Consider the following 115,343-nt stretch of genomic DNA (forward strand, 5'->3'; position numbering starts at 1 on the left):
ATTTACGTGAATGAGATCTTTTAGACATACAAAAACTCCCCTTAAGGAAAACAGATTTTATTTTTTAATCTGTCTACCTTAAGGGGAGCATATCACTATCGCTCCAATAAGACTAGATAAAGCACCTGACCAAAAGTCATTCAAAAAGTTTCCTCCATTTCAGTCGAATATACTTCCAAGCATACACATTTCATATTGCTATTACTCCACACCCATCAGCAGTAGGTAAGCGTTTGAAATGATCTCTGACATTTTTCCAGCTTCACACGAAGCATACTAGTTTCCCAGCACTTCGCATTCCCTTTAACGAGATTTACACGGTTATTAGTTCCCCGTTACCCATTGTTTAGGATTGTTTAATCAATTATAGTCCATATTTATCCATTTATTAGATATTTTTTATAACCATTCTACTTAAATATTAGAAAACACACTTCCCTGTTAAACCAAATGCCTGACAGAACGATAACCAAAAAAACGCTAGTTTATTATGAATATACCTGCACGGTTAACCATAGGTTTATTTGATGCTACCCCATTAAACCATTTTTTCAATTGTACTTTTTATTTTTTCCTAATGAATTTTAGATAATATTTTATTGGCAGTATTAGTCATCCCAGCAATACTATCCTCTTTACAATATTTCAATAGGTTAGCAATATCAACTTCTTTAACAGTTACTTCTGTAAGGTTGTACTTTTCTACAATTTCCATCCACCTTTCTAACATTTTAGTCTTGCTGTTTAATTTTAAAAGAAGCATTTCCTCAGCTGAGAAGACTTCGTTAATATAATAATTCCAACTTCCTTCAATTAAGTTATCCAATTTTTTCTAAAAGTCCTCTTGAGCAGCATCGGAACACCCGTATTATCGTCCTGTACGCTATTAAATGATACCTTTAATTTACTCATAACTTAATTCAACCCCCATCCTGCAATTTCACTGACTACCAATTTAGCGTCCTGATCATAAAAAATTTAGTGAAGAATTATTCCCAGATATTGAAATGCATTCTTAGCTCTCGTGTAATCGAATGACATCTTTTATGTCAAAAGCAGTCCAACTACTCTAGATATTTGTATCGCAGGTATGAAAGTGCAAAACTAAACTGTTAGGTTGAACCCTCAGTGTAATCCATAAACTTTATCCTTCCTATAGTTCTCAATCATACAAAGGAACAGAATCATATTTTATTCCTCTAACATCATATACACATATATCTCGACATTGAAATAAACCCGGATTAAAGATTGCCAAATTATAACCATCTTTATTCATTGTACTTTTATACTTAATACCTTTATAACCTTTACTTTTTATAAAGTCGGTAATATATTGTGTTGGCAGATAATCAAGTGGACCATCATTCCTTCTAAGTGGCTTTGCTATTTCATTACCAATTTTTTGTGTATTTTCTTTATTAATTGCGTGTAAAGTCATATCTATACCCGAAAAAGGACCTATTTTATCTAAGGCAATAAAATCAATAACATCAATATCTTCTTGTAATTCAAATTCACCAATTGTAACATAATCATATGCCCCAGCTTTTATCTCATGTAACGTAGTTTCTCTATCACTAGCTAAATAAAGGCAACTTATCCCTAATGGATTTGCACGCCCATCCGATGCTTTATTAGAAGGTGGAGCCCCCATTTCACTTATTGTAAAACCGTCTTCCGTTGATATTCTGGCCCTATACAATATAGTACCTCCCTTATAAGTCTTTTTTACATTTCCGCAAAACATATCTAAAACATTTGTATTTATATAATCCGTATGAAATCTATTATTTGTTTGAATTTCTTTAACAAAATGCTCCCAACTATGGGTTTTCGTAATGGAATTACCTTGTAAATATTCATTATCATTTAATTTCATAATACTTATCGGGGAATCGAAAATTTCTGGATACTCATTGTATTTTTCATAGCATATATTCGTGATTAAGGTATAAATTTTCTCTTTATCAATATTGAAAATTCCCCATTTCTCGTATAACTCGTCTTTTAGTAGATTCATCTTCTCTCTTGGGTAATCATCAGGAAGATGATTTGTAGGCAAATATACTTCCAATAATTCATTGAAAACATCTACCAATTGGCCATGTATTGTAGTGTCATAGATATATACATTTTTTCCATTGCAAGTTTTACAATCACCCGTGACATTTAAACTTTTAATAATCGCCTTAATTTCCACATCTTTAAAACACCTATTGCAGCATATCATATTTATTCGACTCTCCATCCAAGTACTTACTTACCAATTCAACATGGTGCATGATTGAAAGTTTTTTTACTGTACCTAAGCCTGGATATGTTCCTCGTTCATAATGCTTTGTGAACTCTCTCATACCACGTGTATCTATGGCTGTCTTAGATTTCCATGCCATGAGCTTTTTTAGAGCTTCATAAAACTTCCCTGCCGGATCATTAAAATCTTCATTTGTATCAGAAACGAAATGTTTAATTCGTAACTTTTGCTCGGAATCCAAATAAACGATATGTATTGCTACTGCATAGGGAGCAAAACCCGATTCAAAAAAGTCCGCCCCTACGATTGAGTAGTCTGAAAATCCAAGGTAGCCATCTTCTTCATAATAAAGATGGTCTTCTGAGAAAGGTTCATCTTCAACTTCTAAATAATCGGCATTTCTTGCCTTCTTTTTAAATTTGTCATCAAGTGAAATTCTATTTTCTTTTGCTTTAATTCTTCTTTTAAAAGTACTTTTATCTGGAATTAAAATATATTTTGCTTTTTTGTCACTAAACTTTGTTAGATAAGTATCGATATAATCACTAGCATTATTTATTAATAATAGCTCATCCCTTTTATTTCCTTCCGACAGTAACTTATCAAGCTCGGCATGGCTATTTTCATTTATTATATGGGATTTAATTATACGTTTATCCTGAAGCGCTTTCATTAAGTTTTCATTAATATTATTAGCCTCAAGACTAGCAAGCTCCTTATTAAAACTACCAACTTGAGGATTGTGAATAACTGCGAAATATCTATTCTTCTCTATAAACAGTCCCATCGTTTTTATTAAGGTTGACGATGGTTTTATTGGTTCTATAATAGGGGTAACTTTTTTGCTCAGTAGATTATGTTCTGCCAATTCTCTCAGTGCTAACAGTTCGAATTGTCTACCTCTTAAATACGGAAAATACATATCTAATACCTCCATTTTTTTTCTAAAAATACATTTAGTTTCTTATAATCGCTTTTCTTGAATTTGGAAAAGTAAACCAAAAACTTAAGTGCATAGGGAGTATCTTTATATTCCTCGATTTCTTTTATATTTCTTTTTTTAAGTTCCTTCAACATATATTTATAAAGAGTATTAATATCAATCTCCTTAAAAAGTTCAAAGCATTCTTTATAGTAATTAACCTGTGTAGTGATAGGAAGTTGACCGTAATGCTTTTTCAAAATGTGTTCAAATTCCTTTTTCCTAAGAAGTTTAAACATTACTGTATAGTCTAAATTTGAATTGTCTTCAACTGGTGCTTTTCTTGTACTTATCGTATTTTTATCAGTTAATATACAGATTCCAACCTTTGTATCCTTCAAAATATCGGTTATTTTTTCATAATTAGATTCACAAGTTACTACGCATACCCGATTGAAGGCTTTGTAATAGTCATTGATTTGTGCATCAAGCCTATCAAAAGTATCTAATCCTGTTTTTATTTCATAAACTGTCGCCTTACCATTTATTAAAATGAAATCAGCCTTAGATTTGTTTATAGGTATTTCTGACAACGCTGTTGTTGTGTTTAGGCTATGCCGCCCAAGTAAAATTTTATTTAAGAGTGTGTTTTTATAAAAATATTCATTCCTGTATTCTTGGGTTAAATATTCATACACTTTATTTATTAAAACTTCATTTTTTGATAGTTCTATGTTATTTGAATAATTTCGAATGCAAGTATCATATAATTTATTATGATTATCATTTATTAAGTCCATAAATATACTTTGAGTAAAAAGTCTATTCAAAATAACATTATTACTTGTACCCACATTCTCCACCTTACCTTATTTTAAATTATCTAATAGTACTATAATACCATAATAAACAGCACATATCCTTTAATAACGTCAATACCTTTTTGAAATTTGTCAACTAACTAATGACTTCTTAAGAATAAGATATTCAAGTTTAAGATAACATTCTCATAAAATCCTATGAATACCTTAAATAATCGCTAGCGAATTAGTCAAAAATCATAATTCATCTAATTTAGTTATTGCCTTCGTGTAGTGTTAATCAAATGGAATTTTCAATTGAAGCCATTGGAGTTCATATATTTCTCTAATTGTCACCGGTGGGCTTATTTAATTTTTAGAATAGCTAGCACTCAATTTGAAGAATTGAACTTATGGTCGTCCATTTTATCATTTATTACCTTTATTCATTTCCTTCGCCGGCACACCAACAACACTAACCTTATCCCCAACATCACTCACCACAACAGCACCCGCACCAACCACGGACCAACTACCTATCTCTTTCTCCGGAATCACAATCGCTCCCGCCCCCACATGCGTTCCTTCACCAACTGTTACAGTTCCTGCTAAAGTAGCGTTAGGAGATATATGGACAAAGTCCCTTAATCTATTGTCATGCTCTATAACTGCCCCACTGTTAATAATACTATGATTTCCAATAACAGTATCGGCATTGATCACTGCATGTGGCATAACAACCGTTCCGCGTCCAATTGCTGCTGAGGGACTAATTATTGCAGTGGGATGGATTAAAGCGATATATTTTTCTAAAGGGATGTTAAACTCCCCAATAAGCTTTTGCCGCACTTTATTATTGCCTATTGCAATACAGAATTTACAATCGTCCACCAAACTTTCAATCATATCGGTATGTGCATAAATAACACCTTCGACAAATTCCTTTTGCTCAATGCTTTGATCCAAAATAGCGTGCAACGTTAGATCATCATGTGCATTCACAATGTCTTGAATAACCTTACTATGTCCGCCAGCACCAATCAAAACTACATTAGTCATTGTTCGTTTTCCTTTCATCATACCCTTTGAATTTCTCTATCGTTGCCTGTCCATCCTGATTAATTCCCTCAGATTTAAAGACCTTCAATACCGTCATGAACAGTATCTTTATATCTAACCAAAACGATTGATGATCTACATACCAGACATCTAGCTCAAATTTCTCTTCCCAGCTGATTGCGTTGCGACCATTCACTTGTGCCCAGCCAGTGATACCTGGCTTCAACTCATGCCTTCTTGCTTGCTCTTTTGTATATAAAGGTAAATATTCCATTAGTAAAGGTCGCGGTCCCACTAGGCTAATGTCACCTTTAAGCACATTAAACAGTTGAGGAAGCTCATCCAAGCTTAGCTTACGTATGATTTTTCCAGTCTTGGTCAGACGAACATTGTCCGGTAAAAGGGTCCCTTCTTCGTCACGCTTATCCGTCATTGTTCTAAACTTATACACGTAAAAAGGTTTGCCATAAAGACCGGGACGTTGCTGTTTGAAAAGAACTGGGGAACCTAACTTAAAACGCACTATAATTGCTGTTATTGCTATAAATAATGAAAGTAGAATAATTGCTATTAAGGACACTATAAAATCGAAACATCTTTTTATTTTGATCACCTTGCCATCCCTTTTTTTCTCTTACGTTATTCCTATTACTTTAGTATTTCTTCAATTCATCGATGATTCCACTGTACATTCTATTATTAGCATCATCAACTGGTGTAAGGTGTTCTAACAAACTCTTAGTCATCATATTAGTATCTAATGTAAGTAACTCTTCTCGTAAGCTTGGAAACTTGGTCTTATGTTTTCCAGTCCAGTTTTCCATTTGAAGTATTGTTTCCGCTTGTTCCATTTCAAAAAAATAAAGTGATATTGCACACAACCCATAGTAATACTTTTGTTGTTTTAATCTTTTCCTGTCAGATCTACTATAAATTCTTGTCCATTTACTATATTTAATCAAGTCCTCTATTAAAAAATATACTAATGTATGTTTATCTGCTTCCTCGCTATCTCCTCTACCAAGTTCAAAGTATCCATAGCCAATAAACCTCTCATAAATTCTTAGTAAATCTAGAGAGGAATATTTAATATTTTCATTCAATTTTTCAATAGTGATTTCTAATAGATCATTTTCTACAATATTATCATGCACATCATGATTCTTCTTCGGATTAGTTTTAATAGCCATATAGTTGGACATAAAAACCATTACATTTGAATACAAATTTTGATTTCTTTGCATAAAATAGCTTTTTCTATCTCTTATAGTGGTTAGAAAATGTGATAAAAGCTGAGCTAAAATAGCGACTATTAAAGTAACCAGTAATGTTGTCAACAATGGATCTTGTGTCGTTGCAATCAATTTAGAATTACCCCCTATTAATTTACTAACTTAAATACGTTTTTTAATTACACAGGTATCAGTAGTAGCATTAGAAAGGACATGGTAATGTTATGTGTTAGAAAGTTTCTAATACATCTCTATTAGCCAAACAACAAAATTGCTTCCATTTAATTGACTCATTGTAATTTAAGTACAACACCTGCTCTTAATCTCCCTAAATCTCTTTGTGATTTTTTCAAAACTTCCCTTTTCTTGAATATCAACAATGTGAAGGTCTGGATGCGATTGCTCTTTTATTTTTCAGACCACTAGTCTTGATATATTAAAATCTTTAATGTTATAAAGTCACGATTTATTCAAATCATTCTATCACTTCATTTTCTCCATATCACACTCTATTAACGAATTTTTAATTCACTTTCTTTAATAACTGCTGATGAATTCAAATCGGATACTAAACTGTGTATAATTTGCTTTTGGGCTTTATTAGTTCTTGGTCCTATTAAAATTTCCATGTTTTTTATAGCCTTTTCATCTAAATCTAGATCAAAAAAGTCTTTCGTTAATTTTTTCGTTCTAAGTTGATCAAATAAATTTATCTGATCTTCTGGTTTCTTCACTTCTTCTAAGTCACGAAATGTCCAGGGGGTAATAAAGAATTTATAACGGTATTCTTTTTGAAACTTCCACTTTTTACTTTTATAAATCCCTAAATCTTTTGTACTTACCTTTTTTTCCGAGCTTGTTCTCTTAACGCCATTTTCAATGCTTGTTTTGTCGTTTTCCGTTAATACTTTTCGATTTATTTTATCATAGTCATCCGTATACTGGACTTGGCAAAGACTAGCTGTATAGGGTGGGCTTAATATGCAACCATGTTCAAAAAGCATTTCATTAGTTAAAATTGGATGAGTTGAGTAGCTTTCTTTAATGTATTTCCCATCAGGTTGAATTTGAGTTATTTTAAATGGATTAATTGGAAGTCTAATTCTAACACCAGTCATATTAGGTGTATATAAGTTCCATAGTGGTATTGATTCCTCAGGGTCATTTGACCAACAGCTAACAAAAGTAAATCTCCCTAGATCCCCAAAATCAACTGTACCTTGCTCCTCTATGTCATCAACTTTTGAAAGACTGCTAAATCGTATTGTTTTATTATTCAATATTAATGCAAGCGTCTCTATGCTAGCGTAATGATAAAGATATGATGGCTTTTCCAAAGCTTCCCTCCTAAAATGTTAATCATTTTTCCTATCAACTTTGTTAGTCAACTCCCCAAACAACTCCATCTGCTTCCCCAAAACCTTCTCCTCATTAAAAAGCTCCAAGGCAATTTCCCTAGACGCAATCCCCATCCGTTCAATTCTCTCAGGATTGTCCAACATCGTCTCCATAGCGTCAACCAATTGCTCACTCGATCTTCTATCAATCAAGAGACCATTCTCTTCAAATACTTGTTCTCTACATCCTCTAATATTCGTAGCAATAATTGCATTCTCCATGGCCATCGCTTCAATAATCGATCTCGGTAGCCCCTCTCTATAGGAAGGAAGAATAAAGACATTGCTCGAATACAACAACTGGCTAATATCATCTCTAAAGCCTAAAGGTATTACTCCTTCTTGATTCATTAATCTTTTGATTTCATTTATCGCTGTAATATCTCTTTCACTATTCGGTAGATCACCAATCAGCAATAATTTTACATTAGAATGGTGTTCTTTTAATTCTCCAAATGCCCTTAGTAATTCGAGTACACCTTTTTCTTCCACCAATCGCCCGATAAAGGAAAAAACAATATCGCTCGGTTGTATGCCTATTTCATTTTTTAGCGCACTAATATGACGATAATCCATTAAATCCGGGTTTAAATTATTTTCCAGATCTACACCATTACTTAAATGAATAATTCTAGATTGATTTAAAAACTTATTTTCCACCGATAACTCATAGTCTTCCTTACTTTGAAGTAGCAACCAATCTGTCATAAACTTTGCTGCATACTTCTCAATATTATAATAAAAATTATACTGTTTCTTCGACATATCCTCATGAAAGTAAAATCCATGTGCTGTATACACAATGTTTTTTACTCCGGCTAATTTAGCTGCTACCCTTCCAAGCAATGCCGCAATTGGCGTATGTACATGAACAATATCGTACTTTTCTTTGCTCATTAATTTGTACAAGTCATAAATTGATTTTATATTTGAAAATATACTTATTGACCTATCAATTTTAATATCATACAAGTTAGGTAGTTCTTTTTCTAATTTGGAAAAGAGACCCGTATCCGTGCAAGCAATATGGGTCTCAAAACCTTTCTTATTTGACTCGATGATCAAGGGCTTTAATAATTTATCTACGGTAAGATCAATCGCGCAAATCTGCAGTACTTTTCCTTTGGCCATTTTACAATCTCCAAAGCTGAATATTATCCGGACAAGCATCTTTCTCTAACTTACTTTTAACATCTACTACGATGCCTTTTCCATGTTTCAGTAAGTGATCAAAGACTTCCCATCCCTTATCTGCATAAGCGTCATGGGGAACAGTATATACCACTGCATCCGCCGGTTTTAGCTCTTCGTATGGAATCAAGTCAATGCCATATTCTCCAAATGCTTCATTTGCATCGGCATATGCATCGGTAACCTGCACTTCTACTCCAAAATCTTTTAGTTCATCAATAACGTCTACAACTCTCGTATTACGTAAATCGGGAACATTTTCTTTAAAAGTAAGACCTAGAATAGTTACTTTTGACCCCTGAATAGGCATATTCTTCTTGATCATTTGTTTCACTAATGATGTTGCAATGAAGTTGCCGACATGATCATTCGTTTTTCTTCCAGCTAAAATCACTTCTGGATGGTGACCAATCTGCTCGGCTTTATGTGTTAAATAATAAGGATCTACGCCAATACAATGTCCACCAACAAGACCTGGTTTAAAGTTCAAGAAATTCCATTTTGTCCCTGCTGCAGCCAATACTTCCGATGTATCAATATCCAACTTATCGAAAATGATGGCTAATTCATTCATTAGGGAAATATTAAGATCACGCTGGGTATTTTCAATTACTTTTGCTGCCTCTGCAACTTTAATAGAACTGGCTTTATAAACGCCAGCTTCTACAACCGAGCCATATACATCTGCCACTGTTTCTAGCACTTCATCATTTTGACCGGATACAACTTTAGTAATGGTAGTAAATGTATGTTCTTTATCACCGGGATTGATTCTTTCCGGAGAATAACCAACAAAGAAATCTTCCCCACATTTCATACCTGACGCCTTTTCCAATACAGGAATACATTCTTCTTCTGTCGCTCCTGGATAAACAGTAGATTCGTACACAACAATTGTTCCTTTAGCTAGGTTTTTACCAATTGTTTCAGATGCCTTTTGAAGTGGCACTAAATTAGGTTGTTTATTCTCCGTAATTGGTGTTGGTACAGCAACAATAATAAAGTCTGCCTTATCCAGATCCGCCGAGTTAGCTGTAAATTCGACAGATGCACTTTTTAAATCATCCATTTCTACTTCATTTGTTTTATCAAAGCCATCTTTTAATTCTTCGATACGTTGTTCATTTATATCAAATCCAATAATATCTCGCTTCTTACCGAATGATACTGCCAATGGTAATCCTACATAGCCTAAACCCACCACTGCGATTGTTCGTTCCATTATAACTTCACCCCATAATATTCTAAATACCAGTCTATAAATTTATTTACCCCATCTTGAATGGAAGTTTCCGGTTTAAAATCGATATCTCTAAACAGATCTTCCACATTTGCATAGGTTTCTGGTACATCACCAGCTTGAAGTGGCAAGAAGTTCTTCTTAGCCGTTTTTCCTAACTTGTTTTCGATTGCTTCTATAAAGTCCATTAATCTTACAGGGCTGTTATTTCCGATGTTATAAACCTTATATGGCGCATAGCTTGATCCTGGATCTGGATTGGCACCAGACCAGTCCGGATTCGATTGTGCAGGTCTTTTAGTCAATCTTGTAATACTTTCAACAATATCATCCACATATGTGAAATCACGCATCATATTCCCATGATTAAACACGTCAATTGGCTCATCATTTACAATTGCTTTAGTAAACAAGAACAATGCCATATCTGGACGCCCCCATGGACCATAAACAGTAAAGAATCGTAGACCTGTTGTTGGTAGTCCATATAAATGACTGTACGTATGTGCAAATAGTTCATTAGATTTTTTGGTTGCTGCGTATAAGCTTAATGGGTGATCGATATTATCACTTGTTGAAAATGGCTTGGATGTGTTTGCACCATAAACTGAACTAGATGATGCGTAAATTAAGTGTTCTACTTTATAATGACGACATGCCTCAAGTATATTTGTGAATCCAACAACATTTGAATTTATATATGCATGTGGATTTTCTAGGCTATAACGAACTCCGGCTTGAGCTGCTAAATTAATTACGATTTCGGGTCTATATTGGTTGAATGTTTGATTAATAGTATCTAAGTCTTCGAGATCTGTTTTCACGAATGTAAAGTTTTCATGGTTTAATTCAGCTAATCTATCTTCTTTTAGTTTGGGATCATAGTAATCGTTTATGTTGTCTATTCCGATTACTCGGTGACCTTCTTTTAATAAACGTCTCGATAGATGTGAACCTATAAAACCAGCTGAACCTGTGACTAATACTTTTTTCATACCTACACCGCCTATAAATGATATAATTCTTCATACTGCATTGTAACTTGGTGAATATCAAAATTATCGATTACACGTTGACGAGCTAATGAACCTAAATGTTCTCTTTCTTTATTAGATAGATTTAATAAGTCAATTATGCCTTTGGATAAGGCATATGAGTTTTTACTAGGAACAACCTTTCCAGTATTTCCAACTATATAGGCAGAATCCCCAACGTCTGTAACAACACAAGGTGTCTCACACGCCATTGCCTCCCCTATAACGTTTGGGAAACCTTCGCCACTAGAAGAAGAAATAAAAACATCAGCACCCGACATTATCACAGGTATATCTTCTCTTCTTCCTAGTAGACTCACATTGTTAATAAGATCATATTTCTTTACTAAATCCATTAGTTCTTGATTGTTATTATCTATATTTGTACCTACTAAAATAGCATGGAATTTAATTCCTTTTTGATTTACTTTATTTAATGCTTTAATAAAATTTTGATAATCCTTTAAAATATTCCAGCGTCCTACATGCGCTATATATGGAATATCACTTTTTCTTCCGATGAGTTTGCTTACTTTGGGTTTAGCCTCAGCATCCGGACTAAACTGATTTAATTCAAAACCATTTGGAATAACAAGTAAGTTCTCATCAAAATAACCAAACTCTTTATGGACTTCTTTAGCCTTAATGGAACAACTGACAACCGTATCAACTTTCTTTGACAGCTTTGAATTAATTTTTGCTACTAAAATTGTAGACCTTTTATTTAAATTTGGATCTAAATTGCTTCTTCTAATTCCCCAAATTAGCTTTCTAGCTTTTGAAAACTTAAATAACATATATCCAAATAAATCAGCGTGATACATCCAAGTTTGTATTACTTCAGTGTCTTTGATATTTTTTTTTGCCTTTTTAATGCCTTTAATACTTGGTCTGCCTTGTTTCATATTTAAACTAATTACTTCAAAACCTAGCTCACGTATTTTTTCACCATAAATACCTTCATCCATCATGGAAATTACATTCGCATCAAACCTATTTTTATCTATATGCTTTAAAAGTTTATAAAGCATTGTTTCCGCTCCCCCCATATTCAATCCTGTAATAATATGGGTGATCTTTTTTTTCTGCATCTTAATCACATCACTTGTTTACTTTATTTCCTTATTTTGTTTCTTAAAATTTGATAACCTTCAATTTTTGAAGGTATGATTATTGAATTAATTCGGTCCTTCAGAACTTTTTCGTATTCAACCGCGCTATTCAGATTATTTTTTTTGATAAAAATTGTAAATGCCGTTAGCCAGCTAATTGTTGCATCAAGTTTATTTACGCTAGACGTCTCTGCTTTAGGCCATAACTTGTAAATTTTTTCTAACGATCTTTCGTTAAAAATACCAAGACCACTTAATGAATTCAAATCTAGTTCCTTGTCAATAAAACCCTTTAAATCAGTTCTCAACCACTTACCATATTCATGTGAAGCAGATTTACCAGTGTCTACAATTACCTTTTTATCATTACGCCCAAATACTTTCCCCGTTCGAGCCCAAGGAATTTCAGATATATCCCCTGGCAACAATGGCAATATGCTTTCATAAAGTACATCTGATCTTATTGATAAATCCAACCCCCATAAATACTCTACAGCTTTTGGAGATGTAAATAACTGGAACAAAGGTTTTTCCATTGCTATAATACTCATCGCGGTAGTTAAATATCTTCTAGAATGATTTCTTTGATATTCTGTTTCCCTATATTGGTATTCTTCACGTCGATGTTGATCGATTGTATTTCTATAATTCATTGAATCTGTTTTCATTTGCGTGTAATGATCTTGTATTAACTCTTCCTTCAACAACCCTAATTTATTTGCATTGCCAAATACAATGGGGGGAACATTCTTAAGTGGAATTCCATTATATTCGGCCCTTCCCAATGTATCACCATAACTACCTGCCAAAATAATATCACTATCTGGATCTTGCGCCACAGCATTCATGGCGTGCAAATTATAGGGTATGATTTCAGCTCCAACCTTTTGAACTAAGTGAAATGTTTCTTTTAGTACATCAGGATTTAAAGGGAAATATTTATAATCCCAATTGTATTTATCGGCAATCTGTTTTGCATACCATACATCACGGCTATCAGTAGTTCCCCAATTATAAACTATTACCTCTCCATTAAAATCCTTATTAATCTGAGTTTCCCTTAATACTCCCGCTAGAATCCTACTGTCCATCCCTCCTGATAAAAGAATACCTACTCGTTTATAATTACCTATAAAGTTCAACGTCTCTTCATATACAATTTTCTTCAGAGTGATTGCCGCTTCTTTAGAATCAAGCATCTTATTACCATGGGGGGGGACATCAAAATAATTCCACTCATTCAATCCCGCATTATATTCTGCCAACCAGGGCGTACGTTTAATGGGTTTTATTAACGTTTTATCACCTATAATATAACTTCTCATTAATATTTCTATTACAGATTGTAAGTCAAGTTCTATATCACCTTTTGGTATAGTTTTCATAATTTCATTAAAGTTCAAATTGAAAGATGGTTGTTCCTTGTAGGTAGAATAATATGGGTACTGACTTCCAATGTGATCCTGGGTATTTATCCAACTAGGCCAATTCATAGTACGCTGATTCTCCTTAATATTAATACAACACTCTAAAGTGTTAATAACACTAGATTTTGATGATCTATTTTTGTGCTGCACCATAATATTGACATTTTTAATAGAAAGAATAACTAATCTTATAACTGCTTTAAACAAACTTTTTCTAGTTCAAAATTGATTATTAACTACATGTTGTTAAAAATTATCATAAGCTGAAATCAAACATTGAAAAGTATTTAAAAAGAGTTTTCTAACCCCTTCCTACGAATTATATACAAAAGTAAAACAAGGTAAAGAAAAAATTGTATAAACCGGGAAATAAGTAATGACCAAGCAGCTCCATAAATACCATATAAGCTAATAAGATAATATCCTGTAATTAAGGTGATTACAGTCGCTATTAGGTTTATAAACGGCTGTATTCGAATTAATCTTGCTGAAATAACAGATAGATTTAGAAACGCCGAAAGAAACCCAAATAATAATGAAAATGAAATTATAATAAAAGAATTTGTGTAAGAAGCATAGTCTTCACCGTATATAATAGTTAAAATAAGTTCACTTTGAAAAATAATAGGGATAAAAATTATTAAAAAAGCAATTATAGCAAAGGTCAAAAATTGTATATTAACATTTGTAAATGCTTTTCTACCTTTTTGGTTATACGCATTCGCAATTCTTGGCGCAGCTAATAAAGAAATTGGAGTAATTAACATATTACTTGCTATCAATACATAATATAACGCGGAATATATTCCCACTTCTTCTATACTTGAGTAATAATCAAGAAAGTATCTTGGGATATTTGTATTCAAGGATCCAATCAATGCAGTAAGACCTAATGGTAAGCCCATTTTCATAAGTTTAAGTGAGCTCCTACCAAATACAGGAGAAACTTTTGTAAATGGTTTCAGATGTTTAATATCATATAATACCAATCTAAGTACCATTACAATTAAAAGTCCTGATATAGAAAGTATAATATTTTGCGTATATATATAGATAAATCCAACAATTATTACAGTAAGGATACCTCTATACAGCTGGGATTTTCCAATTAAGTCAATTCTACTTTGTTTTTGAAAGTACCCCATGCATATATCACTTAAAGACTCTACATATTTCACAAGTCCCATTAGAAGAATAATACTTCTTGTTACACTGTCATTGCTATATATTATCGCAATTGGAATTATAACTACATAAGATAATGTTAAGTGAAGAATTCTACCACCATAATATTGAGAAAAGGTAAATTCATCTTTACTATCTGTAGCAAGAATAGTTCTTAATTGAAAACTAAAAAAGAGAACTATTGGAGCAGTTAACGCTAATCCAAGAGAGTATATACCTAGATCTTCAGCAGAGCCAAACTTTGCTATTATTGTAATGATTAGCCATTGGGATAAAGCATATACAATATTTCCTCCCAATGACCAAGTTAATTTACTTTTAATTTTGATCCCATTAAATTTTTCACTCATTATTTTACACCTTTGCCTATAGCTTCATATAATTTTTCACCGTGAATAATTCTTTCACCTAAATTATTTTAAGTTATCTTTCGAATAAAATAATTTATTGCTTTTGATAGAACAGGCATTCCAAGTATTAATATCAATCCATAACCAATTAAATGATGTCTAATTGCAGTTCCCCAATTAACCGTCCCAAAGGACCATAATAATTCCATTAAAATAAACAGGATCATTAATTGATACGAAAAAGTTTTCTTTAATCCTTTACTTTTTTTCAAATACTTTATTGCAGCAAAAATCAATATAATTCTAAATATATTTTCTATCGCAGCATATATATCCATTACGGACGTTAGTTGCCACGGAAATGGTGCTATCATATAATTAATGAATACTAAAGGCGCTGTGAGTATAACCATATAAATATTATTAGTATTAAGTTCAACCCCATATTGGGCCCTAGAGTCTAAGGAAATACCACCATCTCTATAGTTGTCTACATAAGATGTTATATCTCCCTTTAAGATCGCATCACTTGCTTGAGTTGAAATTCCAAAAACATTTAAAAACGCTATAAAAAGCATTAATACTATTGTGGTTAATAAAATTCTGATCAATAAACTATTAATTCTAAGACTGCCTTTTAATGTTTTATTTAAAGCAATACCTATAATTACAAATGTAAATGCCAATAACCCATTATGAAGCATGCCTAACATAAAAACTACAATAAAAAACTTCACAAACAAGATAAAGCTAAATTTCCCTCTCTTCATCGCCAAAATAAAGTAATAGACAGACATCAAAAAAAATAGAATTTGATAAGGTTCCCTCATTGTTATTGAGGTATAAATAATCATACCTGGTAATAAACCAAAGAAATAAACTAGATAAGTATTATATGTCGAACCATATAAGTTTTCAGCTATTTTCAACAAATAACTAACTGATATAATGAATATTAGAATAGACAACATTTCTCCAGAAAATTTAGAAACCCCAGTAAGATTAAAAACAATAGCTAGATAATTTTCATATAATTGGGATCCGGTATTTATTAAATTTATATCGAAATCATATTGTGAGATATAAGCGGCATTTTTAAAAAAACCACTAGCGTCTGCCCCTGCACCATATATAGTAAAAAAGTTATTGTTTATTAAAGATATTACGGCTTTCAAAAAAAACATAATTAAAATAGCAATAACTGTATTTATATTCTGTACGAATACTTTCTGAGTAACAATATAAAACAAAGTTAAAATAACTAATATTACACCAAACCAGTCTTCTGGTTTCACGGCTATTAATAAAGCAAATGGAGAAATTAATATAAAAAAGGTAAATATATTTTTATTGTTCACTACTTTAATAGTTGAGTTCATTTTAGTCTCTTCCTAATCTATTAATTAAGTTTCCTAAAACACGCCTTTCTAATTCTTCGCGGTCATCAATTTTTGTTCCATAAACACAATCTCCATCAGCTTGTCCTTCAATTCAATCGAAGAAAAGTAATCAAATTGATCAATCAAAGCATCCAACTGCTTTCGGTCCACCTCAACTGTCCGCCCCACATATATCTTATCATAAACCTCTCCAGGCAATATTTCATCCTCGCCCAAGAGTTCCTCATACATCTTCTCACCAGGTCGTATTCCTGCGAATTCTATTGGAATTTCTTCCTCTGTATAGCCTGATAGTTTAATAAGATTCTTAGCCAGGTCAACTATTTTCACAGGTTCACCCATATCCAGGACGAAGATTTCTCCGCCTTTGGCGAGTGTTCCCGCCTGAATGACTAATCTCGATGCCTCTGGAATTGTCATAAAGTAACGCGTCATTTCCGGATCTGTGACGGTAACAGGCCCACCTTTTTCAATTTGTTTCTTAAACAGTGGAATCACACTACCACGGCTTCCAAGTACGTTACCAAAACGTACAGCAACAAAATTCGTCTTGCTATGCTGGGATAAGTCCTGAACAACCATTTCTGCGACGCGTTTGGTTGCGCCCATCACGTTTGTTGGATTTACTGCTTTGTCAGTAGATACCATGACAAACGTATTTACACCAAACGTATCCGCAGCTTCTGCGACATTTTTCGTGCCAATGATATTGTTCTTCACCGCCTCATGTGGGTTAAATTCCATTAACGGTACATGCTTATGTGCCGCCGCATGATAGATAATGTTCGGCTGATGCTGATCCACAATTTCAAAAATCCGTTTACGATCTTGTACATCACCAATCACCGCTACAATTTCCGTGCCACATTCCCCAAAGCTTTCTCGGAGCTCCATATTAATCGTATAAATGCTGAATTCTCCGTGCCCCACAAGCACGATTTTGCTTGGTGTAAAGCGCATCAACTGGCGACATAATTCCGATCCGATTGATCCACCTGCACCGGTAACCATGACCGTATTGCCTGTCACATATTCGGATATCGCATTGATGTCCAGTTCAACAGGTTCGCGTCCCAATAAATCCTCCACTTCGACATTTTTCAAGTGGCTGACGGACACCCTCCCTGTCATCAAATCTTCAATTTTGGGGATCATTTGGACCTTCGCATTTGTTCTTGCACATTGTTCCACGATTTGCTCGAGTGCGCCATTCTTCATCGAAGGGATTGCAATCACGATATGTTCAATCTTTTCGCTGTCGACAATTTCTGGTATATCTTTGACCTTGCCTAGTACAGACAGATTATAAAGCTGCATTTTTTGTTTGGTAAGATCGTCATCTACGAATCCAACTGGCTGCATTTCATTGTTATGTTCATTCTTTAACTGCCGGGCGATCATTGCGCCAGCTGAGCCAGCTCCCACGATGAGCGTGCGTTTTCGTTTTCCTTTGTTTGCTATGTATCGATCCCGATAGATGCGCCATATAAATCGCGAACCACCAATGAAGATAATGTGCAACATCCACGTAACAAGTAATGCCCGGCGATAGATCACAAAATCATTCGCCAAAAATTGCACAATACCCGTTGCAATAATCGACAATGTAACTGCTTGTACAATTGCTAGCAGTTCACCCACACTCGCATAGGACCAAACCTTGTTATACAGATTAAATATAAATGCAAATAAATGATGAAAGATTAAGAGTGCAATTACACTAATAACAATGGCTTCGGTTTTCAATATGGATTCAAAAGGATAAACAATCCATGATGCGACAAAAATCGCAGTACTGATAATGATGGAATCAAGGATAATCAGTAATGTCAATCGGCTTCGATAGGTCAATACGCTCACTCCTTTCTTTGCTGTTTTTTACAAGATGTTTTTGAATTTGTATACTTTCATAATATTGCTGTTTTTCGTTGCATAATGAACGATTCGTGTCGTTCCCACCCTCACATGTATCCACTTGTTAATTAATCGTGCCAATGCGTTCATGGGGCACCATCATTTCTAGTCATAATTGCCAAAAAAAGACACAGGTACATCATACTAAATACCCTGTCATAATATAAGTGACTTTTGGCAAATAAAGTCACAATCCCTGTAGAAAGCCTATGACTTCATTGCGTTTTCGCAGTCCTATCTTATTATAGATGTCACTGATATAATTTTTTATCGTCCCTTCACTGAGAAATAACTTTTGAGCCATTTGGTGATTACTCGTATCTTGCATTAACAAGTAGGCAATATCCATTTCTCTTCTTGTTAAATAGATATAATGATTCTCCAACTTTTCGGCTAATATTTCTTTTTTATCATATTTATATTCCCTTAGTTTCCGGGCAAGAATCCTTGTTGCTTCTCCAGAGAGCACAATCTGATCCTCATAAACGTCACGTATCGACCGAACTAACCGCTTCGCATCCAGCTTTTTTAATAAAAAGCCATCCGCTCCGGCACTGAGTCCTGCTGTGATAATATCTTCATCCGCAAGATCCGACAATAATATAACTTTTACTGTTGGGTAGTTTTCTTTGATGTAGGCGGTCGTTTTAATGCCATCTATTTTTGGCATATACACATCCATGAGCACAATGTCAGGCTGTAATTGCTCCAATTGTTTGAACGCTTCTTGTCCATGTTCTGTCATACCGACAACTTTGATATCTGCTACAGCCGAAATTAAGGCATTTACTCCTTCTCTAAATAGCCCTTGATCCTCTATTAGCAACACCTTTATCATCTGAAAGACCCCTTTTTAGATAAATGTTTGCTTTTCCTTCCCACATTAAAACAATCCGAGAATCTTTTTCTTTTTAATCATCATTGGTTCCATTTTATTGACGGTGCTATTATCAACGAGCAATTGGCTGTTTTCCAAGAAGGTGTAGAAATAATCACTGCCGTAGTGATCCTTCATATAGCGATAAGCTTCCTTCAAGCAAAAACCCCGTGTCGTTGTATTATGTGCATCTGATGCAATAAAATGAGTGAGATTCGCTTCCACCAGCTGGTTCGTGAATTTTTGAATGTTTTTCCCAAATTTACCGATGAGGCTTGCTGCTGTAATTTGTGTGAGAGCGCCCTTCCTGACAATTTCATACAGTTTTCTCGGGTTTTGTATCAATTCCCTGTTTCGTTCTGGATGGACAATAATGGGTGTGTAGCCTGCCACTTGAATATCAAATAACAGTTGCTGCGTATATCTGGGTACACTATCAGAAGGATATTCAACAAAGAGGTATTTGGTGTCGTGTAACGGTTGAATGATGCCACGCTTGATTGCTTCAATCATATCCCCGTTGATGCGTGTTTCTTGTCCTGCGAGTATAGTAAGTGGGATGTCTTCTTTAACCAATAGTTCATTTAAAATAGCCACATTACGAATAATGCTGTTCCGCTCGTTGTCATATTTACCATTTCCGTAATGCGGTGTCGCTATGATCGTATCGATTCCTTGTGTGTAGGCCGCTTTTGCCATCTCAATACTCTCTTCTTCTGTTTTTGCCCCGTCATCAATCCCTGGTAGTATGTGGCAATGTATATCAATCATGTCGGACGCCCCCAGTATTTGTAATTTGCTGTACTTAACCTATTTCCTTTATCTAATTGTAATAATCATCTTTTTTGTAATTTCTTTAAAAATAGGTCGATAGCACTAATACTAGTTTACCATTAATGTCACAATCTTCAAGTAAAAAACAGAGAAACTCCTTGCTTTTATTCGCAAAGAGTTTCCCATTTAGTTGTTACCATAATAGTAATAATAATTATTCGACTTGTCCTTCTCCCGATCGTTAAGAACGGTACCTAGCAGTTTCGCTTTTGCCGGTTCCAGTGCTTCTTTCGCTTTGATTGCAGCTTCCAGTTCGGTTTGCTTACTTCTGATTACAAGTAGAGATCCATCTACAATGTTCGCAAGTACTTGTGCATCGGTTACAGCCAAGGTGGGCGGAGTATCGAATATTATCAGATCATAGGTGACTTTCGCATCGCTCAAGAGCTGCTCCATTCGTTTGGACGCAAGTAACTCGGATGGATTGGGCGGAATCGGCCCACTGGAAATAATATCCAGGTTATCCACTTCCGAGTTATTGGTGGCTGTTTCCAGCGTACTTTCTCCAACGAGCACATTGCTCAGTCCTTTTAAATTATCCAGACGGAACGTGTAATGAACGGTAGGTTTTCTTAAATCCGCATCAATCAGCAAGACCTTTTTCCCTTGCTGGGCATAGACGACCGCAAGATTCGCCGTGGTCATCGACTTCCCATCCGTCGGACCTGCCGACGTCACCAGAATCGATCGAAGTTCTTCATCGACAGAGGCAAACTGCAAATTCGTTCTCACGGTACGATATTGCTCAGAAACTGGTGAACGTGGATTCAGCTTTGCAATCAGATGTCTAACCGTACTATTTTTTTTAGATTGATTCTTTTTACGCGCCATCATAGCCACCTCTTTTCGACCGATTGGGTTGGAAATTATAATGATTCCCGCGGACATCCTCATCTTTAATATGAGAAATCACCCCTAGCACAGGTAGACCCAGCTTTTTCTCGATATCATCCTCTGTTGTGATGGTGTTATCCAGGTATTCCAGTAAGAAGGCAACACCGACACCGACCATCGCTCCAAGGACAATCGCGATCGCAATATTCAACATTGGATTCGGTGCAACTGGGGACGGACTCGGGCTCAGTTCCGCTTCCGATAGTACACTTACGTTTTCGACATTCATAATATCGGCAATTTTATCCTGAAAGATTTCCACTGTTGTATTTGCCAGTTCAACCGCTACTGCCGGGTCTTCATCCGTAACTGTGACGGTAACTACTTGTGAGTTCTCTTCACTGGCCACTTGGATTTTTTCACTTAATGCACCAGCGGAATATGGTAAATGAAGTGTATCGATAACATCATCTAAAATAGCGGGGCTCTTCAGCACGACATTATATGTATTTATCATCTCCACATCGGAGCGAATCTTATCAGCACTATATTGTTCATCCTGATCTTGTTTTCCCTGATTCACGATGAACTGCGAACTAGATTGATAGGTTGGGGTTAATATAAAATAACTTACAATCGCCGCAATCAAAGCTGTGCCTAGAATAAATACAATAATCATCAACAAGCGTTTCTTTAATACCTCAAATATTTCCTTGAGGGATATTGTTTCTTCCATGTTGTACCTCCGTCTTTTTGCTCATAAAATATGATAATAAATCCTATTTCTTGACAATACAATCGACATTATATCATATTCTATTTGGCTTTTGTTTACTTTTTCGAATTTTTATCTTTTTTTGAAGTTGATCTTCGTATGGTTCGGAAGTCCCTCTTTTATGTCCTCTTTTTATGTCCTTTATTACATGCAGATTACAAATGGATTACAAATACGGTAATCATCTATGAAAATTATGGAAATATAGCTATACTGATAGATACTATTAAGTAATTTTGTAGAATAAAGGGGGAAACATCGGTTGGCCAATAAAAAGATTCTCATGTCCGTAACCGCATCGGCAGCGATTGCATCTGCAGTTTTTGTCGCTGACGAAGCAGAAGCAGCATCATATAAAGTAAAAAGCGGTGACTCGCTATGGAATATAGCTCAGAAATATAACACGAGCGTTTCTAGTTTAAAATCTATCAATAAATTGTCGGGCGATCTTATTTTCCCGAATCAAGTGATTGAAACAAGTAAAGGTAATTCATCCAACTCTAATAGCAGCTCTAAATCAAACTCTAATTCCACTAGTACATCTACATATACAGTTAAAAGTGGTGATACCCTTAGCGGCATCGCATCGAAACACAAAGTTTCCCTTAGCAATTTAATGAAATGGAATAACTTAAATACTACATTAATCTACCCTGGGAATAAACTGTCTGTGAACTCAAGTGGCTCTACATCAAGTAGTGGATCATCTAGTTCGAGCAGCAGTTCCAGTTCAAGTAGTTCTTCCAAAACTTACACGGTTAAATCTGGGGACTCTTTATCCAAAATTGCATCACAAAAAGGTGTATCCGTTGCTAACTTGAAAAAGTGGAACAACTTAAAATCTGATCTTATCTTAGTCGGTCAGAAATTGGATTTAAAAGCAGGATCAACTTCTGGCGGATCATCGAATAAGGGCAATAGCTCTAGTTCAAGTTCAGGCAAAACGAGCTCTTCCACCGTTTATGTCGTTAAATCTGGTGACTCATTATCTAAAATCGCATCACGACATGGTGTATCAGTCGCAAATCTTAAAAAGTGGAACAACCTAAGCTCTGATCTTATTCACATCGGCAAGAAACTAAACTTGAAAGCTGGTAGTAGCAGTAATAGCTCGAGCGGCAACAAGGGTGGTAGCAGTAGTTCATCAAGTTCAGACAAAGGTTCATCTACTAGTGCCGGTTATAATGTAAACACACTTATCAGCACAGCTAAAGGCGTGCAAGGTACTAAATATGTATGGGGCGGCGCAACAACAAGCGGCTTCGACTGCAGTGGATTTATCCATTACGCATATAACAAAGCTGGAAAGAGCATGTCACGTCTATCAACAGACGGCTACTTTGACCGCTCACACTATGTGAACAGCCCACAAGTAGGAGACCTCGTCTTCTTCTCAGGCACTTATAGAAGTGGAATCTCACACATGGGAATCTACATCGGAAACAACCAATTCATCCATGCAGGTACTTCAACTGGCGTAACAATCACCAGTCTGGATAACCCGTACTGGAGCCAGCACTTCGATAGCTTTAAACGTTTCTACTAGAATACTAGAGTGACGGACTCCCGGGCAGCTTACGCTGCCCGGGAGTCTTTTTTTGTGGGGGTGTGGGGGTATCGTCAGATCACACATAGATACCCTATGCCTATTTGGTGCTGCTCCGGCCCGATTCGGTGTGCCTCTCTCCCGATTTGAGACTATCCTGGCCTGATTCAGTGCACCTCTCTCCTGTTTTGAGACTGCTCCGGCCCGATTCGGTGTGCCTCTCTCACGATTTAAGACTACCCTGGCCTGATTCAGTGCGCCTCTCTCCCGATTTGAGACTGCTGTGGCCTGATTCAATGTGCCTTTCTCCCAATTTCCTGCTGCTCCAGCCTGATTTGTTTGTATATAGCAGGCCCTTAAATTAATATTTAAACCATCTTCTTCGCTTTTCATCGTTGGTCAATCCAGCTTCTTCCATTAGTTTTGTAGCTACATTTTTCGATTTGAAGTTTAAGAACTTCCTACATTCAGAGTTGTTCATCCATGGCTTAATTAACAATAAATAATCGGCGATTGCTCGTCGGTGCGCATTACGGGATTTATGATTGCATTTTGTGCATCTCCATCCACTGTGCACCCGCGCCATCCCCAACCACCCACACTTCGGGCATTGTACACCCGGCAGTAGATCCTGCACCTTAACGCCGTGGACTGCCATAATATCCCTGTCATATTCCCTGCATCCGCGGAGTAACATGTCGCCTATTTTTCTATGCTGTATTTTTGCTGCGCCACTGCTGGCTACTTCTTCATTTTTATCTAACAGTTTCCTCGGTAATCCTGCGGCATGGGATACCACTTTTGCAGCCGCCTCCCTGTCACCGATCACATTGATAATCGTGCTTGGCTCACTAATTGCGATGAAATAATAGATTGGAATGTTGGAGAGTTGATGCGCGCGTAGCCATTGCTGCAGTTTGAATTTCTGGAGTTCGACCTGGTTAAGCGGGTACAGGTATCCACTTTCTACCTTACCATCATCCCTGATAAACTGTTCAAGGATCGTGTCGAATGTCACCTTACTCTTATAATTTTTACTATCTATGAGGAAGATTGCATATGGTGTGATAATGATCGTATCCATTTGCGCATTACTTCCAGCAATATTGATACACACGTCATATAAAATAGTGAAATCATCCGCCAAAAAGTTAGTATAGTAATCTACCTTTTGCTCCCCAATATAGCCCTTATAACATTTCGATTGCTCATGTTTCGCCTCCTCTAATCTCGGAAAGGTCGGTCGCAAACGGGGTATCATTGCATCATATTTTTGCAAAACAAGTGGTTTCTTTCTCCCTTTAATAATCATAGCAAGCCCCCTTATGGTTCATCTTTTATGTATAGCTTACTATTTTATTAAAAAAGGTCAAAAAGTGAAAATGCTGTTTTCCGAATTTAGATCGATCGAAAATCACTGCAGGTAAACCCAACTTAAAATTTTCATCAAAATATATCGCATAAAAAGGAAATTCATGCAGCCATTGGTTAATTTTAATAGATTTGAAAAGAAGAAATGTCATGTTTTGTTCGTATATTTTTGTGCTATAATTAAATCATAATGGGAGGTGAAACAAATGCAAAAAGAAGATCAGATTTTAGAAATGCTTGAACAGATCATTGGTACACAAGGTGAACATGGCAAGAAGTTGGATGAACATAGCAAAAAATTAGACAAGCATCAGGATATATTGGATAACCACAGTGCTACATTGCAAGAACACGGACAAATTCTGCGGGCCTTGCTATCTGGACAGGAAACATTAAAAGCGGAAGTAGATGGCATGAAACTATCCAACGCAAGAGAATTTGGTGACATTAAAGAAGAACAGCGCATTATCTCGACAAAGTTTGAACTCTTGCGTGAAGACACATGGGCAAACAAAGTAAATATACATCGGATGAAAAATACAATGGGTATGAATTAAACATTACTTTCATTTTTGTTCCCCCTAACATCTCAGATAACACCCCCAAACAAAAGCCATAAAGGTGTGAAAACATGTCACCAACGACATTAGTACGTGAAAAAACAAACGACTACACACATCATGACCAGCTATTCAAACAATTAATCCACCTATTTTTCGAAGAATTTTTAGAGGCATTTTTCCCTGATGTACATCAGCACATTGATTTCACTGCCATCCACCCATTATCCGAAGAAGTATTCACCGACTTATTCGAAGGGGAAAGCAGGAGAGCGGATATCGTCATTGAAACAAAGCTAAAGGGCGCAGAAACACTGCTCATTATTCATGTTGAACCACAAAGCTATACGCAACCTGAATTTCATGAACGCATGTATCATTATTTTAGTCTTTTATATAACAAATACAGAAAACCTATTCTGCCAATTGCCGTTTTCAGTTACGACGAATATCGCAATGAACAGGACACGTTTACAATCGCCTTTCCATTCCTTCATGTATTAACTTTCAACTTTTTAATGTTGGAGTTAAAGAAATTGGACTGGCGAAGCTATATCAAATCAAATAACCCTGTTGCAGCGGCATTGTTAAGCAAAATGGGGTATAATGAAAAAGAGAAAGTACAAGTCAAAAAGGAATTTTTACGAATGATCGCTAGAATGGAGTTAAATCCGGCAAAAGCAAGATACATTAATGATTTCTTTGAGCGATACCTTATTCTAAACAAGATTGAGGAGGAAGAATTGATGAAGGAAATTAACGAACTGGATAATGCGGAGGAAATCTTCAAATTAACCAACTCATGGGAAGAAAAAGGCATTGAGAAAGGCATTGAAAAAGGTATTGAAAAAGGTATTGAAAAAGGCAAAAGAGCAGAGAAAAGAAAAATTGCTTTAGAAATGCTGAAAGAAGGCTCTTCTGCTGATTTTGTTGCTAAGGTGACGAAACTGGATATAGATGAAATTGAAGAGATGAAAGTGCAGTTTAAAGAACAATAAAGTAATCCTATAAATCAGCTTCCTAGCATATCGCTGGGATTGTTTTTTCTTTTTTTTATAAAAAAGAAGGTGGTAGAGCTAGAATGGAGCTCAACCCGGCAAAAGCAAGATACATTAATGATTTCTTTGAGCGATACCTTATTCTAAACAAGATTGAGGAGGAAGAATTGATGAAGGAAATTAACGAACTGGAAAACGCGGAGGAAATTTTCAAATTAACCAACTCATGGGAAGAAAAAGGCATTGAGAAAGGCATTGAAAAAGGCAAAAGAGCAGAGAAAAGAAAAATTGCTTTAGAAATGCTGAAAGAGGGATCTTCTGTTGATTTCGTTGCTAAGGTGACGAAACTAGATATAGATGAAATTGAAGAGATGAAAGTGCAGTTAAAAGAACAATAAAACACTTCATTTAAATATTACTATTAACACACAAGGCATTCATCCCCCAAATGAAATAGGGGGATGAATGCCTTTTTTCATGAAATTGGGCTGTCGACTGATTTGAACTGCTTATCTCCCGATTCGTCTCTCTCATGCGCCTCCCACTACGCTTCCACCAGCATTTTCATAAATTCCTCATACGTACCAGCTTTGATCAGGTTTTGTACGATGCTGGGGCTGTCGATGATGTTCCCTAATAGCTCATACATTGGCTGCAAGTCTTCTTGGCTATTCTTCTTTACACTTAGTACGCAAATAAATTGGACGGGCTTGTCGTTCCAGCTTATTGGCTTTTTCAGTGTGCAGATGGATAAGAATGTTTCGTTGGAATGTGGTGTGATTGGATGTGGGATGGCGATCAAGTTCCCAAAGGAAGTTGGTGCGACCTTCTCCCTTTCGTAGATGGCGGGGAGGAAATCTGGGTCAACGTATCCTTTTTCCAATAGTTTGCTGTGCATAAATGCCAGTGCTTCTTCTTTCGTCGCAAATTCCTTTTGTAAGAATGTGCGCGCTTCCTGGAAGTAAGTGAAAACATGTTGCTTATTATCGATGACGACTTTTTCTATTTTTTCTATATCCTGATTTCCTAAAATAGCATTGACTTCAATAACTGGTACGGGCAAGTTTTCCTCGATCGGGATCGAACTGACGATAAAGTCGATCTCATTTAAATTGTATTGGTGCAACTTGTAATATTCTGTTGTGCCAATAATATCGAGGCTGCTGCCGAATTGGGAGCGCAGTTTATAGTAAATTAATTTTGCCGTGCCGAGTCCGGATGCACAAACAATCAGACAGCGTTTGGCGTCTGATATTAATTTCCTCCGTTCCATGGCAGCGCCGATATGCAGCGTGAGATAGCCAATTTCATTTTCATCGATGATTGTTTTGGTTTGCTTTTCGATGGCTAGGCCGGCGATAATTCCCGCCTCAAATGCCAATGGATAGTTCTTTTTAATATCCTCGATCAGGGGGTTTCTGATATTCATCCCGTATTTATAGCGATTTACTGCCGGTTTTAAATGCAGGGATAGGGCGATAATCAGTTCTTTATCCTCTTTTATTCCTAAATTCAGTTCCGCTTCAATTTGTTCCAATGCATTTGTTACGATGTTAAGAATCTCCTGATCCATCACCTGTTCAACGACTTTTCCCCCGGATGTTGTTTGGGAAAGCATTTTTGTGCCCAGTAAATGAATCGCGATATAGGCGGTTTCTTCTTGCGGAAAGTCAACTTGCAGCTTTTCCTCTACTTCGCTGACGATTTCTTTTGCGACTTGGTATTCTTTTTGTTCAATTATTTCCTTTATTTCTGCTTGATACAGTGTGACATGGTAACCGCTTTTAATTCGTTTATAGGCAATCGCCATATGAATTAACAGGTTGTTGATCGCGATATCGGAGAGGGTAATCTGATGTGCTTTGATCTGACTAATGATAATTGCATAAATGGTATCCAGTATTTCCTTGTCAATGAGATTGAATTGGGAAGCATCTCCATCCCAGCGTTCCCCGATTTTCCCCCTACGATCAAATACATATTCGGCCATACAATAGCGCATCTTAAACTCATTCCCATTCACTTTCAGGCCATAATTGGGTCGTGATTCGACAACGATATCATATGCGGAAAGTACTTTTTTTACTTCGATTAAGTCATTTTGAATGGTTGATTTGCTGACGTATATTTCATCTGCTAAATCATCCAGTTTGATATAAGCGTCATACAGCAATAACCGTTTGATTACGTAGGCGATCCGCTCTTCTGGCGTTTTTGGGACGTTGGCATCATTTGTGATCGATAAAGTTTGTAAATAGTCGCGGAACTGCGCTTCATCGGTAATATGCAATTGATACCCCTGCCCCATGATGGCATCAATGGATGCACCATGATCGGCCAGTAAGGCATCTAGGTTTTTCACATCATCCCTTGTCGTACGTGACGTAACCTGATTAATATTGGCTAAAAACTTACCTGTAATGGGCGATTGAACGGCCATTAATTCTCGTAATATTATTTTCATTCTGGAGTTCAACATCATGTCTTTTCTCCTTTAACTGCGTCTCTCGTTTAACATTTACTGCCGAAAAGGCTCTGATTCAACAGCGAACCAGAACCCTTGCAAAATTCCCATTATACAATAGACAGATGGAACTGTGGCAAATAGTCCATATGTGCTTCCACCATCTCATCCAATATTTCCTTTGCGACCGAATCGGAAGGGACGAGTGGATTAATTGTCATTGCTAGTAAAGCCGTTTGATAATTTCCTGTAACGGCTGCTTCTGCAGCAACCCGTTCAAAGGATTTGATTTGTTGCACAAGCCCCCTGACAGGCACAGGCAATTCACCGATATGGATTGGCTTCGGACCCTCTTTTGTAATCAAACAACTCACTTCCACAGCCGAGTCAGCCGGAATACCCGCGATGGCACCGTTGTTTCTTACATTCACTGGTTGGATATCCTGTTTATCGTTGTAGATGGAATGAATCAAACTGCAGGCTGCATCACTATAGTGCGCTCCACCACGTTCTTCCAATTGTGGGGGCTTGGTCGTTAATGTCGGATCGCTATAAAGTTTAAATAAATCCTTTTCCAACTTTTGCACGACTTGGGCACGTGTTCCATTTTCCGCAAAGTCCTGTTGTTCTTGTTCCAGCATGTTGCTCGTTTGGTAATAATAGCGATGATATGGACATGGCAATACGCCCAATGCTTGGATGAAGTCTTTTTCCCAGCCGAGATCCACGATATTTTTCATTGTCATTCCGGCACCGTTTGTCAATTTTTCGATCACGGTTTCTGTTATGATTTGGCCGTCTAAATACACTTCCAAACCATAGACCATATGATTTAATCCTGCAAAATCAATCCGCACCCTAGTCGGATCTACTTCAAGCATTTCTGCAACACCCATCTGCATCCCAATCGGCACATTACATAAACCGATTGTTTTCTTGATATTACTATACCGCAGAACGGCTTCCGTTACCATGCCTGCCGGATTGGAAAAATTAATCAGCCATGCGCCCGGGCAAAGCGTTTCGATATCTTTACAAATATCTAGGATTACGGGTATCGTGCGCAAGCCTTTGAATAATCCCCCGGGACCATTTGTTTCCTGACCAATTACTCCGTATTTCAATGGAATGCTTTCATCCTTCGCCCGTGCTTCCAATTGCCCAACACGGATTTGCGTGGTTACAAAATCCGCACCGGGTAATGCTGTTTTTCGGTCCAATGACAAATGAATTTTCATCGGTACGCCGGCTTTTTCCACCATCCGCTTTGCCAGTGCACCAACAATTTCCAGCTTTTCTTTTCCCGCTGGAATATCTACGAGCCAGAGTTCGCGAATCGGTAATTCCTCATACCGATTGATAAATCCTTCAATCAGCTCTGGCGTATAGCTCGATCCGCCGCCAATGGTTACAATTTTGATTCCGTCCATTTATATCACTCCCCTATCTGGTATACGTGTCCTGGCTGTGGAGGGACGCTTGCGCGAGAGGTACACTAACTCGCGCAACACGCTGCTCCACTCATGCGGGAGATGCCTTAACTCGCGCGACTGCACCAACAACTCGTGCGACTGCTCCACTTACTCGCGCAACTGCACCATCTACTCGCACGACTGCTCCACTTACTCGCGCGGCAGCACCTCCAACTCGCGCAGCCACGCCCGTGCGCTCACACTTTAAAATCCATTATTCTCCGATACTTCCTTAATCCAATGCGCACTTTTCTTCGGTGTCCGTTGCTTTGTTTCGATATCGACGGAAAAGAATCCATAGCGATTTTTATAGGCATTCATCCATGACCAATTGTCCATCGTTGACCACAAATGATAGCCTTTTGCGTTACATCCTTCTTCGATCGCCTTGTGCAGCCATTTTAAGTGTTCGCGGATAAATTCAATCCGGTAATCATCCTGGATTTCACCGTCTTGTTCAAATCGGCCTTCATCCTGTACGCCCATTCCGTTTTCCGATATAAATGATTCGATATTACCGTAGTTTTCTTTCAGGTTGATCATAATGTCGTAAATGCCCTTTTCATAAATCTCCCAGCCACGGTATTTGTTCATTTTTCTTCCTGGCATTTCATAATTATCGAAGAACCAGTCAGGCATGAATGGACCATATGGATTTGGCAAGTGCTCCTTCGCTTTGACACGTCGTGGCTGATAATAATTCACGCCGAGAATATCTGCAACGCCCGCTTTTAAGAGTGCTTTATCACCTTTTTCCGTGACAGGCAATTGCCCATGTTCGCGTAAAATGTCGATCAGTTCTGCCGGGTATTCCCCTAATACCGACGGATCCAAAAAGCTTCGATTAAAGAATAAATCCGTTATACGGGATGCCTTTAAATCCGCCGGGTTGTTACTTCTCGGATAAGATGGTGTCAGGTTTAAGATAATGCCAATCTGTCCTCCTGCAATGTTACAGGTGCGGAAAGCTTCCACTGCCTTCGCGTGTGCAATCATGGTGTGATATGCAACCTGCGCGGCGCGTCTTGCATCGACAACATTTGGATAGTGGAAATCGTACAAGTAGCCACCTTCAACTGGAACAATTGGCTCGTTAAATGTAAACCATTTTTGCACACGATCCCCGAATAAATGAAAAGCTTCCTTTGCATAAGCGGTATAGGCGCTGACGACTTCCCTGCTTTCCCAGCCGCCTTCCTCCTGTAATTCAAGGGGCATATCGAAATGAAACAGGTTTACAAATGGCTCAATATCATTGGCAATCAGCTCGTCAATCACATTGTTATAAAATGTTACCGCTTCTTGATTCACTTCACCCCGTCCACCTGGAATAAGCCGTGACCAGGAAATCGACATGCGAAATGTATTATGGCCAATTTCTTTCATTAATTGGATGTCTTCTTTATAACGGTGATAAAAGTCAGATGTTGATTCCGGTCCAACATTGTCAAAGAAACGATTGGGTTCTTTTTCATACCAGTGATCCCAGATATTTTTCCCTTTTCCACCTTCATCCGTAGCACCTTCAATTTGTGTAGCTGATGTTGCACTTCCCCACCAAAAATCTTTCGGAAATTTATAATGTATCGTCATTGCTATGCCTCCTATTTGTTACGATAAATTTCGATGATTTCTACTGCTAAATCTCTGACTGTCATTGATGTCATCAGGTGATCCTGGGAGTGGATCAGCATCACATTAATGAGATTTTGTTCGCCATTGGCTTCTTTTTGCAATAAACTGGTTTGGTAATGGTGCGCCTTCCCCAATTCTTCTCCCGCTTCTTCTATTAATTGATCCGCTGCCGCGAAATCTCCAGCCTTCGCTTCCTGGATTGCTTCCATCGCGTTGGATTTTCCATTTCCTGCGTATAAAATAATTTGAAAAGCAACTTCTGTCATTTCGTCCATGTGCAATTCACCTCTGAAGTCTCGTAATTTATTTTTCTGTGATGTAGCGTGCGTATCTATTCTGATTTCGTCTCTTCTTTTTGTTCATTTTCATAATAATTTTTATCTAATATTTTCAAGAACGGCCACCAGATAATCATTACAATAAATAGGTTAAAGGCTTGTAATACGCCGCCCTGCCAAGCATTACCCGTTGCTAAAAATCCATTTAAAATGGGTGGTGTTGTCCATGGAACGATAATTCCTGCTGGCGGCGGAACCAATCCCGTCGACATCGCAAAGTACGTGATCACCGTAATAATCACTGGAGCGACTAGCCATGGGATAAGCACTAATGGGTTCATGATGATTGGAAGCCCAAAGATAATCGGCTCATTCACGTTAAAGAGACCCGCTGGCGCGCCCAGTTTTCCTAATTCTTTCAGTTGCCGGCTTCGACCGATTAAAAAGATCAAAATAATGACGGCCAATGTCATACCGGATCCCCCCATACCAACGAGGAAGGAATCAACAAATTGCTTGGTTACAATGTTCGGTAGCTCTGTCCCCGCCTGGAAAGCGGTCAAGTTTTGATCGTTTAATGCATACCAGATTGGATCAAACACAGAGTTCACAATAATTTGGCCGTGCAATCCAAAGAACCAGAAGACTTGAATCAATAGTACCGCAATAATCGTAGCAGGTAATCCACTACCAAGTACTGTCAGTGGTTCCTGAATGATCGTATAAATGAAATTTTGCACCGTGTCGAATGGTGTGAAACTGAATATAATCCGAACGGCTAAAAATGCCGTAAGTGTGAATGTGATTGGAATTAACGCATTAAATGATTTGGAAACGGCCCCCGGAACACCGGCAGGCATCTTAATCGTCCATCCTTTGCCAACGAAAAACCGATAAAGTTCTGCCGAGATAAAGGCAGTGAAAATACCAAGAAACATACCTTCCGCACCAAGGACTGCTGTTGGTATGACGCCTTCTACCCCATCCAGCACTTGTGGCGTTAATATAAGAAACGAAGCAAACGCAACAACCCCGCCATAAATTGCTTCACCTCCATAATGCTCGGTTAATTTATACCCAATTCCTATGATGACGAAGGTCCCCATGATGCTCAGTGTCGCAGCGGACGCCGGACCGAGCAAGTCCTGGTAGGTGGCAAATGCTTCCTCCCCAATCAACTTATCAAGGAAAGGAAAGTTTGCGATAACAACGAATATCGATCCGAAAATAATCAGTGGCAATGCCACCATAAATCCATCACGTAAAGCGGTTAAATAACGGTTATTATTCAGCTTGTCTGCGATCGGCAATAAAAAGTCCTCTAAATACTGCATAAATTTATTATTCATGATTCTCCCCCGCTCCCTTTTTACTCAGCCATTAACTCTAGTGCTTTATTCAAAACGGCTTCCCCGTCCACTCGTCCGTACGCCATCGCGTCGATAACATCTAGTGGGATGCCAACTTCATCCGCAACCTTACCAAGCTTCTTCTTCATAAAACGCATCTGCGGACCAATTAACAAAACATCCGCCTTTTCCATATCCTGCTTGGCCTTGTCCTGACCCACAGCCCAAATGTTTACTTCAATTCCCTTTTTCTCCGCAGCCTCCTCCATTTTAGAAACTAGTAAACTTGTAGACATACCTGCTGAACACGCTAGTAATATATTTTTCATCAAAATTCCTCCTAGAATTGTTTCATTTATGATTATGAATCTACTATTATTATATGATGTAAACGCCTACAACTACACACATTGATTTTCCGTTAGATGGAGGAAATGATTAAACGCTTACTTGGGGGAGGGAAACGGCGTTGTGGCCCGATTTAGGTACGCACTTTCCCGATTGACCGGTGTTGACGCCCGATTTCGATGCGTGCCCTCCCGATTGGCTGGTACTGGCGCCCGTTTTCGATGACCCAATTGCACATTTCCTCAGGAATCCACAGTAAAATTCATACAAAAAAACGCAACAAAAAATGCTTTTAACACCTGCTTTTTTTTGTTGCGTCATGCTATTTAATCAACTATTATATTGGCTAAACTTAAAATGAATACAATATTTAACGAGTCATATATCATTCATTTCCTATCGCATGGCATCTTCCGTATTTTAAACTCACCTAAACTTTTCTGGATAAAAGCCTTCCGTCAATATTTTTAACCCACGCGTTACGCGAACGTTTCCTGTTGTATCTTCTACTTGTGCGGCGATATAGTTATTGTTTTTAACCGCAGTTACATCCTGCAGTGAAGCGTTGTTGGAAACCAGTTTTTCTAAATCTTCCGGTTCTGTTCCACAACAATACGACATCACAATCACATCTGGGTCACGATCCACCACTTCTTCCCAGCTGGTATCAAAGAGATACTCATCTTCATCAGCGAAAATGTTTTCCCCACCCGCAAGTTCGATGAGGTTATTATCTAAAGAGATGCCGCCTGACACTTGTGCAGATCCAGAGTCACCGCCACTCATTAACAGTACTTTTACGGGCTCATCGACATCGCCAACCTGATCTGTAATATCATCTATTTCTTCTTGCATCGATTGGATGAGTGTTTCTCCGCGTTCCTCCACACCGAAAATTTGTGCAACTTCTTCAATTTCTTTGTAAACCATATTTTCCACTGTTTCTGGTTTCTCTGATTCCGTTACATAAGCATTAATCCCCAATTTATCCATTTCTTCCACTGTACCTACACCATTTTCAGTAAAAGTTCTTTCTGATCCAATGAGAAAATCAGGATCAGCATTTAACAGTACTTCCTTAGATGGATAACCATCCTCCGCTAGAATCGGGACGTCTTTTAATTTCTTTTCATATTCGGGTGGTGTATTTTCAGTAACAATCGAATAACCCACAAGCTTATCCTCCAGGTCAAGTGCTGCAAAGAGTTCGGCCTCTTGTTGATACAATGCAACAGCTCGCTCAGGAGGCTCCTCGAATGTTACATCGCGATCCGCATTATGGATTGTCACAGGATAGGACCCTCCTGCTTCTTTTTCTTTCTGATTATCTGTTTCATTCCCTTGATCTTTGGAGGATGTATCCCCGTTGCCATCACTTGATGAACCGCAACCAGCTATCAGTATTGCGCTAAAAAAAAGGACCAAAATAACAGCTAAGCCATGTAATTTTTTCATGTTCCATCTCCTTCTAATTTTTTATTATTAAATATGCAGCGACTTCCTTTTATCATCTTCACTTGCCTGTAACGTACTGGACAAAAAAGTGATATGTGTCTTGCCTGTAATAGGATGCTTGATAATGCTTGTGTTCACACGAAATACTTCTTGTAATGTTTCTTCCTCTAATACTTCTTCTGGAGACCCGGATTTCACAATCTTGCCGTCCTTCATCACATAAATCCGATCACAATAACTGGATGCAATGTTTAAGTCATGCAGTGCAGCGATCACGGTAATATTTAATGTTTTCACTAAATCCATCAATTGAAGTTGGTGATGAACATCCAAGTGATTCGTCGGTTCATCAAGCACAAGGACCTTTGCTTGTTGTGCCAATGCGCGAGCGATCATCACCCGTTGTTTTTCCCCGCCGGATAATGTCGTAATACTTCTATCACTGTACGCAGTCAAGCCTACCTTTTGCAGTGCCTCATCTGCAATATGTCCATCTCCTATGGTATCGGATTCCATCATTTTTTTATGTGGGGCACGTCCCATCAGTACGAGTTCTCTAACGGAAAAATCAAACAGACCGCCTGATTCCTGGCTAACAACTGCCATTTTCTGTGCCGTTTTTTTAGCGGAGAGCGCATAAATATCTTCATGATCCAGGGTGATTTTTCCGCAATCCGGTTTATTTACACGATATATATTTTTGAGCAGAGTAGATTTTCCACTCCCGTTTGGTCCAATAATTCCCACGAACTCGCCAGGCTTGGCCTGCAGATAAATATCAGAAATAATTTGTTTTCCCTGCATACTGAATGACACATCATCAACATTTAGCTGCATTATGAGCCACCTCCAAACGAATACGAACTTTTTCGTAATAACCAGATGAAAAACGGTCCGCCCGTTAAGGCTGTCACAACACCAATCGGTATTTCTTGCGGAGCAACCAGTAGTCTCGCAGCAACATCAGCCCACATCATAAAAATAGCCCCTAGGAACAGACTAATCCAAAGCACCCTTCTATGATCGGAACCGACCAGCAAACGAACAACATGCGGAATCATCAAACCCACGAATCCGATTGCCCCACTGACGGAAACGAGCACACCTGTCAGTAACGATATAATCACGATTAACAGTTTTTGAAATACGTGAATGTTTATTCCCAGTGTAGCTGCTGTTTCTTCCCCCATGAGCAATATATTAAGCGAACGTGATTGAAACAATAAAAAAATAAAGGTAGCAATAACAGGGATACCTGCAATAGGCAACATCTCCCAGTCAGCCCCGACCAAACTGCCCATCATCCAAAACAAGGCACTATGAACCTTATCATCATCAGGAGCAGATATAACAATAAAATCCGTAACAGCACTTAAAATCATAGATAAGGCGATACCGGAAAGTAATAGACGGGTTGTTGAAATACGTCCACCTACTTGCGCCAGATAAAAAACGGCAATAATCGCTAGAAGCGCTCCAAGAAATGCAGCAAATGAAAGCGCGTATTGGCCAAATATCTGAAAAGCACCTGTCAGTATAACAAGTGTAGCGCCGACAGAAGCACCGGATGACACGCCTAAAATATAGGGATCTGCCAAAGAATTTCTGACGAGCGCTTGGATGCCGGTTCCGGCCAACGCCAGTCCTGCGCCAATGATTGCACCGAGCAGCACACGTGGAAACCGTATTTCCCATATAATATTATATTGTGCATTTGTCCAATCCCCGTTAACGAGATCTCCTAATAAAGGCGTATGCGATAAAGCAATTTCCCAAACGATGAAGGGGTGAATCGTAACCGGACCGAGCGCCATAGCCAATATGATCGTAAGGATAAGAACAATCGGAAGCGCAAACAACAGTATTTTAAAACGTCTATTATATGTTCGACTATTCTCTTTCTCGTTTTTTTCCTTTTTCTTATTTACTGGTTGTTCTAAAGAAACTTTTTCATTCATTGAAATCTCCTTTTGGATAAAGTGAAACTACATGCTTCCTAGTAGCAAAATTCATCTACTTTTTTATGCTTTGGGTAGTACCTTTTTTAAAATATGTAACACAATTAAACCATAATCCATTTCCATCATAATATAAAACTACATTGCTATCAATAGAATATAGGAAAAAATTCAGCTAATTATAAGATACAGAAGAGTTATTATAAGATGTCTGATATCACTATTATATAATATTGTGTTACTTTATGCCGAGTATAATAACTGATTTAAAGTTGTGCACAGTCTAAATTCGCTTGAACAAGTGGCGATTGTGATAAATAGAAGTTATCATTTCATCGGTTACCGCACCTTTTCCGCCTTGTGAATTACAAAGGATATATCTTTATCTGCTTTCAAGTACACAAAAATCCCATTACTCGTCAGGAGTAATGGGATCAAATTCAGCTGTCATCCTTTCACAGATCCGGCCAACAATCCTCTCACAAAATACTTCCCTAAGAAAATATAGACGAGTAAGGTTGGTAAGGCGGCGAGTAGGGCACCGGCCATTTGGACGTTCCACTGGACGATCTGGCTACCGGATAAGTTTTGCAAGGCAACCATAACTGGCTGTTTGTCGCCGGTTGTGATGGTGACCGCGAATAGAAATTCATTCCAGATATTCGTAAACTGCCAAATCGCAACAACGACAAAGCCTGTAATCGACAGTGGGACAATAATAAAACGGAATATCCCTAGGAAGCTGGCGCCATCAATTTTTGCTGATTCGATCATGGAATCCGGGATGTTCGCATAGAAATTGCGGAACATTAATGTCGTAATCGGCAGTCCATACACCACATGTACGAGGATCAATCCCGGAATTGTATTGTACAAATCGACCGAACGCAGGAATTGGATCATTGGAATTAAAATACTTTGGTACGGGATAAACATGCCAAACAGGATAAATGTAAAGATAATATCCGCACCCTTGAATTTCCACTTTGACAGGACATAGCCATTCATCGCACCAAGCAGTGCGGAAATAATTGTCGCCGGAATGACCAGGTAGATACTGTTCAAGAGATTCGGTTTCAATTTTCCAAACGCCTCTGCATAGGAGCTGAAATCAATCGAACTCGGTAGTGACCACATGGTTGCCAATGATACTTCATCGAGCGGTTTTAAGCTCGTGACGATCATGACATAGATGGGCATTAAGAAGAGAACCGCAACAATGATTAAAATGAAATACTTGATCGCTTTTCCGATACTAAATGTTGGTGTTGTCATTATGCGTCCCCCTTCCTACTGCTCCATAAATAAGGAACAATGAATACTGCGACTGCCAGCAGCATAATAATCGCAATCGCTGCACCGTTCGCATAATAATTTCCTTTGAATGTTGTTTCAAACATATAGACACCGGGCACATCGGTAACGAAGTTTGCACCTGATCCGGTCATTGCATAAACGAGGTCAAATATTTTCAATGAAATATGTGCCATAATAATCACAACGCTCATTGTAATCGGCATGAGCATCGGCAGCACGATTTTTCGATAGATTTGAAATTCACTTGCACCATCCATGCGTGCAGCTTCCCGCATTTCATCGGGGATACCACGCAACCCGGCCAAATACATTGCCAGTGAAAAACCAGTCATCTGCCAAACTGCCGCGATAACGACGGCAATAATTGCAACAGGCACACCAAATTCAATGCTTCCCCACTGAAAGCCAGCGAGAATATTCGTATCCGTGTACCATTTTGGTTCGATACCGAATACACTTAAAAACTTATTGAATCCTGTAGACGGGTTCAGCAACCACTGCCAAACAACCCCTGTCACGACGAAGGATAAGGCCATCGGAAACAAGAAGATATTCCGAAAAATCGATTCACCCTTTAGTTTTTGTTCAATCAGAATCGATAAAACAAGTCCCGTCACAATGACAAGGCCAATAAAAAATATCGTAAAAAATAATGTATTCCTTAAATCCGCTTGGAAACGAAAATCATTGAATAAGTATATATAGTTCTTCAAACCGGCAAATGAAAAATCAGGAACAATGGTATTGTAATTACTTAACGATACCCATCCTGTCCAGCCGATAAATCCGTAAACAAAGACAAGAATCAAAATAATCGATGGAACGAGAAATGCGATTGCAGTCCATTGATCCTTGGATATTTTCTTCTTTTGTTGCTTTGCCATCGCCATCAAAACCCTCCTGACTCCGAGGCTTGCTTCATGAAAAAGAGGCTGCCTTTACCTGTAAGGCAGCCTCCAACGCGCAGGACATACCGTTTTTAATCGGCCTCCCTTTCGCTTCAATGTTACATCTCTGGTGCTGCGTTTTGTAATGCACTAATGAAGTTATCGACATCTTTTTGTGTAACGAAAATGTTTACTGCCTGATCAGCTTTTGTTAAAAATCCTTCTGATGCTGCTGAGCCATGTGCAAGACTTGGAACCAATCTCGTATTCTTAAAGTCTTCCATTGCATCGGTTCCATACTCATCATATTCTGATTCATCCGCATCCACCCGAGCTGGGATCGAACCTTTTAATGGGTTAAAGGTATCTTGCGCTTCCGTTGATCCAAGGAAGGTTAAGAATTCCTTTACTTCATCCGGATTGTCGATTCCTTTTGGCAGACCGAATGTATCTGTAATGATTGTAAAGTCATCTTCTGTTTCCGGCATTGTGAAATAACCGAAATCTACATTTGTTTCGAGATCAAGGTCATTGGAGAAATAACCTTTTGCCCAATCACCCATGTTGATCATTGCCGCATCCCCATTTGCTACAAGTTGTGCGGAATCCTGCCAGTTACGGGATGCATGATCCTCGTCAATATAATCAAGCATTTTTCCGAACTTTTCTGCAGCCTCAACGACCCGTTCATCATCAAAGTCAATTTCACCATCGAATAATTTTATATAATCATCTGGGCCAAGGACACCTAATAAAACATTTTCAAAAATTTGTGTTGCTGTCCATGCTTCTTTATCGCCTAATGCGATGGGAACAATGCCAGCATCCTGCAATTTATCTGCCGCAGCAAAAAATTCATCAAATGTTTTTGGGATGTCAATGTCATTGTCTTCAAATACCTTTTTATTGTAAAACATTACATTTCCACGGTGAATATCAACTGGGACAGAGTAAATTTCATCGTCCACGCTTACCATGTCAATTAAATCTTGCGGAAATTTATCCATCCAATCATTTTCTCCATATAAGTCATTGAGCGGTTCCATTTTATCTGCTGCCACCCAGCTCTTGTTCAACTCATCCCCACCATGCACTTGGAATGTTGATGGCGGGTCATTCCCTTGCATCCTAGTCGCAAGTACTGCTTTCGCATTCGTACCTGCACCACCGGAAACCGCTGCGTTTTCTACTTTAATATCGTCATGTTCTTTTTCAAACAGGTCAATCAATGCCAGCAAGCCATCCTCTTCTCCAGCACCTGTCCACCAGCTGAATATCTCTACTTCACCAGTATCTTTACTTTCGCCCGAATCGTCCTTTGAATCACCAGACCCAGACGAATCATCGCTACAAGCTGAAATCACGAGCATCAATGCAAATAAAATAAACAGCCCATATAATTTCTTCATGCCTTTTTCCCCCTTTGTTTGTTACCGCTTACACCCATTATAGAAAGTTTTTTAGGATGGCGGTAAATCTTTTTCTGTACTTTTTTACGAATCTCTTCACTTTTTAAAGATCGCCTTCCATCAGTCTTTTTCAGATAATATAACAATATCTCTGTGGCAAGCATGATGCCACAGAGATATTGCTGATTCCATTTAACAATCTAATGCCACTTTTCAATCAAGTTGTCTGTATTGATTACTAGATCTTGATACGCCTCTTCGGTTATCGATTTGTCTTCTTTTTGATCATCGAGAAGCACTTTAAAACTTCTCATATGTTTAACGACTTTTTCCGCTTGTCCCTTTTCCTCATAATGACTTACAGCAGTCAAATGAACCTTTAAGGCATGAGCGGCCTTGTCACTTGCGAATTCACCTTGTTCCTCATAGTATTCAACCTGCTTTTTCATCTCAGAAGCACTGTCACCAACCGTAAGAATTTTGGTAGAATCACCTGAAAGTCCTGAGGCAGAAGCTTCTAATGTAATCTCGCCGGATTGTTTATCAGACTCGACAATCGCTAAAGCTTTTCCATGAAAGGCTTCCCGCTTGCTATCTTTGTATCTTTCCACACTTGAAGCATTGCCATTGTCCACGCCAACCAGCTCACCTTCGCCAGTTAAATTAAATTGCACAAGGTTTTCTGCATCTGGCACAATGTTGCCTTCACTGTCAACAACGTCAACGGTGATATAGGATAGGTCCTTCCCATCGGCAGCAATAACTTGTCGATCCGCGGTTAATCTTACTTCAGCAGGTTCGCCAGCTGTAGCCACTTTATCTTTTGCAATGACTTGATCATTTTTATCTTTAGCGACAGCTTCCAATGTACCAGATTCAAAAGGTACTTCCCATTCCAGGTACGTATCACCATCTGTTGTTTCTTTGTAAGATGAACCCCACGATGTTTCTTTACTTTCATAACTTCTTTCACCGATTGATTCACCGTTTAAAAATAGTTCTACTTTGTCCGCATTCGTATACGTTAACACTCTAACCTTTTCCCCATCTTCCCAGTTCCAATGAGGTAAAATGTGTACCATTGGTTCTTCTTTCCATTGGCTTTGGTAGTAATAAAATATGTCCTTTGGAAAGCCAGCTGTATCTACTGCACCAAAATAGGAGCTCTTTGCAGGAAATGAATCGTAGTATGGCGTTGGCTCACCAATGTAATCAAAGCCTGTCCAGATAAATTGTCCCGCAATATGCTTTAAATCCCGATCCGGTTTCCAAGCGTCTTCTGCTGTTCTTCCCCAACTAACATAATCATTGTCATAGGAAGATTGTTGTAAATCATCGTATTCCGTACTCTGATTATAGTCATACGGATGCGTGTATACGCCGCGCGATCGCGTCGCGGAGGATGTCTCAGATCCATAAAACTTCCAATCTGGATTTAACTCATGGTAACCAGCATAGTTATTTTCACTGTAATTCAATCCTACAACATCCACGGTATTAAATATTTCTTCAATATATTTGTTGATAGGGGTTACATTTTCTTTATCTCCCCGCGTTTTATCTTCGCCAATCGTGGTCGGTCTTGTCGTGTCTACCTCTTTCACCCAATTCACCAGGTTTTTGGCTGTTTTAACCCCGTCTTCACTGTCTGTACCTACAATTTCATTACCGATTGACCACATAATAATGGATGGCTCATTCTTCCCTCTGTCCACCATTTCCTTGATATCATGTTCTGCCCACTCGTTGAAAAATCTACCATAATCATATTCTTTCTTAGAGTGGTTCCAGCTATCAAAAGCTTCATCTATTACTACGAGTCCTATTTTATTGGCTGCTTCAAGCAATTCCGGTGAAGCAGGATTATGGGTTACCCTTATCGCGTTGATCCCCATATCCTTCATGATTTGCATTTGCCTTTCAACTGCCCGTGCATTCGTAGCTGCACCTAATGCGCCTTGATCATGATGCATGGAAGCACCGTGCAGTTTCATATCCTTGCCATTTAACGAGAAGCCTTCTTCTGAATCAATATCGAAATATCTGACACCAAAAGGGGTATCATACGTATCCATGACTTTTTCGTTTACAATAACCTCCGTGACCAGCTTATATCGATAGGCATGCTCAATATCCCATAACGTTGGATGATCAATAATGGCGTTATCTTCAAAATCTGTCACTTTTCCCTTTTCCAATTGCTTTGCTTTAGACGTCACTGTTGCAACAGCCTTGTCATCCTCATCAAAGATGGTTGACTTCACTTTGGCTTTTGCAGTTTGATCTGACGTATTCTCGACTTTTGTCTTCACGTTTACATCGGCTTTATCCTGTTCATAAGCCGTTTCTAAATCGGGTGTTGTAACAAAAGTTCCGTGTCTCTCTACATGAACAGGATCTGTCACGGTCAGATTGACATTTCGATAGATACCACTTCCCGAATACCAACGGCTACTTGGTTGCTCATTATTCACTTTAACGACAAGTACATTTTCTCTTCCATCTGTATATAAATCATCTGTCATATCATAGCTAAAGCCATTATAACCGTAGGGGTAGGTCCCTAATTCCTTGCCATTCAGATAGGTTGTACTATTCATATAAACCCCATCAAAATCGATGGAAATACGTTTGTCCTTCATAGAAGATGGCATGGTAAACGTCTTTCGATACCAGCCAGTCCCACCATCCAAATATCCACCTTCATGTGTAGCGGCGGAATCAGGGTTAAAATCCAGCTCGATACTCCAATCATGTGGCAGGTCTAATTGCCTCCATGAAGTATCATCAAAATCCGGATCTGATACCCCTTCTATTTTTCCATCTGTTTCTCGCTTAAAACGCCACTGCTCGTTAAAATTGATGCTTCTATCACCATCATCTTGGACTTCGTTTTCAGGTGCAGGGGCATTTTCGTTCCCCTTCTTTGCCTGGAAAAAAGTGGGGTGCATGAAGCTAGTTATGAGCAACAATGCAACCAAGCCGATAATCGTATACATACTTTTCAATTTGAATAACATCCTTCCTTTTGATCATTTGTCGTTCTAGCACGATTAAATTAAATGTGTTATGTCTGATCTGGATGCTTTTCAAAAAAACTTTCCTATGGTTCCCGCATGTACCTCCCCTCTATCTTAAAATACTAGTTATTGTAAATGATAGAACATTTTGTATATTATTGGAAAATAAAACCTGTACTTTTTTACGAATCTCTTCACTTTTTAAAGATCGTCTGTTGGAAGTGCTTTGGGGATTCATGATAATGCTTTTTAAATACGCGACTGAAGTAATTGGGATCCTTGTATCCAATTAGGTAACTGATCTCTTTTAAAGACAGTTCGTTCTCCTCCAATAGTTGCTTCGCCTTTTGCAACCGGACTTCTGTTAAATAATCAATAAACGTCGCACCGAATTCCTGTTTAAACATATTGGAAAAGTAATTCGGGCTTAAACCTACTGTATCTGCTACATCCTCTAGCGTCATTGCCTGCTCAAAATGCTGATGGATGTATGCTTTCGCCTGGTTAATATATTGTTTTGATTGGTAAAATGCTTTCATTTTCATACAGCATAACTGGAGATAATCTTGCCAATCCTGATCTGTTTCTAGCGACTTAAAGGCATTAACCGGCACAGCAATATCCCTTGTTGTGAGGATATTTTTGACCATCATATAGATATCTTCCTTTTCACTTTCTGTCAGCCGCTCCTTATGTTTTTTATAAAAGTTGATTGCTTCCTCGCCCTGACCTTTTTCTACAAAGTAGGCGAGCTCTAGTTGGATTGTTGTATGCTGTTTGTTGCTTTCCTGTCTGAATCCATAATGCCGCTTTTGTGCTGCTGCGAGCTGCAGGCTGGCAGTATAGGCCTCCTGATACGATTGTGGCAACTTTTCCAGTGAGACAGACGGGAATCCAATGCCAACATACATCGCCACACCAAGTTGGATTTGCAGCTTCCTTGCCATGTTTAGTACATCCGACTTTTCCAATTTGATGTCAGATAAGATACAGATTACCGTCATATCTGCTTGTTGCTTTACAATATGTGTCAGGTCGATTACTTTTTTTATTGTGTCTATGTCAACGGATGCTTCTGATTTCACAACCAGAAAGCAACCGCTTCTCATTTGTGGAAAAAGCGTGTGCAACAGGTCATTTAAAGCTTCAGATCCCGGGTCCTTTATTGCGTTTGTCATAAATTGTTCCTGTAATAATGCAGTCGCTTGTTGTTTTTCCCTGTTTTCCGTTTCAATTTCCTGCTGCAGTCGTAATAGTGATTTAACAATTTCTTCCTTCTTTCCCGGCTTTAAAATGTAGTCTTTGATCCCGTACTGCATCGCCTCTTTGGCATAATCAAACGAATCATACGCAGAAACAAGGATAAATTTAATCGCCGGGTTGGCCGTGTTTATTTCTTTAATTGCTTCCAGTCCATTGATACCGGGCATTTTAATATCCATAAAAATAATATCCGGACATGTCGCTGCTGCGAGTTCAATCGCCTTTCGTCCGTTCACAGCCTCACCGACAACTACCATGTTGTTAAAGTTATGCTCGATAAATTTTTTCATTGCTTTTCTCTCTAGCAATTCATCTTCCGCTATCAATATACGCATTGTTTATACCCCCTCTTTCGGTAGCAGCAAGCGAACCGTTGTCCCTTTTCCCGGCTCCGATTCAATCTGCACGACGGCGTCCACTTTATAATGGATCTGCAACCGCCGGATAACATTCGTTAAACCAATCCCTGTGGAATGTCCGACATGATCTACCTCATTCACGGCGAGGGACAGCAACTGCTTCACTTTTTCCGCCGGCATGCCAGCCCCATCATCACTGACTTCCACTGTGACGTGCTTCCTCGTGTCATAAATCCGTAGTGTAATCGTTCCGCCATCTTCCTTTTCCTCGATCCCATGGATAAACGCATTTTCGACAAGCGGCTGCAATGTGAGCCTTGGTATCTCCATTTCTAAACAGTTTTCATCGATATCCAGCTCGAAGCGACTTCGTTCGGAAAAACGGATTTTTTGAATATGAAAATAATCCTGAACCACTGCGACCTCATCCCGAAGTGAAACAGGCTTATCGATCTGCCCTAGGCTATGGCGCAGCAATGTCGCAACGGAATCAATCAGGTTGGAAGTGGCTTTCGCATCCTCTAAATAGGCCATTTTCGATATCGTGTTAAGTGTATTAAATAGAAAATGTGGGTTAATTTGGTTTTGCAGATGCTTTAATTCCATCTCTTTGATTAGCCGATCGAGCTCAGATTGGTCCTTGATTTCCTCCACCAATCCATGGATATTCGAACGCATGTCATTAAATGTATCACCCAACAATTTCAATTCATCATTGGAGCGTACTTTAACCGGTGCGCCAAGCAAATCACCTTGCGAAACTTCCGTTGCAGCGTGTGACAACTGATGAATCGGTTGGGTAATTCCTTTTGAAAACCAAAGCGCAAAAAATATTGCCAGCATAATCGTCGTTAGTGACAGAAAAATAATAAAGATAAAAAAGCTATCATTCCTACGTTGTAAATCCTGATAAAATGTCTGGTAATCGGTTAATTCCACATCAATAATTTCCAATGCCGAAGTTTGAATATAGCTGGACGCGGTGCGTGTTTCTTCCAGGTGATGCGTATATTGTTCAATATCATCGCGTATGAAAAAACCGACTGTCAGCTCACTTTCATGAATAAATGTCTCCATTAAATTAATGTAGTTTTTAATTTCAATTTTATTTGGATCAGCGAACGCGCTTGCTAGCTGGTCTTTAGCATTTTCCAATGCCTTTTTCACAGCAAAGTAATCCGTCTTATTGATCCCTCCAGATTCCATGACATAAATTCTTGTTTGCGTATATAGCTCCTCCGATTTTTGCGAGATGTCGTTTAATAATAGGAAGCGTTGAAAGCTCTGATCATAGGTATTGGTTAATTGATTTGAACTCACAAAGATAGATACCGCTGTAATTTGAAATAAAATAACAAATACTAAAAAGTAGACCAATAGTTTCCCGCGGATCGTTCTCATTGGAGTTCACCACCAGATCGTTGTAAATCCTGCTTTTCGATTATATTTGTTTCTGTAAAAACTTCCCGCTCTAACAAGCCCTTTTCCTGTAATCCAATCATTACTTCCACCGCTTTATAACCCATTTTCTCTGGATATTGCGCGATCGTCGCATCTATTTTATTTTCCTGAATCAGTTGTAATGTCTCCGGCAACGTATCGAAGGCCGTCATATACACTTCTTTATTCGGAGCGATTTCATGCAGTCCTTCTACCATGCCCATACCGTCAAGCGCGCTCGTCCCGATTAAAGCAGTAATTTCCGGGTATTCCTTGAGCAGCGAATACGTTGCCTGCGCTGCGCCGATTACCGTTATGCCCGATTCCTCCGTCGTTGTCAGATGGATGCGAGGATGAGATTTTATTTTGTCTTTAAAACCTGCAATTCTTTCCTGCTGACTCAACGCATCAAGCCTTCCCGTTACAATTCCCACATATTGCTCGCCAGTCGTATTTTCGATCATGGTTTGACCTGCAAGCTCCCCCGCATGAAAATTATCGGTCCCAATATAGGCCTGACGCTCACTGCCTTTCACGTCTGCATCAATCGTAATAATCGGTAAATGACGCTCGTTCCCTTTATGTGCGAGGTCCACAAAACGCTGTCCCTCCACCCCTTGTACAATGATGCCATCCACATTCGCTGAGATCATCCGGTCCAACAGCTCCAATAACGCTTCATTATCCGCCTTTTTCGGTGCCACATATTCCAAATAAATATCGTTCTCCGCAGCAGCCTTGCGCGCCCCCTTCTCAATCAATCGCCAATAATCATTCTCTGTCTCTTCCGCAATCAACGCAAAATGATATTTATATTCTTTCGACGTGGTGGTATCGCTTTCAATATAGAACGTCTTGTACCCGTAAATGAGCATCCCAATGAAACTGATTAGAAAAACAGCAGCCGTAGCTGTATAAATGATAGCTTTCATCCTATCTTCCCCCTAGCATTCACTTTATTTTAGCATGAAGGGAGGGGAATTGTCGTGTAGGTGGGATTGCATGGGTAGAGTGTGGGCGGGGATTCTTTCTTTAAATACGATGGGACCAGAGTCGTGCTGTTATCACCTGAAGAAGGCAATCCCAACGGTTTTAGTATCCGTTTTATGATTAAGGAATTAGTAGCCAGAAGAGAAAAAATAAGTTCCTGCTCGTTTTTTCCGATGAAGATCCGGTACATTGGGGTAAGATCAAAATGGCATTGCGTATATGTTTCTAGTTGTTTCGGAAGCGTGTAAAAAATGGATTGATGTGATTGGGATGTTGCTGGCTGACGGTGAGATTGATGAGCGAGAAGATTCCATTATGAGGTATACTTATGGGAAGGAACGCTTGATGATTCCGAGTATGACGGAACTGCCTGAGCATTTTGCGCCATTGTTGAAACGGTTGTTGTTTCGGGGCATTTAGTGAAAAAGAACTGTAGTGACAGATATAGAATATGATTGCTTCATAATAATAATAGAAATAACCATTAAATACCTGTAGTCAGGCTTTTAAGGGGGTTATTTCTATTAATCATAGAGTAATCAAATAGCAGGTAATATCCTCTGAAACAATCCAGAATTATCTCTAGTAAAATTAGTTTTCCCAAAATATTGTTAGCTTAAATGGACTTCTCCCCCAATAATCTCATTTCCCCCCTTGGTAAATTCAAATCGATACACATTAAATGGAAACACCTTGTTTAACATACACAACATTACCATCTATTAGTGTGAGGCAAACTGAAATATCCTTAATTTCCCGAGGATCTACCATTGTTGGGTCCGCATCCAAAACTGCAAAATCTGCCCGTTTTCCTATTTCAATACTTCCAGAATCCTCCTCATCAAAGCTTAATTTTGCACCTTCTATTGTCATAGACTTCAACGCGGTAAATACATCAATGCATTGTTTTGATCCAAGAATGTTCCCTTCTCTTGTAATGCGATTTACTGCTGCCCAGATTAAAAATAAGGGAGATATAGGTGTTATCGGACAATCAGAATGCAACGTAAACAACAAATCTCGATCAACGGCATCAGCAAGAGGACTAATTCTCTCAGCACGTTCCGGCCCTAAAAATAAACGTTTATGTCTGTCTCCCCAATAATACACATGATTAATGAAAAACGAACCAGCAATATTATGTTTCTTCATTTTATCAAGGTCATCAAGTGTTGCTGTTTGAACATGTTCAATACGGTGCCGATGATCTACACGTGGTGTTTCAACAAGTGCACGCTCATAAGCTTCAAGTATTGACCCAATTGCTCTGTCACCATTACCATGCACGGCAACTCGAAACCCACGTTTGTGAAGGTCTGAAATTTCTTTATTGAATTCATCTTGGTTTTGATAAAGATCCCCATCCTTACTTTCATCACAAAAGTATGGTTTTCTTAGTGCAGCGGTTAATCCTTGAATCGATCCATCTTGAAACATTTTAATGCTATCCAATCGAGCGCGATTATTTGAACGTTCCCTTAACTCATGGTCCAATTGGTCTGCAGTATACCCGCTAAACATCCCATCTTCCCTCAGAAGATTATGCAAAATCATTAACTGGGCATGCATCGGGTTAATTCCTTTTTCTGCTGCCTTAAGATGAACTTTTAAGTCATCGCCTAATATTCCTCCAACTGCTGCATCAGTATTTGTTGTAATTCCCTGGGCTATATATTCGTTGGCTGCTTCTCCAAGTTCATGGATAAGTTCATCCTCGTTAGGTATAGGGGTTACAGCCATAAGAGGAGCCATTGCAGGCCTTTCATAAATCACTCCGTTTAACTGACCACTATTGTCTCGACCATAATGACCCCCCTGCGGATCAGAAATACCCTTTTTTATACCTGCGATTTTGAGCGCCATGGAATTCGCAACACTTAGATGCCCCGATGTATGTTGTATAATGACAGGATGTTCTGGTGCTGCAAAATCCAAATCATCTCTTGTTGGATGGCGACCCTCGGTCAGTAATGTGTCATCATACCCCTGCCCTGTTATCCACTCACCTTTTGGGGTTTGATTAACTTTTTCTTGAATTCTAAAGATGATATCACTAATATTTTGATTCAAAGGAGAACTACAATCAATCAATTTACGGGATTGAGCGTATCCTAGAATATGATTATGTGTCTCGATAAACCCGGGAATGAGCGTATTACCCTTTAAGTTTATAACCTCTGTTTCCTGTGTAACGGAAACAGCATCCCGCGGTGGCTCTGAAGTTTTCCAAATTCCTACTATACGACCATTTGACACCGCAACTGAACCTGCTTTTTGGTTATTTTGGTTTAGTGTTAACACATTGGCATTAATAATTAACAAATCAACATGAACCATTCTAACAATCCTCCCTTAGTTAATAGTATTAAGTACTTCTTGGACACACTATAAATAGTGCACTCTAACGACCAAAGAAATATCCCCAATATACCAAACGGAATTTTCCATTTGAATCTCCTGAGAAAGCAGGAATTCGAAATCCACTTTCCCTAATAATATTTCGGTGATTTTTATTACTTTATTGCACTGGCGGTTTTACCTCGTTAGGAATTCCAGCTTTATATGGTTTCCCATCTATATCTTCTAAAAATTCCTTTTTAGCTTTTTCAAGAATGCTATTTTTGTTTATAAGCAGGTCATAACCTGTTAAAGCCATCGTTTTTGCTGCAAAGTGCATTCCTTTATAGCCAATGGATGAACCAAAAGATGCCGTGGCCTGCCATGAATGAAACTGCACTCCCGCAGGGGCACAGGTTGTAGTGACCATTCCCATCGGTGCAATCCAGCTAATATCCGCGACGTCTGAAGAACCGGCTCCCGTTGTTCCCTTCATATGTGGAAAATAAAAATTTTTCACAGGCAGTATTACTTCAGTACCTCCAGTTATTTTCTGATCATTCCTAACTACGCCCGGATCAATGGTGTTCACAATCTCTTGGGCAAAATTTTGTTCATCCTGTGTAAATTCTAGTACTCCACATTCGTTCATATTTTCCAGCATAACTTCACTTATTGTATTATTCGGCAACATTTCATATACATTTGCGATGATTTCCGATGAGACTTTTGTTTCCGTCATTAATGCTGATCCTTCAGCAATTTTATTTACTCTTCTTAGCATATCTTCTACATGTTCCCGTGAAGATGCCCGTAAATAATACCAGACTGTCGCATCCTCCGGGACAATATTCGGAGCCAAACCACCATTTGTAATCACATAATGAATTCGTGACCCATCTAAAATATGTTCCCTAAGATAATTTGACCCCGTATTCATCAGCTCCACCGCATCAAGCGCACTTCTTCCCGCATGAGGTGCGGCCGCAGCATGGGCTGTTATCCCTTTAAAATGGTATTTTATAGAGACCATCGCTTGCATACTCATGTTTACAACAATGTTAGATTTACCCGGGTGCCATGTCAATGCACAATCCAAGTCGTCAAATACTCCTTCTCTAGCCATAAAGGTTTTACCCGATAATACCTCCTCAGCCGGACAACCATAGTACCGTATCGTTCCGCTTACATTTTCCATTGCCATCGTTTCTTTCAACGCTATAACAGCTTCTACTCCTGCAGTTCCTAATAAATTATGTCCACATCCATGACCTGGGCCATCCAAGACGACTTCCTCTTTAATAGCACTCGCCTTCTGGGAAAGCCCAGGTAGCGCATCATATTCTCCCATTAAGCCGATAATCGGAGTACCAGAACCAAATTCAGCAACAAATGCCGTTGGTATTCCCGCTACAGATGATGTTATTGTAAATCCTTTTTCATGTAAAACAGATTTTTGTAAATCCGATGCGTATGTCTCTTTGTAAGCAATTTGTGGATGATCCCATATTTTTTGGGCTATCTCCGTAAATTCTACATTGTGCTCATCCAGCCATTGTAATATCGTTTTTTTGCCCATGCTTAAGCTCTCCTTTTCTATTAAATAGATTCTTTACACTTTACCAAAGCCTGTGCAGTTGCTAGTTTTGGAAGGAACCAACTTTTTAGTCACACATTTCTTAAATCACGCATTAAAAGATAACAGTGTTGTTTACCGAGTTGTCCGGGTTTGCTTTCTGTTTCCATTCCTGTTGCCGCATTTACATCGACAATAACAACCTTCTTTAACGAATGTATTGAATTTGAATCCTACTTTGTTGCATTCATATCGTATTCTGTTGTGTCCACTTCGACATTCTCCGCTGATCCAGTTACCCCCTGAAACCCTCTCACCTTTTTTGGAATTAAATAAAGAAAAATAAAAGACATTGCGGTAAATATAGTAAGGATAAGTGCTGTACTAGAGAGAGCACTTACCGCATTCCCCCTTGCAGCAAATAAGGCATAGGTTACAATAGCGAATGAAGCCCCTACACGTTGCGCAGTAGTTTCAATCATGTTAAACGTGAATGTAATAGTTCCGAGACGTGAAGGATCTGCTTCTGACAAGACAACAGCTTTTGTAGCAGGACCGGCCAAACCTATACCAATTCCAATTAAACACATGGATATTAATAAATATAAAAAGGAGGTGTCTATAGTTACTACTATCAGCATCCCTGATCCTCCAATAAGCATAATAATACTTAACCCAATCATAAACCGTGCGGAAAGTCTGCTCATCCATCTACCACTTAATAAGTTTGCCACTGCCATTGTTGCGAAAAGTGCCATTTGCAACAAGCCAATAATTGTAGATGACTTCTCCTGTACTCCTTGAACAAAGAATGTTAATACATACATGATACTGCTGAATGTCACGGACAACAGAACAGCAATTATTGATGTCACCCAAAAGTTGCGATTTGTGGCGTATTTAATATCAATCAAAGGATCTTTTTGTTTTTTTTCAACAACAATTAGCAATAAGAATGCGATTACAAAAACACCAAAAGGAGGGAGCAACATCCAAGAGGAAATTCCATAACTGTTAATAAATGTCGGAATTGTTAAGATGCCTAGCAATGTTAATACCACAAATATTACACCCAAAAAATCGAAAGAACCCAATTTTCCTCCCTGTACTGTTGGTACCCCAATGAAAAATAAAAGAAATGTTACAACACCAAGAAATGCGCAAAACCAAAAGATGGATGACCACCCCATACTATCAACAAACATCCCACTTATAACTGGCCCCAATACACCACCTATAACAGAATAAAATCCAAATATACCAAGTGCTTTCCCACGTTGCTCATCCTTGAAGAATTTCCCGACATAGGTGAATCCTGCGGGTATTACCGCAGCTCCAGCCACCCCTTTGATAAACATCCCAAAAACCAACACCCAAAAGAAGGGTGCTAAAGCAACTAAGGATGTTCCAATAGCAAGAAGAGCAGCACCTAAAAGAATGACCATTTTCTGACCAAAATAATCGCCTAACCATCCAAATAATGGTTGAAATCCGGTTAATCCTAAGGCAAAACCTAATTGCATCCAAACTGCATAACCAGCACCTAAATCAAAGTTAGCCAGCATTTTAGGATAAGCTACTAGACCTGAAGCCTCGGCAAAAACAACAAAAGTTACCCCAATACACAAAATATGAAAAGACTTTCGAATTGTTTTCTCTTCCGCCATTAATTTTTCTCCCAATTTAGTGCCTCCTCAAGGTTTAGAAAACTGGGCAACTAAAATGTTGCCCTTTAACTTAAGCCAATAACACAAGCCTTTTCTCTTGTATACTCTAGTATTGAATATGCACCATATCCGCTTTCTTTTAAACCATCAAATGGCAGATCCGTTTCTACAATAGCATAAGTATTCACACATACATTTCCTACTTCATTTTTTTCAACCATACGATGTGCTCTACAAGATCATGTTTCCATACTGCCACGGCAAGTCCATATTCGGTGTCATTTGAAATCTCAATTGCATCTTCTTCAGTGTCAAAAGTATCCCCACCAAACATTTTTTCACAAGATACAAACTATTGACCTTATTATTTTGCGGTATGTCCTCCATCTACAGGCAGGTTCACACCAGTAATGTATGCAGCTTTATCCGAACAAAGCCATACCGCTGCATTCGCTTGGTCTTCCGGTTTGCCAATTCTGCCTAGTGGAATATTACTTTTAATATATTCGGCTTGCTCTGGAGCCTCTTGTGACCACTTTTCTACAGCGGGAGTTAAAGTCATACCTGGACAGATAGAATTTATGCGAATGCCTTGTTTCCCATATTCTAATGCAATTGATTTCGTGAGACCGTTCACTGCCCATTTAGATGCACTATACCCTGCCATATTTTCCGCACCCGAAAGCCCTGCTGTTGAGGAAGTATTAACAATCGCTCCACCACCGGATTTTAACATTGCTGGGATTTCATGTTTGATGGAATAATACATGCCTGTTGCTGTAATCTGCAACGCACGATCCCAATCAGAAGAATCTGACTCTGTAATTGAAGCTGATGGAACACCTATCCCAGCATTATTATGTGCCCAGTCCAAACGACCATACAGTTCAACCGTTTTGTTGATTAATACCACAACATCTTCTTCTGTGGCCACGTTACAAGGAATGTATGAAGCCTCCCCTCCTGCTTTTTTTATCATATTTACAGTTTCTTGACCCATGTCATCGTTAATGTCTGATATAATTACCTTTGCACCTTCTCTAGCAAAAGCTTGCGCGCTTGCTCTTCCAATTCCACTTCCTCCAGCTGTGATAATTCCAACTTTATCCTGCATTAATTCACTCATTTATTTCACTCCTGTTACCATTAACAACAATTATTTGAAGGTATGAAAAAATAATTTAAAAAGAAATAATTTTCAGATAATTTTAATTTTAAAAAATAAGTTCTAGGGAATAAAAGGGCAGCTTTATAACTACCCCTTATTCTATCCTAGATCAATAACACATGTTTTTTCATACGTATATTCTAGAACTGAATCCGTACCATACCCGCTTCCTTTCGTACCACCAAATGGCAAATCAGCTCCTACTATGGCATACGTATTTACCCAAACATTTCCTGCCTCTATATTTTCCACCATACGGTGAGCTTTACGTAAATCACTCGTCCATACTCCTGCTGCGAGTCCATAATTAGTGTCGTTCGCAATTTGTATCGCTTCTTCTTCAGTATCAAACGGTATAGCTACTGCAACTGGACCAAATACCTCCTCTTGGCAAATGGTTAATTCGTTGCTTTCGACTTTAAATAAAGTTGGTTCTACCCAGTATCCATCAGAAAATTGAGGCTTACCCGGTAGGAGAACATCTCCGCCAGCCCGACCACCGAAAACAATTTCTCCTCCTTCATCAAGACCTGTGTCAATGTAGGAACGAACTTTATTATACTGTGGTAAGTTAGCAATTGGCCCCATTGAATTTCCCGGATTTAAGGTATCACCGTATTTTACTGTTTGCGGATCTATCATTTTTTCTTTTATCTTGGACAATGTTTCATCAAATATCGACCGCTGAATAAGAATCCTTGACCCAGCAGCACATATTTGACCAGCATTGCGGGTAAAAATACCGCCTATCACTCCATTAACCGCTTTGTCCAAATCAGCATCTTCGAAGACAATATTTGGTGATTTTCCACCTAATTCAAAAATTAATGATCTAGGAAAGGAAGCAGAAGCATGAGTGATTGCCTCCGCTGTTTTTATCGATCCTGTTAAACTTACTTTATTAACGCTTTTATGACTTACTAAAGCATCACCTATTTCACCGCCTAATCCTGAAATCACATTGATTACACCAGGAGGAAGGATCTCAGCAAGTAATTCCCCATAACGCAATGAAGCAGATGTTGCTTGTTCCGATGGTTTAATGATTACTGTATTTCCAGCAGCAAGTGCATATGCTGCTTTAATTGTGAACGTAAATAACGGTGCATTCCACGGAAGGATCCCCAATACAACACCATATGGTTTCCTTAACGTATAACCAAAGCTTCCTTCTCCCATTTGCACTGTTTTGCCTTGTCCCCCTACTAATGGAGCAGCTCCTGCGGCGTCATACCAAAGCTGTTTTAACACAATGGTGAGATACTGATACTGGTCTAGGACCCAACCGTTATTTTTTGTCTCCAGTTTTAATAATTCTTCACCATATTCGGAAAGCATGTCTCCAACACGACGCAAATAGTCGCTGCGTTCTCTAGCTGAAATAGCCGACCATCCAGGAAAAGCATTACTAGCTGCAGTTACAACATTCTCAACATCTTCTTTTGTACTTAGGGGAATTTTCGACCAAGCCTTACCTGTTGAAGGGTCAATACTATCCATTGTTTTCCCTTTCGAAGAAGGAATCTGCTTTCCATCAATAATATTGTAATAGTGTTTCATATCTTTAGTAGTTTCCAAGCTAAGTCCACCTTTCATTCTTTTTATTTAACAAAGATATATTCTTCACCAATCCAGTGAAGTGCTTTGGCGATTTGTTCATTATAGTACGTTACCGAGCCAAGATAATTTTCAAAATAGCGTGCGCGCTTGAGGTGCAAATGGCAATCCATTTCTTCCGTGAAGCCAACGCCACCATGGATTTGAATATTATGTGATGCAGCACGAATATAAGCATCCGTTGCAAATGATCGCGCGCTATATATGGAAGCTTCCCTGTCTTCCTCCTCATTTTCAAGTGACCAGCTTGCATAGTAACTTAAAGATCGAGACGTTTCCAGTTCCAGTTTCATATCAACAATCGTATGTTTTACAGCCTGAAAGCGCCCGATTGGCTGACCAAATTGCTCTCGAATTTTTGCATACTCAGTCGACATTTCAACTACTTTATCTATTCCGCCAACCATCATGGAGCTAAGTGCAGCATTAAGGTACAACAACCCTTCCTGTAAAATGGACCAGCCATGATGAATTGGCCCAAGAAGTTGCTGCTTTGAAATATTCACATGATCAAATGTTATTTCAGACAGGTGCTTGGTTTCATCTACACATTTTTGCATGCGAATTTCCATCTCTTCGGTTTGATCGACAAGAACTAATGAAACTCCCTCTCTTTCAGATGAATCATATGTCCGTACAACCAAGAGATATGTATCAGCTAAATCTCCGTGTGGTACAAGCTCCTTCACTCCATTTATAACAAATGAATCACCTTCTTGATTTGCTGAACATGCAATTTCATTAGGATTGTACCCTTTTTTCGGCTCTAACCAGGCAAGTGTAAAACTTCTTTCACCTGACGCTATTTCTGGTAAATACTTTTCTTTTTGTTTCTTTGTGCCGTATTTCTCAAGCAATGGTACAACGAAAGCCATGGTTTCCAAATAAACACCCGGCAATAGTGATCGTCCAATTTCCTCAAAAAAGGGCACTAAGTCTACTGGTCCAAGCCCAAGACCTCCATATTCTTCAGAAATATTAATAGCTGTTGCTCCAAGTTCTGCGAGGCCTGTTCTTGTTTTATCCAGACCCTTTGAATTGCCTTTAATAAATTCACGGGCAATTTTGGTCTGGCCGAATTCATCCAAATACTTACGCAAATATCCACGAAACATTTCCTGTTCTTCATTTAAAGCAAAATCCATTTATCCTGCACCTCCATTTTCAGTTAACGTCCCATATCTTTCGGTAAGCCTAATACACGCTCGCCTATCGTATTTCGTTGCACTTCGCTAGTACCGCCGCCAATTGTCTGGCCAAATGATGCTAGGAAATTATCTTGCCAAACGGTATTAGCTGATGCATCTTCCTTCCACAGAACGCCTCTGTGGCCTTGTATGGATACCATAAAGCCAGCCATTTCTTTGGTAAGTTCGCTGACCAATAATTTATCAATAGAGCTTTCCGGACCTGGCTGCCCCTTTTTTAGTGTTGTAGTCAGATTTCGGTAGTAATTTAAAAGTGATCCCCGGAACCGAGTGTAAAAATTAGCCATTTTTTGTTTTACAAATGGATCTTCAATTAAAGGTATACCATTCACTTTATATTCTTTTGTCAGGGCAACCATATCGGTGAAACGTTTCTCAAGTGTGAACAATTCAGCGCCTATCCCCGTTCGTTCATGCAGCATTAATGCAATCATTACCCTCCAGCCTTTGTCGACCTCACCAATAACATCAGAATCATATGCAATGGCATCGGTTAGATACACTTCATTAAATTCCTGCCGGCCATCCATTTGCGTAATAGGTCTTGTTTCAACGCCAGCCTGATGCATATCAAGCAGAAACGCTGTAATCCCACGATGCTTTTTCTCCTGATTATTACTGGTGCGAGCAAGTAAAAAACATTTATCAGCTAAATGACCATAACTAGTCCATACTTTCTGCCCGTTAATAATCCAGTGATCCCCGTCCTTAATTGCACTTGTTTTAATAGCTGACAAATCGGACCCTGCGTTAGGTTCCGAATAGCCTTGACACCATACTTCTTCACCTGTAACTATTTTTTTTATATATTTTTCTTTTTGTTCTTCTGTTCCGGACTGTATCAGTGTCGGACCAACCATATGAATACCAATATAATTTACTAATGGTGGTGCTTCCACTCGAACCATTTCCTGATGATAGATGATCTCTTCCATTAAAGTAGCATTTCGTCCGCCATATTCTTTAGGCCACGCAACTGCTGCCCATCCACCTTCATAAAGCGTTTTCTGCCAGTCTCGTAAAAATGTTGAATACGCCTCTTTATCATTAGGTAAGTCCTTGTTGCCCTCAAGCCATCCCGCTGGAAGATTTTCCTCCAGCCATGATCGTAATTCATGGCGAAATTCTTCTTCTTGTTTTGAAATAGAAAAATCCATTTATACCCGTCCCCCTCTTGTCCGATTGATCATATTTTCCATTTCAGACTACTACTGGAATCCATTGAGGAAGCGCCCTATCTTCCGTTATATCCTGCCATGTCATCTGTACGGACATGCCAATGTAAACATTGTCAGCCTTACAATCTATCACATTGCACATAATCTTTACTTCCGGTACCTTCTCTAATTCAGCTTGAGCAATAATCAATGGTAAGTCATCCTGAAATCCGGGTAAAAATGGTCGATAGGTTATAACATAAGAATAAATAGTTGCCCTAACGTCCTTTCCTAATGCTTCCCAGCTAAGGTTTTGCCCTCCACAATGCACACAACTCGGTCCGGGTGGATGTGCATAATGCCCACAATCATTACATTTTTGTAAAGATAGCTCATGCTGATCTGCCATATCCCAATAATGTTTATTGTCTTCCGTTTTAAGTGGAATTGGTTTTTGATATTCCATTGTTAACCCTCCTATTTTCTAAGAATCATAGCTCCAGCAATGTCTGGTCCGCTCCAACCAGTACATATACCAATCTCACAATCCTCAACCTGCCGATCAGTTTCTTTATATTGATGGCGTAATTGACGGACAATCTCCAATACATTATTCATTCCATGTGTATACCCTTCAGATAACATGCCTCCTGCCGTATTAGTTGGCAGGCTTCCTCCCATACGCAAATTACCTTCAGCAGCAAAATCCCCAACTTCCCCACGTGGTGCAAGTCCGTATGCTTCCAGTTGACGCAATACTACCCAGCTAAAACAATCATAAATGGAAGCAACTTGAATATCCTCTGGTTTCACACCAGCTGACTTATATAATTCTTCTCCCACATAATCAGAAGCAACTTTTGTCAAATCCGCCCAATAATGAGCATTCGGATGACATTGTCTTGGGGTGATGCCCATAATATAAACCGGCTTTGATTTACAAGCCTTCGCTCTTTCTGCTGAAGTAACGACAATGGCATTCGCTTCATCCAGTTCCACACAGGAATCATGAATATTAAATGGATAACTAATATCTGGTGTTTCCAAATACTTCTCCATTGTAAGTGGTTTACCATGTAAAAATGCTTTTGGATTTCGCTGTGCATGTTCATAAAAGCTTAGACAAACATGCCCAAGATGCTCTTTTGTAATCCCGGTTTCATGCATATGACGGGTTGCAAACATCCCAAACCACTGAGAGGGACTTGCAGATCCATATGGAATGATATAGCTTCCTCCAGGCAAAGCTGATTGCAGCATATCCGGATTGTATCCTCTCCCCACACGTTGCCCCGAACTCCCATTCATGGAACGGAAAATTAAAACGGTATTTAACATGCCTGCCTCAATTAGACTAATAGCGTCGCCTATTAACATTTCGGTACTACTTCCGCCCCCCTGTATATCCTTTACGTATTTCGGACGCACACCCAAATATGTTGCTAGATCGTGTGATGTACAAGAGTCATTTTCGTTATAATTCATAAATCCATCAATATCTTGTGCATTCAAACCAGCATCATGAAGCGCAGATCTTGCAGCATCTAATGCCATATGTAGCGGGGTAGTGCCTGAATTTCTCGAACGTTCACTTTCCCCTACACCCACAATTGCATAACGATCAGTTATTTTTCCCATTCGTAAATACCTCCTTTATATCCTGCTTCGAACTCTAAAAAACTCGTAATGTAGCTTTTCCTGTGCCAACAACTTTTCCTGATGCCTTTTCTGCTTGCAGATCTAATGCAATATAGTGGTCACCGGCTTTTTCAAATACCTTTGACACAACAGACGAACAAGTTATGTGATCGCCAGGTTTGGTAACGCTTCCAAAACGCATTTGAAAATGAGAAAGTTCCGCACTGTTTCCAGCGAGTTCCATAACATACTCACCCAGGAATCCCATAACCAGCATTCCGTGTGCAATGACACCATCCATTCCCATTTTTTGTGCGAATGCATCATCTGTATGCAATGGATTGAAATCCCCTGATGCTCCTGCATATTTGACTAATTGCACCTTTGTAACAGGAGGTTTTGTTAAGGACTCAAGTTGTTGCCCTTCCTGTAAGGATGCAAATTTCACTGAAGTATTTAATGCCATCGAAGCCCCTCCTTCATTTAGTAGTTAATTTTCGATAAATAATATTCATGCGGCTAATAGCCACCATTTGACCTTCTTGATCTTTCATTTCGGTATCCAATACTAGGAATTGCATACTGCCGCTTTTCCCTTCGCGTTCATATAGATCATTGACCTTCATTTGACAGTATAGGCAATCCCCCGGTCGAATTGGTTGATAATAGATAAATTCCTGTTCTCCATGCAGCATACGCCGAGTGTCTAGGTCAAGTGGAAGATCTCCACCTGCAGCTGCAATGGGGAAGGTTGGCGGTGCAATCATTCCACCATATGGCGTCTCTGAAGCATATTTTTCATTTGCATATAATGGGTTGTTATCTCCAATTGCCTCAGCAAACCGGCGTATATGCCCCTTTTCAACTTCAAAAGTGAATTTTTCTCCCGATAATCCGATAATGCTTTTATCCAAATCCATTTCATTACCTCCCAACCACGGTTGTATTATTTTTTTCTTCGTGAACAACAAGCATTGCATCTGCTGCAATAATTCCTTTTTCATAAACAATTAGCGGGTTGATGTCCAGTTCTTTTATCTCATCCCCATAATTAGAAACAAGGGCTGAAACTTTTAATAAAACATCGACAATTGCATCAATATCAACAGGTGACTTTCCACGGGCTCCTTTTAGAATTAACGAGCTCTTAAGTTCATCAATCATCTCGATAGCATCATTTCTTGTTATAGGTGCAACCCGGAACGAAATATCTTTAAATACTTCTACAAAGATCCCGCCTAAACCCAGCATAATCACAGGTCCAAAAGCCGTGTCATTGGTAACCCCTACTATTATTTCGACACCCTCTGGAAGCATTTCCTGAACGGATACACCATTGATTCTCGCATTCGGATTGTAATTAACTGCATGTTGGTTTATTTCTTTAAATGCATCTATTACTTCCTTATCATTTCTTAGGTTCAGTTTAATAGCGTTCGCTTCAGATTTATGCGGTATATCAGGTGAGTCTACTTTTAAGACAACCGGATAACCAATATGACTTGCATGTTGAATCGCTTCATTTACTGACTTTGCTACAGCTTTTTTCGTTGTTGGAATACCATATGAATCTAAAATGTTACTTGCCTGTGATTCACTTAACGTTACTCCAGGTGGTAGTAAGTCCTTCAAGTTTTCTTTATTGTTGTTCTGTTCTATTGTTTGATTAACTTCAAGCTTTGTTTTATAATATTTTTCGCTATAGTTAACTAACTTAGCTAAAGCCCTAACAGGATTTAAATTTCCTGGAACAAATGGTATACCGTTTTTCGCAAGTACAGGTGCAGCTTTTGGAACCGACATTCCTTCCAATGGGAATGTTGTGACTAAAACAAATTTATCAGTACTTTTGCATAGTTTAATAAACTCCTCTAATAATGGATTATTTTCATCCCATTCCATTGGAAATTCAGAGAAGACAATAATATCCGTATCAGAGTCATTTATTAGTGCTTTCATTGGTGCAATAAACAGCTCAGGATTGGTAATTGCTGCTGCTGCTGTCAAATCAACAGGATTTGAAGCGCTTGCAAAATCTGGAATGCTTTTTTGTATTTCCAACTTTGTTTTTTCGTTTAGAGCGTGAATGTTAAGCCCATAAGATTCGCACCGATCAGCTTCATTAATCCCTCTTCCACCGGAACTGGTAATAATGACAGTATTTCTCCCTGTTGGCAGCTTTTTGGACAGAAACAGCTTAGAAAATGAAATAATATCTTCATAATCATCTGCGCGAATAATGCCTGTTTGTTTGAAAAAACCATCATAAATCTTATCTGATCCCGCCAATGAACCTGTATGTGAAGCCGCTGCTCTGCTACCTGCTGAACTTCTTCCCGACTTCATAATAATAATTGGTTTATTTTTATGAAGTGCTTGTTGTGCGAGCTTGCGTAACTTTTTAGGATTTTTTTCCCCCTCTAAATAGCCGGAAATCACACTTGTATCCGGATCATAAATCATGTATTCAATTACATCGGAAAATTCCGTGTTGACTTCGTTTCCAACACTGATAAAGTAGTTAAAAGTTAGTCCATGTTGAGCTGCTGCAATGTATGTTAGTACACCAAACGCACCACTTTGTGTAATAAATCCAACTTCCTTTTGATCATTAAAGGGAATATTTGTAAGGCCCGGTGAAAATGTACCCATTAACCCGTTGGTCGTATTTACCAAGCCAACACAATTTGGTCCAATAATACGAACGCCATTTTCCTTGGCTATATCATTCATAAGCTGCTGTTCCTTTAATCCTTCTTTTCCAGCCTCGGAAAATCCTGAAGCAAAGATCACTGCAGTTTTTACTTTACTTTTACCACAATCCTCCAAACAGGACTTTACCTTATCAGCACTTACGCAAAAGAACGCCAAGTCTACATGTTTAGGTACATCTGACAAAGATGGATAACACATGAGACCCTCAATCATTTCGGATTTTGGATTAATTGGATAAATGTCTCCTTTGTACCCGCTATCCAATAAGGCTTTAACCTGCAGGTAACCTATTTTATTTTTATTTTCGGAAGCACCAAGGACTGCAACAACCTTGGGATTAAATAAAGGTTCAAGCGTTAAATAAGAAGTTTGCTCATTAACCATTTTCAGTCACCTCATTTTTTATAACTACTATTGATTACTTAGTTGTAATTATAAATGAAGTTATTTTTATTTCACTAAAGTCATTTTTACTCAAAATAATTTAATTATTAGGAGAGTAACTTTTTTACTATGCAACTGAAACGTTGGTAATACAATAATCAGTAATACTAAAAACTTTTTAACATACAAAACTAACCCGACTTTCATACATCATGACACCGACAAGAAAACTGAATAGTATCATTCAGCATAATAAAATAACCTCATGCTAAATTGCATGGGGTTATGAATAAATTCTCATCCAATCCTCTATTCGGGACTTTATGTTAGTTGAGGGATTCTTCATTCCTCTTTCAATATTACTTAAGTATGATACAGATATTTCTATTTCATCTGCTACTTGTATTAATGTGAGATCAAGTTTTTTACGAAGCTCCTTTATCTGTTTACCAAGGTCTCTTCTACCTTTTTGATTGTCTATTTTTTGATGACTGGTTTGGACCTTTCGTTTTTTTCCAATTGGGCGATATTGTTCCTTGATTAATTCAGGTGGATCAATAATAATAGTAGCGTTCTCCCAGATGCGTGACCAGCCGTTGTTCATCGCTATATCTTCATTCCATTTTTCATACTGCCATGAAGCTATTACACCATCTTCAAGTAATATATCAAAAGCCTTTTCCAACCTTTCTCTCGTACGAGAAGGTGTACGCCCATTCATTTCTAAACCTATTGCATCTAGCAGGGTGCTTATTTTATGAGGTTGTAAATAGTCCCCACCTCTTGCCTGAGTCCTCCATCTCCAGCTTAAATATCTCGTAAGTTTTTTTTCCCATACTTCGTGATATGGATTATATTGTAATGCTTGTATAGGAAGAAAGGCTACTTGTCTTCCCGATCCACGCAAAAAGTTAGCAAATACCTCACCAACCATATAAAAAATTTTTTTCTCTGTTAAATGTCTTTCAATATGATAATCATTGTGGTTAAGATCCTTAAATATAAATGCCCTTCCTTGTAATGCCTTTTGAACTGGTCTTCCCTTTTCATAAACTATTATTTTCTCCAAATTAATCCACAAGCTCTGTATTTTAGAAAGCGCTTGCAAAATTTGCATGCGTTGTTTTACTTCATAACCGCCTCTCCGTCCACCCCCACCAAGTTTTGCTTTCAATCCACGCATGGATAATAAGTCATTAAGGTGAATTTCTACAATATCTTCATGGTGTTTGGCTTTGGATAAATAATAACTACATAATGAGTCAAAAACATCGACATCCAGTTCAGATAGGTCTTTTGCTTGTGACCATAGGTGCTGAATAGTTGTTGAATCTTCACTCGTTTTAATAGGTTTTAATTGTACCGTTCCTTTGATTGACCCTTTGTCTAAAATGGCGGTCGGCCATCGTGTATCATTATAATATTGAAATTTATTATTAGAAATCGATTCTCTAACCGACTGATATACAGCATTACTCATCACTAGTAAATTACCTTGATTGAGCAGCGTCACTGTGATATCCTTTCTGGTTTTGATTATTGCGCTCTCCCTAAGATTAAGTGATTCTGTTATCTTGGACATCGGCCATTTTTCAATATCCATTTCAGTAAAAATTTTTGTAATCCAATCATTCACATAACTATTTACAATGTTTTTAAAATCAATTGCAAACTGCGAATTGTTAGATAAATTATTAGTGATATTTTCATGGAATGAGTCATTTATTTGACTTTCACCCATCTTTTCTAATTTGCTTAAACCAATATTTTTTTCCATATCCTTTAATATTCTGCCCATAAGATACGTCTTAAACCAGTTACAAAAATCGTCCCAAACTTTATAATCCGCTAAAAAGCTGTCATTTTTTAAAATACAATCATACTTTTCAATTAATTTTTCTATAAAGTCATTTTCCTTTAGTTTGGGATGTTCATGTATGGAAGTTGTCGAGTAATCCTGATACTTATTAAGTAAATAGGCTACAATTACTTTTACTATTCGTATAATAAGTTCATTTCTAGCGTTAAGCCTTAATTTAAAAAATAGTTCTTTATTCTCCTGGTATGATTGTTGCCAAATAATAAATGTGTCTGATTTAATAGCACCTTGGAAAATTGGTATATTCGTATTTCCCTTAATCTTATTTTTATTAAGTACTTTGGATAAATTTTGGTCTTGATGTTTTCCTTCTTCATCATAAATAACCAATACTTGAAAGTCATTGATTTTTCGGGACCAATTATTAATTGAGGGGCTATTATTGGAAAGAATATCATCAGTTTCAACAGTATTATTATTTTTCAATATGGATACCTCCGAATATTCTAATTTAAATTATTTTATCATCCTTTATCTACACTACAGATTAAAAGAAATGCATTACGAAAGGCTTAGTTAGTAACTGCTATCGATTACATAGGTTTCCATCAGGTCAAATGATATACCATTTAATTCAAAATAAAATTTCAAACTATTTCATTTATTAAAATAGTACCATATTTCATACAGGTATAACAATGTTAAATAGGAGTTTTCAGAGCTGACGCATAAAAATATTAAAAATCTAATGATTAAATTTTGGTATCCACTTTCTTGACATAGGACCACTACTGCCCGATTCAGGAACGCGCAAGTCCATTTTTGCACGGCTCCGACTCTACCACGAAGCTGACATGTAAATAGGTTGATATATTCTTTCTATTAGCGCTATGGCGCCATTTCCATTATAATATTAATATTAATCCATTTTAAGCGGGTGATTTATCATATGAAAAAACAGCATAGGCCGGAAAGCAAGGCCCATTTGATCCGTCGATATATTTTACTCATGATCGGTGCGACCCTTGCGGCTGTTGCGATTGAATTCTTCTTAGTGCAAAATTCCATCATTGATGGTGGCATCATCGGCATTTCGTTATTGTTAAATCAAATAACGGGAATTAACTTCGGTATACTCGTATTTATTATTAATCTTCCTTTTCTCTACTTTGGTTACAAACATATCGGTAAGAATTTCTTTATCTCTTCTCTTTTTAGTATCATTTTGCTCGCTATCATCGAACCTAATTTGCAACCCTTCAGCCCTGTTACGTCAGAACCACTTCTTGCGACTGTATTCGGGGGAATTTTGCTTGGCGCTGGGGTTGGCATTGTTATCCGTAGTGGTGGGGCACTCGATGGTACAGAAATTTTAAGTATATTATTATCGAAAAAAGTTCCTTTCTCCGTTGGCGAGACAGTCATGTTTTTTAACTTTTTCATCTTTGGTTGGGCAGGATTTGTGCTTGGTTGGGAGCAGGCGATGTATTCCATTTTGACTTATTATATCGCGTCCAAAACAATTGATGCCGTTACCCAAGGACTTAATGATACAAAAGCGGCAATTATTGTTTCCGATGAATATGAAGAAATGGCTGAGGCAATCAATAATCGTTTAGGCAGAACGGTAACCAAACTATATGGAAAAGGCGGCTACCTCAATAATGATAAAGAGGTTATCTATGTAGTGATTATTCGTCTGGAAATTTCCAAGCTGAAAGAAATTGTTCACGAAATAGATCCAGGCGCCTTTACAACCATTATGGATGCCCAAGAAGCCCAAGGTGGAAAGTTTAAATCAGCGATACATTAGATGGTGGGACTTGAACTGGGCGCCCGACTAGTTGAACGTAGCATGACAGAACTTGAGTACCCATCCCATGCCCCCACAAAAAGAGACTTCCTGCAGCAGCAGGAAGTCTCTCCATCTATCAATCTTATATTTTTATACCCTACTACGATCCCAATCCATACATCGCATAGTAATCTTCGATGTTTTCCTTCCATTTTTCCAGGGGTATTTTGTTTACCGGTCCATTATCATCATATACGGTTACGGTTTCTCCGTCATCTGTAATCTTGTAGGTCATGTTCGGATCCACTTCATCTACTTCAATGTTTGAACTGGCCACACTGCTGTCAGGTTCGTCAGCACTGGCTGTATCTGTATCTGTATCTGTATCTCTATCAGACTTTGCTTCAGCTGCTTTTACATAGTTACGGATATCATATCGTTCATTATCTGTTAGATCGTCTATTTGTTTGAATTGTGTCATGAATGTCAGTGCGAGAACAAGTAGCAAAAATGGCCATGCAGCCGTTATAACTTTTTTCACTTTTTCTTCCTCCTGCATGTATTATTTATTTTCTTTGACCTGCGAAATACCGCTTCTGCGTTCGTCAGCTGCCCCATATATTGCATCGGCTTTTCTGTCAATCACAAGTGCCTGGATACCACCGTAAAATTCGGGATCTCTTTTTGGAAATATTTCATATCCGCGAGCCCTTAGGCCTGATTGCACATCTTTATCTAGTTCTGTTTCGGTAGTGATGTCATTACCTTCAATATAAAATCGTTTCGCTGCGATAGCATCTTCCAGGGGTTCATCGAATAATAGATGCCTGATCAATACTTCTGTCATCACCATTGGGATTCTTTTTCCGCCTGGTGAGCCGATGCCGATTGTTTTTTCGCCATTTGTCAAAATAGCTGGACTTGTAAAGCTTCTTGGCGTTTTTTCTGGTTCAATACTATTTAATGAGTCGTCTCTTGTACTGAAATTTTCCATTTGATTGTTCAGGAAAAACCCGCCAACATTGGCGCCAGATCCAAAGAAGTTTCCTAACGTATGTGTCGCTGACACCATTGTACCATCCTTATCAACAATGACAAAGTGTGTCGTATTATCATGGTCTTCTTCATCTGATATCGAATCGTTCACTTCGTAGTCTTCCGATAGCTTGTCAGGTGAGATTGTGTCAGCCATCTCTTTTGTATAATCGTCAGATGTCAATTCTTTTGTATCTGTTAAGTCGGGATGAGGAAATCTCGCATCACCAACATGTTTAATCCGATCATCATAGGTTCGTTTGGATATTTCACCGATCAGATGAATATAATCCTGCTTATTATCCTCGGTCGATGCGATATTTAATTGTTCCGCCATTTGCAGGGACTGAATGAGCGTCACACCTGCAAGTGGTGGTGGTGCGGCGTACACATCATAATGGGCAAACTCCCCATGTGCAGCTTTTCCCTTATTGGCGGTATAGCTGGTTAGATCTTCTTTTTCAAGTTTTGTTTCATGTTCTAAAATTTGTTTAGCGACCTTTCCAGAATAAAATCCATCTGGACCCTTATCTTGGATAGCCCGTAATGTTTCCGCTAATTTAGGCTGTTTCAATATGTCATTCACTTCTATTATTGAACCATCAGGAAAGAATTCCGACAATGCTTCGACATCCATCCGATGGGAACCTTTTTTTAGCCTGTCCACTAAGTGGGAATCTGCCTTGAACCCTTTTTCCGCATACTCAATCGCAGGCGCAATCAGATCTTTCATTTCCAATGAATCTGAACCTAAATCCTTTTTCAGGTCGTCCATTCCTTTCACAAGGCCGGGGATTGCAAATGATTCTGGCTTTGCACCAGATTTTGGTGCAACTTCCCGGTATTCATAGACAGTTGGCTCATCTGCCCCGTTCGGCAAAACCAACATCTCTCCGCCACCGCCGACGCCCGAACCATATGGCTCCACAACGCCAAGCACATAGGAGACAGCGATCGCAGCATCTGCCGCATTTCCACCTTTTTCCAATACATCCATTCCCGCTTTAACAGCTAATGGGTGGGAGGCACTGACCCCGTAGCCATCGACAGAATTGATCGTTTCCGACCCTTCAACACCATAATCCGTATCTGTAGATTCTTCTTTATCGAACATTCCTTGCTTCGCGTAAATAAATAACAATCCTGCAACGACAACAATCGACAAGATGGTAATCAGTTTTTTATTGCCCACGATCAGATCCCCTTTTCTTTAAAACATCGGAATGATCCACTTCCAGGATCAGTTTTCCATCTTCTTTTTTGAAATTTTCTTTTGGTTGATGTTTCGTTAATTGCTTATGAATTTTCATTTGGTAATATTTATTTTTCGTTACATATGGCTGTGCACCACGAATTCGAATCGGGGTGATTTCAAATCGGCCTGTCCCGTCTTTCATGAGATCATATTGGACGACAGCACTATCCTTCGTCCGTGTCCACCCCTGGTCAAAGATGAAATTGCCGAGTCCGTAAAAGATAATCCCATCCTTATATTTTTCCACTTCGGATAATACGTGTGAATGGTGCCCGATGATGGCATCTGCGCCGACATCGATCATGGCTTCCGCTAATTCTCTTTGCCTCGGGTGTGGCTGGTTGTCATATTCGACGCCCCAGTGCATATTAACAAACACAAGATCCGCTTTCTCATTTGCTTCCTCGATCATTGGGAAAATGTTATCTGGTGTTGCCCGTGCAACCCCGCCCCGATAACCGAGTGCTGAAAAGCCTTCAACAAGTGCGTCTGTAAATCCGAGGGTCGCAATCGTCAGACCATTGATTTCCTGGTAATCGACTGCAGATGCTTCCCCTACGTTTTTCCCTGCGCCGACATAATTTAAACCTGTATCCTTGACCGCTTTGATCGTGTCATTTAGCCCTTCTATCCCATAATCCATCATGTGATTATTAGCCAAATTGACTGTGGTGAAGTTCGCATCTTTTAATGCTTGAATCGCCTCGGTATCTGTATGCAGATGGATTATTTTATCTATTTCCTCATAATCCTTTTCCTCATTATTGAGGATTGGATTCTCAAAATTACCTGATGCATAATCCGCATTTTCAAAGAACGGTAGCACTTTCTCAAACAAATGGGCTGTCCCGTGCTTTTCCCTAACGTCTTCCACATTACGCCCAAACATCAGGTCACCAACAAAGGTTGCGGTAAATTGTGAATCCGCGTGTTTTTCCACCTTGGCAACGTCAGATGAAACGAACATTTCATGGCAGATAATGAACAGCACACAGAAGATGAGTCCGATTATCGCGTGCTTGCCGGCGGATTTCTTTTGCCTTTTACCCATCTGTAATAATTTTTCTTGGTACGTTAATTTTCTAGACATATGAACCCTTCCTATATGAGATAATAGACGCTAAGAATAACAAATGTGAGTCCACTTAACAGGAGCGTGCTTCCGATTGTAATAACTGCTCCCTGCTTTTGAATCGTATTCGCAATTAAGCCGGGGACGATAACCCCGATGCCCCTAAACTCAAAGATCTCAAATGGGAGCGTTGGATAGGTATAATCCAGGACGAGTTTCAATACAATCCCCACCGCGAGCATGGCAGCAAATTTTCTCCGTCCGTACAGCAGTGTAATCCGTGACAGGCCATACGTCACAATCACATAGGTTAATAGACTGATTCCGAAAATGACGGCGATAAATATCGGCTGGTCAAATATCAATGCCAGGTAGCCCGGCACAACCATCCCCGCCGGAACAATGCCCGTTCTTTCTGAAAAAAGTAAACTAAGTATGACGCCAAGCACGAGTGCAATATATAAATCTGAACCGAACATGCTATGATCCTCCTATTTCTGTAGTTTCTCGATTAACGGCTCCGCAGCACCGTGAACATTTCCAATTCCATATATGACATTATTAGACGTTATTTCGAATAACGTTTCGTAAATTTCATCTGTTGATTTCCCTTGCAAATCCAGCATTTGATTAACTTTCAACCTACCTGATTTCACCGCGTTCTTAATTGGATCAGCCTTTTCACCGATCAGTACAAGCGTATCTATCGGCAAATGTGGCAACACATCATCCGCAAATTGAATCGTCCGGTCCACACGGTCCTCCCGGCAATTCATCAAGATAATCGGATACTTCGTAGGATAGCCTAAAGACTCCACCCGTTTCCAAATATTAATTGTTGAAGCCGGATCATTCGCAGCGAATCCATTGACAAAATAACCAGTTGATTTTCCCTGTTTGATTTGCTTAATCCGCATTGCCCCCGGATCCGGATGCGCGTTCAGCATCCCGCGATATGCTGTTTCTTCATCTATACCAAGCGCTTCTGACACCGCCAAGGACAGCGAAGCATTTTCCGGGAATATCATATAATCAAACTTACGTAAATAGGACTCGGAAATTTTACTATTATCTGCAACGATCACTTTCGTATTTCTTTTCGTCGCTTCTTTTTTAAAATAATCCACATAAGGACCCTCAGAAATAATCAAGTGCCCATGATACGGAATCGTTGCTGTAAAAGCCTCTGCAACATTATCCAGTGTTGGCCCCATGACATCCATATGGTCTTCCAACACATTGACAATCACGCCAATGTTCGCTTGGACCAACTTTTCCTGAAACACAATTTGATAATCTGGATTTACCGCCATACACTCACTAACCAATGCTTCTGCACCCATCTCGGCAGCCCGCTTCATAACCATTTTCTGCTCATGAATATTCGGCCCTTCCGGACGACGTTTGATTGGCTCCTCCTCTGGGGTATCCCAGTAAATAAGCCGTGCTGAAGTTCCTGTTGTTTTCCCGATCGTTTTATACCCTGCCTCTTTAATGATTCCTGTAATTAAACGCGTCACCGTTGATTTCCCACGGATCCCGTTCACATTCACCCTGATCGGCAAGGCATTTACATGCTTTTTATGTGCATTCCATTCCACAATACCTGCAACCAGCGCAATAATCAGCACAATTGGAATTAATAACATAGCTATATCCTTCCTTTACCATTCATAAAGCAGTCTCTAAGTATGTAGGTCTTTTTCCCCAAAACCCATCAACCGCAGTGTTTAGACACACTTTGACAACACCTAACACATTTTAACATAAAAAAATTATGTTACGAATAAAAAATCATTTCTTATTTAAATCTTAATATATCAGATTATTCTTTCTTGCCAATATCTGAAAACTAGAATCATAAAGTGAAATGATAGATATTTTACCTTATCTATACTATTATATCAGCTTCTTGGATATTGTCGCCTTCCAAATAACGACAGTTGGGTAAACAAGTAATTTGCGATAAAAGAGGAAGCGATTCCAAGTGTGTAGCGAGTGGCTTTCAGTGAGGGGGGCGACTTTTGGCGATTGGTGCTCAACCTTCTGAGGGCGGGACTCACCTTTCGACAATCGGGATCGAGCTCATGCGACGACAGATCAACATTCCATCTTTGCTGCCCAACTTCCAGCGCAGCGCGCCCAGTTCACTTGTTATACGCACCTCCCCAAAATATGGTAAGCTTGCATGCATTACGTCATTTTTAGGTGGTGACCAAACAAATTGAGCTCTAGAAAGATATATATAATCATTGTTCTCATTATGTTGAGTTGGGGGATGAACGTTTCTGCGCTAAAAATTGTTGTTGAAAACTTCATGCCCATTACGATCACCTCATTAAGGATTTTCGTGGCCGCTTTAACTGCGTTTCTTATTCTGATATGCTCGCGCTTAGTGCGCCTTCCGAAAAACTCAGAGTGGGGTTATATTATCGGTGGTGCATTTTTAAGTGTGGTTTTTCATCATTACTTTTTGGCGGAGGGGCTTACGAAAACATCTGCCACAAATACGGGATTGATACTAGGGTTGGGGCCACTTTTAACAGTTGTATTCTCCATGATCTTTTTAAAAAGGAAACCTACATTTATCCAATTCATCGGTTTTATTTTCGGCACTTTAGGTGTGAGTGCGACTGTTTTAGTTGGAAGTGGTGGGCTACATTCTATTAATTTTGGGGATGTGAATATTTTATTCGCCATTATTTCACAAGCGCTCAGTTTCATTTTAATTAAACGGGCTTCGAAAACGATGGATCCACGGCTTCTAACGGGGTATATGTTGATCATCGGCTCCTTTTTACTATTTGCTGTTAGTTTATGGAAAGAACCGAATGGAATTGCTTCGCTTATTGGTGTTTCACCTTCTGCGTGGGTCGTATTTCTTTTCTCAGCCGTGATCGCTACTGGCGTTGGACACATGGCTTATAATTATGCCATCGGCCAGGTCGGACCAGCGGAAACATCTATTTTCCTTAATCTAAACACATTCTTCTCGTTAATTGGTGCAGCACTTTTCTTAAATGAATCCATTATTCCAGCACATTTTATCGGACTTATCCTGATTGTATCTGGCGTCATACTCGGTTCTGGAGGATTAGAAGCATGGTTAATTCAGAGGAAAAGGAAGAAACGATTGTAAAAAAGGAATTGGGAAATCCCAATTCCTCGCCTATCCATTATTCTAGGACATTAACCCAACTTCACCTGTTTACCGGTTTCGATCGATTCCATGCAAGCATCAATCACACGCATATTGGCAAGTGTGTTTTCATAATCGTTATGCAACGCGCGTTCCCCTTGCAAAATAGCCTGCGAAATATGCGCGACTTGATCCCGATATTGGTCTGTCGTTAGCGTTTCCGTTCGCGATACGCCCTCTGTTTCAACGATGACTAGACCATCGCCACCCATTCTGTCCGGTCGAAATGCCCTTGGGACAATGATTCTGCCCTTTATACCAGCAACTTCATACTCGTTCCGGTCTGCAAGCTGGAAACTTGAATCAAATGTTGCGCGCACACCGTTTGCAAATGTGAGGTAGCCGTATGCTGCCGTATCAACACCCAATGTATTTTTTACCGCCTCTGCCTTTACAGTTTCCGGCTCGGCCCCCAGTACATTTCGGATCACATGAATCGCGTAACTTCCAATATCATAAATGCTGCCGCCACCCGCTTGATATTTCACTCTCACGTTCGTTTCCGGATCCTTCATATAAAAGGAATGTGTTGCGCGCATATAAGAAACCTCGCCAATCTCACCTGATGCAATGATCTCCTTCACCCGCGCATGCTGTGGATGGAAATGATACATAAATCCTTCCATAAAAATCACCCCATGTTCCTCACAAGCTGCTTTCATTTCCTTGAATTCCTCCGCGCTCACCGCTGCCGGTTTTTCACATAAAATATGCTTACCTTTTTTCGCCGCTTCGATCGTCCATTTTTTATGTAAATGGTTTGGTAAAGGAATATATATCGCTTCTATCGACGGATCATCCAACAACTTTTCATAGCTATCATACGCTTTTTTTATGTTAAATTTATCTGCGATCATGATTGCCTTGTCCATGCCACTACTACTGGCAATTGCTAAGACCTCCGCATTCGCAGCGCGCTGAAAAGCCGGAATAAGTTCCTTTTGCGCAATACCAGCTGTACTTAAAATTCCCCAATTAACTTTCTTCATCTTAACCCCTCCGATTGTTTGTTAGAAAACCAATACTTTCTTAACTGCTAAAAAATTCATTTTTAATCTGCTCAGTTGCTTCCAACCAGGTCTTGGCCATTAGCATGTTTCCCGCAGCATTCATGTGGACGCCGTCTACCGTCAAATCATAGCCCCTGTTTGCTTCCAGGTATTTTAAAAATGCGAGATGGGTTGGTACGACAAGCGTATCATATTTTTCAGCCAATGCATTTACGATCTGCACGTACGGTTTCAGTTTTTCATTCCCAATGGACGTCGGGTTTTCAACAATAACGGTTGGCTCCATTAAAATGATCTTTGCGTTCGTATTGCTACTTACCTGCCGCAGTAAATCATCGTAAATCCGTTCAAATTCATCTGGTAATATTTGCTTCATAAGCCGGTATTTCAGCTGTCGCCACACATCATTAATCCCAATCGAAATGGAGACAATGTCTGGATTTAAATCAATCACATCTTTTTGCCATCTTGTTGCAAGGTCATTAATGCGATTGCCACTGATACCCTTGTTAAGGATCTCAAAATCACGCTTGGGATAGGTCGTTATAAAATAATCATGGATTAACCTTACATAGCCAGTACCAAGCAGCTCGGGGTCTGCAAATTTCCCCGATTCTGTAATACTGTCACCAATGAAAACCATCCGCATATAGACACCTCATTATAATTTTCAGTTATTATTTATCATAGCACGAATAATAGAATTAATGCGTAAAAGGAATGCCAATATAAAAAAATCCTACTGGTTCATCGGATTCGAATGTATTCGAAATAAACGTGGGGCAACCGTGGCTCGTATCGATATAATCTAAAATCTTTTCATTGACAGAATAAATGATTAAATTTACACTATATTTAGATATAAGATGCCGTATAGCATCAACTACACGGCACCAGCAACTAACTGCATATTAAGCAGGTGACCGACATTTTTGTGGTTTACCTAGAGAAGTAACCGCTAGCCTGGCTGAGGAGCGGTTACTTTTTTTACACTGATACTGAATATATTTATAGGTAACCAGTTTAAGTGCAACTAAAGACTCTGTCTTTGCCTTTCATGCCTGCCAATCACCGAGTTTTCTTTACCAGGCAAGCGACAATTGTCCCAGTTAAAGTCAAGTTAGCAATTTGGATTAATCCAAAAGATGCTAACAGGATTATTGATAGAATAATACTAATTTAGGAATGATTGTTCTGTTTTTAATTATATTCACTCACCTATTTTGCAAGTCCCAGTGGTGAAAAGAGCACATACATTGCCACCACACAAATTACAACAAAAGCGCCACCCCATTTTGCATATTTCCATGGAGTTAAATCAACTTTATGATTGCCCTCTTCAAAGACAAAGGCTTGATCCAACGGTTTTATTTTTCCAATAGTCCACATCAGGATCACATCTATGAAAAATAGGGCACTTAATATATATAAATAATGAGTATCAGGCAGCAACAGGGTCGCAAGGCCATAAGCAACAACATGGAAGACAAATGTCACCTTTGCCGCAAGCGCTGTGACATGTTTGGAATAAAAACCAAGCAAGATAATAGCAAGCAATGGCATACTGTATAATCCGTTAAACTGTTGAACCACATTATATAAACCACTCGGGGCAAAGGAAATAAACGGCGCGATGATGACCGAAATCAAACCAACCAATACCGTAACAAATTTCCCAGCCCTTGCCACTTGCCGGTCTGTTGCATTTTTTTTAAATACCGGTCTGTAAAAATCAAGTGTAAACAGTGTCGCTGTAGCATTCAGTGCACCAACAAATGAGCTAAGGATAGCGCCAAAGAATACCGCTCCAAAAACACCGTAAAGTCCTTCAGGTAATACCGCTGTAATCAGATTCGGGTATGCGTTATCTGGAGTTGACAAAGCATCGCCAAACATATTAAATGCAATAATCCCTGGAAAGACAAGGATCATCGCACTGATCACTTTAAAGAAACCAACGTATATCGCACCTTTTTGTCCTTCTTTCAGATTTTCCCCGGCGAGTGTCTTTTGAACGATTAATTGGTTTGTACACCAGTAAAATAAATTATTAAATAGCATTCCCATAAGCAATGTTGGCCACGGAACAATATCAGAATCCACAGCTCCAATGGAGTTTAATAATTCTGGTGTACTTGTTCGAACTGAATCAAGTCCATTCAACAAATTCCCGCTTCCAAGAATCATCAGACCGATAACGGGAACCGCCAGGCCACCAACGAGTAAACCTATTCCATAAAGCGTATCACTGAATGCACTTAAAGATAAACCGCCGATAAGTAAGTAAAATAAGCCAATAATTCCGATGATGCCTGCAATCAGCGCAATGGCTGTCAGAGAGTTGACACCGAGCATTTTATCCACCTGGAAAATTTTAATGAATACGAGTGAGCCGGAATACAACACTACAGGTAAAAATGAAATCATATAAGTAATTATAAATAATGATGAAACAATTCTCTTGGTGGCAGCATCATAACGAATTTCTATAAAATCAGATATGGTATCCACACCATATTTTAAATACTTCGGCAAGAAGACAAGCGCCAGCAGAACGATTGCAATAGCAGCGGTTACCTCCCAAGCCATTACCTGCATGCCGGCTTCATAACTTTGTCCGTTTTGTCCCACAATTTGTTCCGTGGATAAGTTGGCCATAATAATTGTTCCTGCGATGGTAAATCCCTTTAGGGTGCGTCCGCCAAGGAAATACCCCTCCGAAGTATTTGTATCTACAGAACGACTCCGCTTATAAGCATAAAACCATATCAAACCAATGATGACAATAAATGTTAGTATCGAAATGTAACCCAAAAATCCTTCCTCCCTTAATAATTACCACTTTACGTAATACCGTGCTTGTTTATCGTTATCTATGTGCAATGCTGAAAATTATAATTTTTTACTGTTTTGCAGAATATAACCAATAACATCAAGCAATAGAATAGAGCTAGCTAAAAGAAGATGACACCCTGAAAAGGTTTTTCTAAAGACCTTTTCTGTGCCCACTTTTAGCCAGCCCTTACAATATATTTATATACCACGTCCATTTAACGTTAAACATAGGTGGAGCTTTAAATTTAAGTGTGGAGGAAGAAGGCGTTCAAAAAAATGAGGTGATATAATGGATATGCCTTTTTGTCCTTATGCAATAAGAAAGTATTTATCCTCCTTAACTGCACAAAAAGCACAGGGGTAAGTCTATAAAACCTCCCTTGTGCTTTCTAATAAGAAGCAATCGCTTATTCTATTTCGATAACCCCTACTTCATTTCTGGTAACGTCACAAAGATATCCATTTGGCAGACCATAACAACTTTCTCTTATGTAATGAGCAATATAGTCATCCGATTTCACTAAAAAAATTATTCAAAAAGAGATGTCATCCAATCAAGGTGTAACATCTCTATCGCACCTTTTATAAAGTAAGCTTGTTTAAGTTACCGATATTGACCCTAGCGCTTTCCAAAGGATTACCATCAAAATCTTCTTGTTCTACTACAAACCAGTTGACATCATATGCATCTCCAACACGTAAGAGCGCCTTCATATCAAGTGTGCCTGTTCCTATTTCAATACTTCGCTTTTTGCCATTTTCTTCTTTCATATCTTTTATATGAAGCGATACGATTTGGTTACCATATTTTCTAATGATATCGGTCGGTTCATAACCAGCGTATGTTGCCCAATAACAATCTAGTTCTACCTTTACAAGCGCTGGATCGGTTTGTCCAAATAAAAGATCAAAGCCTGTCTCACCATCAAACGTCTCGAATTCAAAATGATGATTATGATAGGCAAACGTCATACCATTTTCTTTGCAGACTTGTCCGATTTCATTAAACTTCTGGGCGGTCCTCTTATAATCATCCCTCGTTTCCCGTGCCGCTTCAGGTAGTGAAGGACAAATCAGTAAACGGTTACCAAGTTCCTGATTGTATTCAACTGTTTCCTTCAGTTTATCGCCCGTTAGTGCATCAAGACCTGTATGACTTCCTGCTACATCGATTTGTTTATCATTCATTAGTCTTTTCAAACTTTTCGCAGGCGTGTCGAAGAATCCTGCAAATTGAACCCCTTGATAGCCTATATCTGCTACATGACTGACTGTTCCTAACAGATCTGCCTTTGCCGCGTCTCGAACCGAGTATAGTTGTAATCCAAAGTTCCCCATCATCATTCTCCTAACCAAATATAAGATTTTTTATCGCAGATGAACAGTCAGTAGTCTGATTCGTTCATCTAACTTGTGCTGGAGTAAGTTTGATTGCCTCTCCTTTTTCAGCAGATTCATACAAACCATTAATGATCTTTTGCAAAGATACCCCTTGATCTGCCGTACTAATCGGTTGTTCGCCGTTTAAACAACATGCAATAAAACGTTCCATCTGTAGTTCATAATTATCTTTTATCGGAAGATGGGATGGCGTTATATCTATTAATGTTTCATGCTTTTCCTGATACATTTTCAAAGGAAATACATCTGCTCCCCCATTTTCCCCCATCAATGAAACCGACATTTCATCATGTTTCTCTGTATTTGCAGCAAATGCTGATTCCAGTATAATGGATGCACCATTTGTAAAAGTAATCATTCCACGTGCCATGTCTTCAATCGTGAAGTTTTTCCAATCCCATTCTCCTGCAAGACCAACACCTTTTTGGTTACCCAATTTTTGATATGTCACACCGAAAACCGTATCTGGTTCTGGATATCCCATTAAGTACAATGCAGTGTCCAACATGTGTACACCGATATCAATAAGTGGGCCCCCACCTTGAAGTTCCTTGTTGGTAAACACACCCCAGCCAGGAATGCCGCGACGACGAATCGCGTGCACCCTTGCAGCATAAATTTCACCAAGTTCATCTGCATCAATAAATCGCTTTAATGCACCAACTTCCGGTGTATGACGAAAACTCAATCCATAGGTTAATATCTTTCCGTACTGTTTCGCTGTTTCAGCCATTTGCTCAGCTTCCGCTACCGTCATTGCTGGTGGCTTTTCACATATAACATGGCAGCCCGCCTGCAGTGCAGCGATCGTCGCATTGGCATGAAATTTATTCGGTGTACAAACACTTACAGCATCCAAGTTAATGGTATCCAACATTTCTTCATAGCTTGTAAAAATATGGTTAATATCAAATGCATTCGCCATCTTTTCCGCATTATCCTTTACGACATCAGCGATCGCGACAATTTTTACTTTGTTACTGTGTTTCAAATAGTTAGGTATGTGTACAGCTTCTGCAATACCACCCGCACCAATAATGCCAACACGCAAGACGTTTTCCATCATTCATTCCCCCGATAGTTCTTTTAAATCAATTCGACGCTTTTCTTTATGTGACAAAGCCGCGGCTTGATTAATACATGTCAATTGAATGACATCATCTTTTGTAATAGTTGGTTCAGATCCATCCCGCATCATTGCAGACCATTGTTCGATTGGCATCAGTAAGGAGTGCTGCAAATTTTCAGGGTTTATCCACTCGCCATCGGCAAATTGATTACTTTTCAAACGAATCTGTTCCTCTTCAATAAGCAGTGTTCCTTCTGTACCATAAAGTTCTAATTGAAAGGGACTTCCATTGGATAGAAAACTTGTCTCGATAACTCCTAGACCACCGGACTCATATTCCACAATTACTGCTGCATTATTGTCTACTCCCTGATCGTTTTCAGGTAATAAACGGGCATATAAGGCTTTCACTCGACCTGCGAGACGATTTGTTAAATAAATCGGATGTGCCCCAAGGTCTATTAATGAACCTCCACCACTTTGTTCCTTATCAAAGAATCGGTCCGGTAGCCAACCATGCGTTTGACCTTCACTGGCAACGGCGCCATTATGGGCCAATCGGCAGCGAATCATTGTCAAATCGCCAAGCCATCCCTTGTTTAACGCCTTTTGTGCATAAACATAATAATCTGCTGTCAGCCTTGGCAATGAAACCATTAGATGCACCTTATTTGCTTCAACAGCTGCATAGATTTCCTCACACGCTGCAACGGTAAATGACAATACCTTTTCCGTAAATATATGCTTTTTATGATTAGCAGCCGCAATGATAATTTCCTTATGCAGGTTCGTTGGTGTATTTACAACAACAGCGTCAATTGTCGGATTGGTTAAAACCGCTTGTAAATCTTGTTCAAATGGGACGCCTAGTTCATCTGCCCATTTTTTGCCACGTTCTACATGTTCATCCCAGACAAGTTGAACGGACAGATGTTCATTTTCCTTAATTTCTCTTGCATAATCGTCTGCGTGTACATGCCATCTGCTTAATAGTGCAATATTTATCATTATTTCCTCTCCTCTTTTACGCTGTTATCTTATGCTTCATCTTTAACCTTTCTTTGTAAAAGATAAAGCTCTTCTTTTAAATCTTTTACAGTCTCGCCATATGCTTTATTATGGTAGACATTATTCATTTCATAAGGATCTTCTTTTAAATCAAATAGTTCCCATTCCGGTGTTCTTGTTTCATGAGAGGAGTTCGTTGCTCCAAATGATTTCCCATAGTAATAAATCAGCTTATACCGCTTTGTCCGTAGTCCGTAATGTGCTCCGACTTTGTGTGGCTCACTTAAGTGTTCCCAGTAGCGGTAATACAATGAAGTTTGCCAGTTGTCAGGGGTCCTTTTCTCCATGACCGGCCTCAGGCTCGTACCTTGCATATGGTTGGGTATATCTATCCCTGTATAATCAAGCCATGTCTCAGCAAAATCAACATTTAATGCCATATCATCCGTTACAGCTCCAGGTTCAATTGCACGAGGATAACGAACAATAAATGGCATTCTTAATGACTCCTCATACATAAATCGTTTATCATACCAACCATGATCACCTAAGAAAAAGCCTTGATCGGATGTGTACATCACAATTGTATCCTCAGCCAATCCTTCTTCTTCAAGATAATCAAGTATTCGTCCAACATTATCATCAATTGAAGCTACAACACGTAAATAGTCTTTAATATATCGTTGATAATTCCAACTTTTGCGTTCTTGAGATGATAAATTTGGCGGTGGCTCTATTTTCAAATCTGTCTTCGTAAGATCCCGATCTACGCGCATTGTTGCTTCCTTGGCTGCATTTGATCTGTTTGCATAATCATCATTAAAGGTGACAGGCTCTGGAATAGCTATATCCTCATACATATGGGCATGTTTTTCGTCTGGCTCCCATGGACGATGTGGCGCTTTATGGTGACACATCAGCATAAATGGTTTATCTTGGGAGCAATTTTTCAACCAATCTAACGAGATATCTGTAATGATGTCGGTTACATATCCTTGGTAATGTTTTTCTTCACCCATCTCAATCATCTTCGGATCATGATATTCCCCTTGTCCAGGTAAGACATTCCAATAATCAAACCCGGTTGGGTCATGGTCTTTTCCATGACCCAGGTGCCATTTCCCTACAATAGCCGTTTGGTAGTCATGTTTCTGAAGGATTTTTTGTACATTAGGTTTTCGCCCATCTAGATTATCTGCAAGTGTCCTAACACCATTTACATGATTATACTGTCCGGTCAGAATCGCAGCGCGGCTTGGTGCACAGATCGAGTTAGTACAAAAGCAATTATCAAACCGCATCCCCTCATTCGCAATTCTATCAAGCTGGGGCGTTTCATTAATTTTACTATTATAGCAACTCATTGCATGTGCTGCATGATCATCACTCATGATAAATAAAATATTCGGCTGTTTAGCCATTTTTGTTACATCTCCTTTAGGAAAAGTAAACTGCTTTACCCGTTCTCGCAGATTCATAGATTGCCTCTAAAATTTGCGTCACAACAAGTGCCTCTTCCGGCTTTACCGTTGGCTCTGTATCATTGATAATACTTTCGATCCAAAGTCTCGCTTCCAAATCAGCATCATTTTCTGTTTTTCCGTCATAAAAGGCGACACCACCAGCGCCAAGTTCAACATTGGTCGTATATAATTTCCCGAAATTCTCACCATTAATACGTAAACCATCTTTCATATCTGCACCGCCTTCGGTTCCACTGAGAGTACATTTCGCTTCATCCACATCTAATGAGTTTAATGCCCAACTGGACTCCAAGGTAATTGTTGCTCCATTTTCCATCGTAATAAAACCAAACGCAGAATCTTCCACAGTGAATTTCTCCGGGTCCCATGGCCCCCAAGCATTTGCAGCATTTTTATTTTTACCTAGTTTATGATAAACGTTCCCCATGACAGATTTTGGCTTATAATTATTCATCATCCATAATGTTAAATCAAGTGCATGTGTACCAATATCAATTAAAGGACCTCCTCCTTGCTTTTCTTCATCTAAAAACACCCCCCAAGTGGGTACTGCACGACGGCGGATCGCATGTGCTTTCGCAAAATATACTTCACCTAAATCGCCTCTTTCAGCAACCTGGTGTAAATACTGACTGTCTGGTCTAAAGCGATTATTATAGCCTATCGTTAACTTTTTCCCTGTACGTTCTGATGCTTCAACCATTTGCTTGGCTTCTTCTGATGTTTTAGCCATTGGTTTTTCACACATCACATGCTTCCCGGCGTCCATTGCTGCAATCGAGATTTCTGCATGGGAGATATTCGGTGTTAATACATGTACAACATCAATTGTTTTATCTTGTAATAGTTGCTTATAATCTTCATATACGGTTGCATCTTCAGTTCCATAAGCTTGTGCCGCTTTGACTGCTTTTTCTTTATCAATATCACAGAATGCGATAAGTGCCACTTCATTTATTTTTTCAAGGGTTGGAAGGTGTTTGCCATTGGCAATTCCCCCACATCCAATAATAGCTACGTTTAGTTTTTTTGACATTTTGATGTTCCTCCTAAAATTTAATTTGTATGCTTTGTTTTGAACGCTCACGATAAGACACAGGGTTTTTGGGTAAGTTACACGACTTAATCAAATCGGACCTCGGCATCAGATGCACTGGATTCATAAACACCAGCGAGTATTTTCATGATCTCCACCCCATCCTGTACAGGACTAATCGTTTCCCGCTTCCCTTGAACACAAGATATAAAATGGTCAATCTCCTTTTGGAAGCCTTTATTAAAATCAAATGACAACGCGTCAATTTGTGGTGTTGCATTTAGAATAGTGTCATTTTTTTCGGTAATAATTTGCAATTCTGGTTCAACTTCGGCTCCTCCTTGGTCCCCATACAGATTGACATTAATCGTTTCCTCCTTGGCATGTAGTGTAAAGCTGACATCCACCATCAAAGAGGCACCATTTTCAAATCGAATAAGTGCATTAGCAAGATCCTCGACAGTATTTTCTTCCGGATCATAATCTGCCGCCTGATAAAATGATTTGTTTTTAATATTAGATCTGTTGCCTAACTTATTGTAGGTGTTTCCACTTATGGATTTCACTTTTGGTTTGCCCATCAAATACCAACAAAGATCAATTACATGCACGCCCAAATCAATTAATGGCCCACCACCTGAGCGCTCTTTATCAGCAAACCAGCCACCAGGGTTACCAAGTGCACGGATGCACGAAGCTTTTGCATAATAGATTTCTCCCAGATCACCAGCATCAATGAATTTTTTTAATACTTGCGTATTGGTTCCAAAGCGGCGAACAAATCCAACTTGCAGCGTTTTCCCATTACACGCTTCAACCGCCTGTTCAATCTCGTGTGCTTCCTTCACGGTTTTACATAATGGCTTTTCAACTAGAACGTGTTTATCTGCCTGTAAAGCTGCAATAGCGATTGCTGCATGGGTATTATTCCATGTACAAATGCTGACTGCATCAATTGCTGGGTCTGCCAATAAATCCTGATAATTCTTATAGATGCGCCGAGCACCATACTTCCCTGCTTTTTCTTGGGCTCTTTGTTCATTTAAGTCACAAACAGCATAAATCTCCACTGCCGGATTATTTTTATAGGATTCAAAATGCATTTCAGAGATGGAACCTGCGCCTATAATACCAACTTTAACTTTCTCCATTGTACAACCTCTTTCCCACTTTTATATTGCATTCCAGATACGACGAACATTGTCCATACCGATTTTAGATCCTTGTTTGCATTCTTCCAGACCTTCAAATTCAATCGAAATGTATCCATCATAGCCGGAGTCTTTGATAACATGGATCACATCGTACAGGTTGATATCACCATGGCCACTGATGGCGCCCCTTAAATAATTTCCGGAAGCCGTTTGAAACCAGCCTTCACCAGGATTATAAGTAGATGCTGGACGATGATAAAAATCTTTAATATGCACCATGGATGCATCTTTAATATTTTTCTTTACGGCAACCACAGGGTCTTCGTCCACACAAAGGAAATTTCCTGTATCCAGTGTTGTTTTAAAATTTTCTCGATCTACACAATCGATCAAGCGCTGAATTCGGTCACTCGCTTGGACATAGAAACCGTGATTTTCAATACTTGTGACAATCCCATATTGCCCAGCGTAGTCAGCAATGCGTTGGCACGCTTCCACCAATCTTGGTAAATCCTTTTCAAACTGTTGAATCGATGCCTCCTCGGCTGGCTTAAATGATACATCGTGTCGCATCCGTTTAACCCCTAGCGCATGTGCAGTATCGACTTCTTTTTTGACCCGTATGATCTCCCGCTCAAACGCTTCTTTGGTATCTGGTAGAAAATCTGCGCCAATCGCATAATTCGATATTTCAATCCCTGTTTCCTTTGTCTTTTGTATAATTTCTGCAATTAAATCTGGATTATCTGTCAATGTGTATCCCATTGGGACCAATTCAATGTGCTCGCCACCCTGATCGGCTGTCCATGCGATAACATCCAGAATCGACATCTCCCCTGCATTCATTGCCCCTACTAAACTGTACGAGCTCATTCCCAATTTCATTCATTTACCCTCCAGTAATCATTTATCACCATTTGTCGATATGCCCCTACCTGGCTCTTCAAACTAATTGATCTTTTTTTCTGGCCTTATCCTTAATTGGGTAAACCAGTGGTTATGCTTCCTCCCAAAATCGTCTTATATTGTCCATACCAATTTTACACGCTTCTTTGCACTCCTCCATTCCTTCAAATTCCAGTGTTAGATAACCGTCGTATCCGGAGTCTTTAACAAGCTTCATAATTTTCCTTATATCGATATCACCTTGCCCTACAATGGCACCTCTTAAATAATTTCCATTTGATGTTCTGAACCATTTCCCACCACCGGGATCCGCATCAAAAGCACGGAAATAAAAGTCCTTAAAATGAACAAGTGATGCATATGGCAAATTCTTTTTGACACCTACAATAGAATCCTCATCGACACACATAAAATTCCCTATATCTAAAATTGTTTTAAAGTTAGGTCTATCTACCGCCTCCAATACACGCTGAACCCGATCACTATGTTGAACTGCTACACCATGATTTTCGATGGTTGTTGTAATGCCAAATTTCGCGGCATAATCTGCAATACGGCGACTTCCTTCAATGATTTGCGGGAGGCTTTTTTCAAAGTGTGCAATGGTCATTTTCTCCGGCGGTAATGTAAATGCCGTTACATCATGACGCATATGTTTCATACCCATGCGATCCAACAGATCAACATGTTTCTTCACCCGTACAACTTCCGCCTCAAAAGCTGCTTCTGTATCCAGAACGAAATTTGCTGGCATCGAATAGTTTGATAGTTCGATCCCTACTTCTTTCGCTTTATCACGGACTTGATCCGCCAGTTCCAGATTATCTACTAAGCTAAAACCATATGGCACAATTTCCATATGTTCTCCGCCATTGTCTGCAATCCATGTTACTACATCGAGTACATTCATTTCCCCAGTCTTAATAGCATCAAGTAAACTATACGTGCTTAATCCTAAATTCATTACACTGCACCCCTTTTATTTATTATCAAATTTTTCGATGTTATTCCGCTAAGGCACTACCCTTCACAACACGATTGCATTGGCTCAGTAAAAACTCACTAAACATTGAATTTGCCCAAGAAAACCAAGGTCTTGTAAAGTGTTCAGGGTTATCGACGTGAAATCCTTCGTGCATAAAGTTTGTATCCGCATCCGTTTGTTGAAACAGCTGCAAAATTGCTTTCTTTTCCTCATCGGTTGGTGCAGTCATTCCCTGAATAGCAAGAGAGATATGCCAAATATAATACTCTGGTGTATGTGGACTCCCAATTCCTTTGGCAACCTTTCCTTGAAAGTAATATGGATTTGCTTCACTTAGAATAAACTTTCTCGTATTCTGATAGATGGGGTCATCCGTAGTGCAATACCCCAAATAGGGAAGCGCTAGAAGACTCGGCACATTTGCATCATCCATCAAGTTGTAATTCCCAAGTCCGTCTGTCTCATAGGCATAGATCGTCCCGAAGTCCGGGTGTTCTACTTTTCCAAACGTTTGGATCCCCTCATCAATTTCCTCAGCTAATGCCATAGCGGTCTTTTCCAGAACCTTATCCGTAAGAACCACTGAAGCAATTTCGGCCAATTGTCTGAGTACTACAACAGCAAACATATTGGACGGGATTAAATACCCATACTTACATGCATCATCACTTGGACGAAAACCGGACCACGTCATCCCGGTATAACTTACAGGTGCACCATAGCCTGCATGTGACAGCGTGTCCTGCGGCGGACAATTATCCCTTTCAAACAGGTACTTGGAATCTTTTTGATGATTTTGCTCTGTTTTCCACGTTTTAATCACTGTTAACATCGCTTCCTTGAACGGTTCATCAAAATGTGATGTTCTTCCGGTTGATTTCCAAAACAAATAAGCGAGTTGGATAGGGTAACAGAGGGAATCAATTTCATATTTACGCTCCCAGATTAGTGGTGTCATTTCCGTTTTATCGTCATGATACCGTTTACCGTTCGCCGCTTCATTAAAAGCGTTTGCATATGGATCATGGTTAATGAAGGAAACTTGTTTTTGTATAACCCCCTCAATCAAACATGCTATCTCCTCATCTTGTTCAGCCAGCAATAAATAAGGACGAACCTGTGCTGCTGAATCCCGTAGCCACATCGCTGGTATGTCACCAGTGATCACAAAGGTTGTTCCATCTTCCTGTGGTCTTATTGTTGTTTCATATGTATTGGAAAAGCAATTTTCAAAGAGTTGCTGTATTTTTTGATCGTGTGTGAAAGTCGTTTTTACTTCTTCGATTAAAGTTTTCATTGATGCTGGTATTTGTTTCTGCATGCGGATTCACTTCCTTTTCTTTTTTTGTTTCCTACCAAAAAGGGGGCGTTCACGAAGTGCAGTACACTTTGTAAACGCGCTTGTATTATTCTTTTTCAAATCCAATCGACACGATTTCGTATTTCTGGACGGGATATTGAATTTCTTTTTGATCAGCGGGAAATGATGCTACTCTTTGTTCAATAACATTACTGATATAAGCATCACGGCAATTGGCCGGTGATTGGGCCGTAAGTGTTTCCTCACCATCTGCCATGTTAAACCAGCGGACCATCACATCTTCCGACCCCTCGGCAACTTTCAGCGATGATAATATAAGATTGTCAGACTTCCATTGAACAAATCCATGCGTAGATGGTAGCGGCCCTGCTTGTACAGGCAATTGCTTCACTGACCATGGCACTTGAAATTGGTATGCATCTTGGTAACTTTCTGATTTGGCACAGTTCCCCTGATGCGGATAAATTCTAAACGAAACCGTATGCTCCCCTAAACATTGTGCCTCGGGAGTCGTAAAGTGGCCCCAGTCCCCCATTTCACCAACAGCCCGTAACAGTGTCAATGCAATGGTATTTTGACCATCCCGTAAGATCTCATATTCATTTAATCCTTGATTAGAAATGGTTAAGCCAGTTGTATCATTACTCACATCAACAAATGCTTGCTGATGCTGGGAATGATCCGGATTCTTCCATTCCGCTGCAGGCTCATTATAGCGCTCTACCACTTCAAAAACAGAATCTGCCGTATGTGATTCGGTTACAATATTTGTTGGAAATAATGCCCGTAAACGATGATCTTTAGCCTGATTGTTATAGGAAGTCTCAACGTTTAGACCGCTTCCATTCTTTTCTAATGTAACACGTGTTTTAATGGTGATAGGGATTTTTTCTTCACTGCGTCCTGATTTCCTTCCTGTAAACCAGACAACTTCCTGCTGCTCTTTTTCCAGTAAGTCTGATCCACTTGCAGGAATCTCCCACTCATGAATAATTTCAAAAGTGGCCTGGAATGGTGTATCATCTACCACGGTTATCTTCGCTGTTAAATCTTTTGTTGTGAGCGCTGTTTCACCATCTGGTTGCTTATACATATATTCATTGCCGATGTCCCCTGTATCTTCATACACGCAAAGTTCTTCGAATGTATATCCGCTAGCTTTATCCGTGATCGTTAAAGCACCATTTTTCGCAATTTTTACGTTTAAATACCTGTTTTCCATTTCATTATTGCTATGAATCAATGAACCTTCCTTGTTTGCCCCTAAAGCAGGAACCCATGCATATGTTTTATAGCCTGAAGCTGGGATTTCTTCCGCTTCAAATGTTAGGTGAACTCTACGTGCCATATAAGGCTGACGAAATTTATCATTGGGCAAATCATAATCAAATGCAATACCCAGATCTTCTGCCTGACAGCTGAATTGCTTGCCTGTTTCATCAACCAGCATCCGATCACCTAGCGAGAATTCCTTCAGTTCTTGTTTATTTACACCGTCTGAAAAATAGGCTCTTTTGATGTCCAGTGTGATTGAAACAGCTCCAGTACGACTGGCTCCTGTCGTGTTATATACAGCAAATGGCAGTACATCTTCTCCCCATTTTTCAAAGCCTGTCGTGTCAATCTGTTTCGAAATCGCTGCTAAACTATCATCAATAAGCATTTCAGTAACATGTTTGCTTTTCTCAAAGCGTGTAACCATTCCGCGATGTACCTCGTCCACACTACAACCACAAATGCTGTCATGTGGATGATTTTGCATCAATGTCTTCCAGGCATATGCAAATAAATCATGATTATAATCTTCTCCATATAAGTAAGCAAAAGTGGCGAGCGGTTCTGCTACTTTTTCAAGTAATGTTTGGCATTGCTGATTCATCTGTTTAATATAGACACGTGAAGAAGCTGTATTAACGAGTGTTCCCCAACCATCTGTCTGCTGACTGCGCAACTCACCATTAACCACTTTTAAATCTACAGGAAGTGACTTGGAAAGTTCGGCAATATAATCACTGAAGTTTGAATGAACAAAGTCGATATTTTGATATAGCTTCTCTGCTGTTCGAATGGCCTCAGGTAAATCGGTTTGGATTGGCTGATGGTCACAACCATTCATCATAAGCATATGTGGCGAAGATGCATATTTTTCCAGAGAAGCGATGTGCGCTTCCCAATATTTCTCTGCTTCTACTTCATCTGTCGGAATCTCATTTCCATTGCAATACCAATTTGCAAATAAGATACCCAGAACGGATGAGCCATCGGGTGCTTTCCATTGCATTTCGGAGTATGGTGACTCATAATTTTCTGCTTCACTCACCGTATTATTAAATCCAGTGGGCTTTACCCCTCTTCCGAAAATTGCATTGTTAATACCTGCTTGCTTCAGTATTTGAGGTGCCTGTCCAATATTTCCAAATGAATCAGGGAAATAGCCAATTTTCGAGATCCCGCCACCCCATTTTGCCGCATCCTTCATGCCATATTGCAAATTACGAACATTCGCCTCGCTGCTTGTCAGAAATTCATCCTGTAAAATATACCAGGGACCAATTTTGATTCTGCCTTCTTGGATAAATTTCTGAAGCTTATCTTTCATTTCGGGACGAATTTGTAAATAATCATCTAAAATGATGGTTTGTCCATCCAAATGAAAACTTTTATAATCTGGCTCTTTTTCAAGTGTATCTAACAGCTGATCCATTAATTTCATGAGTAAAACATGGTGTTTCTCATATGGCAGATACCACTCCCTGTCCCAATGTGTATGAGAAATAATATGGACTTTCTTTTTGTATTCCAATACTCACCCTCCGAATTCTACTAAAAGCGTTTTGATTTCATACGGTTAGATCGTAAATACGAACCATATTTTTATTATGTTGATTAATCACTTTCTGCCCAGCGGTCATAAGCTGCTTGATTAATTTCAATATATTTTTCAATATTCATTTTTTTAATTGTTTCTACATAATTGTCCCAATTTGATAACGGCTCAACCCCAGTAATGAACTTTGCTTCCATTTGCTCAACATAAGATTCTAAATCTACTTCTATGGTATTAACTTCCTTCTGTTCATCCGTTGTTAAGTAAACAAGTGGAAATGGAACTTCACCAAACGGCGCAATTTTGTTTTCTATTTCTGAAGCTATAAAGTCTTCAAATTTCGTTTTATCTCCATACACATCTGTTTCAACTTTTAGAGCAGGAGCCGCAATACCGTAATCTGGTGTTAATGTTGCCCTGTAATCTTCTGATGAGTCATATCCATCCGGAAGGTCATTTTTTTTCTTCGTTCCTGCTTCTTTGTCATCCCATTCCCAAAGAAAGCCTTCTGGACCCTGATTCAAAAATGCGCCACCTTCTTCCGAATAGAAATAATCTATCCAACGAATCGATGCTTCCGGGTTTGGGTTATTCTCAGTGATTGAAAAGGCACCCCTTGTCATACCAGTGCTAATCGGTACAATCGGTTCTTTGGATTCATCCGTTGTCAGTGGATAAAACATCGGATTGTTCACTGCATCTTCTTCAGGCTCTCCCGTTGTAAAATAGGAAAACCAATCTGGAAATACGCCTATCCGATTATCTTCCCCTTTTGCTTTTTTCTGTTCATCTGATTGTGAGAATGTTTCCGGGTCTAGTAATTTCTCTTCATAAAGCTTATTCATATAGGTTAGGTAATCTTTATATTCAGGTTCTATTGGCGTATATCTGACCTGTCCATCATTCTCTTCAATTCCCCACTCCTTCATGCCAAATGCAGCCATTAACCATGGACGGGAACTATTCATTTTCACATCAAGTAACGGTATTTCATCTGCCTCACCATTTCCGTTCGGATCTTCATCCTTAAACCGTTTTAATAGTTTATAAAACTCATCTGTCGTTTTAGGTAATTCTTTCACACCTAATTCATCTAACCATTTCCCGTTATACCATAGCGGTCCAGTAGCCCAACTTGCTGTTGTTCCTTCTGTTTCTGCATTAACTACCGGCAGGGAATAGATATGCCCATCAACCGTCGTTATTGACTTTTTCACATCTGGTCTTTCTTCTAATAATTTCTTTAGGTTAGGCGCATGTTCTTCAATCAGTTTTTCCAATGGAACTAATACATCCTGTTGCCCATAATCCACTTCCATGGCGGGAGTTAAATCACTTGTTCCTGCTCCATAAATGATGTCACCCACATCTCCACTAGCAAACGCTAAATTTAACTTTGTTTGAAAATCATCAGATGGTGGTGTCACATATTTAAATTGGATATTGGTCATATCCGCATACGCTTTTAGCGTCTCCATGTTTTTCCACTCTTCTATCCCAACTCCTGGTGCCATCATGGTTAACTCTATCTCCTCATCAACTATCGGAAATCCCTCTTTATTCACTTCAGCATTCGCCGCTTTGGAGGCCTCCTTATTGACCTTCTCATCATCTGATCCACATGCTGCTAATAATAATAATGCGACAATAGCAGTTAACAGTAATTTAAACGTTCTATTCATCGTATGAACTCCCCCTCTTTTATTTATGTTCATTCCATCTTGTTAGTGTAAAAAAGTTAAATCACACCTCCCTTATAATCACCGGATTTCTATTATCCAAATTTATCCTTTAAGTGATCCGATCATAACGCCCTGAACAAAGTGCCGTTGTAGGAATGGATATGCCACAATGATCGGCAAGGTAGATACGATCATGACACCATATTTTATAATGGCTGCTAGTTGCTGCTTACTGTGCATAGCTTCGGCCATACTACCTGAAATTTGGGTATTCTCTGTTGTCATTTCCTGCAATACAAGAATTTCCCTTAAGACCAGTTGAAGTGGAAACTTTGCCTTGTCAGACAAATATATTAATGCATTAAAATATTCATTCCAGTGACCAACACCATAAAACAATGCCATAACAGCAATTATTGGAGCAGATAATGGTAGAATAATTTTGAAAAATATCTTAAAATTAGATGCCCCATCAATTTTTGCTGATTCTTCCAATTCCACTGGCACGCTTGACTGAAAGAAGACACGTGCAATAACGATATTCCACACCGCGGCAGCATTAGGTAAGACCAATGCCCAAATTGTATCGATCATCCCTAAGCTTTTCACCACCAAGTACGTCGGTATCAAACCGCCACTAAAAAACATCGTTAATACAAATATCCCCATTAAAAGATTTCTACCCACAAGATCTTTTCGTGATAGCGCATATGCTGCAGGTATGGTAACTGCAAGATTAATTGACGTACCTAGCACAGTATAAAAAATAGTATTAAGGTAACCTCTCCATATATCGCTATTTTCAAAGATAATCTTGTAACCTTCCAATGTAATTCCTTTCGGAAAGAGCCACATTTTTCCTGAGTTTACATCTGCCGGATTACTAATGGATGCACTAATGATGTAGATGACAGGATAAAGAACGCCTATTAACGCCAAGCTAAGAAAAATGTAAATAAAAGTTTTAATCATTTTATCTGTCTTTGTTTCACTTATAGCTGTATTCATAAACGATCCTCCCTTACCATAGACTTGTTTCCGAAGTTTTTTTCGCAATTTGGTTCACAGTAATAAGTAAAATAGCATTAATAACTGAATTGAACAGACCAACAGCTGCCGCAAAGCTATACTGTGCATCCAACAAACCAGCCTGATAAACAAATGTTGCAATCACATTTGACGATTCCATATTCAGCGGATTTTGTAACAGTAATATTTTTTCAAACCCAAGGGCCATAATATTGCCGACATTCATGATCAATAAGATCACCATCGTAGGCACAAGTGCTGGAATATTTATATACCAGATTCGTTGTAATCGTGTTGCCCCGTCAACGATTGCTGCTTCATGATGCTGTGGATCAACACCCGAGAGTGCTGCGAGATAAATAATTGTCCCCCACCCGGTACTTTGCCATACACCTGAGAACACATACACCGTCTTAAACCATTTTGGATCACTCATAAATGGAATGGGATCAATACCTAAAAGCCCAAGACCGTGGTTTATAATACCTGTTGCAGGTGATAGGAAGGCAATAATCATTCCTGCCATTACTACAACCGAAATAAAATGTGGTGCGTATGTTACAGTTTGTACCGTTTTTTTGTATAATCCATCTTTCGCTTCGTTTATTGCTAATGCTAATATAATAGGTAAAGGAAACCCGACGACTAATTCATATACACTGATTCCCAGTGTGTTCTTGATTAAGTCCCAGAAATAATAGGAATCGAAAAATCGTTTAAAATGTTCCAGCCCTACCCATTCACTCCCCCATATTCCTTTAGATGGAATAAAATCTTTAAATGCAATTTGCACGCCATACATTGGAATGTAATGGAAAATAAAAAAATACAAAAATGCTGGGAGTATAAATATGTAGAGTTGCCAATTCTGTAGAATCTTTCTGTTCCTTTTTGGTTTCTTGTTCTTTGGGATGGGATTCATATTTGCCGAATCCATTTTCTCTTCTTCATTAGAAAGAGCCGTTGCTGTACTTGAACTCATATCATTTGCTTCCCCCTCTCTTGTAACTGCTTACATTCTATATTTTTCAGAAAACATAATCAATATGTTAATTTCACTAAAAATTGTCATAATCGAATCACTTACATTGTTTTTGCATATGTGGTATCGCCTTCAATGTATTGCGATATGTCAAATTTGTTCTTATATGTATATTATTACAATAATCCTTACAAACCTTTCTATCACGGCTTCAATCAACCAAAATATCCCCCGCATTTTTACGAGGGATATGGAAAGAGGTAATTTTATTTGTGTAATGTTCGATACTGCCCCGGTGTGATGCCTACAATTTTCTTGAATTTACGCGTGAAATTTGCAACATCTTTATAACCAACTTCCATCACAATTTGCTTGATAGATTGATCACTCTCTGTCAATTGTTTCTTTACATGTGCAATGCGAAGATCTTGTAAATATTGTGTGAAAGTAACACCGGTTTGATCTTTTATAAATCGACTGATATAGGATATAGATAATTGAAATTCAACGGCTATTTTTTCCAAAGACAGCTCATACAAATCATAGTTTTGTTTGATATATGCTATTATATCCTTTCTTAATCTGTCATTATGACTTTCTTTTTTATCGGACACCGCTTTACAAACTCCAATGATTACTGTTTGAAGTTGTGCCTGTAATTGTTCGGTAGAATTAAAATCAACAATTTGTTTAAAGTTATGAATATAACCATCTAAACCTAGCTCAGTAACTGTTTTGACAATCGTATTGATGATATCAAAATAAATAAGTTTGGAAACTTGAATGGATAAATTCTTAGTGGCTAGCATCGTAAACATATTACGTAGCGTTTCTTCAGCCACGATCTGATCACCTTGTTTTAAACTTTGGACAAGTTTTATTTGTTCTTCTTTTGGATAGCCAAGCGCCCGCTCAGGCTGTAAGCTAATATCGTCAAAATAAATGATACTTCCCTGAGGATTTATCGACTTATATTCCATTGCAGCAAGCGCTTCTATATAAGAACGGTTAATCAACTTCTTTTCGTTACATAACGTCCCCACTCCTATCGTAGGATTCATTAATAACTTGTGATGAATATACTGTTGTATCCCAGAAATAGCTACGTGACGCTGTTTATCCGTATTATCTTTTCCTTGATCAATACTAACAACCAGGGCAATCGCATCATTATATAATAAATCAATACCATATGCGGTGACTTCTGGGAGCGAAATACGTGACAGCGTTTCAAAAACTTTATCCCTAGCTGTAATATTAGTTTCTTTAAAGGTACCACTTTCAAAATAGACGATCGCAACGAAAAATGGCCCATCCCGCATTTGAACATTTAACGCATCTAACAACGTCTCTATTTCTTGATTATCCTTGATATCCCCTTTCAACAGTCTAACAAGTAATTGATCCCTGGCAAATGGCTTTTGCAGGTACATTGCTTCATTGATAGTCTGATAGTCTTTGAATACATTTGAAACCGTATTCTGTATCGTTTCTAATTCATTTTCACTTTCATAACCATTGATATGTCTACTGCTTATGATTTTAAACAAATTTCGGATTGGCTTATATTGCCTTCTTCCTAACAGTACAGCAATACTAAATCCCAAAATAAAAAGTGCTAACAGCATCATAATAATTAATCTTTTTGTCTGTTCCAGTTTCTCAAAAAACTGATCTGTATTCATAATGGTTGTAAATGTCCAGCCACTAACGTCAGATGTAACAGAAGCATGGGAATAATTCTTCCCGTTTATGTCGAGATTATCAATTCCCTTATTATCGTTAACCAAGGAAGCTACCTGCTCATCACTAATTTCTTCATCATGAATAGTTGCTGCTACCTGCTCATCATTACCATTTAATATGTAGGCATTTCCATCAAATTCACCTAGTATATCTTCAATAAGATCTTTTATCTCTGCTTCCTCAATAAAATACATAACCGTTCCATAGGGCGATGGGTTATTTGGAGCGATCGGAAATAAATAGGCAATAACTCGCTTGTCATTGTTATTGTTAACGATTACGTTTTCAGCAGGCTTTACTAATGGTAGTTTACTATGGAGATCTCGCTCGATCTGTTCTTTTTCCCAATTATTAAATCTATATTTTTTTTGTAATAAAGCATCAATGGAATAGGATCCACTGGATGAATAGAGTGTATTATCATGATGGTAATACACAAATATTTCGTCAATGATGGGACTATTTGCTTTATATTTCTTTAGTTCTTCTATTGCTTCTCCACTAGTATAGTCTTGGCTCATCATATAAGGTGTCAGACGAGGATCATATGATATTCTCGCTGCCAATGTTTCCAATACATTCATACGTTCATCCGTTATTTTTTTTACCTGTTCCAATTTGCTTAGGTTGGATTGTTCGATTTGCTGACGTAGGCTTGAGACAGAATTATAATAAATAATTCCACTCATTATTAAAAACGGAATAAGAAAGATCAATAAATAGGAGATAATATATTTATATAAAAGCTTCGATTTCATTCTATGAAACATACTCAAGACCCCATCCCCTTTTATCACTTGAGTATTTATATTCAACCAGCAATTTTTTCCTCCACTTTAACAAAGGCACTGCGCGCAAACCATGCTAGTGGAAAAGCAATAAGTGATGATCCTACAAAAACCGACAAGACTGGTACATAACTAAATAAATAATATAATATTAGCATACAGATCAACATCGCTATTGTCTCAAAAGGTCTAGCCAATGCCATGAGGAAAGATTGTTTAAAGTAATAAAAGAATGTTAAATCGTAGCGTACAAAAACAGAGAAAAAGTATAGGAGCGTAATAATGTAAAGAAAAATAACAACTAACAAAATAATATGGATAGAAAAGGACTGAATGAACTGTTTTGAAATTCCCATATCCATATATAAAAATATGCCTAAGCCTATCAATAGAATTCCAAGTGCATTTGATTTAAAGAACTCTTTTTTATAAGTGGTTAAAAACGTTTTAAATATTGGCGCGTCAAAACCATCTTCAAACCATTTGTTAATAACTGAAAACATGGCAGATGTTGCTGGTAGTATGCCGAATACACCTAGCCCTGCGATTGTAAATAGCGTCCAAAGAATATGTAGATACATCATTTTTGCCAGCCAATTTCCCAAACCATAAATCCATCCCAATACACCATTTAAAGCTAACATTATCGTTTCTCCCCCTTATGCAACACATTGCTGATATTTATTCTCTGAAGTTAAAAGAGCAAAGAAATGCGAAAAACCAATCTACATATTAGCAGATTAAATCTCAACAAGTGCTACTTATGCTTTTCTCTATTTTTGACGTAATAGATACATCTATATGTTAACACCATAACATAAAAGCGCTTACTTACCCAATATGTGTAAAAATTAGTTTTTTTAGTAAATGATAATAAACAGCCTCATAGAAAGTTTATTTACATGGGCGATGAAGACTTACCAACTCGTTTTAACCTATATGTTAATTTCAAATTTCGAGATCCGTTTGCGACTTTATTCCATCATAACCAAACCATAGTCACATTTTTTCTTAACCTGGTGTAATAGATGCAACTTTAATCAAAAAGGTATAAATTTGGAGAAGAAGGCGTATTATTACCTTACGCTTTCCTCTCCTTAATAAAGCATCAAATTTAATCTTCCATGTAAACATTTTTCAATAAATAGGTTGGTCCAAATAAGTGTTCTTTCAAGTTTTTCACAGATGGTTTGATGAGAATTAATCTGCCTCGTTGATAAATTGGTGCAATTACCGCGTCCTCCTCAATTAACAATTTCTCAGCCTCCAGCATTGTTTTCCAGCGATTAGCAGGGTCATTTGCATATTTCACTTTTGCATCATCAATTAATTCATCATATTTTGCATTTGAATAACTTGTATCACTTGCATGTCCTCCTGCACCGTCAGAGACAAACAAATCAAGGAAAGTCATTGGATCCATATAGTCCGGTCCCCACCCGGTTATTACCATGTCGTAATTTTGGGACTTCGATTCTTGCAAGAGTACTTTAAATGGTACGTTTGTTACTTCCACTGTTAATCCATCAAGATTTGATTGCAATTGGTTTTGAAAATATTCACTGGTTTTCTTGGCATTTTCCTTGTCATCGTTTAAAAGTTCGAGCGTGATTTCATCCACACCTAATTCCTCTAAACCTTTTTGCCAATATTCCTTCGCCTTTTCAACATTATAGTCCATTAAATTACCGTTTTCTTCTCGGAAGTCCTCATCTGTATCGGGGTTCTTTACCAACCCGTTAGGAATGAGACCACCGATAGGGACCGATCCATTCGCTAAAACTGTTTCTGCATATGCTTCTTTATCAAATGCCATGGATAATGCTTTACGAATGTTCTTGTTGGCCATTGGTGTATCTTTGCCATCACGTTGTTGATTAAATTTAAGGAAAAATGTGCTCCCTTCCTTAAACGTGGATGCGTTTTCATCATTTTGGTATTGCTGTGCATACTCAGCACTTAACTCTGCTGTTCGATCTACTTCATCCGTTTCAAATAAATTTACCGCTGTGCTTGGTTCTTTGGAAACTTGTACATTTACTTCATCCAATTGCACGCTATCTTTATCGTAATAATTATCGTTTTTAACATACTTCCAAGTTAATCCGGACCCATCCCACTCCGTTAATTTAAATGGACCATTTGCCAGCATATTGTCACTGTTCGTACCAAAAGCTTCTCCTTTTTCTTCAACAAATTCTTCGTTTAACGGTAAGTATGTACCGAATGCCAATAAAGAATCAAAGTATTCGACCGGTCTTTCCAACGTAACTTTTAATGTATAGTCGTCCACTGCTTTAATTTTTAAATCCTCTGGTTTCTTATCCCCTTCCATAATTTCCGTTGCATTTTCAATAATGCCAGAAAACATGTAAGCATATTGAGATCCGGTATTAGGATCTACTGCTCTTTGCCAAGAATAGACAAAGTCATTGGCTGTTACAGGATCGCCGTTCGCCCATTCTACGTCCTCACGTAACTTGAAATTGTAAACCTTTCCATTTTCACTTACGTCAGGCTCTCCATCTGAAATAGCTGGAACCGGTGTACCATCTTCGCCAATAGCATAAAGACCTTCCATTGTTTGTCCAAACACAACAAAGCTGGCAGCATCCGTTGCTAGTGACGGGTCCCCCGTTGGGATTTCAGCTACTTCAATCAGGTTAAGGACTTGCTCACCCGAAGCTTCCCCGTTACCTGAATTCTTTTTATCACTACTACCACTTGAATCTGAACTACATGCGGATAGCGTCATTACCACAATCATAGATAACACCATAAAAATATAGTATTTTGATTTTTTCATATCTACCATCCTTTCATTTTTATATTCCATATATATTATACATTATTTTAGTAATATTTTCATTAATTAATTTAGTAAATATATTGTTACTAATGAAATACATTTTAGTTGCTATAATAAATCATAACTATTAAATTGAAACTATCAGCTTTTATCAATAAATAAATCGCAAATGGAGGTTTTTCATCAATGTCAAATATCGTTATATTTTACGATTCAAATTTCCCACTAGATAGCAGTAAACCGAATCACGCCTTCATAGAACATTTACGTCAGGGGACTGAAATTGTTAATGCCACATCGTTAAGGAAAGCGCTATCACGAAATAATGTAAATTGTTTTGTTAGCCTGCATGGCCCTTACTTCCCTAAAGATGCCTGGCAAGCGATTCTCAATCACCTCAAGCATGGTAAACAAATGATACATATCGGTGGCATTCCATTTCGTACCCCCTGCTATATGGAAGATGGTGAATGGAAAAAGGAGCGATCGCAAACCGCCTATCATCAGCAATTAAATATCCATGAAGCTTTACCTGTTCATTCCAAACCGATTACTTCTTTGCAACATAATGGGGACATTCCTGTCTTCCGTAATAAGGAGGATTTATTCACCATTGAAGATACATACAATTTTATATTACATGTAACGAAGACAAGTGCGATTGAAGAAGAAATGGGCTCTGCTGGTCCAATGGATGCACATATTTTTCCTTTGTTAAAAGGATTTTCAAAAACTGGACGGGAAGTTGCTGCACCTGGTGTGTTAATTGAACACACTAAAGGTGAATTTAGGGGGGCACGTTGGCTTTTTATTAACCAAAAAATGACTGCAGCATTTTGGACAGAGAAAGGGGCAAAGGCATTAATGGAATTCGCTTCTTTCGTTGGAAACGGGGTAACCGAGATGTGGCTGAAAACAAACTATGCTACATATGATGAAGGTGAACGACCGAAGATAACGTATCAATTACAGGCATTTAAAAAAGAGATAACCGATTGGACAATAAGTTTTCATGTCACACAAGTGGATCAGGAAATTTTTTCTAAGAAAGAGAAAATCGAAGCCTCCCAGCAATTAAATTCACTCTCTTTCATTGTGCCACTAGATATTAGTCCTGGCTTATATACAATTACATGCGAAGCTGAATCCTGCACAGGTGAAAAGCGCATCCTTCATCAAGCTTTCTGGGGGATGGATAAGACACTCCTCGCATCTGGAGAGCCATTAACATATGGTCGAGACTATTTTGAAAAAGGTGGACGTCCCTTGCCGATTGTCGGAATGACTTATATGACATCAGATGTCGCACGCTATTTTCTTTTCTTGCCCAATCCGCATGTTTGGGATCGAGACATGGCACAAATGAAACGTGCTGGGATCAATTACATTCGAACCGGCATTTGGACTGCCTGGCGTAATATGATGTTTATTGATGGACATGTTGATGAAAATATACTGCGTTCAATTGATGCATTCATTTTATGCGCTAGGAAACATGATCTTGAAGTCACATTTAATTTCTTTTCCTTTACACCTGAAACATGGGGCGGGGAAAATCCATATCTAGATCCAAGGAGCCTAGAAGCACAGAAAAGATTTATCACTGCCATTGTTTCTAGACATACAAAGACGACAAATGTTCATTGGGATTTAATTAATGAGTCATCCTTATTTGACCCTAACCAGACATTTGCTGGACCGCGTCCGCTTCAGGACCCATATGATCGGAAGGCATATCGAGAATGGTTACAGGGGCGACATGGATCGATACGCTCACTTCAGGAAAAGTGGAATATGACACCACAGGAGCTGCCGTCGTTTGATACGATCGAGCCACCTGAACCCAGTGACATCAATTTTGGAATCAGAGATATGATCACCGGAAAAAAAGGATTAAAATGGCTCGACTACACACTGTACACGATGGATATGCATAATCAATGGGTAAAGGAACTTACAGATACAATTAAAAAAATTGCTCCCGACCAGCTCGTTACTGTCGGACAGGACGAAGCGCTCGCAGGCCAGCGTCCTTCGCCATTGTTCTATAGTGAAGTGGTTGATTATACAACGAACCATACATGGTGGTTAATGGACCAACTTGTATGGGATGGTATTTTTACAAAAGCACCAGACAAACCAAATCTGATTCAGGAAACTGGTATCATGTATGTAGAAAGTCCGAATAATCAGGCTAGAAGAAGTGAATATGAGCTTAGAAACATTCTCGAACGTAAATATGCTTACGCCTTTTCCACTGGTGGCGCAGGTGCAGTTCAATGGCTTTGGAACACAAACTTCTATATGAACAATATTAATGAATCTAACATTGGAGCGATTCGAGCAGATGGTACGGAAAAACCGGAAACAAATGTATCCTATGACTTTGGTGCATTTGTCAATGAAACACGGGATTTATTCCATGATCGCGCATTGGAAGACATTGCAGTTGTCTTTCCCTACTCAAATGACTTCTCCAATCGGAAACTGGCATTGGATGCAACAACAAAGCTTACGAGAACCTTAGCATACGAGATGAACCTGCCATTCCGTGCGATAAGTGAATACCATCTCGATGTCCTTGAAAAAGATGCGCCTAAATTAATTGTCGTACCAAGTGCACATAACTTCAGCAATGAAGCACTGCAGATCATTTTAAAAAACGTACAAGAAAAGGGTATGACATTATTGTTTACAGGTCCCATTAATATAGATGAATACTGGAATGAAACGAAGCGAATGGATAATGTTATAGGGGCTACGAGGATAGAAAACATACTGCGGGAAGAATTATTGGAAATTCAGGCCAAACAATATCCAGTTTCTTTTGGAGGAGAAAGAATTGCTGATACAAAAAAGGAATTGTTAACGGCCGGGAACACTGAAACATTAGTCGAAAGGACATATGGAATAGGTAAAGTGATCTGGTCACCGATACCAGTTGAATTAAATGATCGTAGTGAAGTGATGATTGCATTATATGAGTATGCCATAAAGCAAGCTGGAGTCTCTCGTCATCTTGAGTGGTTCCAAGGAGATCTTCCAGGTAACTATGGAAGAAAGCTAACCTTTGCAAATGGATACTTGTTTGTTTTTGTTTCCGAATTCGGCAAAGATAGCAACATGAAGATTAAAGATCCTGAGACGAACAAGATTTATACCTTTCCGCTCGAATCTGAGAGAACCGTTATGTTCGCAACCGATAAAGCTGGTCAGATTACTGCTATTTATCGCCCAGACGAAGTAGAAATTTTGTGTGATTAGTCGTTCCATTATATTCGGGTTTCTTGCCATGGGGTTCAGCGTTCGGGCCGAGGTTCAGCGATGTTCGCATAAAGCAGGCTGTCCGACAATGGACAACCTGCTTATTTTTAATCCTCTAAAAACAATTCCACAACTGGTACGATTACATTCGGTTTTTGAACCGGAAGATCCAACACAATGGATCTGCTATCAATCTTTGTCTCTGTACTTGTAATTATTTCTTCAGGATCAAACACTCTAAAGTAAACTTCTGATGCATCATGAAGCAGTTGCGCATACTTTACTTTTCCAGCTAAACCTTTTAAATGAACATGCCTAAATGGCCATGAGTAGATATGAAGATATAGACGATTTCCTTTTTGTGTATAGCGACAGTCAGCTGGGACTTGATATTCACTATGTGTTGTCCCATAAATCGAACGCGCGTGCAGTCTCATCCACTCACCAATTCCATGCAATCGATCCAGGGAACGCTGATCAAATTCTCCCCGTCCATTGGGACCAACATTCATCAGTAAGTTTCCACCTTTAGAAATGGTATCAATTAACATTTTTAATAACATCTCTGTTGATTTCCAGTCCAAATTATCACGATGATAACCCCATGTCCCGTTCATTGTTTGGCATGCTTCCCAGATTACAGGCAGCCCATTCTTCTTAACAGGTTCATTCGGCTGATACTGCTCAGGTGTTATTACCCCACGATTTAAGTCCAGACGATCATTTAACAGGATATTGGGCTGCAAATCCAATACAAGTTTTTCTAATTCCGCTGCTTTCCAATCCGTCGCACCTTTCCCTTTAGACCATTCCCAATCACGATGCGGATAAGAAAAATCAAACCACAAATAATCTATTTGGCCGTATTCGGTTAATAATTCTGTCACTTGGCCATGCAAAAAATCCACATACTTATTCATATTCCGACCAGTATTGTCCTGTTTATCACGCTGTGGATGTAATCCATCAATCGGAAACTCCGGATGATGCCAATCGATTAAGGAATGATACAATCCAATCTTTAATCCTTCTTCACGAAAAGCAGCTAAAATTTCCTGCAATAAATCTCGTTTAATCGGTGTGTTAGTCACTTTGTAGTCACTTAGCTTTGTATCCCATAAAGCAAATCCTTCGTGATGTTTTGTCGTAATGACCACATATTTCATTCCAGCGTTTTTAGCAGCACGTGCCCATACCCTTGCATCTAATAGGTCTGGTTCAAAGTGCTCAAAATATCTGTTGTACACATCTGGATGGATCTTTTCATGGGTCATGAACCACTCATGGCGTGCACCTGCAGCATACAATCCAAAATGGATAAACAAACCGAAACGATCATGCAGAAACCAGTTTGGATCACCATAGTCCAATGGCCAATTTGCATATGTTTGTTCCTTTGTATTTGTATTCAATGCTTTTTCCCTCCAATGGTTAAAATTATTTTTTAAAAAATTATCGGGATGATTGATAAGCTGTTATTAAACTATTTAAATTGTATCTACTTCTTTTTGCTCATGTGTATAATAAAAGATGTTTTCTCCCCCAGCCAAGCTAAGCCAAGATTCAAAGCGACTTTCACCTTCAAATAGTCGTATTACTCTAGCTCCACGTTCCAATGAACCGTATACATTATACCCAGTTATACGACCATAACATAATGAAATATCGTTTAAAACGCCACAATAGTCATTATCGTGATCGTGACCCGCAAAAGTTCCCATCACATTACCTTCTTCGAGGATCGCTGTATATAATCCGCTGTTAAAGTTTGGCGAAGTAATTTGCTCCAATTTATTACCAGATACTTTTCCGACCTGTAAAACTTCTTTATATTCAGGTAATGGAATATGGAAAAAGGCTAATGCGGGAAGTTGCCGGGTCATTAATTTCTCATACTTTTTTGACTCGGAAACAAACCAGCCCACTTGATCAGTATGTATCCATTCATAACCACCGATATGTTTTGGGGCATATGCTCCGGAATCTAGAAAATACAGCAATGCTTCACTTTTTTTGCCTTCACGGGATTGAATTGTTAATGCGTAATTTCCTATCCCATGTATTTCTTTCGGTCCTTGTTCAGCTATTGAATTCGCATAATCCTCTTGAATCCTGAATAGCTCTTCCCTAGTTATATTCGCCTCTGAATCATGATTTCCGTAAACAATAGCAAACGGAATATCCCATTGAGAGATATGGTCCAATACCCTTCTATAATTTTGAGCTGCCCCCTCGGCCTCACTCCAAATTAGGTCTCCAGTAACTACAATTAAATCCGGCATTTCATTTTGAATGATTTCATTTATTAGATGGAATGTTTTACTATCCGGTTCGTTGCCGTCATCCGCACCTATGTGCAAATCTGTTAGTTGAACGATTTTAAACGAGCCGTCTTTCCGGAATTTTAAATCTCTTTTCATATGTTCTCCTTTCACTCCTTCATATTTTACGTTTAATAGTGCTACAATCATTAGTTATTCTTGCTTGATTAATTGCTTGATTCGTGTTTTTCTTTCTTCTCAAGTATTAGGGGAAGAATCAAAATCGTTACGCATATTGCAGGTCATGATACGATACATTTTTGATATCCTCTCCTTGTAAATACTTATCTTTCTATACCGTTATAATAACACGAAATAAGCTAAATACTCCGACAACAATGCAAACTCTATATAATTTTCTATTTAGTCACCTAAAATTGCACAAATGGTAAGGAAAGCTTTTGGTCTTATATTAAACCTATGAGTCATCTATCATTAAGTTGATATCATCTTTGAAAAGGGGTACTTATATTATGGTATTAGAGGTTATTGCTACAAATCTGACCGATGTAAAACAAGCTACACGGTATGGGGCAAATCGTTTAGAACTAAGTCCTAGTATGAGTGAATTGGGAATAACACCTAGCTTTGGTTTAATTAAAGCTGCGGTCAAAGCTGTCGATATTCCAATAAATGTAATCGTTAGACCGCATAGTCAATCCTTTCAATATAATGAAGACGATCTAACAAGTATGATAACTGATATTGAAATGATTAAAGAATTAGGCGCCAACGGGATTGTTATTGGTGCCTTAACAGATAAAGGTACGGTTGATGAAGAAACATTAAAGCAATTATTGGATGTTTCTGGCGATCTAGATGTAACCTTTCATCGTGCATTTGATTTTGCCAGAAATCAGAGGGAAGCTTTAGCGTGTTTATCAAACTATCCGCAAGTTACACATATTCTTACTGCTGGGGGTAACTATGATGCACCTGACGCGGTAAATGAGCTAAATCAACTTGTCGAAGATGCTAAAGATACAAATTTGACGATCATGGCTGGTCACGGTTTACGCGTGGATACTTTTAAAGACTTTTATAACCAGGTAAAAGTCAAAGAAGTGCACTTTGGCTCAGGGGTAAGAGTAAATAACAGCTTCAGACATATGATCGACAGCAACAAAGTAAAGAGAGTAAAGGACATCCTCCGAGAAAGATAAATAATGTAAATAGGTCTATAGCATAAGCATTATGTATGCCCCTGCTATAGACCTGTTTTTACAATGTAATCCTATCACTATACTTATTGATAAGTTTCTGATTATGATCATCTGCACCTTCTATATTTCCGCTAAGGAAAACCGGGGGTGTGAATCCATTTTCAGCCATTTGGACAATTGCATCAGCTAAAATTCCATTTAAAATGGCTCCGCCAACAACGGTGGAACTTGGTGAAAAGCTTACCTCGACCATATCATGAGACAAGAGTGCATCCCCAATTGGCGCATGATTGTCAATCACAAGGTCAACAACATCAAACAAATATTGACCGTTTGTATGCCTAGATATCTGACTGGATGCATAGGTAATGGAGGTTATGCCAATTACGTATGCCCCTTTTCTTTTTCCAATTTGGGCAACATCAACTGGAACAGGATTCCTACCGGATGTGGATAGAACAAAAAGCACATCTCCAGATCGTATATCCTGTGTTTCCATAAATGTTTTTGCGTAATCATTTTTTCGCTCGATAGTTGAAGATCGAACAGCCCCCTCATGAAGCATTAAGGGCTCATGTAAAATTGGATGAATTGGCACCAAACCGCCAGCACGGTAATATACCTCTTCCGTTAAAATGTGGGAATGTCCACATCCAAATAAATGAATTACTCCGCCTTGTTGAATCGCATCCGCAACCTTTTGTGCGGCTTGCTTCATTTCTTCCTTTTCTTCTTTTTCAACAACTGCCAACAGATTCTTTATTTTACTGAAGTAATTGTCAATCATCATATCCCCTCCACAATCGTAACTATTTCACGTACAACTTCCGGGATTGTTTCGCTGGTTTTTTTGTCTATTGATGAACCAAAAATGTGTGGCATAAAATATTCAATGTCGATGTCTTTAACACCTAACATAATATCCTTTATATTATTAGAATCAATACCACCTGCAGGTTCTACACCACGAATCCCTTTAGTTGCAGCCACTTTGGTTAAATAAATTAATTCCTCAATATGTTGCGTTCCTTTAACGGGCATCATTTTAATACTCTCAACTCCAAGACTGGCGACAATCTCAACGAACATCTCCACTTCCAGCATCTGGCCTGTACACGCTAATTGGATTGTACCCACATTACCTGTTGGTTTAACCAATGCATTAACAACCTGGTCTTTTATATGAGCACCGTCCAAATACCCTTTTGCATATACAGCAGTTTCTAATGGTTGATTGATATGTCCTGGTTGTGATGCAAGCGCAATATCCAATACCTTCTCCCAATTTGCAATATTACCGCCACCACCAAGACCGATACTAATCGTGTCTGTTACCGATTGAAGTGCTTGAACCTTCTCCACTGCCAATGCAACTGTTTCAAACTTATCAGATACAATTCCAGGAACCACATAGCCAGAACCTGCTTCCATAATTGTTGCAGCATTTTCCGCATCACGTGCTAAAAAATTAAATAAAAACTTTTCATGTAACTTTTTTCTCATTTTTTTCACACCTTTACTTCTTACTTCTTACTTCTAGTGGTCAACAGGATTGTTAAGCTTTAATAAGCTTTACCATATTTTCCAAAGCAATATCCACAATATATTTTCCTTTTTCTTCTGTAGCCAATGTAGCGTCCCCTAACACGGCAGATTCCGTAAATTCTTCCCACGGTGTTGGCGTCACATCTGCATGCATTGGTATATCTGGTATATCAGTAATTGCTCGATCCATTTCAACCAATTCCGGCGCTAAATAAAGCATATATGAAGTTTCTATTTCACATGCATGAAAATACGTGCCGTGCGCGGATTTGGTTTCCCGAACTTCTTCTGTTGCCTTATCCATTCCAGGATAGAAGAAATAAAATACACGCATTTGTGGGCAAGTTTCATATAATTGGCGTGCTGATTCTTTTAATGCCGTGCCATTTCCTAAATGGCCATTTACCATCACAAATGTCGTAAAACCTTGACTATAAAGACTTTTCCCAATATCAATGAGCAACTGGATAAGAGATTCGTTACTTACATTAATACTGCCGGGAAAATTACGTAAACTCCATACTTGTCCATATGGTAATGTTGGCAGTACGAAACCATTGACCCGTTCCGCTAATTTTTCTGATAGCCGTTCCGCCAAGAAGTTATCAGTTCCAAGTGGTAGATGTGGCCCATGTGCTTCGACAGCACCAATCGGTAATATAGCGATTCTGCTTTTTTCGATCTTCTGCTTTACATCAAAGGAATTCTGACTTTGAAATTGCATTGTTACTCACCATCCATTTCTTACACATCTAGTCAAACTACTTCTTAAAAGTGAAGCATCGTGCAGGATTTTGAACGAAGAACTTTTCAATTAGTTGTTTGCCGTCAAACCCTTGTTGATCTGCTTCTTCGATAAAACGCGGAATCCATTTGCCAAGAATATTCTCTAAACCTAGTCCGTAGTCATAATGTTTATAATAAGTTTTTCTGGCAGTGTCACCACTCACCAAAATTTGGTCCGCATATCCTTTCTCAACAAGTGCTAAAATACATTGAATTCGTGTACTCTCTGGCGCATATTTAATTTTTGATATACCGTCGAAGGAAAGCAATGCACCAGATCGTGCTATTTTTTCATGGTAGAAAGGATCTGGATTACGATCCATATGTCCAAAGCTAATGTGTTCCAGGTTAACACCTTCACTTTTAAGTAAGGCCATTTGTTCAAGCCCCATCGTGCCTGCTTCTGTATGCGAGTGCAGTGGTGCCTTTGTTTCATGATGTGCCCGCGCTACTGCACGTAACGTTTTTTCTTCCAATGGAGTAATTCTGTTATAGCCTGTTCCAAATTTCACTTGACCACCGGGTATATTTGTACCTTCCAGTCCCACTTCAATTTCCTGGATCACGAAATCGGCCAGTTCATTAATCGTCTTTGCTTCAATCCATGCGGCATACGTAGGATAATCACCAGTGACTTGTTTCACATGTTCAGGAATAGCCGCATCCCATAAAAAGCTCTTATTAAATCCTGCGGTCCCAATGATTGTCACACCTGTTTCGATTCCAATTTCTTGGACTGCTCTTACATCGCGTCCATAGTCCACTGCAGTTGCATCAACAATCGCCTGGCCACCAAGTTGTTTAAAATCGAGCACATCTAATTTGGACTTTTCTTTATCATCGAGCAGTAAGTCATCGTTCTCCTGTTCCATCCAGTACGGAGGTCTACATACAATATGTTCGTGTGAATACGTGACACCCAATTCTTCCGGTTTTATATCTCCTTGAAAAGTTCGAATAAAACTCATGATGATCACTCCTACAATTAGATTTTAGCATCTTTGCAAATAAGCATTGATACTTACGTTTGAAAATGGAAACAAAGGGGCATAAATGTACCCTTTGTATGAATAATCGATTTAGAAAAAGAGTTGAGCTAAGAAACGGATGATCGGTCCAAGGACAAACATATCTGAATCCGCTGCCCACATTGCCGTATCCGGAATTGTGTCTGGAAGCAGCATTTTAACAGTAATAAACTGTCCCCAGGCAACAATGGTAGCGGTGATAAAACCACCCATTAAAGCTCCTCTCACACCACCTGTAACGTTTCCAAAAACGCCTGCAGTTGCAGAGTGGAAGAACAATACAATCATTGTCGGAACAAAAACATAGCCAACTGTATTTCCTAAAATTACTAACCAAATTAAAGCACCTGCAAAGGAACCCAAAAATCCTAAAATAACGGCATTCGGAGCAAAAGGAAATACGACTGGACTATCCAATGCAGGTTTCGCACCTGGAACAATCTTGGTAGCAATCCCTTTAAATGCTGGTACCATTTCACCAATAAACATACGTACACCAAGTAATACAACAGCAATACCGGCTGTAAACGTGAATGATTGTATAATCGCATATACAATGAAGTTCTGTTCACCCGCTGCTGCCACTAATTCGGCCGCTCCCGATGTATCCCTAAAGGATATAATAATTGCACCAACTAAAAACAATAATCCCATCGTAAGGGCTGTAATTACATTAGAATCCCTTAAAAATTCTAATCCTTTCGGGAGCTTTATTTTTTCAGAATCATTTTCTTTATTTCCTAACAATTTACCAGCAAGGGCACTTAATAATGCAACAGATGCTGACGTATGTCCAAGCGCAATATTGTCATTACCCATGATTTTACGCATGAACGGCTGTGTTAGTGCTGGTTGGATTGTCCAATATATTCCCATAATGACGGCTAAGAACAAAACAAGCTTGCCAAAGGAAACGTGTCCAGCGCTTTGAATAATAATTCCGGCGAATATCGTTGTTGTCCAAAACATCATGTGTCCAGTTAAATATATATACTTAAATCTTGTAAATCTTGCTAATAACACGTTTATAACGAACCCGAGTGTCATTGCCAAGGTTACGGCACTACCATATTTAGCGTTAAACCCTTCTTGTCCCATGAAATCACCCAACGGCTGTTCAGAAAGATTAAATACTTCTTTCCATAATGGTTCAAAAACCGTCAAGGCATTAACGATTACACCAGATCCTGCACTAATGATTAAAAACCCGATTACTGCTTTAAAGGTTCCACTAATTGTTTGACTTGCGGACTTCTTCTGTAACAGTAACCCTAGTAGCACGATAAATCCTAGTAAGATCGCTGCTTCACCAAAAACGTTTGTAGCAACCCAAATAATGATATCCATTATTTTCCTCCCTCTATCGTAAACTTTTAGTTTCCTAGCTTTCGATATGTTCCTTTATTGCATTGTTGATTTCACCCATATCAAAGTAATTATTAACAATGAAAACTTTTGCACTATGTCCTTGCAAACTTTCTGCAAGTTCATTACTTGTAATAATATAATCCGCTTCCATACTAGAAGCTGTTGAAACATCGGTATGCTCTACATCTGCCTTTATCCCTTTTTCATTTAGCGCCTGTTCCACATTCATTTTTAAAATTAAACTTGTACCTTGTCCTAACCCACAAACTGTTAATATTTTCATCATAACTATCGCTCCATTTCTAAAATATTTTTTATTTCATCATAACTTGTGGCGTTTGATAATTTCTCCACATTTGTTGTATCGTTTAAAAGACCCGTTAACTTTTTTAACAAGATTAAATGCTCGTCACTTGAAGAAGCGCCTAAACCAAATACGATTTGCACTGGATCATTCATGATATGTCCAAACACAATTGGTTCTTTAAGTTGAATCAAGGATACAGAGGCTTCATTTACGCCATCTTCCGGTCGAGCATGCGGAATCGCAATATGTGGTGCAAGTACAAAATAAGGTCCATTTTTTCTATATGCTTCCTTCATTGCTTCTATATAGGATTCCTCAACAAGACCCTCTTGTAAAAGAAGGTTCCCTGCTGCTTCAATCGCGCTTTCAGCATCTGCAGCTTCCACACCTATTTTTACAATATCCGGCTCTAAAAATCTCATAAAATCTACACACCTATCATTATATTGTTATAATTCTTTATTGGACTGTGCTTTTATCAACTCAACAATATGCTGTTTGTCTGTTGTTTGAATAACACTACACTTTTTCGTGCGGTTGGAGAATAACTTCGTTAATTGTGATAATGCTTTTAAATGTTGCTCATTATCCCATGATGACAATACAATAATGATGCACACGTCTTTTCCTAGAAAGTCAACAGGCTCTGTTACATGTAGCATGCTCATTCCCGTCTTATGTGCTCCATCCTCAGGGCTGGCATGGGGCAATGCAAATTGGTCAGAGATAACAATATAGGGACCATGTTCTTGCACATTCTCGATCATTTTTGCTATATAGCTTTCCTTAATATACCCCTGTTCCAACAATGGTGAAGCAGCATTTTTTATTGCTTCCTGCCAGTCGCTAACTCTTTTTTTAAATATGATTCGCTCTGGTGGTAAGAGCTGATACAGACTCGGCTTTCTCGCTTCAGCATCCAAGCTAATTGGTGGATGAAAGTAATTTCGTAACTCCTGCCGTAACGACGTATCATCATGTACCGTCGCATAGCGGCTAACCATGTCTATTACTGTTTCAGCAGAATAAACTTGTTGTTTTGGCGTTTGTTCAAACAAACTATTTACTTTTTTTAATAATTGTTCTTTGTCCTCATTATTTAAAACTGGATTTACCACAAATACCGGAACTCCCTTTTGTGGCAATGTGATCGTTGAAACAATAAAGTCAACATTTAATTGCATCTTTTCATACTCTCTTAAAGAGGTCACACCTACGATTTCAACATTTGAAAACAATCCTTCCAACTGACTTTCTAGAAGCCTTGACGTACCTAATCCATTGGTGCACACGATTAATAGCTTTTTCAGGGACTTTTCAATTGTTAATCCTTCCTTACGCAGCCATCCGCCAAAATGCATGGAAATAAATGCAATTTCATTTTCATCTATTGACTGATCAAGCAGATCTTCAAAATGGTGTACGACCTTTTTCGTTAAATAAAACACCTCAATATAATTTTGTTTTACGGAGTCACGCAAGGAATTTTCAATTTTAATCCCGTATTTAATCCGATAATAAGCTGGCTTTAAATGTAGCAGTAAATTCTGGATCATTTGCTGAGGCTCATCAAACGCAACCGCAGCATACAATTGAAAATCGGCAACCATTTTCTCAACGACCAAAAGTAATGACTGCATCTCCTGACTTTCCAACTGTGGATGCAAATTGTAATTCACTTTAGAACCAAGTAAATACTTCGCAAAGTAATATATTTCGTCTTCCGGTATAGCCGTAATTCCATACGCTTCAGCCAATTGATGACACAGTGTTTTGGCACCTTCATATTCTTCTGTTGCCTTAATCACTTCTTTTTTAACTGGATCAACATATACCGTATTTCCATAGGAAATTCGCTTTAGAAAGAAGTGAAACCATATTACTAAATCATTTAATACATCATCAGTAAACGCAATTCCAACTTGTTTCTCATATTCATGTAAATATAGATTAATCTGCTCTAACTGGGCGGATTCAAAGATGAAATATGGCTGATATGCCTGATCCATTTTGCTCGCATGAATGAAATCTGTATTAGATAAAATCCCGTACCAACTATCTTCAGAATCGATAGCTGACAAACAATGGAGGAGTACCTGTCTTGTAGCGCCTTCATTTCCATGAATGACATAACCATCCTTTAAATCCGAACCAATTTCTAACTGAAAACCTTTTACTTGCTCTCTCAGTTTTTTCATATCATCCAATACAGTATTTCTGCTTACTTGAAAAAGGGCCCTTATATCCTCTAAAAAATACGCCCCACCTTCTCCAGCAATATGAATGAAAATCCAAGCTCTACGTTCAGCGGGAGAATACTCATAATATGTGTTTCCCATTGTCGGGTAGTCTTTCAATATTTTTCTTTTTGTTTTTTCATCCATATACAAACCTTGTCCTCTGACTTGCTTTATCTCAGTTAATTGGTGTACTTTAAGCCAATATTGAATTTTATCGAGATCATTATAAATGGTACGCCGTGAAACATTTAATGTTTTCGCAAGTGCTTGAACGGATATATATGAATCCTGTTGAATTAGTTGATTTAAGACTGCCATACTACGTTGATCCATCTTATAATTCCTCCTAAATTATTAGTTCATTAGTAGTATGTTCTATTTATAGTATAATTGGGATAATAATGCTTGATAAGACCAAATAGATCACAAGTGTATGTGCAAAATCGGACTGGGAATCAAGAGGGTTCGTTGCTGGCTTTCAAATATGCTCTGTTTTCTGTCAAAAGGTTGCCTGCTCGACAAGTGTTATTCTGATTTTCTCCGTAAAAAAATACCGACCTCCATCCATGGTCGGTATAACTTTATCTATGCTAACTTCTCTACTAATATCTGCTCAACACACCAATCCACTTTTAATGGATCAACATGGCCCGTCTTCTCTTCCATTGCATTTAAAACACCCATGGCGAGTCCATATTTAATCAGCGCTTCGTCTCCTAATCCGCGTGATAAGCCAGCGGCAAATCCAGCGATAACGGAATCCCCAGAACCTACTGGATTTATTGTTTCAACTTTTGGTATGGTCACTTTATATAGTTGTTGCTCATGTTTTACAAGTGCCCCGTCAACTCCCAGTGTGACAACAATCCATGGCACATCAGTAAATAGATTGGATTCCAATGCTTCTATAACATGAGTCTTATTCGGTAAATTTTCGCCAATTAAATCAGCCAATTCTTCCTGGTTGGGTTTTATTAAATAAGGTTTACTTTCGTTTTTCAAAGCATGGTGAAGCAATTCCCCTTTGGTATCAAGCAATACTGGTGTATTTTGCTGAGCTGCCATTTCCAGTATTTTATTATAATAGTCTGCTGCTATACCTTTTGGTAGACTACCAGATATTGTAATAAATTTAGCTTGTTTCATATTGGTTGAGAGCTCTTTTAGAAACAAATCAGCCTCTCTCCTCGAAATGGTTGGTCCACTTTCAAGGATTTCTGTCTGCTTTCCTTCATGGATTACAGCGATACAATTCCGAGTGGCTCCTTCAATGCTGACGAAATAATCACGAATGTTCAACGTGGAGATTTCCTGACGAATAAAATCACCTAAACTGCCACCCAGAAACCCCGTAGCTGCAACATCTTCGCCAAGCTGGTGAAGTACCCTTGTTACATTTAACCCTTTGCCACCAGCCGTCTTAGAAACATCTGCCACTCGGTTAACCGTATCTAATGCAAAAGCACCAGGTAACTTATAGCTTATATCAACAGACGGATTCAGTGTGATGGTTAGAATCAATAAATGTCACCTCTTTTTTTATATAGTAATAGATTGTGTACATTGTTTGCTATGAATCGAGTATGTGGCGGTGAGGATCAACTTCAACGCAATGTCATTACCGCATACCTCCAATACGGCCACCTCT

95 protein-coding genes and 1 pseudogene are annotated in these 115,343 nt (G+C 38.7%); 9 read left to right on the forward strand and 87 right to left on the reverse strand.

The genetic code is table 11. The annotated features are described in order from the left end of the window. Positions 1–574 precede the first annotated feature (574 nt). The 20 genes from JOC34_RS11185 to JOC34_RS11280 form a co-directional block, all read right to left on the reverse strand. A complete protein-coding gene (locus JOC34_RS11185; protein WP_205136855.1) occupies positions 575–826 on the reverse strand; it encodes a hypothetical protein in 252 nt (83 codons plus the stop codon). 336 nt (positions 827–1,162) lie between these two features. Continuing rightward, positions 1,163–2,203: an RES domain-containing protein gene (locus JOC34_RS22100; RefSeq protein ID WP_205136856.1), complete on the reverse strand. Its 1,041-nt coding sequence runs from the start codon at positions 2,201–2,203 to the stop codon at positions 1,163–1,165. A 13-nt stretch (positions 2,204–2,216) separates the two neighbouring features. Beyond that, on the reverse strand, positions 2,217–3,179 hold the full coding sequence (locus JOC34_RS11195) for a sce7725 family protein (RefSeq protein WP_205136857.1): 963 nt from the start codon (positions 3,177–3,179) through the stop codon (positions 2,217–2,219). A 2-nt stretch (positions 3,180–3,181) separates the two neighbouring features. Then, positions 3,182–4,033 carry a sce7726 family protein gene (locus JOC34_RS11200; protein WP_338062669.1) on the reverse strand — a complete coding sequence of 284 codons (852 nt, stop codon included), beginning with the start codon at positions 4,031–4,033 and terminating at the stop codon, positions 3,182–3,184. A gap of 375 nt (positions 4,034–4,408) precedes the next feature. Then, positions 4,409–5,038, reverse strand: a complete 630-nt coding sequence (locus JOC34_RS11205; RefSeq protein WP_205136858.1) for a NeuD/PglB/VioB family sugar acetyltransferase — start codon at positions 5,036–5,038, stop codon at positions 4,409–4,411. Then, positions 5,031–5,642, reverse strand: coding sequence for a sugar transferase (locus JOC34_RS11210; protein WP_420856138.1), 612 nt, complete (start codon positions 5,640–5,642; stop codon positions 5,031–5,033). Before JOC34_RS11210 ends, JOC34_RS11205 begins: the two co-directional genes overlap by 8 nt. Positions 5,643–5,691: 49 nt before the next feature. After that, entirely contained in the window at positions 5,692–6,402 is a 711-nt protein-coding gene (locus JOC34_RS11215; protein WP_205136859.1) for a hypothetical protein, read from the reverse strand. Between the two features lie 380 nt (positions 6,403–6,782). Then, positions 6,783–7,607, reverse strand: coding sequence for a DUF2971 domain-containing protein (locus JOC34_RS11220; RefSeq protein ID WP_205136860.1), 825 nt, complete (start codon positions 7,605–7,607; stop codon positions 6,783–6,785). Between the two features lie 18 nt (positions 7,608–7,625). Further along, entirely contained in the window at positions 7,626–8,798 is a 1,173-nt protein-coding gene (locus JOC34_RS11225) for a glycosyltransferase family 4 protein (protein WP_205136861.1), read from the reverse strand. Position 8,799: 1 nt separating this feature from the next. Continuing rightward, positions 8,800–10,080, reverse strand: a complete 1,281-nt coding sequence (locus JOC34_RS11230) for a nucleotide sugar dehydrogenase (RefSeq protein ID WP_205136862.1) — start codon at positions 10,078–10,080, stop codon at positions 8,800–8,802. Further along, positions 10,080–11,093 (reverse strand): NAD-dependent epimerase, encoded by a 1,014-nt coding sequence (locus JOC34_RS11235; RefSeq protein WP_205136863.1) that lies wholly within the window; start codon positions 11,091–11,093, stop codon positions 10,080–10,082. The genes JOC34_RS11230 and JOC34_RS11235 overlap by 1 nt, the downstream gene beginning before the upstream one ends. Before the next feature lie 11 nt (positions 11,094–11,104). After that, positions 11,105–12,223: a glycosyltransferase gene (locus JOC34_RS11240; protein ID WP_205136864.1), complete on the reverse strand. Its 1,119-nt coding sequence runs from the start codon at positions 12,221–12,223 to the stop codon at positions 11,105–11,107. A gap of 23 nt (positions 12,224–12,246) precedes the next feature. Then, on the reverse strand, positions 12,247–13,737 hold the full coding sequence (locus JOC34_RS11245) for an asparagine synthase-related protein (RefSeq protein WP_205136865.1): 1,491 nt from the start codon (positions 13,735–13,737) through the stop codon (positions 12,247–12,249). Between the two features lie 221 nt (positions 13,738–13,958). After that, entirely contained in the window at positions 13,959–15,206 is a 1,248-nt protein-coding gene (locus JOC34_RS11250; protein ID WP_205136866.1) for a lipopolysaccharide biosynthesis protein, read from the reverse strand. A gap of 68 nt (positions 15,207–15,274) precedes the next feature. Next, the gene (locus tag JOC34_RS11255) at positions 15,275–16,585 is read right to left on the reverse strand and encodes a hypothetical protein (RefSeq protein ID WP_205136867.1); all 1,311 of its coding nucleotides are present in this window, start codon (positions 16,583–16,585) and stop codon (positions 15,275–15,277) included. 48 nt (positions 16,586–16,633) lie between these two features. Continuing rightward, positions 16,634–18,457, reverse strand: a complete 1,824-nt coding sequence (locus JOC34_RS11260; protein WP_205136868.1) for a polysaccharide biosynthesis protein — start codon at positions 18,455–18,457, stop codon at positions 16,634–16,636. 250 nt (positions 18,458–18,707) lie between these two features. Next, a complete protein-coding gene (locus JOC34_RS11265; RefSeq protein ID WP_205136869.1) occupies positions 18,708–19,358 on the reverse strand; it encodes a response regulator in 651 nt (216 codons plus the stop codon). Between the two features lie 45 nt (positions 19,359–19,403). After that, complete coding sequence (locus tag JOC34_RS11270) at positions 19,404–20,168, reverse strand: tyrosine-protein phosphatase (protein WP_205136870.1); 765 nt, start codon at positions 20,166–20,168, stop codon at positions 19,404–19,406. A 189-nt stretch (positions 20,169–20,357) separates the two neighbouring features. Continuing rightward, positions 20,358–21,062, reverse strand: coding sequence for a CpsD/CapB family tyrosine-protein kinase (locus JOC34_RS11275; RefSeq protein WP_205136871.1), 705 nt, complete (start codon positions 21,060–21,062; stop codon positions 20,358–20,360). Then, complete coding sequence (locus JOC34_RS11280; RefSeq protein ID WP_205136872.1) at positions 21,052–21,801, reverse strand: YveK family protein; 750 nt, start codon at positions 21,799–21,801, stop codon at positions 21,052–21,054. The genes JOC34_RS11275 and JOC34_RS11280 overlap by 11 nt, the downstream gene beginning before the upstream one ends. A 301-nt stretch (positions 21,802–22,102) precedes the next feature. On the opposite strand from JOC34_RS11280, the gene JOC34_RS11285 reads away from it, so the two are divergent. Further along, a complete protein-coding gene (locus JOC34_RS11285; protein ID WP_239544326.1) occupies positions 22,103–23,386 on the forward strand; it encodes a C40 family peptidase in 1,284 nt (427 codons plus the stop codon). A gap of 361 nt (positions 23,387–23,747) precedes the next feature. On the opposite strand, the gene JOC34_RS11290 is transcribed toward JOC34_RS11285, so the two are convergent. Then, entirely contained in the window at positions 23,748–24,698 is a 951-nt protein-coding gene (locus tag JOC34_RS11290) for an NERD domain-containing protein (RefSeq protein WP_205136873.1), read from the reverse strand. A gap of 265 nt (positions 24,699–24,963) precedes the next feature. Between JOC34_RS11290 and JOC34_RS11295 the strand changes: the two genes are divergently transcribed. From JOC34_RS11295 to JOC34_RS11305, 3 genes are all read left to right on the forward strand, one after another. Beyond that, on the forward strand, positions 24,964–25,314 hold the full coding sequence (locus JOC34_RS11295; RefSeq protein ID WP_205136874.1) for a hypothetical protein: 351 nt from the start codon (positions 24,964–24,966) through the stop codon (positions 25,312–25,314). 74 nt (positions 25,315–25,388) lie between these two features. Next, the gene (locus JOC34_RS11300) at positions 25,389–26,315 is read left to right on the forward strand and encodes an RpnC/YadD family protein (RefSeq protein ID WP_205136875.1); all 927 of its coding nucleotides are present in this window, start codon (positions 25,389–25,391) and stop codon (positions 26,313–26,315) included. 170 nt (positions 26,316–26,485) lie between these two features. Next, entirely contained in the window at positions 26,486–26,713 is a 228-nt protein-coding gene (locus JOC34_RS11305; RefSeq protein ID WP_205136876.1) for an RpnC/YadD family protein, read from the forward strand. Positions 26,714–26,859: 146 nt separating this feature from the next. Here JOC34_RS11305 and JOC34_RS11310 read toward each other — a convergent pair whose 3' ends face one another. The 17 genes from JOC34_RS11310 to JOC34_RS11390 form a co-directional block, all read right to left on the reverse strand. Next, positions 26,860–28,794, reverse strand: a complete 1,935-nt coding sequence (locus JOC34_RS11310; RefSeq protein ID WP_205136877.1) for a BglG family transcription antiterminator — start codon at positions 28,792–28,794, stop codon at positions 26,860–26,862. 95 nt (positions 28,795–28,889) lie between these two features. Then, positions 28,890–30,209 (reverse strand): 6-phospho-beta-glucosidase, encoded by a 1,320-nt coding sequence (locus JOC34_RS11315; RefSeq protein ID WP_205136878.1) that lies wholly within the window; start codon positions 30,207–30,209, stop codon positions 28,890–28,892. 91 nt (positions 30,210–30,300) lie between these two features. Further along, the gene (locus tag JOC34_RS11320; RefSeq protein WP_205136879.1) at positions 30,301–30,438 is read right to left on the reverse strand and encodes a hypothetical protein; all 138 of its coding nucleotides are present in this window, start codon (positions 30,436–30,438) and stop codon (positions 30,301–30,303) included. A 17-nt stretch (positions 30,439–30,455) separates the two neighbouring features. Beyond that, entirely contained in the window at positions 30,456–31,844 is a 1,389-nt protein-coding gene (locus JOC34_RS11325; RefSeq protein WP_239544327.1) for a glycoside hydrolase family 1 protein, read from the reverse strand. Positions 31,845–31,855: 11 nt separating this feature from the next. Then, a complete protein-coding gene (locus tag JOC34_RS11330) occupies positions 31,856–32,161 on the reverse strand; it encodes a PTS sugar transporter subunit IIA (RefSeq protein WP_205136880.1) in 306 nt (101 codons plus the stop codon). Between the two features lie 56 nt (positions 32,162–32,217). After that, entirely contained in the window at positions 32,218–33,513 is a 1,296-nt protein-coding gene (celB, locus tag JOC34_RS11335; protein WP_205136881.1) for a PTS cellobiose transporter subunit IIC, read from the reverse strand. 20 nt (positions 33,514–33,533) lie between these two features. Further along, positions 33,534–33,842, reverse strand: a complete 309-nt coding sequence (locus tag JOC34_RS11340; protein WP_205136882.1) for a PTS sugar transporter subunit IIB — start codon at positions 33,840–33,842, stop codon at positions 33,534–33,536. A 445-nt stretch (positions 33,843–34,287) separates the two neighbouring features. Next, a complete protein-coding gene (locus tag JOC34_RS11345) occupies positions 34,288–35,316 on the reverse strand; it encodes an ABC transporter substrate-binding protein (RefSeq protein WP_205136883.1) in 1,029 nt (342 codons plus the stop codon). A 27-nt stretch (positions 35,317–35,343) separates the two neighbouring features. Continuing rightward, positions 35,344–36,153: an ABC transporter ATP-binding protein gene (locus JOC34_RS11350; protein WP_205136884.1), complete on the reverse strand. Its 810-nt coding sequence runs from the start codon at positions 36,151–36,153 to the stop codon at positions 35,344–35,346. Next, the gene (locus tag JOC34_RS11355; protein WP_205136885.1) at positions 36,153–37,274 is read right to left on the reverse strand and encodes a FecCD family ABC transporter permease; all 1,122 of its coding nucleotides are present in this window, start codon (positions 37,272–37,274) and stop codon (positions 36,153–36,155) included. The genes JOC34_RS11350 and JOC34_RS11355 overlap by 1 nt, the downstream gene beginning before the upstream one ends. Before the next feature lie 447 nt (positions 37,275–37,721). Next, positions 37,722–38,474 carry a carbohydrate ABC transporter permease gene (locus JOC34_RS11360; protein ID WP_420856139.1) on the reverse strand — a complete coding sequence of 251 codons (753 nt, stop codon included), beginning with the start codon at positions 38,472–38,474 and terminating at the stop codon, positions 37,722–37,724. Between the two features lie 74 nt (positions 38,475–38,548). Continuing rightward, the gene (locus JOC34_RS11365; RefSeq protein ID WP_205136887.1) at positions 38,549–39,481 is read right to left on the reverse strand and encodes a carbohydrate ABC transporter permease; all 933 of its coding nucleotides are present in this window, start codon (positions 39,479–39,481) and stop codon (positions 38,549–38,551) included. A gap of 116 nt (positions 39,482–39,597) precedes the next feature. Beyond that, entirely contained in the window at positions 39,598–40,887 is a 1,290-nt protein-coding gene (locus tag JOC34_RS11370; protein WP_205136888.1) for an ABC transporter substrate-binding protein, read from the reverse strand. Between the two features lie 200 nt (positions 40,888–41,087). Then, positions 41,088–43,886 carry a glycoside hydrolase family 2 TIM barrel-domain containing protein gene (locus tag JOC34_RS11375; protein ID WP_239544348.1) on the reverse strand — a complete coding sequence of 933 codons (2,799 nt, stop codon included), beginning with the start codon at positions 43,884–43,886 and terminating at the stop codon, positions 41,088–41,090. 215 nt (positions 43,887–44,101) lie between these two features. Next, on the reverse strand, positions 44,102–45,505 hold the full coding sequence (locus JOC34_RS11380) for a response regulator (RefSeq protein ID WP_205136890.1): 1,404 nt from the start codon (positions 45,503–45,505) through the stop codon (positions 44,102–44,104). 3 nt (positions 45,506–45,508) lie between these two features. After that, entirely contained in the window at positions 45,509–46,930 is a 1,422-nt protein-coding gene (locus JOC34_RS11385; protein ID WP_205136891.1) for a sensor histidine kinase, read from the reverse strand. Next, positions 46,927–47,901 (reverse strand): substrate-binding domain-containing protein, encoded by a 975-nt coding sequence (locus tag JOC34_RS11390; protein ID WP_205136892.1) that lies wholly within the window; start codon positions 47,899–47,901, stop codon positions 46,927–46,929. The genes JOC34_RS11385 and JOC34_RS11390 overlap by 4 nt, the downstream gene beginning before the upstream one ends. A gap of 277 nt (positions 47,902–48,178) precedes the next feature. On the opposite strand from JOC34_RS11390, the gene JOC34_RS11395 reads away from it, so the two are divergent. Next, positions 48,179–48,379, forward strand: coding sequence for a hypothetical protein (locus JOC34_RS11395; protein ID WP_205136893.1), 201 nt, complete (start codon positions 48,179–48,181; stop codon positions 48,377–48,379). Positions 48,380–48,637: 258 nt separating this feature from the next. On the opposite strand, the gene JOC34_RS11400 is transcribed toward JOC34_RS11395, so the two are convergent. From JOC34_RS11400 to JOC34_RS11465, 14 genes and pseudogenes are all read right to left on the reverse strand, one after another. Continuing rightward, entirely contained in the window at positions 48,638–50,296 is a 1,659-nt protein-coding gene (locus tag JOC34_RS11400; protein ID WP_205136894.1) for an amidohydrolase, read from the reverse strand. Between the two features lie 181 nt (positions 50,297–50,477). Beyond that, positions 50,478–51,875 carry an amidohydrolase gene (locus JOC34_RS11405; RefSeq protein WP_205136895.1) on the reverse strand — a complete coding sequence of 466 codons (1,398 nt, stop codon included), beginning with the start codon at positions 51,873–51,875 and terminating at the stop codon, positions 50,478–50,480. Between the two features lie 230 nt (positions 51,876–52,105). Next, on the reverse strand, positions 52,106–53,554 hold the full coding sequence (locus JOC34_RS11410) for an MFS transporter (RefSeq protein WP_205136896.1): 1,449 nt from the start codon (positions 53,552–53,554) through the stop codon (positions 52,106–52,108). 50 nt (positions 53,555–53,604) lie between these two features. Beyond that, a pseudogene (locus JOC34_RS22240) lies at positions 53,605–53,873 on the reverse strand (aldehyde dehydrogenase family protein). 30 nt (positions 53,874–53,903) lie between these two features. Further along, the gene (locus JOC34_RS11420) at positions 53,904–54,665 is read right to left on the reverse strand and encodes a glucose 1-dehydrogenase (protein WP_205136897.1); all 762 of its coding nucleotides are present in this window, start codon (positions 54,663–54,665) and stop codon (positions 53,904–53,906) included. Positions 54,666–54,806: 141 nt separating this feature from the next. Next, a complete protein-coding gene (locus JOC34_RS11425; protein WP_205136898.1) occupies positions 54,807–56,285 on the reverse strand; it encodes an aldehyde dehydrogenase family protein in 1,479 nt (492 codons plus the stop codon). A 23-nt stretch (positions 56,286–56,308) separates the two neighbouring features. Further along, complete coding sequence (locus tag JOC34_RS11430) at positions 56,309–57,469, reverse strand: acyl-CoA dehydrogenase family protein (RefSeq protein WP_205136899.1); 1,161 nt, start codon at positions 57,467–57,469, stop codon at positions 56,309–56,311. A 23-nt stretch (positions 57,470–57,492) separates the two neighbouring features. Further along, entirely contained in the window at positions 57,493–58,689 is a 1,197-nt protein-coding gene (locus JOC34_RS11435) for an acyl-CoA dehydrogenase family protein (protein WP_205136900.1), read from the reverse strand. 43 nt (positions 58,690–58,732) lie between these two features. Then, positions 58,733–59,155: a Zn-ribbon domain-containing OB-fold protein gene (locus JOC34_RS11440; RefSeq protein WP_205136901.1), complete on the reverse strand. Its 423-nt coding sequence runs from the start codon at positions 59,153–59,155 to the stop codon at positions 58,733–58,735. An 11-nt stretch (positions 59,156–59,166) separates the two neighbouring features. Then, positions 59,167–60,327, reverse strand: coding sequence for a thiolase C-terminal domain-containing protein (locus JOC34_RS11445; RefSeq protein WP_205136902.1), 1,161 nt, complete (start codon positions 60,325–60,327; stop codon positions 59,167–59,169). Between the two features lie 34 nt (positions 60,328–60,361). Beyond that, positions 60,362–60,793, reverse strand: coding sequence for a MaoC/PaaZ C-terminal domain-containing protein (locus JOC34_RS11450; RefSeq protein ID WP_205136903.1), 432 nt, complete (start codon positions 60,791–60,793; stop codon positions 60,362–60,364). Positions 60,794–60,806: 13 nt separating this feature from the next. Beyond that, the gene (locus JOC34_RS11455; RefSeq protein ID WP_205136904.1) at positions 60,807–61,247 is read right to left on the reverse strand and encodes a MaoC family dehydratase N-terminal domain-containing protein; all 441 of its coding nucleotides are present in this window, start codon (positions 61,245–61,247) and stop codon (positions 60,807–60,809) included. A 4-nt stretch (positions 61,248–61,251) separates the two neighbouring features. Beyond that, complete coding sequence (locus tag JOC34_RS11460) at positions 61,252–63,426, reverse strand: acetate--CoA ligase family protein (RefSeq protein WP_205136905.1); 2,175 nt, start codon at positions 63,424–63,426, stop codon at positions 61,252–61,254. A 283-nt stretch (positions 63,427–63,709) separates the two neighbouring features. Continuing rightward, positions 63,710–65,731, reverse strand: a complete 2,022-nt coding sequence (locus JOC34_RS11465; RefSeq protein WP_205136906.1) for a helix-turn-helix domain-containing protein — start codon at positions 65,729–65,731, stop codon at positions 63,710–63,712. 463 nt (positions 65,732–66,194) lie between these two features. Here JOC34_RS11465 and JOC34_RS11470 point away from each other — a divergent pair, with 463 nt between their 5' ends. Next, on the forward strand, positions 66,195–67,058 hold the full coding sequence (locus tag JOC34_RS11470; RefSeq protein ID WP_205136907.1) for a YitT family protein: 864 nt from the start codon (positions 66,195–66,197) through the stop codon (positions 67,056–67,058). Between the two features lie 142 nt (positions 67,059–67,200). On the opposite strand, the gene JOC34_RS11475 is transcribed toward JOC34_RS11470, so the two are convergent. The 5 genes from JOC34_RS11475 to pgsB are packed head-to-tail and all read right to left on the reverse strand — an operon-like array spanning position 67,201 to position 72,051. Continuing rightward, positions 67,201–67,581 (reverse strand): hypothetical protein, encoded by a 381-nt coding sequence (locus JOC34_RS11475; protein ID WP_205136908.1) that lies wholly within the window; start codon positions 67,579–67,581, stop codon positions 67,201–67,203. Between the two features lie 21 nt (positions 67,582–67,602). Next, on the reverse strand, positions 67,603–69,267 hold the full coding sequence (locus tag JOC34_RS11480; RefSeq protein WP_338062671.1) for a gamma-glutamyltransferase family protein: 1,665 nt from the start codon (positions 69,265–69,267) through the stop codon (positions 67,603–67,605). Then, positions 69,257–70,420 carry a CapA family protein gene (locus JOC34_RS11485; RefSeq protein WP_205136909.1) on the reverse strand — a complete coding sequence of 388 codons (1,164 nt, stop codon included), beginning with the start codon at positions 70,418–70,420 and terminating at the stop codon, positions 69,257–69,259. The genes JOC34_RS11480 and JOC34_RS11485 overlap by 11 nt, the downstream gene beginning before the upstream one ends. Positions 70,421–70,431: 11 nt before the next feature. Continuing rightward, positions 70,432–70,881, reverse strand: coding sequence for a poly-gamma-glutamate biosynthesis protein PgsC (gene pgsC, locus JOC34_RS11490; protein WP_205136910.1), 450 nt, complete (start codon positions 70,879–70,881; stop codon positions 70,432–70,434). A gap of 12 nt (positions 70,882–70,893) precedes the next feature. Continuing rightward, positions 70,894–72,051 carry a poly-gamma-glutamate synthase PgsB gene (gene pgsB / locus JOC34_RS11495; protein ID WP_205136911.1) on the reverse strand — a complete coding sequence of 386 codons (1,158 nt, stop codon included), beginning with the start codon at positions 72,049–72,051 and terminating at the stop codon, positions 70,894–70,896. 575 nt (positions 72,052–72,626) lie between these two features. Here pgsB and JOC34_RS11500 point away from each other — a divergent pair. Further along, the gene (locus JOC34_RS11500; RefSeq protein WP_205136912.1) at positions 72,627–73,541 is read left to right on the forward strand and encodes a DMT family transporter; all 915 of its coding nucleotides are present in this window, start codon (positions 72,627–72,629) and stop codon (positions 73,539–73,541) included. Positions 73,542–73,591: 50 nt separating this feature from the next. Here the strand turns inward: JOC34_RS11500 and JOC34_RS11505 are convergent, their stop codons facing one another. From JOC34_RS11505 to JOC34_RS11595, 19 genes are all read right to left on the reverse strand, one after another. Then, complete coding sequence (locus JOC34_RS11505; RefSeq protein ID WP_205136913.1) at positions 73,592–74,590, reverse strand: Gfo/Idh/MocA family protein; 999 nt, start codon at positions 74,588–74,590, stop codon at positions 73,592–73,594. Positions 74,591–74,630: 40 nt separating this feature from the next. After that, entirely contained in the window at positions 74,631–75,260 is a 630-nt protein-coding gene (locus tag JOC34_RS11510; RefSeq protein WP_205136914.1) for an SGNH/GDSL hydrolase family protein, read from the reverse strand. A gap of 569 nt (positions 75,261–75,829) precedes the next feature. Beyond that, on the reverse strand, positions 75,830–77,425 hold the full coding sequence (locus JOC34_RS11515; protein WP_205136915.1) for a solute:sodium symporter family transporter: 1,596 nt from the start codon (positions 77,423–77,425) through the stop codon (positions 75,830–75,832). A 603-nt stretch (positions 77,426–78,028) separates the two neighbouring features. Further along, positions 78,029–78,784: a sugar phosphate isomerase/epimerase family protein gene (locus JOC34_RS11520; protein WP_205136916.1), complete on the reverse strand. Its 756-nt coding sequence runs from the start codon at positions 78,782–78,784 to the stop codon at positions 78,029–78,031. Between the two features lie 64 nt (positions 78,785–78,848). Beyond that, positions 78,849–79,910, reverse strand: coding sequence for a Gfo/Idh/MocA family protein (locus tag JOC34_RS11525; protein WP_205137115.1), 1,062 nt, complete (start codon positions 79,908–79,910; stop codon positions 78,849–78,851). Positions 79,911–79,913: 3 nt separating this feature from the next. Next, positions 79,914–80,924, reverse strand: a complete 1,011-nt coding sequence (locus tag JOC34_RS11530) for a Gfo/Idh/MocA family protein (protein ID WP_205136917.1) — start codon at positions 80,922–80,924, stop codon at positions 79,914–79,916. A gap of 29 nt (positions 80,925–80,953) precedes the next feature. Continuing rightward, positions 80,954–82,345 (reverse strand): sulfatase family protein, encoded by a 1,392-nt coding sequence (locus tag JOC34_RS11535; protein WP_205136918.1) that lies wholly within the window; start codon positions 82,343–82,345, stop codon positions 80,954–80,956. 16 nt (positions 82,346–82,361) lie between these two features. Beyond that, positions 82,362–83,444, reverse strand: coding sequence for a Gfo/Idh/MocA family protein (locus tag JOC34_RS11540; RefSeq protein ID WP_205136919.1), 1,083 nt, complete (start codon positions 83,442–83,444; stop codon positions 82,362–82,364). Between the two features lie 86 nt (positions 83,445–83,530). Next, a complete protein-coding gene (locus JOC34_RS11545; RefSeq protein WP_205136920.1) occupies positions 83,531–84,595 on the reverse strand; it encodes a Gfo/Idh/MocA family protein in 1,065 nt (354 codons plus the stop codon). 21 nt (positions 84,596–84,616) lie between these two features. Next, the gene (locus tag JOC34_RS11550) at positions 84,617–85,483 is read right to left on the reverse strand and encodes a sugar phosphate isomerase/epimerase family protein (RefSeq protein WP_205136921.1); all 867 of its coding nucleotides are present in this window, start codon (positions 85,481–85,483) and stop codon (positions 84,617–84,619) included. A gap of 112 nt (positions 85,484–85,595) precedes the next feature. Next, positions 85,596–86,468: a sugar phosphate isomerase/epimerase family protein gene (locus tag JOC34_RS11555; RefSeq protein ID WP_205136922.1), complete on the reverse strand. Its 873-nt coding sequence runs from the start codon at positions 86,466–86,468 to the stop codon at positions 85,596–85,598. A 40-nt stretch (positions 86,469–86,508) separates the two neighbouring features. Continuing rightward, entirely contained in the window at positions 86,509–87,810 is a 1,302-nt protein-coding gene (locus JOC34_RS11560) for a glycoside hydrolase family 125 protein (protein WP_205136923.1), read from the reverse strand. Positions 87,811–87,895: 85 nt separating this feature from the next. Continuing rightward, the gene (locus tag JOC34_RS11565; RefSeq protein ID WP_205136924.1) at positions 87,896–90,613 is read right to left on the reverse strand and encodes an alpha-mannosidase; all 2,718 of its coding nucleotides are present in this window, start codon (positions 90,611–90,613) and stop codon (positions 87,896–87,898) included. Between the two features lie 83 nt (positions 90,614–90,696). Continuing rightward, positions 90,697–92,319: an extracellular solute-binding protein gene (locus JOC34_RS11570; protein ID WP_239544333.1), complete on the reverse strand. Its 1,623-nt coding sequence runs from the start codon at positions 92,317–92,319 to the stop codon at positions 90,697–90,699. 102 nt (positions 92,320–92,421) lie between these two features. Next, positions 92,422–93,327, reverse strand: coding sequence for a carbohydrate ABC transporter permease (locus JOC34_RS11575; protein WP_205136926.1), 906 nt, complete (start codon positions 93,325–93,327; stop codon positions 92,422–92,424). A 13-nt stretch (positions 93,328–93,340) separates the two neighbouring features. Beyond that, a complete protein-coding gene (locus JOC34_RS11580; RefSeq protein WP_420856136.1) occupies positions 93,341–94,330 on the reverse strand; it encodes an ABC transporter permease in 990 nt (329 codons plus the stop codon). 266 nt (positions 94,331–94,596) lie between these two features. Continuing rightward, positions 94,597–96,846, reverse strand: coding sequence for a helix-turn-helix domain-containing protein (locus JOC34_RS11585; RefSeq protein WP_239544350.1), 2,250 nt, complete (start codon positions 96,844–96,846; stop codon positions 94,597–94,599). Positions 96,847–96,887: 41 nt separating this feature from the next. Further along, positions 96,888–97,508, reverse strand: a complete 621-nt coding sequence (locus JOC34_RS11590) for a YesL family protein (RefSeq protein ID WP_205136928.1) — start codon at positions 97,506–97,508, stop codon at positions 96,888–96,890. Positions 97,509–97,978: 470 nt separating this feature from the next. Next, positions 97,979–99,670 carry a peptide ABC transporter substrate-binding protein gene (locus JOC34_RS11595; protein ID WP_205136929.1) on the reverse strand — a complete coding sequence of 564 codons (1,692 nt, stop codon included), beginning with the start codon at positions 99,668–99,670 and terminating at the stop codon, positions 97,979–97,981. 189 nt (positions 99,671–99,859) lie between these two features. On the opposite strand from JOC34_RS11595, the gene JOC34_RS11600 reads away from it, so the two are divergent. Continuing rightward, complete coding sequence (locus JOC34_RS11600; RefSeq protein WP_205136930.1) at positions 99,860–102,937, forward strand: beta-galactosidase; 3,078 nt, start codon at positions 99,860–99,862, stop codon at positions 102,935–102,937. A gap of 107 nt (positions 102,938–103,044) precedes the next feature. On the opposite strand, the gene JOC34_RS11605 is transcribed toward JOC34_RS11600, so the two are convergent. Together JOC34_RS11605 and JOC34_RS11610 are read right to left on the reverse strand one after the other, a co-directional pair. Next, positions 103,045–104,349 carry an alpha-L-fucosidase gene (locus JOC34_RS11605; RefSeq protein ID WP_239544334.1) on the reverse strand — a complete coding sequence of 435 codons (1,305 nt, stop codon included), beginning with the start codon at positions 104,347–104,349 and terminating at the stop codon, positions 103,045–103,047. A 75-nt stretch (positions 104,350–104,424) separates the two neighbouring features. Further along, positions 104,425–105,357, reverse strand: coding sequence for a metallophosphoesterase family protein (locus JOC34_RS11610; RefSeq protein WP_205136931.1), 933 nt, complete (start codon positions 105,355–105,357; stop codon positions 104,425–104,427). A 374-nt stretch (positions 105,358–105,731) separates the two neighbouring features. On the opposite strand from JOC34_RS11610, the gene JOC34_RS11615 reads away from it, so the two are divergent. Continuing rightward, positions 105,732–106,421, forward strand: coding sequence for a copper homeostasis protein CutC (locus JOC34_RS11615; RefSeq protein ID WP_205136932.1), 690 nt, complete (start codon positions 105,732–105,734; stop codon positions 106,419–106,421). Positions 106,422–106,479: 58 nt separating this feature from the next. On the opposite strand, the gene JOC34_RS11620 is transcribed toward JOC34_RS11615, so the two are convergent. The 9 genes from JOC34_RS11620 to JOC34_RS11660 all read right to left on the reverse strand — a co-directional run bounded on the left by JOC34_RS11620 (position 106,480) and on the right by JOC34_RS11660 (position 115,216). Then, positions 106,480–107,208, reverse strand: a complete 729-nt coding sequence (locus JOC34_RS11620) for an SIS domain-containing protein (protein WP_205136933.1) — start codon at positions 107,206–107,208, stop codon at positions 106,480–106,482. Continuing rightward, complete coding sequence (locus JOC34_RS11625) at positions 107,208–107,924, reverse strand: KDGP aldolase (RefSeq protein WP_205136934.1); 717 nt, start codon at positions 107,922–107,924, stop codon at positions 107,208–107,210. Before JOC34_RS11625 ends, JOC34_RS11620 begins: the two co-directional genes overlap by 1 nt. Before the next feature lie 52 nt (positions 107,925–107,976). After that, a complete protein-coding gene (locus JOC34_RS11630; protein WP_205136935.1) occupies positions 107,977–108,690 on the reverse strand; it encodes a creatininase family protein in 714 nt (237 codons plus the stop codon). A gap of 37 nt (positions 108,691–108,727) precedes the next feature. Then, positions 108,728–109,720, reverse strand: a complete 993-nt coding sequence (locus JOC34_RS11635; RefSeq protein WP_205136936.1) for a phosphotriesterase family protein — start codon at positions 109,718–109,720, stop codon at positions 108,728–108,730. 111 nt (positions 109,721–109,831) lie between these two features. Next, positions 109,832–111,127 (reverse strand): PTS ascorbate transporter subunit IIC, encoded by a 1,296-nt coding sequence (locus JOC34_RS11640; RefSeq protein ID WP_205136937.1) that lies wholly within the window; start codon positions 111,125–111,127, stop codon positions 109,832–109,834. Between the two features lie 34 nt (positions 111,128–111,161). Continuing rightward, the gene (locus JOC34_RS11645) at positions 111,162–111,431 is read right to left on the reverse strand and encodes a PTS sugar transporter subunit IIB (protein WP_205137118.1); all 270 of its coding nucleotides are present in this window, start codon (positions 111,429–111,431) and stop codon (positions 111,162–111,164) included. A 5-nt stretch (positions 111,432–111,436) separates the two neighbouring features. Beyond that, positions 111,437–111,877, reverse strand: a complete 441-nt coding sequence (locus JOC34_RS11650) for a PTS sugar transporter subunit IIA (protein WP_205136938.1) — start codon at positions 111,875–111,877, stop codon at positions 111,437–111,439. 27 nt (positions 111,878–111,904) lie between these two features. Continuing rightward, positions 111,905–114,028: a BglG family transcription antiterminator gene (locus JOC34_RS11655; protein WP_205136939.1), complete on the reverse strand. Its 2,124-nt coding sequence runs from the start codon at positions 114,026–114,028 to the stop codon at positions 111,905–111,907. 252 nt (positions 114,029–114,280) lie between these two features. Further along, positions 114,281–115,216: a hexose kinase gene (locus tag JOC34_RS11660; protein WP_205136940.1), complete on the reverse strand. Its 936-nt coding sequence runs from the start codon at positions 115,214–115,216 to the stop codon at positions 114,281–114,283. Between the last annotated feature and the right edge of the window lie 127 nt (positions 115,217–115,343).

It is taken from the genome of Virgibacillus halotolerans (assembly GCF_016908515.1).
Classification (GTDB): Bacteria; Bacillota; Bacilli; order Bacillales; family Amphibacillaceae; genus Virgibacillus_M; species Virgibacillus_M halotolerans.

Coding starts and splice junctions, on each gene's coding strand:
- JOC34_RS11345 (WP_205136883.1), bottom strand. CDS start 35,316: ATGAAAAAATTACATGGCTTAGCTGTTATTTTGGTCCTTTTTTTTAGC.
- JOC34_RS11375 (WP_239544348.1), bottom strand. CDS start 43,886: ATGTATACGATTATCGGCTTGGTTGCATTGTTGCTCATAACTAGCTTC.
- JOC34_RS11655 (WP_205136939.1), bottom strand. CDS start 114,028: ATGGATCAACGTAGTATGGCAGTCTTAAATCAACTAATTCAACAGGAT.
- JOC34_RS11535 (WP_205136918.1), bottom strand. CDS start 82,345: ATGGCTAAACAGCCGAATATTTTATTTATCATGAGTGATGATCATGCA.
- JOC34_RS11390 (WP_205136892.1), bottom strand. CDS start 47,901: ATGAAAGCTATCATTTATACAGCTACGGCTGCTGTTTTTCTAATCAGT.
- JOC34_RS11460 (WP_205136905.1), bottom strand. CDS start 63,426: ATGGTTAATGAGCAAACTTCTTATTTAACGCTTGAACCTTTATTTAAT.
- JOC34_RS11360 (WP_420856139.1), bottom strand. CDS start 38,474: ATGCCCATCTATGTCATGATCGTCACGAGCTTAAAACCGCTCGATGAA.
- JOC34_RS11570 (WP_239544333.1), bottom strand. CDS start 92,319: ATGAATAGAACGTTTAAATTACTGTTAACTGCTATTGTCGCATTATTA.
- JOC34_RS11620 (WP_205136933.1), bottom strand. CDS start 107,208: ATGATTGACAATTACTTCAGTAAAATAAAGAATCTGTTGGCAGTTGTT.
- JOC34_RS11640 (WP_205136937.1), bottom strand. CDS start 111,127: ATGGATATCATTATTTGGGTTGCTACAAACGTTTTTGGTGAAGCAGCG.
- JOC34_RS11560 (WP_205136923.1), bottom strand. CDS start 87,810: ATGCAGAAACAAATACCAGCATCAATGAAAACTTTAATCGAAGAAGTA.
- JOC34_RS11205 (WP_205136858.1), bottom strand. CDS start 5,038: ATGACTAATGTAGTTTTGATTGGTGCTGGCGGACATAGTAAGGTTATT.
- JOC34_RS11265 (WP_205136869.1), bottom strand. CDS start 19,358: ATGATAAAGGTGTTGCTAATAGAGGATCAAGGGCTATTTAGAGAAGGA.
- JOC34_RS11325 (WP_239544327.1), bottom strand. CDS start 31,844: ATGACGATACATTATAAATTTCCGAAAGATTTTTGGTGGGGAAGTGCA.
- JOC34_RS11455 (WP_205136904.1), bottom strand. CDS start 61,247: ATGGATTTGGATAAAAGCATTATCGGATTATCGGGAGAAAAATTCACT.
- JOC34_RS11380 (WP_205136890.1), bottom strand. CDS start 45,505: ATGCGTATATTGATAGCGGAAGATGAATTGCTAGAGAGAAAAGCAATG.
- JOC34_RS11625 (WP_205136934.1), bottom strand. CDS start 107,924: ATGAGAAAAAAGTTACATGAAAAGTTTTTATTTAATTTTTTAGCACGT.
- JOC34_RS11405 (WP_205136895.1), bottom strand. CDS start 51,875: ATGGGCAAAAAAACGATATTACAATGGCTGGATGAGCACAATGTAGAA.
- JOC34_RS11510 (WP_205136914.1), bottom strand. CDS start 75,260: ATGCGGATGGTTTTCATTGGTGACAGTATTACAGAATCGGGGAAATTT.
- JOC34_RS11550 (WP_205136921.1), bottom strand. CDS start 85,483: ATGAAATTGGGAATGAGCTCGTACAGTTTAGTAGGGGCAATGAATGCA.
- JOC34_RS11450 (WP_205136903.1), bottom strand. CDS start 60,793: ATGGCATTAAATACTTCAGTGAAATTTGCATCCTTACAGGAAGGGCAA.
- JOC34_RS11650 (WP_205136938.1), bottom strand. CDS start 111,877: ATGAGATTTTTAGAGCCGGATATTGTAAAAATAGGTGTGGAAGCTGCA.
- JOC34_RS11310 (WP_205136877.1), bottom strand. CDS start 28,794: ATGTTGAACTCCAGAATGAAAATAATATTACGAGAATTAATGGCCGTT.
- JOC34_RS11520 (WP_205136916.1), bottom strand. CDS start 78,784: ATGGGGAACTTTGGATTACAACTATACTCGGTTCGAGACGCGGCAAAG.
- JOC34_RS11225 (WP_205136861.1), bottom strand. CDS start 8,798: ATGGCCAAAGGAAAAGTACTGCAGATTTGCGCGATTGATCTTACCGTA.
- JOC34_RS11255 (WP_205136867.1), bottom strand. CDS start 16,585: ATGAACTCAACTATTAAAGTAGTGAACAATAAAAATATATTTACCTTT.
- JOC34_RS11590 (WP_205136928.1), bottom strand. CDS start 97,508: ATGTTAGCTTTAAATGGTGTATTGGGATGGATTTATGGTTTGGGAAAT.
- JOC34_RS11575 (WP_205136926.1), bottom strand. CDS start 93,327: ATGAATACAGCTATAAGTGAAACAAAGACAGATAAAATGATTAAAACT.
- JOC34_RS11595 (WP_205136929.1), bottom strand. CDS start 99,670: ATGAAAAAATCAAAATACTATATTTTTATGGTGTTATCTATGATTGTG.
- JOC34_RS11585 (WP_239544350.1), bottom strand. CDS start 96,846: ATGTTTCATAGAATGAAATCGAAGCTTTTATATAAATATATTATCTCC.
- JOC34_RS11610 (WP_205136931.1), bottom strand. CDS start 105,357: ATGAAAAGAGATTTAAAATTCCGGAAAGACGGCTCGTTTAAAATCGTT.
- JOC34_RS11270 (WP_205136870.1), bottom strand. CDS start 20,168: ATGATTGATATACATTGCCACATACTACCAGGGATTGATGACGGGGCA.
- JOC34_RS11530 (WP_205136917.1), bottom strand. CDS start 80,924: ATGATAAATATTGCACTATTAAGCAGATGGCATGTACACGCAGACGAT.
- JOC34_RS11435 (WP_205136900.1), bottom strand. CDS start 58,689: ATGGATTTTTCTATTTCAAAACAAGAAGAAGAATTTCGCCATGAATTA.
- JOC34_RS11385 (WP_205136891.1), bottom strand. CDS start 46,930: ATGAGAACGATCCGCGGGAAACTATTGGTCTACTTTTTAGTATTTGTT.
- JOC34_RS11525 (WP_205137115.1), bottom strand. CDS start 79,910: ATGGAAAACGTCTTGCGTGTTGGCATTATTGGTGCGGGTGGTATTGCA.
- JOC34_RS11440 (WP_205136901.1), bottom strand. CDS start 59,155: ATGGAATATCAAAAACCAATTCCACTTAAAACGGAAGACAATAAACAT.
- JOC34_RS11235 (WP_205136863.1), bottom strand. CDS start 11,093: ATGAAAAAAGTATTAGTCACAGGTTCAGCTGGTTTTATAGGTTCACAT.
- JOC34_RS11485 (WP_205136909.1), bottom strand. CDS start 70,420: ATGTCTAGAAAATTAACGTACCAAGAAAAATTATTACAGATGGGTAAA.
- JOC34_RS11645 (WP_205137118.1), bottom strand. CDS start 111,431: ATGAAAATATTAACAGTTTGTGGGTTAGGACAAGGTACAAGTTTAATT.
- JOC34_RS11305 (WP_205136876.1), top strand. CDS start 26,486: ATGAAGGAAATTAACGAACTGGAAAACGCGGAGGAAATTTTCAAATTA.
- JOC34_RS11505 (WP_205136913.1), bottom strand. CDS start 74,590: ATGAAGAAAGTTAATTGGGGAATTTTAAGTACAGCTGGTATTGCGCAA.
- JOC34_RS11300 (WP_205136875.1), top strand. CDS start 25,389: ATGTCACCAACGACATTAGTACGTGAAAAAACAAACGACTACACACAT.
- JOC34_RS11420 (WP_205136897.1), bottom strand. CDS start 54,665: ATGAGTGAATTAATGCAGGATAAAGTTGGAATTATCACAGCTGGAGGA.
- JOC34_RS11350 (WP_205136884.1), bottom strand. CDS start 36,153: ATGCAGCTAAATGTTGATGATGTGTCATTCAGTATGCAGGGAAAACAA.
- JOC34_RS11340 (WP_205136882.1), bottom strand. CDS start 33,842: ATGAAAAATATATTACTAGCGTGTTCAGCAGGTATGTCTACAAGTTTA.
- JOC34_RS11445 (WP_205136902.1), bottom strand. CDS start 60,327: ATGGGAAAAATAACTGATCGTTATGCAATTGTGGGTGTAGGGGAAAGT.
- JOC34_RS11330 (WP_205136880.1), bottom strand. CDS start 32,161: ATGGACGAAATGACAGAAGTTGCTTTTCAAATTATTTTATACGCAGGA.
- JOC34_RS11280 (WP_205136872.1), bottom strand. CDS start 21,801: ATGGAAGAAACAATATCCCTCAAGGAAATATTTGAGGTATTAAAGAAA.
- JOC34_RS11370 (WP_205136888.1), bottom strand. CDS start 40,887: ATGAAGAAATTATATGGGCTGTTTATTTTATTTGCATTGATGCTCGTG.
- pgsC (WP_205136910.1), bottom strand. CDS start 70,881: ATGTTCGGTTCAGATTTATATATTGCACTCGTGCTTGGCGTCATACTT.
- JOC34_RS11430 (WP_205136899.1), bottom strand. CDS start 57,469: ATGGATTTTGCTTTAAATGAAGAACAGGAAATGTTTCGTGGATATTTG.
- JOC34_RS11240 (WP_205136864.1), bottom strand. CDS start 12,223: ATGCAGAAAAAAAAGATCACCCATATTATTACAGGATTGAATATGGGG.
- JOC34_RS11230 (WP_205136862.1), bottom strand. CDS start 10,080: ATGGAACGAACAATCGCAGTGGTGGGTTTAGGCTATGTAGGATTACCA.
- JOC34_RS11295 (WP_205136874.1), top strand. CDS start 24,964: ATGCAAAAAGAAGATCAGATTTTAGAAATGCTTGAACAGATCATTGGT.
- JOC34_RS11250 (WP_205136866.1), bottom strand. CDS start 15,206: ATGAGTGAAAAATTTAATGGGATCAAAATTAAAAGTAAATTAACTTGG.
- JOC34_RS11580 (WP_420856136.1), bottom strand. CDS start 94,330: ATGAGTTCAAGTACAGCAACGGCTCTTTCTAATGAAGAAGAGAAAATG.
- JOC34_RS11540 (WP_205136919.1), bottom strand. CDS start 83,444: ATGTCAAAAAAACTAAACGTAGCTATTATTGGATGTGGGGGAATTGCC.
- celB (WP_205136881.1), bottom strand. CDS start 33,513: ATGAATAATAAATTTATGCAGTATTTAGAGGACTTTTTATTGCCGATC.
- JOC34_RS11395 (WP_205136893.1), top strand. CDS start 48,179: ATGTTTCTAGTTGTTTCGGAAGCGTGTAAAAAATGGATTGATGTGATT.
- JOC34_RS11470 (WP_205136907.1), top strand. CDS start 66,195: ATGAAAAAACAGCATAGGCCGGAAAGCAAGGCCCATTTGATCCGTCGA.
- JOC34_RS11630 (WP_205136935.1), bottom strand. CDS start 108,690: ATGCAATTTCAAAGTCAGAATTCCTTTGATGTAAAGCAGAAGATCGAA.
- JOC34_RS11365 (WP_205136887.1), bottom strand. CDS start 39,481: ATGGCGATGGCAAAGCAACAAAAGAAGAAAATATCCAAGGATCAATGG.
- pgsB (WP_205136911.1), bottom strand. CDS start 72,051: ATGTTATTAATTCCAATTGTGCTGATTATTGCGCTGGTTGCAGGTATT.
- JOC34_RS11290 (WP_205136873.1), bottom strand. CDS start 24,698: ATGATTATTAAAGGGAGAAAGAAACCACTTGTTTTGCAAAAATATGAT.
- JOC34_RS11275 (WP_205136871.1), bottom strand. CDS start 21,062: ATGGCGCGTAAAAAGAATCAATCTAAAAAAAATAGTACGGTTAGACAT.
- JOC34_RS11315 (WP_205136878.1), bottom strand. CDS start 30,209: ATGGACGGAATCAAAATTGTAACCATTGGCGGCGGATCGAGCTATACG.
- JOC34_RS11635 (WP_205136936.1), bottom strand. CDS start 109,720: ATGAGTTTTATTCGAACTTTTCAAGGAGATATAAAACCGGAAGAATTG.
- JOC34_RS11555 (WP_205136922.1), bottom strand. CDS start 86,468: ATGAATTTAGGATTAAGCACGTATAGTTTACTTGATGCTATTAAGACT.
- JOC34_RS11195 (WP_205136857.1), bottom strand. CDS start 3,179: ATGTATTTTCCGTATTTAAGAGGTAGACAATTCGAACTGTTAGCACTG.
- JOC34_RS11355 (WP_205136885.1), bottom strand. CDS start 37,274: ATGAATGAAAAAGTTTCTTTAGAACAACCAGTAAATAAGAAAAAGGAA.
- JOC34_RS11245 (WP_205136865.1), bottom strand. CDS start 13,737: ATGAATTGGCCTAGTTGGATAAATACCCAGGATCACATTGGAAGTCAG.
- JOC34_RS11600 (WP_205136930.1), top strand. CDS start 99,860: ATGTCAAATATCGTTATATTTTACGATTCAAATTTCCCACTAGATAGC.
- JOC34_RS11400 (WP_205136894.1), bottom strand. CDS start 50,296: ATGGTTCATGTTGATTTGTTAATTATTAATGCCAATGTGTTAACACTA.
- JOC34_RS11615 (WP_205136932.1), top strand. CDS start 105,732: ATGGTATTAGAGGTTATTGCTACAAATCTGACCGATGTAAAACAAGCT.
- JOC34_RS11545 (WP_205136920.1), bottom strand. CDS start 84,595: ATGGAGAAAGTTAAAGTTGGTATTATAGGCGCAGGTTCCATCTCTGAA.